Origin of the sequence: Mesobacillus sp. S13, assembly GCF_020422885.1 — a bacterium.
GTDB classification, from domain to species: domain Bacteria; phylum Bacillota; class Bacilli; order Bacillales; family Cytobacillaceae; genus Mesobacillus; species Mesobacillus selenatarsenatis_A.
In genome coordinates this window covers 115,344-229,484 of sequence record NZ_CP084622.1, presented here as the reverse complement: position 1 = coordinate 229,484, position 114,141 = coordinate 115,344, and the positions used below count along the sequence as shown (strand labels likewise).

The following is a 114,141-nucleotide window of genomic DNA, read 5'->3' as shown; positions in this document are numbered from 1 at the left end:
TACTCGCAGATTGGAAAACCCGATCTGATACAACGCGGACAACCCGTTCATCTGCTTCTTCCTTCGTTCTATCAATCCATTGATCCAGGATATCCTGTTTATGAGCCTGAATATAATTCGATATAGTTTTATTCATTCCATCCTCCCCATTCTATCACAACAAAATTTTACATTACCCTCATCCGTCCAAATGTAAACCAATTTTAAAACTGTAAATAAATATTCATAAATTTCCTGATAATATATCTCCATTAAATGATAACAGTTTTCTTTCGTCAAATAAAATCAACTTATCGACAGAATTCTGCGTTTATTGCATTGTAGTTATTATCCCTTAATTTGCTGAATTCAATTTTCTGTGAGATAAATTTTTGTCAGGATTAGTAGAATCTCTTTGATTTACCAGGCTGATTGGGGTTTTGGGGGACCGCTTTTTTTGTTTTCCTTTGAAAAACCGTCCGAACTTGAACTGGATTCTTACAGCTTTACTTAGTTTCCACCCAAACCTGTCTGAACTTGGAGCTACTTCTGACAACTTTACTTCTTTTCTCATCAAACCTGTCTTAAGTTAGGCCTTCTTTTGACAGCTTTTCCTGGTTTCTACCCAAACCTGTCCGTACTTGGACCCTCTCCTGACAGCTTTTCCGCTATTCTCATCAAACCTGTCATAACCCCAGCCTACTTTTCCGACCTTCTCCCCAATAAAAAAGAGACAAGCCCATAAGCTTGCCTCTCACACAGGAAAACATCCGATTTTTATTTTTGGGTTATGTATAAGGCCTGCTGGCAGGCCAGGTGTTCGGTTACAAAAAAACGCTCTGTTTTAAGAGCGTGCTTTAAATCAAAATTCGATAAGACCTAAACTTACCTGAAGGGCTTCATCCACTTTTTCCATCATTTCGTCATCGAGATGGGTAATTTTATCGGTTAGGCGCTGTTTGTCGATTGTGCGTATTTGCTCCAATAAGATGACCGAGTCTCGTTCAAAACCGTACCGCTTCGCATCTATTTCTACATGAGTGGGAAGCTTGGCTTTTTGGATCTGTGCTGTGATCGCTGCGATAATGACTGTGGGACTAAACCGATTCCCGATGTCGTTTTGGATGACCAGGACAGGGCGAACTCCGCCTTGTTCTGAACCAACAACTGGGGATAGGTCCGCAAAATAGACGTCACCACGTTTGACAATCAAAGGATTATCCTCCGCTGACTAGACGTTCAACTGTGTGTTCTGCCTCGTATTCTGCTTGAAATGCTTCAGATGCAATGGTCAGATTAATCTTGGCCATTTCCATATAGCCACGTCTCATGGATTCACGAATTTGTCTCTTTTTCTTCTCACGCAAAAACATTTTTGTTGCCTGATAAATAAATTCGCTGCGGTTTACGTTCTCTTGCTTAACAAATCCATCTAGTTCACTTAAAAGATGCTGCGGTAACTTTACCAAAATCTCAGTTGTTGCGCTGGATTCAGACACAAACATACACCTCCACCATCATCACTACATACCATTATTAAGTTCGTTATCTCTCTACCATTACTAATATTATCACTATTTATGCCAGATGCAAAGGTAAATCAGCAATTCTTCTGTATTATCCGCCAAAAATTTAGTATTTTATGCATGGTATTAGCGGGATTGCACAGGTTTGTTAATTAATGGATGTGTTTTATAACAGTGAATTGTTCAAATCGACCACTTTTCCATTTTGTCTGTACAATCTTGGCACCCTTGAGGAGATGATGCAAGGGACTTCATAGTTGATCGTTTCTAGCTTGCTGGCAATCTCATTGATGGAGATTGACTCTTGTTCCTGGCTGCCGATCAAGGTAGCGATCGTTCCTACAGGGACCTCGTACGGAAGCTTTACCATGCATTGATCCATGCAGATCCGACCGATGATCGGTGACCTTTTGCCATCGACCAGTACTTCCTGGCCCTGCAGTCTTCTTATCCATCCATCAGCATACCCAATCGGAAGTGTCCCTACCCAAATTTCTTCAGGCGCTTCATAGGTCGCGCCGTAACTGACCTTCTCACCTTTTTCAAGCTTCTTTACATGAACGAGCCTGGAATGCAGCGTGAACGCCTCATGCAGCTCGACAGGCAATTCTGGCGCAATCTCCATTGACGGAGCCAGCCCGTACATCGCAATTCCGACTCTTACCGCATTGAAGCGGGCATCCGCGTGCATCAGAGCAGCGGCACTATTGCTGCTATGGACGATCGGCGGCTGCGTTTCCAATGCCCCAAGCATTTCCCGGAACAAAGCAAGCTGTTTGTTAAAATACGTGTCATCCAATTCATCCGCCGTAGCAAAATGCGTATAGATGCCATGCAGCTGGAGTCTTTTATCATCTTCGATCAATTTTTCCGCAGACTTCAATTCTTTTACGGAACGGATTCCAATCCGTCCCATTCCTGTGTCTATTTTTATATGAAGAGACAAGCTGGCATCTGCTTTAAGTACTTCACGTGCTTTTCCCAGCCAATCCTCCTGGAAAACTGTAAGGATGATCCCTTCCTCAGATGCAATATTTACATCCTCTGGCCGGCTGGCACCCAGTACGAGGATCGGTGCGGTGACCCCCTTCTTCCTGAGCGCGAGTGCCTCATCCATGAACGCGACAGCAAGCATGGATGCACCTGCCTCCAATGCCGCCTCGGCCACCTGTGAATCCCCATGTCCGTACGCATTGGCCTTCACGACGGCAATAAATTCAACGTTTTCAGGTAAATGGTCCCTGATTCCCTCCACATTTGCCCTAATGTGATCCAGGTCCACTTCTGCCCATGTATCACGGTAAAAAAATCCTTGCTCCTCCACCGAAACTCCACTTCCTTCAATCCGAACATTATTTTTTATTGTTTTATTATCAAACCGAAAGAACTCAATGTCAAATGGATAATATATACGGGGCTTTGGAGCAGAAAGTACGTGGCCGGAAACGCAGTTTGGGCCGGTAAAGTTGTTTATTCCGCAAAAAAATATATATTGATATTCCTTAAAATCAGATTTTTCCCCTTAAAAAGCCGCATTATAGTTTTATTCCTTACCCATAAAAAAACAGGCCCAGGTTACACTGAGCCTGCCTTTAAGGTATTATTTTTCCATATCAGCCAGTACTGACTTTGCGACCATTTCCAATTCTTCTGGTGATAGGTCTGTTGAAGCCAGCATATAATCGACACCGAGGTGTGTCCACGAAACGGAGGTTTCGTTCATGGCTCCGATTGTGAATCCGAGGTCGACAGGTTTTCCAGTCATGTTGATCGCAGAGGACATTGCAGGCATCGCATCTGCTTTTTCCTGGATCAGCGTGAATGATTTTTCGCCGTCATATGTGAGCACCACGCGCTTACCATTCTCGGTCGTGATCTCTTTTTCATCAATCAAAGTCACGCCTGGAATTTCTGCAACTGGATATTTCACGGTGAATTCGTTGTCTTCCGCATTTGCCATTACAGGTACCTCAAGCTGTGCACCTGTCATGTTTTTCTTCATATCAAACGCATCCTTGTCAAAGCTTGCGTCGAATTTCACGTCTGAGAACTCAACCGTAACCAATGAATTCCGGTCAGGGTCCATCACCTTGACGCTGACTGGTGCCAGGTTCTTTTTGTTCAGCTTGATTTCCTGGATCGGAAGCATCTTATTGTTTTGGTATCTTGTTTTTGTTTCGAACACATAATGTTCCTTTGTCGCCGAGAACTTCGCTTGCTTATCCTCGAGAATATCCATGATTAAAGATTCGTAAAGGTACGCCTGACTGCTGTTTTTCGGCCATTCGCTCTGGAAACGGAAGCTCTTGTTCAACGCTGGTGTCAGAACAAAAACTCCTTCCTCATTCCTGAGGATCATCTGGCTCTGGTCCTTCTGGGCATTCTTCAGGTTCACACGGTAAAATGACGGATCTTTATGCCAAATCTCCACATCGTACACTTGCGGCTCCGTACCCATCTGCAATGTCATCTTTGCCTTAGCCTTGTAACTCTTCAGGTCCTCGAGCGTTCCATCCAACTCCTTAACCACAGATTCCTGTGATTTCGTACCGCAGGCAGCCAGAGCAAAAACAACCATGAGCCCGGCGAGAAGCAACAATAACCTTTTCTTCATTCTTCCAACCCCTTTTAGTCTCATTTAAACGTGTAAAGGGAAAGAAAGGACAGGAATAAGACACTGGCTGCAAAATTGCTTGAGTAGTCTTCGTGCAGCCATGTTCTCGCCGCCCTAGCCTTGTCTCCCTTACTGCATTATGAATATATGAGACAACCTGGGCGAATATGCCCCTGGGATTGACAAGCATTTTAAATTTTTTCGATAACCACCTGCGCGATAGCGTATTGCTCACTGTGTGAAATAGATAGGTGGACTCCCTCCATATAAGGCTTCGTGACGATTGGCCGCCCATGCGGGTCGTTTTCGACTTCGATATCCACGAAGGACAATTCCTTGCCGATGCCAGTCCCCTTCGCTTTTGAAAAAGCCTCCTTCGCCGCCCAGCGCCCTGCAAGGAATTCAATTCCTCTCCGCTCATTATATTGTCGGTAAACTTCCCTTTCCTTTTCTGTTAAAACTCGCTCCGGAAAACGCGGCTGCGATTCTACCAGCTTGCGGATCCGGTCGATTTCCACGATATCGATTCCTGTTCCGATGATCATTTTTCCAGCTCCCTTCTAAAAAAGCTTCATGCAGCATACAAAATAGTGTACAACTTTTGCCGGTTAAGGCTATCCTTTAAATTAGGACCTTTATTTGAAAAGAGATTTTTCATCACACCTAATTCACAAATATCCAAGCCTCGCGATAATGAGGACCGAGGAGGTTTCCATGTTTACAAGAACCGAAAGCTTGCGCGACTTCATTAGGTTTTACCCGGTAATTTCTATCATCATAACCATCCATATCTTATTATACTTGCTGACGGCATTGCCAATCTTTCCAAGCAAATACCTGTTTGGACTTTTAGCCGGTGTGAATTTGTATGTTGTGAATGGAGAGTACTGGCGACTATTCACACCGATCTTCATGCATGCCGGTTTTGCACATATGCTGTTCAACAGCTTTTCACTCGTCTTATTCGGCCCGGCACTCGAGCAGATGCTTGGCAAAACGAAATTCATTCTGATTTACCTCGTGACGGGCATCGCTGCAAACGTCGCTACCTTGATCCTCGAACCGTTGACATACACACATGTAGGCTCGAGCGGGGCCATCTTCGGCCTGTTTGGTTTCTATATTTCTATCATAATGTTCCGGAAAGCCATGTTGTCACGTGAAAACTCCCAGACAATCATGACGATTGCCATCATCGCCGTGATCATGACGTTCGTCCAATCAAACATCAATATTACCGCCCATATTTTCGGCATGCTTGCTGGTTTTCTAATCGGTGCTGCCATTTATAGAAGGTAATCACATTTTAAAAAGCGCCTCAAGGGCGCTTTTTTTGGTATGAGTGAAGAAATATCAAGCTCTGCTGAACAAAGCCGTTTTTAATTTCCTCACTCTGATGTTTCATGTGAGTACCAATGATAGATCCTATCAACATGCTTTTTCTCAAGGTCAATGACTTTGCCGCCAGCTCCGCCATGCCCTGACTTCACAATGGCCTCGACGGTAGCGAGATTCTTTTTCCTCTGAAAAAAGCTTTCTTTCATGCTGAATGACTGGACTTTATTTTTCTTCATATATACTGTGTTCTTGACGATATTGCGGTATCGGAAGGTCAGCATCCCTTGGTCGAGACTCCAGCCTGCATCCTTGTAATTCAGGTAGGACCAAATGGCTGAAGCCGGGAGCAGGAGCAATGCGCCAAAGCCCCATGGCCTTAAAAACCAGATGGCTGCAATGATGACCGGCAGTGTAAATATCCAGCCCTTCAATAAATACCTGCTATATGCCCTCACAGGCGCAGGTGATATATTGACGCGGAAGTGGTACTCCGTCAAGTGCGGTTCAAGCAGGTCGGGGATTTTTCTTTTTTTCACAATCGGCAGGATGAGGACCTTGGAGCTTTCCTGGTCAAGCGCCGAGCCACCCGCACTTTCCAGGAATGCCGATGCATAGCCTAATGGCTGCCTGACGAGATTCTCGCTGATCCGGACAGCCTGGATCCGATTGAGCGGGATCGTGAACTGACGCTTTTCCAGTAATCCTCTTGTGATAACTAGGTCATTATCCACTTTTCTCACGGTAAAATTAGCGTATTTCAGCATCGTCCCAAATAGTGCGATCATCCATGCCAGCAGGAATCCAATAAAAACGACAACACTGATAAAAATAACGCCGTTTTGAACAAAGTTCTCGACTCCATCAAAAATTTGCTCATAGGGAATGAACTCTTCAAATTGGAATACGAACGCAAGCACCGCAGAAATGACGACACCGACGCCGCCTGATGTCGTCGCCAGCATTAATAGCTCTGGAACCGAGATTTTATAAAGAAGATCATCGGATGATTGTGGCTCCTCTTCTCCTTGGAGCATTTGCCCAGACTTTTTAATGGAAACGAGATAATCATGGATTTCTTGTGCATCCTGCTTCGTGATCGCCGTAAGGATTGCCTCTCCATCCTGGAGTCCCATTCCGCCTGAACCTGCCGTCTCCACCTTCACCTTCACAAGCCCGAACAGCCGCTGCAAGATTCCTTCTGACAAATCAAGACTTTGGATCCGGTCGAATGGAATATAGCGCTTTTTCCTGACGATCAATCCGTATTCAATCCGCAATTCGCCTTGCTCGATGCGATATGTAAATCGGTACCACGACAAAACTCCATAAACCAATACCAGCACGACGACACCAATCGATCCAAAGAAGTAAAAGAGATCCCAATCGGTTCCCCGGCTTCCAAATACAACGAAGATCAAGAATGGGATGATCATTTCCTTCAGCTGGCGAAGTGCATTGACGACAGCGGCAATCGGATGCAGCCTTTTCGGTTCAGACATCTTCATCCGCCACCCTTGCCAATCTTGAAATGGAAATCCTTAAGTTTTCGGCCTCCTCCATATCAAGCGCAGGTATTTCGTGGATCGTCGCAGCTGTCGAAATGGTTACTGTCGATAACCTGTATTTCCGCAGCAAAGGTCCTTGCTGGGTATCGACATGCTGGACACGGATCATCGGTATGAGCGTCCTCTTAATGATGAATACCCCGTATTGAAGTTCAATTTCTTGCTCCCTGACTTCATAGCGCCAGCGTTTCCAGCGCAAGGAAGGCAATAATATAATAAATAAATAGCTATATACAGCAGCCACAGCAAGGGCTGCACCAATAATCCAGATAGGAAAATCAAATATAATCGTCATGGCGATCAGACCGCCTGCTACTATCCATACCACCAGGGAATGGAGGCCAGCAGCAATTTTCCACACGGTCAATGCCTGCCTGGAAATCCGCTTTTGCGGCTCAGAAATCGTCATAAGGATTCCTCCCATTTTTCCAATTAATAGCACCTTTCTAAGTATACAACAACAAAACGTAAGTATGGCACTATATTGGGAGGAAAATGAAATATCGCGAATTTATTTTATTAGGAAACTGCTGCCGTCCATAGACTCAACTCCCGGCTTTTGTTTTAATTCTTCCGCTAACTTGAACAAGGCAAGGTCCTTCTTTTTCGCCTCAATCATGCAGTGAATTTCCGGGACAGACCCTTTTATTCCATTAAGGAAATCCATGAACATATCAGCATCTACATATTCGGCGTGTGCCCGGAATTCTTTTTCGGAGCGAGGACTAGAAATATGCATTTTCACTGGCAGCTTCGAGTGTTCCCATGTGCCGACGATTCGACCCCATTGTTCCTGCCAGTTTATATCCTCATGATGAGCGAGATGATGATGATAGTCGAACACCAGCGGAATCCCTAGCTTTTCGCAAAGGTAAAGTGTGTCGTTTAGTGTGAAGGATGTATCATCATTTTCTAGGATGATCATGTTCTGCAGCCTTGTTGAAACAAGCCCCCAGTTATGGATGAATTGCTCCAGCGCTTTTTCCTTGTCTTCATAAACTCCGCCGACATGGAGGACACATCGGTGCTCAGTGTCGATTTCCATCCCCTTCAACAACGCATGGTGCAGCGCCAGTGTCTTGATTGAATTGTTGAGAGTATCCGTCTTCAGCGTATTCAGCAAGACAAAATGATCTGGGTGAAAATCAACACGCATCGGGTTTTCTTGTAAAAAGTCCGCAATATCCTTTAATGGCTCTTTTATTGCGCGCATATATTTCCAATCGGAAAGCTCTTCATGATTGGCAAGCGGTATCAGCCTGGAGCTCAGACGAAAAAAATGAATCTCATTCGCCTTGCTGTGCCTTAACAGCCGCAGGCAGTTCTCTAGATTGGAGATCGCGATTCTCTCCAGCTTATTGATGGCTGCATCCCTGTCCTTGATTCCCTGGAATTGCTTGAAAGTCATCGTCTGTGAAGGCGAAGCATTCTTCAGTTCCTCACTCATCGCCACATAACCAAGCCTGACAATCGTCATTTCAGCCACCCCCATTTTTATTGGTAGTATGCCCAGGTTCAGTAGATGGAGACTGGTAAAATTACTGCATCAAATGAGGTTGGTCGATATAAATGGAATGTGGTCGATATATCCCGAAATGTGGTCGATATATTGAAAAAAGTGCTGATATATTCTGAAATGTGGTCGATATATCGCAAAAAGCGCTGATATCTTTCGAAATGTGGTCGAATTATTGTTGGATGTGGTCGAATTATCCTGAAATGTGGTGAATTTATCGCGGAATGCGGTTGAATGATCTTGAATTTGTGGTCTAAGTAGTTTGGTTTCATGTAGTTGATCGTCTTTCACTTGAAAAAGCACATAAAAAACCCCGGTTCAATTAAAAACCGGGGTTGGGTGTTAATTTTAGCGTGACGATCTTGATTTGTAGCTGCCGCCTTCTCTGCTGCCGCCGCCGCCTGAGCGTTTTGTTCCAGAGCGTGGCTTATAAGGCTTCTTGCGGCCGTCGCCTCCTCTGTTATCAAAACGTCTGCGGTCTCCTTGAGGCTTTTTATCTCTTCTGTTTGGAAGAGGCTTTTCCTCAGTAAGCTTAACAGGAGTTGTATCCGGCTCTTTCGTGAGCATCTTCAATACGGATGCAACCACTGTTTGTGCATCATGGCCTTTTAACAGTTCATCAGCAGCCTGGCGGTAGTATTGAAGGTTATTGGACTCGATAGTTTGTGTAATCTTTTCAATAACAGCTCTTTGCTGGCCTTCAAGCGCCTGATCCAAAGTTGGAGCTGTCATTTTTTCCATGCGGCGTTTTGTCGTTTTTTCCACTACATGGAGGTACGAAGTCTCTCTATGTGTGACAAACGTGATCGCCATACCCTCTTTACCTGCACGGCCAGTACGTCCGATACGGTGTACATAGCTTTCAGGATCCTGAGGGATATCGAAGTTGTATACGTGTGTTACTCCAGAAATATCAAGTCCACGTGCTGCAACGTCAGTCGCAACAAGCACGTCGATTGAACCTTCCTTGAACTTTCTTAAAACAGACATACGCTTCGCCTGTGTAAGGTCTCCGTGGATTCCCTCAGCTGTGTAACCGCGCAAGTTCAATGCTTCTGAGAGCTCATCAACACGGCGCTTTGTGCGTCCGAAGATGATGGCCAATTCAGGAGACTGGATATCAAGTAGACGAGTAAGAACGTCGAACTTGTTCTTTTCCTGAACTTCAACATAGTATTGCTCAATCAAAGGAACAGTCATTTCCTTTGCTTTCACTTTCACGACTTCAGGGTCCTTCATGAAGCGCTCAGCAATCTTGCGGATTGGTCCTGGCATTGTAGCCGAGAACAATAATGTCTGGCGTTCGTTCGGGATTTGTGCAAGGATTGCCTCAATGTCTTCGATGAAGCCCATGTTCAGCATTTCATCTGCTTCGTCAAGGATGACTGTTTCCACATTTTCAAGACGGATTGTCTTTCTGTTGATATGGTCAAGAAGTCGTCCTGGCGTTCCGACGATGATGTGCGGTCCTTTTTTCAAAGCGCGGATCTGGCGGTTGATATCCTGGCCGCCATAGATTGCAAGGACGCCCACTCTTTTGCCGGCACCGATTTTGTATAATTCCTCGGAAACCTGGATAGCCAATTCACGTGTTGGCGCAATGATGATTCCCTGGATGTTGCGATCTTCTTTTTTGATTTTCTCCACCAAAGGGATACCGAAAGCCGCTGTCTTACCAGTACCTGTCTGTGCCTGGCCGATTACGTCTTTATTCTGAAGGCTGATTGGAATCGTCTCTGCCTGAATCGGAGTTGCTTCCTCAAAACCCATATTCTTTACAGCTTTTAATGTTGCGGGGCTAATGCCCATGTCTTGGAACATTGTCAACTTTGCTCATTCTCCTTTATGTTCACATTTATCCCGCATCGGGTTCCCGATGCATCGTTTATTTTAAGTGGCTGTGTAAGGATCCAAACCATTTCTGATTCTGGTTAATTTTATTGTACCTTTACGGCAAAATAGGTGTTAGCACCTTGTGTTTTAAGCAGGGCTGAATCAGCGAGTACAATACGCTGAAGCACAGAACCTGAAATATTAGCAAAAAAAGACATTCTCCAGCACGGGAGTATGTCCGCTTAAAGGATTTTCTCAGTTAGACACTCAATATTCATCATACCATCTTTAGGAAGGAAAAGCAATTTTTGAGGAATCGCCTTAGCTATTGATTCCTTCCTTTGCATGTGAGGTCAAAAAATCATAAACCTCATCAAATAGGTGTTCTTTTTCATCACAGTGACAGATCAGATGTTTGGAGTTCTTATAAAAAATCAGCCTCTTATCATCAGCGCCAATATTTTCATATAAGTAATGGGCGCTTTTCGGGGGAACAATGCCATCACTTTCGCCTTGCGCGATTAGAGTTGGCACCTTAACTTCATTGAGAATAGGCTTGATTTTAGTTACAAGCCTGCGAAACTGCAAGGTAGCGGTCATGGGTGTTTCTTTGATTTTTCGTGTATAACGCCTGAATAACTCGTTTTCTTTAAGATTCCCTTTTAACGTGTCCCTCATCATTTCCTTAATGTCGAACGCAAGCTGTTTAGGATTCACATAATAAGCAGCCGCACTGAGCAGGACGAGTTTATCAACCGGATAAGTCGAGGCGAGATAGCTGGCAATCAGGCCACCCATTGAAAAACCCACAACATAGACGGTACCACACTCTTTCAATAACGCCTTCAGCTCGTTTTCAGCATGGGCAATCCACTCATTATGTTTGATTCCCTTCAAATTGAGCTCATTGCCATGGCCAGGCAGGGTAGGAACAACTATTTTCCAATCGGTCCTTTCTTTCAACGACTGGGCAAGTGGCTCCACTTCAAACGGAGACCCCGTAAAACCATGGATTAACAGACAACCTATCATAACCTATCACCCATTAGTTTTTCTCGTATTTAATCTTTCCCCATTTTAAATCATTTAACCCAGATTTTCCTCGAAAATGCCTTTTGGAAAAGAACAAAAAGATGCCCAGTAGAACGGACATCTTCTTGTTGCGGATTACTTCTGCAATGCATGGACGACTTCTTCGAGCGCCATGCCGCGTGATGCTTTTACGAGGACAATGGTTTCGCCTGTTACATATTTCTTCATTTCATTACTTAACTCCTGCTTATCCTGGAAAGCAAATGCCCTGTCATCGCCTAGAACTTCTTTTGCGCCTTTAGCGATGGATTCGCTTAGTTTTCCGTAGGTGAATACATAATCGATTTTCCCTGGTTCAAGCGATGTCCCAACCTTGTAATGATACTCCTCCTCAAGAGGCCCAAGCTCGAGCATGTCACCAAGCACAAGGATTTTACGGCTATAGCCAGACAGATTGGCAACGAGGTCAATTGCCGCGTTCATGGATGTCGGGCTCGCATTGTAGGCATCATTGATGATTTTTTCACCATGAGTGCCTTCGGAAAGCTCCATTCTCATATTTGTCAGCTTCAAGCCTGCAAAGCCATCGTTCATTTTTTCAAAAGGAACGCCCAGGAACTCTGCCGCAAGCATGGCTGCCAGCGAATTAAGGATATTATGGTTTCCAAGTACCGGGAGATAAAAAGTTTCATCAACAAGGTTTGTCTTGAACTTATTGCCATTTTCTAACGGCTCGATGCTGAGCGGATAAAGGTCATTGTCATGGCTTGCACCAAACGTTTTCAGCTCTCCATTCCCTTTATAATCCTTCAGCCTTTCCTGAAGAAGCGGCTCGTCTCCATGGAAGATGATCAGCCCATTCTCCTGGAGGCCGTCGATGATTTCCAGTTTCGCATCGGCAATCGCTTCCCTTGAGCCAAGATCAAGCAGGTGAGATTCTCCAATATTCGTGATGATGACCGCATCAGGTCGGCCCAATTTAGTTAAAAACTCAATTTCACCCTTGCTGCTCATGCCCATCTCAAGCACAGCGACTTCTGTATCTTCACGCAAACGAAGAAGCGTCAGCGGCAGGCCAAGGTGGTTATTGAAGTTCCCTTCTGTTTTTTGCACTTTATATTTCTGGGCAAGCAGATTGGCAGTCATGTCCTTGGTCGTCGTTTTCCCATTGCTTCCGGTAATCCCGACAACCTTGATGTCTAGTGAATTGCGGTAGCTTCTTGATAACTCCTGCAAGGCAATTGTCGTATCTTCAACGATGATGATTGGCAGATCTTCTGGCGGATTCGGTACATCTTTTTGCCAGAGGGCTGCCGCAGCTCCGCCATTTCGGATGACATCTGCCACAAAGTTATGGCCATCTGTCCGTGCCCCTTTAAAAGGAACAAACAGATTTCCTGCTTCGATTTTACGAGTGTCAATCGAAACACCCTTCACCTCTACATCAGCAAATTGGCTGACATCATTAAGTGCTCCTGCCATTTGGGCGATTTCTGATAGTGGTTTTTGAATCATGTTTATTTCCTCCCATGAGAAAAGCGCAAGCGCCTTGGTCAGCCCCGACAAGCGTTGGAGGGCCAACCAGTGAAGTCGTTCTTTGACTTCATTGGGCGGACCGAAATCGAAAAGTATAGCCGACTGCCCAGAAACGCAGAAACTGGAGACTCCGATAAAGAAGCGCTTTTGGCTTCTGCCGGCGGAGTTGAAGTTTCGGAGTTTCTAGGAGGCGAAACTAGACAAACGTCTCGAGGGGCTAGGCGCTGAGCTAGACACTAATCTAAGTAAAAAAATTATACTTCCAAGTGAAAGAGAACACGGCCGCGGCCGTGTCTCACTGGTTGATTTATGCGTTAAAATGTATATTTGATCTTCTGCTTTTCAGCGTGGCGTTCGATTCCAAGGTTCACCAGCTTTTCGATCAGCTGCGGATATTCGACACCTGTATGCTTCCACAAGAGCGGGAACATACTGAATGGTGTGAAGCCCGGCATTGTGTTAACCTCGTTGATCAGCAGCTGGCCATCCTTGGTCAGGAAAAAGTCAGCCCGGACGAGACCTGAGCAATCGAGCGCTTTGAACGCAGTGATCGCCATTTCTTTTAGATCAGCATATTGCTGTTCTGTGATTTCAGCTGGGATGATCATCGCTGTATCGCCATCTTCATATTTCGCTTTGTAATCATAGAAATCTTTTTTAGGGACGATTTCACCAACGACGGAGCATTCTGGTTCATCGTTTCCAAGTACGCCAATTTCGATTTCACGGGCGACAACACCCTGCTCGATAATGATTTTACGGTCGAATTGGAAGGCCTCTTTGAAGGCTCCCTCAAGCTCCTGCTTATTGGATGCTTTGCTGATCCCCACGCTGGATCCAAGATTAGCAGGCTTTACAAAGCAAGGATAGCCAAGTCTTTCTTCAACAAGGCCGTATACCTTTTCGCTGTCTCTTTCCCATTCGCTTCTAAGAGCGGCCACATAGTCCACCTGAGGAAGTCCCGCCTGTGCGAATACATTTTTCATGACGATTTTATCCATGCCCGCAGCTGAGGCAAGTACGCCATTTCCGACATAAGGCAGGTTCAATAATTCCAGCAAGCCTTGAACCGTACCATCTTCACCGTTCGGTCCGTGAAGCAATGGGAAGATGACATCTAGAGTCTGGTTGGATTCTTCTCCGCCTGCCTGGAATAAAGCCGGTGTGAAGGAAGGAGTCGGCAGATTTGATTGGTCGTTAAACTCAAGCGCCTTGACATTCTCTGCAGGAGCGCCAAGCTGCGGACCCTTGACCCACTCTCCTTCCTCCGTTATGTATATAGGATAAATCTCGAATTTTTCAAAATCCAATGCTTTCGTCACAGCCAATGCTGTTTGCATCGATACTTTATGTTCAGCCGATTTGCCGCCGTACAGCAGCCCGATTCTTGTCTTCATAAAAATAGACCTCCAATAAATTCAATCTGGCTCCACTTTCCGCTTCCTATTTTACCACTTTATTTTTAAATTACGGAATTGTTATCAATTTTTAATAAAGCTCTTTTTTCGTGAACTTCGTTGCTTTCTACCTGCTTTTGGGATTTCATGAATATCACCGTATTTCCTACTTGAAAGTGAATAACTGTTCTTGTTCAAAAAAGCAACTATCCACACGAAAAAGCCCTCAAGCTATACTATTTCCTGTTTTTTCAGTGTGAAACCTGCCAGGGAGTTAAAAGTTTGCATTCAGAGAAATAGTTACCATTCAAATAATCACTTATAGGCAAATAACCTAATTTCAGCGCCTGATTTACCATATGAATTGACTAATAAATCTGTGAATAAATCTCTTTATAAACCATTTATAGACACCCAACAAATACAATTGTGCGTTTAGGTAGTTAAGACATCTTGGAGGTATTTTCTTTTAGCTGGAAAAAATCGAGGGTAATTTCCAATTCGCTATATAAATCAGATTCCCGCTATATAATTTAGATTTTCGCTATATTAATCGGATTTTCGCTATATTAATTAAAAACCCGCTATATTAATTAAAATCTCGCTATATAAATCCATTAGCATAATTTTTTTAGTCAGGTATCCGTCCTATTACGTTATTAAAATTAAAACTACAAAGAAAAAACGCTCAGGTTTTCCCTGAACGTTGATTATTTTACGATTAATACCGGTGCTTTTACTCGTTTAGCGACTTTGTGGCTGACGCTGCCAAGGACCATTTCCTGCAGACCGTTCAAACCGCGGCTGCCGACGACGACGATATCGAATGAATTCTTGTTGGCATAGTCGACAATGGCCGGTCCCGGTTCACCGAGCAATTTTTCATACCTGTAATTCAGTTGTTCCTCTTCAAGCATGTTGGTTACCGGCTGGAGCCTGATTTTTCTTTTCTCCTCAACGATTGTGCGATCCGGATTGTGCAAGACATCTTCCTTAGAAGTCTGCCCATCGACTACATACACAACAGTTATTTCACTATCGCCGCTAAGCTTTGCTAATTCCACTGCTTTTTTTGCCGCGCGCACTGAATGGTCAGATCCATCTGATGCAAGCAAGATTCTTTTAAACATCCCATTCCTCCTACATTGATTTCCATTACCTAATATATAAAGAAAGCACGCTGATTCGTCAACGTGCTTCCTGAAAAAGTCATTATTTTTTAATGTCCGGAAAGCTTTGCGCCTTCCTGTTTGTGAACGGCTAATTTGTCAATCAAGTGGGAGCTCGGTTCATTCAATCCTTGGAGGCGGACTAACGTTCCACTTTCCCTTAATTTGATGACGATTTTATCGATGGCCGCAACCGCTGAATCATCCCAGACATGGGCATGAGTCAAGTCGATCACGACTTCTTTTGCAGCTTCTTTCAAATCGAATGATTCGATCAAGTCTGTAACTGAGGCAAAGAAAACTTGTCCTGTTACAAAATACGTCCTGCGTTCTGCTGCCACATCAAATGTTGAGGTAACCTTCACCTTGGAAATCTTTGCTACGAAGAAGATCGCACTCAAGATGATTCCGGCAAATACACCTTTTGAAAGGTCATGCGTGAATACTGTTGTGACCGTTGTAACGACCATGACGATTGAATCGGTAACAGGCGTCTTTGCCATGCCTTTGATGGATGACCAGTCGAATGTTCCAATCGAAACCATGATCATGACGCCAACAAGGGCAGCCATTGGAATTTGCACAACAATATTTCCTAAAACAATAATCAGGAACATCAAGAAAGTACCAGCAACAAGCGCGGACAATCTGCCTCGGCCGCCTGATTTAACATTTATAACGGATTGTCCGATCATTGCGCAGCCTGCCATGCCGCCGAATAACCCGGCAACAATGTTCGCAATCCCCTGGCCACGGCTCTCTTTATTTTTATCACTAGAAGTATCCGTCATATCATCAACGATTGATGCTGTCAGCAAGGATTCCAGCAAGCCGACAATTGCCAGAGCGATTGAATAAGGGAAGATGATCTTTAACGTTTCCAGGTTGAATGGAACATCAGGAATCAGGAATGACGGCAGGGTAGATGTCAGTGTACCCATATCGCCCACAGTCCTCACATCACTCTTTGTCATAAGCGCAATAACAGTAATCACGATGATTGCGACAAGTGGTGACGGAACAGCCTTGGTAATGCGCGGGAAAAGATAGATGATTGCCAGCGCACCGGCTACCATTGCATACATCACCCATGTTGCGTCAACAAATTGCTCAAGCTGTGCCATGAAAATCAGGATTGCAAGTGCGTTAACGAAGCCAATCATGACAGAACGCGGAATGAACTTCATGAACCTTGCCAATTTAAGCACACCAAACAGAATCTGCAGGAGACCTGTCAAAATCGTAGCAGCCATTAAATATTGCAAACCATGGTCAGCAACCAGCGTCACCATCAGCAGTGCCATCGCACCGGTCGCGGCTGAAATCATACCAGGACGGCCGCCGACAATCGCGATTGTCACAGCAATAGCGAATGAGGCGTAAAGTCCTACCATCGGGTCAACACCAGCAATAATTGAAAAGGCGATCGCTTCAGGAATCAAAGCAAGCGCAACGACGATCCCCGCAAGGATATCTCCTTTCACGTTGCCAAACCATTGTTCTTTAATTGTATTAGTATTCAAGTAAACACCCCTTAATATTTTTTGTGGCTTCCTACTCTCAAGCAAGCCGGGTCCGATAAAAACAGGATTTATCATAACACATATACAAAAACACGCAACTAATGTTGTAAGCGCTGTATATTATGTTTATCTCTTAATTTCTACTGATATCTTCATTTTTCATATACACACGCTAAAAACCTTAAAATGTAAATTCGACTCTATCTCTCAGCTTACTGCAAGCTATTGACGAGGGCATTTTGTTATGATGGATTGGGAGGTTTTCACATGAATACATCAAGTACATCTGCACCATTTAAGACTAATTTTTATTATGGCTGGGTGATTGTTTTCATCGCAGGGCTCGGCGTCTTTTTTTCAGGACCTGGTCAAACATACTCGGTTTCCGTCTTTATTGATTCTTACATAAAAGATTTCGGCTGGAGTCGGTCACATGTATCGGCCGTCTATTCACTTGCGACGCTTGCCGCAGGAATCTGCATGTTCTTTGTCGGCAGGTTCGTGGATAAATGGGGACAGAGAAAAATGTCGGTTATCGTCGGTATTGGATTGGCCTTTGCTAGCTTTTGGAACAGTATGGTCGTCAACACGGCGATGCTGTTCATTGGTTTCTTCCTGATTCGCTTGCTCGGTCAGGGGTCAATGAGTTTGATTCCAAACACACTTGTACCACAGTGGTTCATAACCAAACGCGGAAAGGCGTTGAGCCTGATGGCAATTGGCGGCTTTGCCAGCTCCGCTGCACTTCCGCCCTTGAATGCATGGCTTGTCGCCACTTGGGGCTGGGGCTTTACATGGAAGGTATGGGGTGTCTTATTACTGGTAGTGTTTGTGCCTCTGGCCTTCTTCTTGATCAGGAATAAACCAGAGGATATTGGTGAACATCCGGATGGAATTAAACCCGACTGGACAAATGACCCTGCAGATCCTGCCAGAACAATCAAGCCATTTGTAGAGGTGAACTGGACGGTTCAGGAAGCAGTTAAAACGCACGCATACTGGCTGTTGCTATTTTGCGTCGGGATTCCTTCACTTGTTAACACAGGACTTACTTTTCATTTAATTTCTATTTTTAAAACGAATGGGATTTCGCCGGGAATCGCTGCACTAGTATTAAGCTTGATGGCCTTGATTGGTTTTCCGGTCACACTGATTGCAGGACCGCTGCTTGACCGTGTAAAAGTGCAATATGTGCTCGCCGGAATTTTTGCAGGAGAAATCATTTTCATCCTCGTCCTGCTGGCAGCCGACCAAACTGCAATCGCGATTGCATTCGGGATTTTATGGGGAATCAGCGGGGGATTTGAAAGAATAGCGTTAAACTACGTCTGGCCGAGCTTCTTCGGCAGACAATCGCTCGGAAGCATAAAAGGATCGGCTATGACGGTCACCGTGCTTGGTTCCGCTTTGGGTCCCCTTCCATTTGGCCTCGCTTATGATTATTTTGGCGGGTATGATGAAATATTGCTGATTTCGATCACACTGCCCCTTTTAGGCATCGCAGCATCACTACTTGCTAAAAAACCAGTGAAGGAAGTTCATTAGGATTTTGAGGGTTGGCTTATATATATTAGCTATGTGACCTTTTCGCAGATTCTAACTACTTCGGGCTTATAGGATGTTTCTATGTGACCTTTTTCAGCTTTCTGCCCCAATTTGGGCATATAGAACTTTTCTATATAACCTTTTTCAGCTTCCTGCCCCAATTTGGGCTTAAAGACCTTTTCTTTGTGACCTTTTTATAGCAACCAACCACATTTTGGTCATATAGACATCACGAAAAACCCCTGCAGCCAATAGCTGCAGGGGTTTCGTCATCCAATCGGAGTGCATATTTCAATATAATGTCCATCAGGATCTGCTGCATAGGCGACGACCTGGCCCCATGGTTTTTCGGTTGGCTCGAGCAGGATCGGGACTCCCGCTGCACGCAATTTTTCTACTGCGCCAGGGACATCCTCTGTCACGAATCCTAGCTCAAAGGTTTGTTCTTTCCTTACGCCATCCGGTATGGGGAGCGTCGTGATTTCGCGGCCGCCTTCTCTTGTGTTCATCGACAGCACGGTGCTGCCAGTTTCATACTCGATATAGGTCCCAAACTCATTTCTAAGTTTAAGGCCTAGCAGCTCACCGTAAAAATGCTTTGTTTTTTCCAGATCGGAAACATATAGGATGACATAGCCCATTTTCATTTCCATTCTCATCACCTCTTATAATTAAGATTCGTGATGAAGTGGATGGTTTCCTTCATTGAAACTTGAAAGCAGTTTTGCTGTTTCTATAGTTTAGGATTGCTTCCTTTGTGCAGGTGTAAATCCCCTCGCTGATTAGCTTGCCGAGCGGTGTTGCAGTGCCGGCATAGGAAATCTCTTCGCCTTGCTGTGTTGCAGCGATACAGATGCTGTCCGTGGAAATGCCAGCTGGCTGGCCGGCAACCCCAGCTCCGCTCCCTTCCAGTTCCTGCAAGACACTTATTTTTGCTTCTGCCGCGGTCATTGCACTCTGGATAAAAGCTTCCTCAGAAATTTTGCCGTTAATGAACAGCCATGTATTGATATTCCGGGGGCTGTCCCGATGTGTGCTGCCCGCAGAAACAATAATGAAAATCGACATTCCTTCAGCTTCAAAGGAGCGGTATGATGCTGTTTCAACCGGAACAGCCGTCATCATCCCCACCGTTTCGCTTGGGATGAATCCATTCTCCTGTAAGTAGTCTGCCATTTCTGCTTTATGGTCACTGCAGTCATACTCCATCGGGACAACACGGTGAACGAACGAACTATGCCAGCCAATCCCGGCACCGGTGATTCCCGAAGACATTGTCCTCAACTTCACTGGTGACTGTAGGTCAATACGGTCTGCCCCCACATCAAGAAATCTGTCGTCTATTTGCGGCGCAGCGTCATGAACGCCGTCGGTTTCCGGCATGAGCAGCAATTGAGGCCTAGCGATTTCCGGATGCGGATGGTTTTTGATCTCCGTCTTATAGACACTTTTGATCCGCTCTTCTTTTAACACTTCAACAGGAGAGTCGACAATCAGCAACTCTCCGTTTTCCATCAGCAGCAGCCTGTCACAATACAGTGATGCCAGGTTCAAATCATGAAAAATGGAGACGACCGTCAACTCCTCTTCAGCTGCCCATTTTTTCAGCAGGTCCAGCAGCTCTTTTTGAAAACTTAGGTCAAGATGATTCGTTGGTTCATCGAGCAGCAGAATCCTCGGTTGCTGCGCCAGTGCCTGAGCGAGGTAGACTCGCTGTTTTTCGCCGCCAGATAGTTCGACGATTGATTTTTCCTGGAGATGGGTAATTCCTGTCTGGTCCATCACCTTCACGACAATCTGTTCATCTTCCTCACTCCAGCTGTGGAACCAGCCTTTCTGGTGTGCATAGCGCCCGAGCGATACGGTTTCTTTCACACTATAAGGGAAGGCCTGGTCAGAATGCTGCGGCAGGACTGCCATCATCCTGGCAAGCTGCTTCGGTGTATACTGGGTCAATGGCCGGCCGTCCAGCTCAATGTCACCTTCCCTGGATTCCAAAGCGCCACTGATCATTTTTAACAGAGTGGTTTTCCCGCTTCCGTTCGGGCCAAGAATTCCAAACAACTCACCCTTGCCAACCTGAAAGGAGATTCCCTTCAACACCTCGCCACCTGCATATCCGCCTGTTAGATTCTTCACTGTGATCATCAGCCAGCACTTCTTTCCTTGCGATTTTTCATTAAAATAAACGCAAAAACCGGCGCACCGATTAATGCCGTGATCACGCCGATCGGCAATTCCGAAGGAGCGATGATCGTTCGGGATATCAGGTCTGCGAGAATCAGGAAGCCGCTGCCCATCAGGACGGATAGCGGCAGCAGATGACGATGGTCCGGTCCCCAGACTGTCCTTGTCAGATGAGGAATGACGAGACCGACGAAGCCGATTGTCCCGGATACGGCAACCGCTGAACCTGTTAAAAGTGAACCAGAAAGCAAAATCAGCAGCTTCCGGCGCTCAACATTGACACCTAGATGCTGTGCGCGCTCCTCGCCAAACGACATGGCATTCAGTTCTCTTGTGTTGGCAAGCAAAATCACCAATCCGATTATAAAGAAAGGAAAAATAATCTTAATATAATCCCAGCCGCGCATCGACACGCTGCCCAAAAGCCAGCCGATGATTTGCCTCAGCTCTTCGCCGGAGAGCGCAATCATCAAAGAAATGAAAGAACCTAGAAATGAACTTAAGATAATTCCGGTTAGAATGATCGTCTCCACCCTGAGCAGCCTGTCGACTTTCCGGGCAAAAAACAGCACAAATAAGACTGTGGCAAAGGCGAATAAAATAGTCAGCACCGGCAAGGTGAAGGCACCAATCAGCGGCAGTGAAATGCCAAAAAACAGCGTGACAACCGCACCGATGGAAGCACCTGATGAAATCCCAAGCGTGTAGGGATCTGCCAGCGGATTGCGCAGCAGGCCCTGGAAGGCAGCACCGGCAATAGCCAGAGATGCTCCTACAAGCCCTGCCAGCAATACACGCGGCAGCCTGATTTCCATGACGATACTTGCATACATCGGATCGATTTCCTGTCCCTGTAAGCGGAAAATCTCAGCACCAATAATCTCAATAATAGCGGGCACAGGGATGGAAACCGTTCCGATGGAGATGCCCAGCAGCATCGAGATGATCAAGAATGCTGCCGCAAATAGATAGGCAATTCCTTTATTATTTAAAAACGTCTGGGTAAATGGTTTTCGCAAGCTCCTCTGCTCCTTCAGCGAGCCTTGGACCTGAACGGGTAACGAGGTCGGAGTGGACATCATATACACGCTGGTCCTTGACCGCTTTTACATTATTCCAGCCCTGCCGCGCAAGAACCTGCTCATCTGCATTTTCTGTATAATAACCATAGGTTGTCACAATGACATCCGGATTACGCTCAATGATGGCTTCCGGGTCAACCTTCGCCCAGCCATCCAGATCGCCAGCAGCATTCTTTGCGCCGATCAACTCCAGCATTTCATTGATAAATGTACTCTTGCCAGCAGTGTAGATTTCCGGCGCTGGTGAAACCTCGACAAATACAGCTTTCTGCTCTTCAGGTTTAATTGCTTCTGCTTTCTTCTTCAGTTCCGCAAAACTATTTTTCATATTCTCAATAAGTTCATCTGCCTTATCTGTCTCGCCGATGGCCTGGCCAATCATCTCGATTGATCGATATACCTCTTCAAATGACTGAGCATCATTCACGACGACAACAGCAATTCCCGCATCCTTCAACTGCTGAAGCCCCTCTTTCGCGGTATCCGCAGTTGAACCAGGTGCAAGGACGAGGTCCGGCTTAAGGGAAATCATCTTCTCGATATTGAACTCCATGCCGCCGACTTTTTCCTTTGCCATTGCCTCTTCTGGATAATTGTCGAAATCGGTGACACCGACAATCGCGTCTCCGCTTTCAAGTGCATAAACGATTTCCGTGTTGCTCGGCATCAGGGAAATGATTTTTTCAGGCTTTTCCTCAATGACAACTTCTTCATCAAGCGCATCTTTTACCGTAACCGGGTATCCAGCCTTCTGCTCCTGCGCAGTTTGTTCGCTTTCCTTCTTTTCTGGCTGTGCTTCCGTGCCGCAGCCTGCCAAGATCATGGCTGCTGCCATCATCAACATCAATAACTTCTTCATTTGCTTCTCCTCCAATTTTTCGATGAGCTTTGCCAAATCAGGCTGTTGATTTCCGTCCCAGGCGCTTCACCTTTCACTCCAATCAACAGAATGTTAAAATCGTGCAAATATTGACCAAAGCCTTTAATAAATAAAAAAACATCTCCACCTGAAGGGGAGATGTCCGAGTAAGCAAATGTTTTTATCATCATAAAATACATAGAGCCAGCCGGCACCTCCCTATCCTCGTAGGTTTGCTTGTGCAATGGACAGGCAGGTCTCCTGGCTCATGGTCAATGCTCGCTGCGCCTTCCCATACATTTGTACAGTGGCATTTACAGCTTGCTCCCATTTACAGTGGCGGGACCGCGTTGGATTTTCACCAACTTCCCTATTAAGTCTTGTGATAAAAAGACACCTGTTCATTTGATATGTAATTTTCCGCTAAATCCCATTATACACGATTCCAAAAATTGCTCCAAAAAAATTTCTTTTTCGACTTATTGGAAGCTCTTTTCTCAAACTTTGTTGCTATTGACTACAGAATAGGATTAAATGACCATTTTTCTTCATAAAGATTTTAGCCTATTGTGAGAAAAGAGCTTGAACACTTAATAACGACCTACAAACTGAGTATTTGTTACGTTAAAATCGGTTTTAGGATTTTAACAACATTCTTTCCGAAAACAGATTTATTGAGCAAGCAAGCTCCACTCTTTAGCTTTTTTATCGAAGATAATCCTGCCATCCGGATTGCTGGTGCTGGCTTCTTTATATTCATCATGCATATCATCCATGTTGGCAAAATCACCGATGATCCAGATTGGGATTTCAATTCTGTTACGGCTTTGTTGGATGTTTTTCAGCGAAAATACGGCCCCTTCTTTTAGGGCTGGCGTCAATGATTTCAGGATTTCCTTGCTGACAGAAGGATAGGATTTCTTTTTCCGGATCCCGAGCAGTGTTTTTTCCGGCTTCATTTCCCCTAGTTTGCCTGACAGGACAAGGCCAAGCATTCGGAAAAAATCATTGAGATTGCGGTAATAGGTTTTATTGAACCAGCCATCTTCAGTGGAGAGGAACACAAAACGGTTATTAAGCTGATTATAAAAAGGCAGTTTCAAATGATGCTTGATATGCCCGAGATAAAGAAGCTCAGCAATCTCTTGGGCCGACAGCACATTCAATGCTTCCACTTCCTCAAAATCGATCCAGCAAAAATCCCCGTATGCATGGACATTGGCTCCAACTAATTTTTCGACGCTGTCTTCAGATACATACTCAAATAAAGTATGTCTGTTGAACTCACCATCCTCATAGCGATGCTTCAACAGCAGCAGATGGTTGAGTGAATCAGACAATGACCTTGCGAATTCATGGAATTCGACCCCATGCGAGAGCACATACTGGTCCCGTTCGTTCATATGGACATATAGTAAATCCCTGCTATAAGGATGGTTCTTTTTCAAAGACAAAACCTCCTGGAAAAATTCTCAGCTGCAAATGACCAGCGGCTCCGTACAAATAACACTTCTTCCATTCTAACAAAAATGACAGAAAATATCTTATCCTGACACTTCAAAAACATAATTATTATCGACTTTTTCCGCAAAAAGAATCCAACCTGGACCAGAAACTAACACGTCTATTAAATCGTCTAATAGTTACAGGAATATGTTACCTTGGCAGGGATTGTAAGAATCATCCTTTTACGCTAGCATAAAATGGTAAGACTGCTGAGCAGTGAGCAGGAAAGCTAACTGAAAGCGAAAAAATTCACCGGACTAAGGAATGGGACAGGGTGTAGCAAATGGAGAAATCGATTAAAAAATTCGACAGATTTGATTGGACATTGACGCTCCTCTTATTGCTGTTTTTTCTTACTAGCTGCATTGCTATATACAGCGCACAGAAAACGGGGCAGTATGTCGGTCAAAACTTTTTATACAAACAAATATTCTGGTATGTCGTCGGATCCGGGATCATCACAGTTGTGATGATGTTCGACAGTGAACAATACCGCAAACTTTCATGGTATTTGTATGGTTTCGGAGTGTTCCTGCTCGTCTTCCTGTTTTTCGCACCTGCCAGTATCGCCGAAGAACGGAACGGGGCCAAAAGCTGGTTCTTCATCGAGCCATTCGGTTCAATTCAGCCCTCAGAGTTCATGAAGGTCTTCTTGATTCTTGCCCTTAGCAGCACGATTTATGCTCATCATAAAAAACATGCGACAAAGACTCTTCAAACAGACTTCCTTCTTTTCATCAAGCTTGGCTTCATTACAGCCCTGCCACTTGGAATGATCATGCTCCAGCCTGACTTGGGAACCTCTCTCGTCGTGCTGGCCATATTCACCGGGATCATCCTTGTTTCAGGGATCACCTGGAAAATCATTCTGCCTCTTTATGGGGGCGGAGCTGCATTTGGTGCTGGCATTCTATATCTCGTGATCTGGAAACCTGAGATTCTTAAGAAGTACCTTGGAGTAAAAACGTATCAGTTCGGGCGGATATATGCGTGGCTTGACCCTGAGAGCTACCCGGAGTATGGATACCATTTATTAAAGTCACTCAGTGCGATTGGCTCCGGCATGCTAACCGGAAAGGGCATCAATGGGAGTGAAGTCTATATCCCGGAAAGCCATACAGATTTCATTTTCAGCGTCATTGGCGAGGAATTCGGCTTTGTGGGCGGCAGTTTTGTCATAAGCCTATACTTCCTGCTAATCTACCATTTAACAAAAACGGCACTGGATACAAACGACCCTTTCAATACCTACATCAGTGCGGGAGTCATCAGCATGGTCACCTTCCATGTTTTCCAGAATATCGGGATGACGATCCAGCTGCTGCCGATTACCGGCATCCCACTGCCATTCATCAGTTATGGCGGAAGCTCGCTTATGGGAAATATGCTCGCGATGGGGCTGATTTATGGCATCCGATTCCATCATAAAACCTATATGTTCGCCTCGAGAGACAGGAGTTTTGATATATGAAGCTAGTAAGCCATTACCGTGAGAATGAAGTTTTGAGAAAAAGTTTTATCCAGCTTGCCGCCGACATTTTCGGCCTTGATTTCACGAGATGGCATGAGCTAGGGTATTGGGGAGATAGGTACATCCCGTTTTCCTATGCAGACGGCGACCAGATTGTGGCCAATGTATCGGTCAACGAGCTTGATTGGGTGATCGATGGAAAAAGCCATAAAGCCCTGCAAATCGGCACCGTCATGACCCATCCGCAGTATCGGAACAAAGGCCTGTCAGCCGGTCTGATGAATCATGTTCTGGGTGAATACGAAGGAAAGTATGACTTTATGTACTTGTTCGCCAATGACAGCGTGCTGGATTTTTACCCGAAATTCGGATTTGAACAAGTTGAGGAACATCAATACTCAACGAAGGCTTTAATCGGAACAAATCCGCTGCAATTAAGGAAATTAAGGATTCCTGAAGATCTTGAGATGATTGAAAAAATCATCTATACCAGAGTTCCAGTTTCCAATGCTTTTGCAACTGCCAATGCCAACGGGATTACGATGTACCATATTCTTCATGTATTTACCGACCACCTGTATTACCATCCTGAATTAGGCGCTATTATTATTTTCACGAAAGAAAACCGGATGGTCCAACTGTATGATGTAATCAGCACCGCACCTGTAAATATGAAAGACATTATTGCATGCTTTGGGGACACAGTTACAATCCACTTCCACTATACACCTGATTACAGTGATCTCCCATATCAACACGATCCTTTTAAAAGAGATGGAGCTTTTTTTGTAAGAAAGAGAACCGGACTGGATTTTCCTCCGTTCATTATGCACCCAGTCACATCGGAGGCATAAATAGAAAAAAGGCTGAGAGTCAGCTTTTTTTCTTCGCCTTTTTCGCCTTTATTTTGCGGATAGACATTGTAAAAAAGTAGATAATGAACATCCCCATGATCACCAGGCCTGTTTTATTCAGGTCAAATAGCTTCAGGACTGCTCCTGCCAGCGTGACTAGATAAAGGATCCCAAGCATCGCGTTCATTTCTTTGTTTTCAAAATAGGACGTCATCCTTGCGCCGAACTGGGAGCCGACCAGTGCCCCAGCTATCAGCATAAGACCAATGAAGTAATTGATATCCGTATTGACTGCGTAGGAAATGAACCCTACTGAGACAATGAGCAGCACCGCAAACAGACTCGTTCCGACTGCCTTTTTCGGATTGAAGCCGAGCGATGTAATGATCAACGGAACGATGATGAACCCGCCGCCCACTCCGAGCGTGGCCGAGACAAAGCCGCCGAGAAAGCCAACACCCATCAGCTTTGGCAGCGAAAAATCGGCAGGTGCAGACAGATCCTCATCTTTTTTCCTGCCCTGACGAATCATTTTGATCGCAAAATAAGCAAGCAGCACAATATAGAGAAACGGAATGACAACATCATCCCAGCCCCGGGCTTCCATGGCATATACCAGGGGGCGGGCCAGCTGTGTCGCAGCAATTCCGCTCAGTCCCATGATCAGTCCCTCTTTCCAGAGGATATTTTTCATACGAATATGCGCGGTAATCCCAGAAATCGATGTGCCCACCGTGAAAAATAAACTGGTCGTAATTGCCTCAAGCGGAGAAAAGCCTAACAACAGTAAAATCGGCGTCAGGATAAAGCCGCCTCCCAACCCAAAAAATCCAGAAAGGACACTGATTAAGCCCCCCAGCAGTAAATACAGTATATATTCCATATACAACATCCCTTTTACAGACTAATTCTTTCTTAGGATACCATTAATAGTTGGCTCTAGCAGAATTAATAATGGTATACTTCTAATTAGGCTCAAATGGCCGCTACTATAAAAAACTCAAAGGAGATACTGTTTCATGTCTGAATGGATCCACGCGATTGAAGAATGGCTGCTTGAATTTGGTTCATGGGGATTATTCTTCGTGTCTTTCCTGGAATCTTCCTTTTTCCCGATTCCACCCGATGTTTTGATGATCCCAATGGGTATTGCCAATCCCGACAAAGCACTCTGGTATGCCTTCATCACAACAGCAGGTTCTGTACTCGGTGCCCTGCTCGGCTGGTATATCGGTAAAAAAGTCGGCCGTCCAATCCTGCGATATTTTATAAAAGAAGAGAAAATTGTCCTTGTCGAACGCTATTTTGAAAAATACGGTGCAATGGCCATCCTGATTGCCGGCTTTACACCTATCCCATACAAAGTCTTCACGATTTTTTCCGGAATCTCCAACGTAAGGATTCCTACACTTATTATCTGGTCGATCATCGGCCGCGGCCTGCGCTTCTTCCTGGAAGCAGCCATCATCGTCGCATTGGGTGATAAGGCGATGCCATTCATCGAGGAAAACTTCGCCTTGCTGACAATCGTCCTTGGTGTCGTCGTTATTGCCGGTTATTTGGTTTATATGTATTTGAAGAGATCAAAGAAAGCATAGTATAAAAGAAACGGGCCCAGCGCCCGTTTTTTTTGTTCCCGTGCCGCATACTGACAAACTGCACTAACCCGGCTGCCCTCTAAGATAACCCTCATTCTAGCACTTCACACCCATACCCTACCTAAAGCCTCTCTTCATCAATCGCTCAACAATAGTATTGCTAGAATCTATAGAATCAACACACCCCTTTGTTTATGACAGCAACAAATGGGTAGATTAAAGTATGCTTGCTAGCTAACTAGGACCTTTTTACAAGTTATAGCTGCAACTTTTCTTGGTCTTATCCTAGCATTTCGCAGTGCACCTTGTAGGTCCAATGAAAATAAGGAGTGAGAAGTTTGAACAATAATTTTTATAATGGCTGGGACAGCATTCTTGGCAAACTGCCAAATGTGCTGATTGCACTTGCAGTCCTGCTTGTGGGATGGCTTGTTGCAAAATTGATTGAAAAAGCAGTTTACAAGGGGCTGCAGAAAACAAGCCTTGATAACAAGCTTTTTTCAAATGTAAATAATAAGAAGTACTCAGCCGAGAAAATCATCAGTAAGATTGTCTATATTTTAATTCTAGTATTTGTCTTCATCATGTTCCTGAATATCTTAGATTTATATGTGTTGACGGAGCCGCTGGTCGGAATGTTCTCAACGATTGCGGCAGCGATTCCTAACATTCTGAAAGCAGGATTGATCCTGTTATTTGCCTGGCTGATTGCTTCAGGGCTGAAGTTCCTGATCCAAAAAGGCGGCAAGACGCTTGGTGTCCATGAAAAACTAAGTAAGTACAAGCTTACCGAGGACAACCAGCAGACAACAAACGCGGTAGACACAGTTGCGAATATAGTATTCTATCTTGTATTGCTGATGGCTTTGCCAGCAGTATTGTCCGCACTGAACCTGCGTGGCGTTTCTGAGCCATTCGAAAACATGATTGCAGGAATGCTTTCCTTCATCCCTAAATTATTCGGGGCTGCACTGATTCTTTTAGTCGGCTACTTTGTCGCTAAAATTGTCCGTGATATCCTGACGAACTTCTTGCAAAGCATTGGCACAGAAAAACTAGTCCAGCGTTTTGGACTGTCCCGTTTATTCGAAGGCACGAGTCTTTCACGTGTGATCGGTACGATTGCTTTCGTATTGATTTTGATTCCAACAGTCATCGCTGCGCTTGAACGCCTTGATGTCGAAGGAATTTCTGAGCCGGCCATTGCGATGCTGAATGACATCCTGACGATGATCCCGAATATCGTCGTTGCCATCATCCTTGTCATGATTGGATTATGGCTGGGCAAATGGCTGAAGAAATTCACAGCTGATTTGTTAAGAAGAATCGGTTTCGACTCTTATTTTAAAGGCATGGGTTTAGGCAACGCGGCAAATCGTCCTAACTCATTAAGCTTATCCGAAATTGTCGGCTATATCGTCCAGGTCATTGTTGTCCTATTGTTTGTAGCTGAAGCATTGAATGTCGTAAAGCTTGATTTCTTCGTCGACCTTGCACGTGGCGTAATCGCGTATCTTCCACATGTCATTGCCGCGATTGTCATCCTTGGTGTCGGCCTATGGCTCGGCGGCCAAGCGAAGAAAGTACTCAGCAGTATCCTGCAGGGAGACTCTTCAAACGTGCTGGCAACTGTCGCAAAATATGCGATCATCACCATCGCTGTTTTCATGGCACTTGACCAGCTTGGAGTCGCACCTGCCATCGTGAACGCAGCCTTCATCCTGACACTTGGAGGATTGGCGCTAGCATTCGGATTGGCATTTGGTCTTGGCGGTAAAAACTTCGCTTCGAAATACCTGACCAAATTTGACGAGAAAATCGAAAAAACCAGCATTGATCAGGAAGCGGTTCAGCAGCAGAAAATGAAAAAGAACAATCCGGTCAACCCGAACCCTGCTACACCGCCGAACTTAAACAATCTGAACCAGAGTCCTGGCACACCACCGAACTTGAATAACCCGAACCATCCAAACTCTGGCACAAACCTGAACAATCCGAACCAGAACAGAAACAATAACCCTATGGATCCGAATAACGACGACAATCCGTTGAATCCGTAATAAAACAAAACACAGCTGCCCATCACGGCAGCTGTGTTTTTTATGTATTAGCTGAAATTATCAATGAAGAAAACGACAAGAAACACAATGAAGGCATAAAAACTAAGATGCAGCAGCACAGTAGTGAAAAATTCCTTCAGTTTGTCGAATGAAAAAGGTTCACTCTTCCTAGTCCTTGCTCTCATAGCCAGCCTGTCCCCCTCTAGTAAAACTATCCATTAAGCCCATTTTTTTCTTTTCAATAATCATAGCATAATCTAGTGATTTTGTGCCCCTCTATTTTCATTGCGGAGCCTGCTATCATAGAAAAAACCCTCTAAAAAGAGGGTCCTCTCTGTCCGTATGTCTCGAATTTCTTTGACAGGCGCGCCATTTCTTCATCAGAAAGCTCTGTAGGCTCACCAATCGCTTTCGCCTGGTAATAAATCTGTGCGCTGAACTCAATCTCCTCAGCCACCGTAAAAGCTGTTTCGATATTATGGGCACCGGCAATCATACCGTGATTGGCCAACAGCACGGCTCTTCTTTCCACCATGCTTTCAAAAGCCTTTTCAGCCAGCTCCTTCGTTCCAAATGTTGCATAAGGAGCACACCTTACATTCGGACCGGCGAACGCCACCAAATACGTGATCGGCGGAATGTCCCATCCAAGGGTAGCAATCGTTTTTGCATATGGTGAGTGGGTGTGGACAAGCGCATTCAAATCATCGCGGCGCTGGTAAAAAATCAAATGCATATCCAGCTCGCTTGACGGCTTTTTGCTGCCATCGATGATTTCGCCATCCAAGTTAATGATTACCACGTCTTCAGGTTTCGTATCGAAATAGTCAATCCCGCTTGGACTGATGGCAACCAGCTGCTTTTCCCGATTGAAAAGGCTGATGTTTCCACCTGTCCCTTTCGTCAGGCCGCTTGATATGATTTTCTTGCCGTATTCTACGACTTTCATCCGTTCTTCCAGAAGCAACATGTGATGCGCCTCTCTTTCTCTAAAAATCAGATAGGGAACGTCCTATTATCGCATATTATGGCGTGAAGCTGCATTCTTTAATCCTTGTAAAAACTGCTCTCCCGTTTTGTAGTCAGCAGAATTCAAGATGAACTGCTTTGCGGCTGACAGGCAGATTCTCTCCGCCGTAACACGCTGCTTTTCGTCAGCAATCGTCGTCAAATCCTTAACCTTCGCCAGGCCGGCAATACGTCGGATCATCTCCATGCCGGCTACCGAAGCCGTATCCTGAAGGACAGAATCCAGGTACCAGCGGTCGAAGCCCTGCTCCTTCGCCATGATTTCAGTAACATTTTCCTGCCAGCTTGCCAGGAATTTTTCCGCAAAAAGGTCCACCGTATCTTTAACCGTTTCCTCAAGCCAAGAAACATATTTTTCATCAGCATTTGTTACATGAGCCCTCGACCACGCAAAGATCAGGTTAGCAACTACGTTTCCAACGTCATAGCCCATTGGCCCGTAAAACGCGAATTCTGGGTCGATCACTTTTGTAGAATCTTCTTTTACAAAAACAGATCCTGAATGCAGATCACCATGCACAAGCGCCTGGGCATTGGTCATGAATGCGAATTTCAGCTTCGCAGCTTCAAAACGCAATTTGTCATCGCTGTATATATTCTCTTCTATCCATTCCTTATTGGCAGGGAACAGATCATTCCGATTGTTATGGTCTGTAAAAGGTTCAGAGTATACGAGGTCCTCTGAAATTTCGCACAATTCAGGGTTGATGTAATCCTGGACCAAAGCCTTCTTCGCTTTATGCTCCATGACCACATCAGAAGTCAACAGGAGCGTATTGACCATGAAAGTCGTCAGGTCATCCGCAAGCTTCGGAAAAATGTGCCCTTCATTAAGGGCAGTTCGCAGAATCGTATGATCAGACAAGTCCTCCATCACACAGCAGTTCATTACTTCATCAAACAGGTATACATCAGGGACCAAACCCAGTGCCAGCTCACCCTCAAGCTTCAGAACATTGGACTCAATCCTGATTCTATTAGTAGAAAGCTTAAAATCATCGGAAATTCTCGCCGTATCACCCGCCTGTTTCACAATCAGCGATTTGCCAGACTTTCCATCAATGACACGGAAAACATAATTCAAGTTGCCATCCCCAATTTCCGTACAGCTCAAATCAGCATCTCTATCAAAAAAATCGGTCTTTTCCTTTACATATGAAATGACCTCATCCGCCTTCATCAAAAAATACGTCTTAAAATCAGCCACGCCGTCCTACCCCTTTCCCGAAAAACAATTATGGAAATCTTTTAAAAATTATTATAGCTTAATAATGTATTTCGATGCACTAAAAAAAACTTCCAACAAGAAAAGCTAAGGCAACTGCTTAACTCCGACAAGCATATTATAAAAGAAGAAGGCTCATCGCCTTCTCCCATTTTTTCAATGTACGCTGTTACTCGCATGGCAGCAGGATCGTAAAGGTGGTGCCTTTCCCTTCTTCGCTTTCGACATTGATTCTTCCTCTCATTCTCTGGACGATATCAAAGGAAATCATCATGCCGAGGCCTGTCCCTTTTTCCTTAGTGGAATAATAAGGGTGCCCGAGTCTGTCGAGCTGTTCTTTATTCATACCGACACCCTCATCCCGGAACTGGATTCTTACATTGTCCCTGTCCACCTTGGCGATGATGTAGATACTTCCGCCTGTGGGCATGGCTTCAATGCCATTTTTCAGGATATTGATGAAAACCTGCCTGATTTCATGGGCATCGCCTTTGATGCAAAGATCCTTGTCAATGGCTTCCACCAATTCTGTATTGGCGAGATGCGAATAGGACCTCATGAAATCAATCGTTTCTTTTAAGAGTTCGCTTAGATTTATTTTTGCCATGCTGCCAGTATTCGGTTTGGCTAATGATAGGAAATTATCAATGATTGTCTGGGTTCGATCCAGTTCCTGAAGAGAAATCGAGATGAAGAGATTCTGGTTGTCATTCAGATTCCTTTCTCCCTGAAGGACCTGCATGAAGCCTCTGATCGTGGTCATGGGATTGCGGATTTCATGGGCAACCGATGCTGCAAGCTGACTGATTGCTGAAAACTTCTCAGCCTTGTGAAGTTCATGCATCATTTTCCGTTGTAGGTTGGTCATTTCAATAATATAAATGGTGACAGACAGCGCAATAAAAGAGACCAGTGAAAATACAAGCAAGTACAGATAGTCCCCCGCATCACCAGCGTTGATCATAGCCGCAAGCCGGGTTACTGTGATCAGCCCATAAACAAAAAGGCCGAGGGCGATTTTTCTGTTAACAGTTGTCTGTTTATATACCTTTTCAATCGAAAAAAACAAGATTAATATAATGAGATAATTGACGGACGTGACGGCCATTTTGTCAAATTCAACAAATCCCTGCAATAACAATAGGACCGCTACAAGCAAAAAGCTATCAGTCCTGCTTAAATAAAAGAAGGCAATGAAGACAGGAATCAGCTTCAAATCGAATTCCATGCCGCCATGAAATCTTACAGGCAGCGCCATGGTCATCAACAAGGCGGCCAAAATCGCCATCTTAAAGACTTGCTTCTTATACACCGAACGCTTTTGCATCCAGAGAAAGTTATACATGAAACCGAGTGATAATATAATTGAAAAATGCAGAATCAGATCTTTTACAAACTCTATCATTGTATCCCCCGGAAATCTCCATTTTATGAATTTATACCTATATGGTTATTATCTACTCCTCGAAGGGATTCTTCAATGGAAAATTCAGATTTTTCGAGAAAAACTAAATGATTTTGTCAGTTAATCCATGTTCATGTCGCATTTTCTGGGCCATTGCGCGGGCTGAGGCTGGGAATGGAACCTGTCACACTTGGACGTGCAAAAAACAAACTTTAAAAACTTTTTTACAGTAGCTGTAAAACATATGCTATAATAAAAACAACCATTGCTTTACCGCATTAAACCCCACTCTAATGAGCGGGGTTTTTTTATGTTTATTTTTACAGATATAAAAAAACAAGCTCTGATCACTCAGAGCTTGTTTGTATGGGCTAAATCGTTATTATAGTTTTGTAACGTTAGCTGCTTGTGGTCCACGAGCGCCTTGCTCAACGTCGAAAGAAACTTCTTGGCCTTCTTCAAGAGTCTTGAAGCCTTCGCCTTGGATAGCTGAGAAGTGTACGAATACGTCTTCTCCACCTTCACGTTCGATGAATCCGAAACCTTTTTCTGCGTTAAACCATTTTACTTTACCGTTTTCCATTTTTGTTGCCTCCTAGTGTGATATCCACACAATTTGTTACTATTCTTGTCTCAGTGATATCCAGGCGAATCAAGCAGTGCATGTTCTTTCCTTGCATACCGAACAAAAATAATTCTTCCTAAGAATAACAGAATTGATAGGATAGTGCAAGCTTTAAGGAATTTACCAAAAATAGGTTTTATAAATAAAGTTCCTAAAGACCATAATGGAATAACAATAGTTAGCCAGAAACTGTGGTATAATGGAGAGAACATGAAAGGGCGTGGGTAATTGAAAAGCGCAAGCAACCTTTACAAAATAGGTCAAAGTGTCAATATCAAAGAAACCGGTGAAACAGTGACCATTATGAAATCCCAATACGTGAAGAACATGAAAAGATATTCATACACTGTAAAAGAGTATCCGAGTACCTTTTATTTTGAGGAAGAACTTACAAAGATCTAGAAGCTGGGCTTCCTGGCTTTTTTATTTTTTCCGCTCAGCCTCAAACTGTCATCTCCTACCAGAGCGTGCTTCGTATAGCACGCTCTTTTCTATTCCCCTTCTTGATCATTCATTACCTTTTTCCTACAAAACCCAATTTTTTAAAGATTAAACTCTATCCAAACTACTTATTTAGCGTCCCGAAATTTGTCTATAAAATAGGCATCTTACTCTATTAATTGTTTTTATAATATTCCGTAAAATAGAGTTGAATCTAGTTTAATAGGAGGAATGACAATGACTTTGAAAAAGAAGGTTCTATCTGTTTCTTTATCAAGCATGATGGCTCTTGGTGCGGTGACGGCGGTGGCGTTGCCTGCTGGCGCGGTTGGAAATGGCCCGAGTGCCGGAAATGGATCCGTACAAACATCGATTCTGCATACATATGACAGCTTAGTAGATTACTTAAAGACTCAAGATGCCAAACAAGAGGCCATGGAGCTAGAAGTGATTGGCCAGACTGTCAAAGGCCGCGATATCCACATGGCAAAATATATTTCCAACCCGAAAAACCCAACAATCTTGTTCCTTACTCAGCAGCATGGCAACGAGCAGCTGACCACGGAAGGTGCGCTTGAATTCATCAAACACTTAGGTACTGGTAAAACAAGCGGAGTCCTCGACAATGTGAACATCCTTGTGATTCCGATGCTGAACGCGGACGGAGCGATGGGCGATGTCGACTTCTCACTTGAGGATTACCATGCAGATGGCGACCGCCACCTTACCCGCTATAACGCAAACTATGTTGACCTGAATCGTGAACACGCAAAAGAAACAAGCGATATGGAACCAGAAGCACGCGCGCTTCATGAAAATGTTTTTGAGAAATATGATATCGATTACATGATCGACCTTCATCACCAGGGCACACTCAGTGAAACAGAAGGTGAACTTGTTTCTGGGTCGATCCTTTATCCTACCAACGAAAAGGTGAAGCCAGAGGTGCTTGAAGGTTCCAAGAAGCTTGGTGCAGTCGTTTATAATGCACTCGAAGATACCGGCTGGGGCCACATTGGGAGGTACGCCGGCGGTACAGGCGAAAACATTGGCCGTAACGGAGCGGCTGTTCGCTATGACATCTCGACTCTACTATTCGAAATGCGCGGCATGTCCGACCACTATATCGAATCTTATGCACTTGGTCAAAAAAGCAATGGCTACCTGATCAAGCAGACCATCACCACATTGGATGCCACCGTCAGAGCCATTGCAAATGACTCAATTGAAACTATGGACACAAGCTTCTGGGATACCCTGCCTGAACAGAAAAGCAGGCAGAGCGAAGAAGCGGACGAATAAGTTTTATGCAGTGACCATACGAAATTAGCCTGCCGGTCGAGATCGGCAGGCTTTTTCGCCTTAAAATGTTCACTGGATATTTGGCATTTTTTACATCAGAATATAACCTGAAAGGATGTGGACTATGATACTAAAAACCCGGTACGAACCAGACGAATTAAAAATTATGAACCTCCTGGAACCACGAATGAATTTTACGGAAAAAGAAAAACAGAGACATTATAGGCTGAAAAAAGGCTATGAGGGTGAAGTCAAGTATGATCGATGGATGAAAAGCCTTGAGATCCAAAACCTAACGCTGAACGACCTTCTCCTCGAGGCAAGCAACACCACGTTCCAGATTGATTCCAGTGTCATTACCCAGAATAAACTTCTACTATTCGAAGTTAAAGATTTCGAAGGTGAATACTACTACGAAGACGAACGTCTTAAAATAATCTATGGCGAAGAAATCAAAGATCCCCTGCTCCAACTAAAACGCAATACCTCTCTGTTTCGCCAACTGCTTGCCAGCCTCGGCTTTCACCTTGAGATTGAATCCTATGTCATATTCATCAACCCCGAGTTCACCCTGTACCAGGCCCCCAAGAATGCACCTAACATCTTACCCAGCCAACTGAACCGCTTCATGAAAAAATTGAATAAAAGACAATCCAAACTGAATAACATCCATCAGAAGATTGCCGACAAGCTACTTGAGTTGCATACAGTGGATAACCCCTATAAACGATTGCCGAAGTATGAGTATGAACAGTTGAAGAAAGGGATAGTTTGTGGGGAGTGTCATTCGTTTGTGGATCAAGTCGTGAAAAGGGAATTTGTGTGCAGTCATTGCGGCAGTCATGAAAAAATTGATACCGCAGTACTGCGGAATATTGAAGAAGTAAGGTTGCTATTTCCTGATAAAAAGATCACTACTACTTTAATTTATGAATGGAGCAATGGTGCACTATCAAGAAAGGTTATAAGGAATATTTTATCTGATAACTTTAATGTGGTCAGCACAAAAAGACATCAGTATTTTGAAGTTAGTAGTAAGTAATTTTTATTAGTATCGCTTTATATGTGTCCATTTGAGGTTCTCTCCCTAATTCGGACTTATTAAATTTTTCTATATGACCTTTCGGAGACTCTCAACTCGTTTTGGGCCTATAGAATTTTTCTATGTGACCTTTTTGATACTCTTAACTTGTTTCGGGCTTATAGAATTTTTCTATGTAACCTTTTGAGGACTCCTGCCCCGTTTTGGGCTTTTAGAATTTTTCTATGTGACCTTTTGGAGACTCTCAACTCGTTTTGGGCTTATAGAATTTTCTATGTGACCTTTTGGAGACTCTTAACTCGTTTTGGGCTTATAGAATTTTTCTATGTGACCTTTTGGAGACTCTTAACTCGTTTCGGGCTTATAGAATTTTTCTATGTGACCTTTTGGAGACTCTTAACTCGTTTCGGGCTTATAGAATTTTTCTATGTGACCTTTTGGGAACTTCCACTTCGTTTTGGGCTTATAGAACAATTTACTCATCTTGGAATTACACATAAACAAAAACCCAGCCAGCAAATCAATGCTGACTGGGTTCCAATCAAAATACCAAATTATTCAACCGTAACTGATTTAGCCAGGTTACGTGGCTTATCGACGTCACAGTCGCGGTGCAGCGCTGCGTAGTATGAGATCAACTGCAGCGGGATTACTGAGATAAGAGGTGTTAATAGGCTGTGCACTTCTGGGATGACGAAGCGATCTTCGTCTGTTTCCAGTCCGTTCATGGAGATGATGCACGGGTTTGCTCCGCGGGCAACGACTTCTTTGACGTTTCCACGGATGCTCAGGTTGACGAATTCTTGTGTAGCAAGAGCGATGACTGGAGTGCCTTCTTCAATCAAGGCGATGGTTCCGTGCTTCAGCTCGCCGCCTGCAAAGCCTTCAGCCTGGATGTACGAGATTTCCTTCAGCTTCAACGCACCTTCTAGTCCTACGTAGAAGTCGATTCCGCGTCCGATGAAGAATGCGTTTCTTGTGATAGTCAGGTATTCGCGTGCGATGCTTTCGAACTCTTCTTTGTCGTCGCAAAGAGCTTCCATTGCTGTCGCTACGATTCCTAATTCCTGTACAAGATCAAAATCAACTACATGGCCAATTCCGCGAGCAGTTACTTCTGCTAAAATTGCCAGTACAGCAAGCTGTGCTGTGTACGCTTTTGTTGAAGCAACCGCAATTTCAGGACCAGCGTGAAGTAGAAGAGTGTAGTCTGCTTCACGGGAAAGCGTTGAACCAGGAACGTTCGTAATCGTCAATGCTTTGTAGCCCATCTCCTTCACTTGCACAAGAACCTGGCGGCTATCCGCAGTTTCTCCGCTTTGTGAGATGAAGATGAACAATGGCTTTTCTGATAGAAGCGGCATATTGTAGCCGAACTCACTTGAGATGTGGACTTCAACAGGAATCTTAGCCAATTTTTCGATGAACTGCTTGCCGACAAGACCAGCATGGTATGAAGTACCCGCAGCGATGATGTAGATGCGGTCTGCATCCTTCATAGCCTTAACGATGTCAGAGTCGATTTCAAGTGCGCCTTCGCCATCCTGATAGTTCTGGATGATTTTACGCATCACAAGCGGCTGCTCGTCGATTTCCTTGAGCATATAGTGAGGGTATGTTCCCTTTTCAATGTCGCTTGCATCAAGCTCTGCTGTGTAAGGAGCGCGAGAAATCACTTCTCCATCAAGGTTCTTGATTGTCACTTCATCTTTCGTGACAATTACCATTTCCTTGTCCATCAGTTCAACATATTGGTTTGTTACCTGGATCATTGCCATTGCGTCACTGGCAACAACGTTGAAGCCATCGCCAAGGCCGACTAGAAGCGGGCTCTTGTTTTTCGCCACAAAAATCGTGTCTTCGTTTTGCTCATCTATAAGGGCAAGTGCATATGAACCGTGTAAAAGTGTCAGCGTCTTACGGAACGCTTCTTCTAAGCTCAGACCTTCTTTTACGAACAGTTCAATTAACTGAACGATAATTTCAGTGTCTGTTTCACTCTTCAATTCGACATTCTGCAAATACTCGCGCTTCAATAGATCATAGTTCTCGATGACGCCATTGTGGACAAGAGTCAGTCTGCTTGTTGAGCTTTGGTGAGGGTGAGCGTTCACCTTGCTTGGAGGACCGTGAGTCGCCCAACGAGTATGGCCAATACCAGCGTTCGCCATTACACCGTTGTCCACTGCGTTGCGAAGATCCGCAATGCGTCCCTTTTCCTTAAAAACGTGAACTCCCTTTTCGTTCATGACTGCGATTCCCGCAGAGTCATACCCTCTATATTCAAGCTTTTCAAGGCCTTTTAATAAAATCTCTTTCGAGTCATAATTTCCGATATATCCAACGATTCCACACATAACTTCTTTTCCTCCTGTACGACAGGGGGCAAGAAGCCTCTTATATAGGGGCAGCTTGCCCCCTTATCTCATATAATTGGTTTGAGGTTAGACTTCGTAAATCCAATCCTCTTTAATTTTAGCATCCCCATCTTTTTGTGCATTAAGTTGCCCTAATGTTTTGAAGATGAAATTGTCGGCTGTGCTTTCAGCCGGGAGGCATCCGCCGAAACTTCGATAAACCTCCACCTCGTCAACTAATCCACATTTCCGTCCAAGGATTAGTCCTGGCGCTTTAGTTTTCCATTGATCTACCTCTGCCCACCTTTCGATAAGTTGTTTTCAAGTCGATAAGTTGTTTTCAAGGCAAAAAGCAGCCTTTTACAAAAACAGGATTATCATACATGATACTTACCCATCCGTCAATAGAAATTCAAAGGAAAACAGCCTTCCCGTACAAATACCCTTTATAGGACAGCTAAAAACTCCCTTCTTAAATAAATATGCATAAGGGCTCTTCTTTGTGCTTTGGAGCCCTTATGCATATGACTGAATTCTATTCTTTTAAGCCCATTTCCTCTTGAACAACCGCTGCGATACGGTTTACATATTCCTGGCAAAGCTCTGCTGTTGCTGCTTCTGCCATGACTCGTACCAATGGCTCTGTTCCGGAAGGACGGACAAGGATACGGCCATTGCCGTTCATTTCCGCTTCAACCTCTTCAATTACTGCTTTTACCTTCTCGTTATCTGTTACGTGATGCTTATCCGTCACACGGATGTTCACAAGAACCTGCGGATATTTCTTCATTTCCGCTGCCAGTTCAGAAAGCGGCTTTTTAGTTGCTTTCATGATGTTGGCAAGCTGCAGACCTGTCAGCAGGCCATCACCTGTTGTATTGTAGTCCAGGAAAATGATATGACCTGACTGCTCGCCGCCGAGATTATAGCCATTCTTTTTCATTTCTTCTACTACATAACGGTCGCCCACAGCCGTTTGGACGCTCTGCACACCGTTTTCCTCGAGGCCTTTGTAAAAACCAAGGTTACTCATCACAGTAGAAACGACTGTACCCTGTTTTAACTGGCCGCGTTCCTTCATGAATTTCCCACAGATATACATGATCTGGTCGCCATCAACGATGTTTCCTTTTTCATCAATCGCAATCAGGCGGTCGCCATCCCCGTCAAAAGCAAGACCTAAATCCGCTCCCTTTTCCTTGACGAATTCAGCAAGTGCCTCAGGATGTGTCGAGCCTACGCCATCATTGATATTCAGGCCGTTAGGCGATGCACCCATTGTGGAAGTATCAGCATCAAGGTCAGCAAACAAATGCGTAGCCAAAGATGACGTTGCTCCATGTGCACAATCAAGAGCGATGTGCAGCCCAGTGAATTCTTCATCAACTGATTGTTTAAGGTATTGCAGATACTTTTGACCGCCTTCAAAATAATCATTCACCTGTCCAAGGTTAGCACCTACTGGACGAGGCAGCTCATCTGTTTCCATATCCATCAATTGTTCGATTTCATTCTCTTGGTCATCAGATAGCTTGTATCCGTCCGGTCCAAAGAATTTTATCCCGTTATCTGCAACTGGGTTATGAGAGGCAGAAATCATGACGCCAGCCTGTGCCCCAAGTGCCTTTGTCAAATAAGCTACCCCTGGAGTAGAGATGACGCCGAGCCTCATGACTTCCGCTCCGATTGATAATAGGCCGGCAACCAGTGCTCCTTCAAGCATATGTCCCGAAATACGAGTGTCTCTTCCGATCAATACCTTAGGGCGATCATGCTCCTTTGTCAGGACATAGCCTCCAAAGCGGCCTAGCTTGAAAGCCAATTCTGGCGTTAATTCGCTGTTCGCAACACCGCGTACTCCGTCTGTACCGAAATATTTACCCATTCTTAAAATCTCTCCTTGTATGAAAATTGCAGTCAATTACGCATCTTTTTTCGCAACAGATATACTGGCTTTTTCTTTAGCCAATTTCCAAGTTATATTTTGGGGTGCTGTCACTATCAAGTCGACTTCATGATTTCCCTCATCCAGTTCCGACACATCAATCAGAATTCTAAAATCATCGGATGAAAGGGCGGAAACAATATCACTCGGCCCTGAAATAGTCAGGTTAGCCTGACCGTTTGCAGGATCCAGAAAATCGACTTCATAGCCATCATCTTTCCCATCAATTTCAATGGGAACATTGGATATACTTCTCTCGGAAGCCTTAGTGACTTTAACGGCCACTTTAACTGTTTCAGGAGAAACCTGGACAATTCCTTCACCAATAATGACTGGGAGGGTGAGTTCCGTGTCCTCATCAATCTTGCTGACATCTACCTCAACCCTTACTTGATCGAACTTCTCAAGAAGAGCTGGATCAGCGATGATTTCAGCTTCCTTCGTTTCCAAAGTGATAGAATCGATCGTTACCCCACTTGGAGGAGTCCCTTTACGTACAATATCAATCGGAACCTTTTTACTTGAGCTCTTCACCGGGATGGTTACTTCAACGACTCCAGGTTCAACGATAACATCTAATTTATTCATGTCCTTATCAAGGGCCAGGACACTCGCTTCTCGTGTGATGGTATCCGAGATTTTTCCGGATGAATTCACAGTAGCCTTTACATAAGTGATTCTATCGATAACATCCTTGGCACCTGTTATTTTGACTTTGTTAGGCTTAACCGTTGGCTTCTCAGCAATATAGCCTTCTTCAACTATATTTCCGTTGAATTCTGCCTCCACTCCGAATTCCTTCGTAACCTTTTCCTGGATTGATACATTTGCATACCCAGGCTCGATGGTAACAGTCAGACGGTCTGAAACATCTTTAATCGTGATCGGTACTCGCTGATTGCCGATTTCGGCATCCGTTAAATCAACGAACACTTCAAAGTTCCGTAGTGTTTTCGCCTGCTGCACAAGATTTTTCGGTCCTTGCAGCGTGACGGAAACCGTTTCAGGAACGCCTGATACGACCAGAGTATCGGTATCATAGATTCTTTTTACCGGAACGTCTTCAATGATCTCTACCTTTTCATCTGATGGTACATTCACATCACCGGGCTTATCTGGATCATTTTTAGGGACAGATCCAAAAAGCAGGACCGCAAGAACCAGGGCAACAACTTTTATGAACCAGGGATTATCCATCCATTTATCCATTTTTCTTCCCCCTCCAATTCCAGCGGGTAGAAGCTGCCTGCTTGATTCTTGATGGTGAAACCAGCTCGGCTGTGAGCAGTTCCCTTAGCGTTTCCCCGCTCAAGTCCCTGTAAAGTTCGCCATTCCGGGTGACTGAAACATTGCCTGTTTCCTCAGAAACGACAATCGTGATACTGTCAGTTACTTCACTGATACCGAGTGCGGCCCTATGCCTTGTACCGAGTTCCTTCGAAATGAACGGACTTTCTGACAGCGGCAAATAACAAGCCGCTGCGGCAACGATGTTTTTCTGTATGACTACAGCTCCATCATGAAGCGGCGTATTCGGTATGAAAAGATTGATCAACAGTTCAGAAGAGATTCTTGATTGAAGCTGAATGCCTGTTTCTATGTAATCACTCATCCCTGTTTCTCTTTCAATTGAGATCAATGCCCCGATCCGGCGCTTAGCCATATAATCGGTGGCCTTGATAATGGCCTCCACCATCTTCTCTTCGTCTTCCTCTTCCTGCAGACCTGTTCTGGAAAAAAGCCGCCCTCTGCCGAGCTGTTCAAGCGCACGCCGCAATTCGGGCTGGAAGATAATGATAATGGCCAGGAATCCCCAGGTTAGTACTTGTTCCATCATCCAACTGAGCGTATTCAATCCGAAGTAATCACTGATAAACTTTACAATCAGGATGACAAAAATCCCTTTTAAAAGCTGGACAGCCTTCGTACCTCGAATAATTGCAATCAGCTTGTAAATGACGAACCAAACCAGGAGAATGTCAACAATATTAGCTAGATATTCTAAAAAATCGAAATCCGCAAACGACATTGCACTTCCTCCAGTAGTTTAGTAAGGCTCCTTCAGGCAAAATCATAAATTGCCGGAAGGTTAATCAGCCTTTTTTATAAGGCTATATTGTTAAAAAGTAGATCGGCTTCGGGGTTGCTGGTAAGCTCAGCAAAAAGATGCTCCTAAGCCTTTTGAAATGAGATGTATCATTCATAAAGGGCAAAATCGCCTTTTGAAAAAAATCCACTTCAGCTATAAATAAATGTAACTTTTTTATTATACCATAAGCTTTATTCAAATTAATAATGATGTCAATTGCAGTGTCCCTGACAGTGGGTCCTCATCGGATTCCTTTCTAAAATTGCCTTAAAAAACAGCCATTCCTATTGGAATGACTGTTCTTTTTCGTCGTTCTCAAAGAGATCTGCCGTGTTTTTAGCTGTCTTCTTAATATGGTACCAAATCCACTCGAACACTTCATTGACCTCTGTTATTTCACCAGTGACATTTCCGGCAGATGCCATGTAATTCTCACCACTGATCAACTCACCGTTGATCACTGTGACATTCCCCTGAACCTCGCCGTCAATTTTCACCTTGCCATTCCTGACTACAACATCCCCTTTTACAACTTCCCCTTCAGGCACGATAACCGTATCATTTTCAACTACCAAATTTGGCTGCTTCGATACTGAAAACTGGTGATCTTCATTCCAGGTTGAAAAGATGCTGGCTGTCATTAATGCCAGAAAAAGAGAGGCAGCTGTTACCAATGGATGGCTCCGGAACCAACGCTGGATTTCGGTCTTCTTTTTTTCTTTCGGAAGCCCAGCCATAACCTTTGAAGTAAAATCCTCTGGGGCCTGGATGTGAGAGGTGCTCTGTACAAGCGCAATTGCTTTATTCAGCTCCCTGAAGTATTCCTGGCAATCTTTACAGCTTTGCAGGTGCTCCCTTAAAACCTTTTCATGTTCTTCGGAAATTTCTTCATCTAAGTATTCATGCATATAGTCGATAAATTGTTCTGGACATTTCATATTCTTTCACCTCACCTTATACGTGTCGCAACTGCTGCCTTAAGGCTTCTCTTCCTCGATGAATCCTCGTCTTCACTGTGCCAAGCGGCAAATCAAGTATTTCGCTGATCTCATTCAAGCTGAGCTCTTCAATATACTTTAATACGATGACCGATCGATATTTATCGGGTAGTTTTGAAATTTCTTTTTGGATCGTATCATGCAATTCGATACTTTCGACCTCATCCTCTGGTAAAGGTGTTTCAGATGGAACCTGCGAATACATCGTCAAGCCCTCTGTTCCAGGCACTTCCGCATCAAGGAAATAATCGGGTTTCTTTTTGCGGATCCGGTCAATGCATAGGTTAGTCGCAATTCTATACAGCCATGTTGAAAACTTCAAGTTTTGATTGAAGCTGTTAATATTGATATATGCACGGATAAATGCCTCTTGTGCAATATCTTCTGCCTCGTGCCGATTCCCGAGCATACGGTAGCAAAGCTGGAATACCTTGTCCTTGTATACCTCAACAATCTCTCCATAGGCATTCTGGTCTCCCTTGAGTACTTGCTTTATTCTGTGTTTAACGATTGTCTCCATTATTTTACCTCCGCGCTTCATGCGGCTAATCGATATACGAATCGATTCCGTAAAAGGTTTCGTTTTTTTTATAAAAACTTTATTTATGTATTTTAATGACAAAATTATCAACTAACTGACTTATTTTGCGAAAAAAATATAAAAACACGATAACTTTATATTAACAAATTATTACCAGTTTGGTTTAAAAAGTTTTATAAGGGGTATAAATGAACTATATTTTATTGAAAGCGAGGAACTAATAGTGTGTGCAGATACGTTGTTGAAGGATATTGAAAATTGCCGTAAAGAAATGGTTGAGTTAGCCGCAAAAACCTCGCTGTCAAATCAAAGGGTTGTAGCCATAAGCACTAAACTCGACCATCTGCTAAATAAATATGATCACTTAACTTCCAAAAAGACATTTCTATATTAATAATAAGAGAGCAGCAGCCAGACTTGGCCGCTGCTCCTATTTTTGCGTGCTAGTATGATTCTATTCCAAAACTATATGAGCATTACAAAAGTTTTTCTCCAAATAAAGAACCCATCAATGCCACTGCTGCGACAGCTGTCTTGTTCTTCTCATCAAGGATTGGATTGACTTCGACAAATTCAGCTGATGTAATCACTTTCGCTTCAGCTAACATCTCCATCGCCAGGTGGCTTTCACGATAACTGATCCCTCCAGTTACCGGCGTACCGACACCAGGAGCATCGGTTGGATCAAGGCCATCCAGATCGAGTGAAAGGTGGACGCCATCCGTCTTATCTTTAAGATAGTTGACCGTCTCCTCAATGACAGCAGCCATTCCAAGACGATCGATTTCATGCATCGTAAACACTTTAATGCCCATTTCCTTGATGAGGTCCTTTTCACCATCATCCAGTGCACGCGCTCCGATTATGACAATGTTTTCAGGCTTTACCTTCGGTGCAAACCCACCTAATTGTGTCAGCATCTCATGACCCAAACCTAGGCTCGCTGCCAGTGGCATTCCGTGTATATTACCAGACGGAGAAGTTTCCGCTGTATTCAAATCGCCATGAGCATCATACCAAATGACACCCAGGTTCTTATAATGCTTGGATACACCCGCCAATGTCCCTATCGCAATGCTATGGTCACCGCCTAATACAAGCGGAAATGAACCTGATTCAATAATCTTGTCTACCTCTTCAGCAAGCAAACTATTTTTTTCCGCTACCAGTTCCAGGTTGCGCAGATTGCTATTAGGATCAATCTTTACCTCAGGTCTGCCAACAGCTATATCTCCCAGATCCTCTATCTCATCAAATAACACTCTCAGTCTTTCATTTATTCCAGCATAACGGATCGCACTCGGGCCCATGTCGACTCCCCTTCTCATCTGACCCAAATCCATAGGCATGCCAATAATCGAAAGTTTCTTCATTTCTTCTCCCCCTTGCTATCTCTCGTCTACCCCCTATTTTAAACGCTTTCATTCAAATGACTCAACTGGACAATTTCATGAATATATATACGGTTTAGAATTGAGTGAATTTATATATTGAAGTATCCGTAAAACCATAATAAGGGAGGATTTGAACAGCTAGTGCGAGAAGGAGCAGTGAAGTTCCCGCCTGATGACGTGCGGCTAAATCACTGATTGTTGAAAAAAAAGCACATGCACTGCAATGTGGATTCTTGACAGCTTTAGGCCTTTACACCCAGAAACCTGTCGTAATAACTGCACTTTCTTGACAACTTTGAGCTCTACACCTTGAAACCTGTCATAATAACTGCACTTTCTTGACAGCTTTGAGCTCTACATCTTGAAACCTGTCATAATAACCTCACTTTCTTGACAGCTTTGAATTCTACTCCATGAAACCTGTCATAATAACTGCACTTTCTTGACAGCTTTGAGCTCCATAACCTGAAACCTGTCATAATAACTCCGCTTTCTTGACGGCTTTGGGCTCTACACCTTGAAAGCTGTCACAATAATTCCGTTTTCTTGACAGCTTTGAACTCCATTACCTAAAATCTGTCATAATAACCGCTCTTTCTTGACAGCTTTGGCCTCTTCTCCTAAAAAGCTGTCACAATAACTGCTCGTACTTGAGCCCCAACTCCTAAAAGTATGGCTATAACCATGCTCTCTTATAGCTTAAACCCTCACCAAACTCTATCGATTGAAAAATAAAAAAAGCCATAAATCCAATTGGATTTATGACTGAAATGGTATTTATGTAGTGTGATGGTGGAGCCTAGCGGGATCGAACCGCTGACCTCCTGCGTGCAAGGCAGGCGCTCTCCCAGCTGAGCTAAGGCCCCATTTTGGAGCGGAAGACGGGATTCGAACCCGCGACCCCAACCTTGGCAAGGTTGTATTCTACCACTGAACTACTTCCGCATGTTTTTATTATATAGATAAGACCCCTAAAAATAAAGTACAAGTTCATTCTTAGGGGTCTTAACATGAGTGAGCCATGAAGGACTCGAACCTTCGACCCTCTGATTAAAAGTCAGATGCTCTACCGACTGAGCTAATGGCTCAAAAAAATGGCTGGGCTAGCTGGATTCGAACCAACGCATGACGGAGTCAAAGTCCGTTGCCTTACCGCTTGGCTATAGCCCAATGAAAAAATAAAAAGGACATTAGTAGCTTGTCCAATTTTAATATGTATTAAAATGGTGGAGGGGGACGGATTCGAACCGCCGAACCCTGAGGGAGCGGATTTACAGTCCGCCGCGTTTAGCCACTTCGCTACCCCTCCACATAATAAAGCTTCCTAAAACTAATACATGCTTATAATCCTTTTCGGGATTTTTCGCATCTTTTCACTGAAATTTATTCAGGTAATTTAGAAAGAAGGTGCCGGCAAGAGGACTTGAACCCCCAACCTACTGATTACAAGTCAGTTGCTCTACCAATTGAGCTACACCGGCATGGTTAATAATAAATGGTGGAGGATGACGGGATCGAACCGCCGACCCTCTGCTTGTAAGGCAGATGCTCTCCCAGCTGAGCTAATCCTCCATTTGGTGACCCCTACGGGATTCGAACCCGTGTTACCGCCGTGAAAGGGCGGTGTCTTAACCGCTTGACCAAGGGGCCATATAATAATATATTCAGAGCTTCCAAGCGGGCTCGAACCGCTGACCTCTTCCTTACCATGGAAGTGCTCTACCTGCTGAGCTATGGAAGCATGTTGCTGCCAGCTCAAACGACTTTCGTCATTTAGAGATAATGGCTCCGCAGGTAGGATTCGAACCTACGACCGCTCGGTTAACAGCCGAGTGCTCTACCACTGAGCTACTGCGGAATAATGATAATTTTCATAACTCTTGCAGATGATTCGAATACCACATCTTAGAGTAATCTAAGATGATCATGCATCATCGCCCGGCGGCGTCCTACTCTCACAGGGGGAAACCCCCAACTACCATCGGCGCTGAGAAGCTTAACTTCCGTGTTCGGTATGGGAACGGGTGTGACCTTCTCGCCATCGCCACCAGACAATTTTTAAGGACAATATTTATTATACTGCCTTTTATGCATTTTTCAAGAGGTAATTTTTTTTGCTGTCGCAAAAAATTTATTCCCTCAAAACTAGATAATGTGTAAGAAGAATTTCAAGAAAAACGAATGATCTATTTGGTTAAGTCCTCGAACGATTAGTATCAGTCAGCTCCACACGTCACCGCGCTTCCACCTCTGACCTATCAACCTGATCATCTTTCAGGGTTCTTACTAGCTTGCGCTATGGGAAATCTCATCTTGAGGGGGGCTTCATGCTTAGATGCTTTCAGCACTTATCCCGTCCGCACATAGCTACCCAGCGATGCCTTTGGCAAGACAACTGGTACACCAGCGGTGCGTCCATCCCGGTCCTCTCGTACTAAGGACAGCTCCTCTCAAATTTCCTGCGCCCACGACGGATAGGGACCGAACTGTCTCACGACGTTCTGAACCCAGCTCGCGTACCGCTTTAATGGGCGAACAGCCCAACCCTTGGGACCGACTACAGCCCCAGGATGCGATGAGCCGACATCGAGGTGCCAAACCTCCCCGTCGATGTGGACTCTTGGGGGAGATAAGCCTGTTATCCCCGGGGTAGCTTTTATCCGTTGAGCGATGGCCCTTCCATGCGGAACCACCGGATCACTAAGCCCGACTTTCGTCCCTGCTCGACTTGTAGGTCTCGCAGTCAAGCTCCCTTGTGCCTTTACACTCTGCGAATGATTTCCAACCATTCTGAGGGAACCTTTGGGCGCCTCCGTTACTCTTTAGGAGGCGACCGCCCCAGTCAAACTGCCCACCTGACACTGTCTCCCGCCCCGATCAGGGGCGTGGGTTAGAATTTCAATACAGCCAGGGTAGTATCCCACCGACGCCTCCACCGAAGCTGGCGCTCCGGTTTCTCAGGCTCCTACCTATCCTGTACAAGCTGTACCAAAATTCAATATCAGGCTACAGTAAAGCTCCACGGGGTCTTTCCGTCCTGTCGCGGGTAACCTGCATCTTCACAGGTACTATAATTTCACCGAGTCTCTCGTTGAGACAGTGCCCAGATCGTTACGCCTTTCGTGCGGGTCGGAACTTACCCGACAAGGAATTTCGCTACCTTAGGACCGTTATAGTTACGGCCGCCGTTTACTGGGGCTTCGATTCAGAGCTTCGCGTGAGCTAACCCCTCCTCTTAACCTTCCAGCACCGGGCAGGCGTCAGCCCCTATACTTCGCCTTGCGGCTTCGCAGAGACCTGTGTTTTTGCTAAACAGTCGCCTGGGCCTATTCACTGCGGCTCATCCGGGCTATTCACCCAAATGAGCACCCCTTCTCCCGAAGTTACGGGGTCATTTTGCCGAGTTCCTTAACGAGAGTTCTCTCGCTCACCTTAGGATTCTCTCCTCGCCTACCTGTGTCGGTTTGCGGTACGGGCACCTTTTATCTCGCTAGAGGCTTTTCTTGGCAGTGTGGAATCAGGAACTTCGGTACTATATTTCCCTCGCTGTCACAGCTCAGCCTTCACGCAAGCGGGATTTGCCTCACTTGCAGCCTAACTGCTTAGACGCGCATATCCAACAGCGCGCTTACCCTATCCTCCTGCGTCCCCCCGTCGCTCAAACGATAAAGAGGTGGTACAGGAATATCAACCTGTTGTCCATCGCCTACGCCTTTCGGCCTCGGCTTAGGTCCCGACTAACCCTGAGAGGACGAGCCTTCCTCAGGAAACCTTAGGCATTCGGTGGATGGGATTCTCACCCATCTTTCGCTACTCATACCGGCATTCTCACTTCTAAGCGCTCCACCAGTCCTTACGGTCTGACTTCAACGCCCTTAGAACGCTCTCCTACCACTGACATCTAAGATGTCAATCCACAGCTTCGGTGATACGTTTAGCCCCGGTACATTTTCGGCGCAGAGTCACTCGACCAGTGAGCTATTACGCACTCTTTAAATGGTGGCTGCTTCTAAGCCAACATCCTGGTTGTCTAAGCAACTCCACATCCTTTTCCACTTAACGTATACTTTGGGACCTTAGCTGGTGGTCTGGGCTGTTTCCCTTTTGACTACGGATCTTATCACTCGCAGTCTGACTCCCACGGATAAGTCTTTGGCATTCGGAGTTTGTCTGAATTCGGTAACCCGATGAGGGCCCCTAGTCCAAACAGTGCTCTACCTCCAAGACTCTTACAACGTGAGGCTAGCCCTAAAGCTATTTCGGAGAGAACCAGCTATCTCCAAGTTCGATTGGAATTTCTCCGCTACCCACACCTCATCCCCGCACTTTTCAACGTGCGTGGGTTCGGGCCTCCAGTTGGTGTTACCCAACCTTCACCCTGGACATGGGTAGATCACCTGGTTTCGGGTCTACGACCACATACTCATTCGCCCTATTCAGACTCGCTTTCGCTGCGGCTCCGTCTTCTCAACTTAACCTTGCATGTAATCGTAACTCGCCGGTTCATTCTACAAAAGGCACGCCATCACCCATGAACGGGCTCTGACTACTTGTAGGCACACGGTTTCAGGATCTCTTTCACTCCCCTTCCGGGGTGCTTTTCACCTTTCCCTCACGGTACTGGTTCACTATCGGTCACTAGGGAGTATTTAGCCTTGGGAGATGGTCCTCCCAGCTTCCGACGGGATTTCTCGTGTCCCGCCGTACTCAGGATCCACTCAGGAGGGAACGAAGTTTCAACTACAGGGTTTTTACCTTCTCTGACGGGCCTTTCCAGACCACTTCATCTACCCCGTTCCTTTGTAACTCCATGTAGAGTGTCCTACAACCCCAAGAGGCAAGCCTCTTGGTTTGGGCTATGTCCCGTTTCGCTCGCCGCTACTCAGGGAATCGCGTTTGCTTTCTCTTCCTCCGGGTACTTAGATGTTTCAGTTCCCCGGGTCTGCCTTCAATACCCTATGTATTCAGGTAAAGATACTGTTCCATTACGAACAGTGGGTTTCCCCATTCGGAAATCTCCGGATCAAAGCTTACTTACAGCTCCCCGAAGCATATCGGTGTTAGTCCCGTCCTTCATCGGCTCCTAGTGCCAAGGCATCCACCGTGCGCCCTTTCTAACTTAACCTAAAAGGTCATTTCTCTAATTGAATAGAGAGAAAACTAAAATGGCGATCACTCGGTTTTTCTTGGTTCTTCTTACTTACGATTATCTAGTTTTCAAGGAACAAAAAAGCTTTGAGAGAATTGCTCCCTCAAAACTAAACAAACAAGCTAGTCAACAGTACGAACCAGAAGGTTCGCATTCCGATTGCCATTACGGCAATATCCTTAGAAAGGAGGTGATCCAGCCGCACCTTCCGATACGGCTACCTTGTTACGACTTCACCCCAATCATCTGTCCCACCTTAGGCGGCTGGCTCCAAAAGGTTACCCCACCGACTTCGGGTGTTACAAACTCTCGTGGTGTGACGGGCGGTGTGTACAAGGCCCGGGAACGTATTCACCGCGGCATGCTGATCCGCGATTACTAGCGATTCCGGCTTCATGCAGGCGAGTTGCAGCCTGCAATCCGAACTGAGAATGGATTTATGGGATTGGCTCGACCTCGCGGTTTTGCAGCCCTTTGTTCCATCCATTGTAGCACGTGTGTAGCCCAGGTCATAAGGGGCATGATGATTTGACGTCATCCCCACCTTCCTCCGGTTTGTCACCGGCAGTCACCTTAGAGTGCCCAACTGAATGCTGGCAACTAAGATCAAGGGTTGCGCTCGTTGCGGGACTTAACCCAACATCTCACGACACGAGCTGACGACAACCATGCACCACCTGTCACTCTGTCCCCCGAAGGGGAACGCCCTATCTCTAGGGTTGTCAGAGGATGTCAAGACCTGGTAAGGTTCTTCGCGTTGCTTCGAATTAAACCACATGCTCCACCGCTTGTGCGGGCCCCCGTCAATTCCTTTGAGTTTCAGCCTTGCGGCCGTACTCCCCAGGCGGAGTGCTTAATGCGTTTGCTGCAGCACTAAAGGGCGGAAACCCTCTAACACTTAGCACTCATCGTTTACGGCGTGGACTACCAGGGTATCTAATCCTGTTCGCTCCCCACGCTTTCGCGCCTCAGCGTCAGTTACAGACCAGAGAGCCGCCTTCGCCACTGGTGTTCCTCCACATCTCTACGCATTTCACCGCTACACGTGGAATTCCGCTCTCCTCTTCTGCACTCAAGTTCCCCAGTTTCCAATGACCCTCCCCGGTTGAGCCGGGGGCTTTCACATCAGACTTAAGGAACCGCCTGCGCGCGCTTTACGCCCAATAATTCCGGACAACGCTTGCCACCTACGTATTACCGCGGCTGCTGGCACGTAGTTAGCCGTGGCTTTCTGGTCAGGTACCGTCAAGGTACCGGCAGTTACTCCGGTACTTGTTCTTCCCTGACAACAGAGCTTTACGACCCGAAGGCCTTCATCGCTCACGCGGCGTTGCTCCGTCAGACTTTCGTCCATTGCGGAAGATTCCCTACTGCTGCCTCCCGTAGGAGTCTGGGCCGTGTCTCAGTCCCAGTGTGGCCGATCACCCTCTCAGGTCGGCTACGCATCGTTGCCTTGGTGAGCCGTTACCTCACCAACTAGCTAATGCGCCGCGGGCCCATCTGTAAGTGACAGCCGAAACCGTCTTTCAGCTTTCCCTCATGTGAGGGAAAGGATTATCCGGTATTAGCTCCGGTTTCCCGAAGTTATCCCAGTCTTACAGGCAGGTTGCCCACGTGTTACTCACCCGTCCGCCGCTGATCTTCAAAAGCAAGCTAATGAAGATCCGCTCGACTTGCATGTATTAGGCACGCCGCCAGCGTTCGTCCTGAGCCAGGATCAAACTCTCCAAGAAAGAGTTATGAGTTAGCTCATAAAGTTAAAACGTTGGCTCATGTTCTTCTATAATAGAAGCCATGAAAATTTATTGTTTGTTGACGCTTGTTTGTTTAGTTTTCAAAGAACAATTTATTGTCTCGCCGCTCAGAAGCGACTTTCATAATATAGCATGTGGCCATTTAATTGTCAACCACATTTTTTATTATTTTTTACCGCCGATCATCGTGTTAGCGACTGGCTCAGCAGCGACGTTTATTAATATAACAGGATAATTTATGTCCGTCAATAATAATCTTAAAAAAGTTTCATTACTTTATTATTGGCCTTTATACATGCTTTTCTTCGCTGGCATATACTTAAGGCATTCCTTTGGGGATGCTACTCTTTTAAAAAGAGAAAACAATATTTGATACCTTTCCTTCATGGATCTTTTAACGACATGATCAATACGATCATCCTTCAGATCGAATAGGATTTCATCCATTTCCCTTTTAATTAAGTATTCTAGCTCTTTCAGTTCCTTCTCATTGATCAGAACACCAAGCATATATACACTCCTGTTCATTTTCACATAGTGGTTGTAGTGTTATCTTTTTTCCGGATTTTTATAATCTGATTTTTTATTATCATATCTTTTTAGGCTGTGGAATAAAAATTAGACAAGGAGTGCATTGGACGAGGTGGTGAGAAAATGAATTTTTTTTATGTAATGAATGCGAAGTCGATTAAAACCGTTTTTGTCATCGTGATTGCAGCTTTTTTTACAGCTTGGTTCTTTTACATGGATAATATAGTTCAAATCCCTGCTTTTTCAGCAAAGGACGGTCCTAAAGCCATCTATAAAGGTGAGAAGGATTTGGCCTTGACCTTTAATATTGGCTGGGGCGATGAAAAAGCGGAACCGATTCTTGATGTACTCAAGAAAGAGAAAGCCGGAGCTGTCACCTTCTTCTTGTCAGGTTCTTGGGCAGAAAGGCATCCAGACTTGGTGAACAGGATGGTGAAAGAAGGTTACGAAATTGGCATGCTGGGTTATGAGTATAAGGATTATACCGATCTTGAAGAAGACAAGGTCAGACGCGATATCCAGAAGGCCCAGGAAGCATTTAAAAAGCTTAATGTTAAAAACATTGAGTTACTGCGCGCCCCTACTGGCCATTTCGACCAACGCACGCTAAAAATTGCCGAGCGCCTTGGTTATACGGTCGTCCACTGGAGTCTTGATACAAAGGATTGGACGAATCCGGGTACGGAGGTAATTGCCGAGAATGCTTCTAAAGCCAAAAAAGGCGATATCTTATTGATGCATGCATCAGATTCAGCTAAACAAACAGCTGAAGCACTGCCGCTTGTGTTAAAAGATATCAGGTCGAAAAACCTGAAAATGGTCACGGTATCCGAAATGATTGCCAATGGAGATTCTAAATCAGCTGAAGTAAAATAAATAACCGTCCAACTATGCGTTGGACGGCTTTTTTTGTGCCTTTTTATTAGGTTTCACATTTGACTTAGCCTTTTCTTCAAGAACCTTCCGTTCCTGAAGTGATTTTTGGTTCAGCTTATGAAGAACCAATAGCTGGTAGGCATTACAAACTAACAATGGAAATAGCATGAGATAAAGCCAGCTATGCTCGTTCACACGGAGTACAGGCACCCATTCAACCACTGTTACGACAATCATGAAAAACAATGCTGGTATAAAAGCTTCTTTATTTGTTTGCTTAACCTTCATGAACGCCACAATCAGTCCAGCAACCAGTACGATCACAGCAAGTCCTAAATAGGACATGATACTCTCGCCATTTTCCGCAAATGTGGCAAAACGCAAGTAGACAAGGTCAAACAATACAAACGCAATCAACAGGACCTGTACTGGATTCCATAATGATTTAAAAATACCCAGTCCAAAGCGGTGCACTGTCAAATATGCAAAGAAACCCATTTGGCTAAGAATGCTAAATATAAGTCCAACACCCATTAGCCATACTAAAATTGAAAGGAATTCTAGAATGTTGAAATCACTCAGCAGGTGCTGGAATTCACTCCAGCGGACAATAAAACCAACGACAGCAGTTGTTACCGCCCCAACTGCTAAAGTGGTGAGAAATAAGTGTACCCAATTACGGCTAGTCACGATTTTTTCCCCCAAAACAAAATTAAACTTCACTATATGATTGTACCAATGCGGATTTGAAAAATCTAGGTGTCGTTATTCGTGCATAACAATTTGTCATTTTACTCATCCTAAAATTAGGGCTGTCTATGTGAAAGGGGAATGGAAGATGAAGAAAATCGTGAAATTTATACTCCCTGCTTCCTTTTTACTTTTAGCTGCCGGCTGTGCTTCTCCAGCCGAGTCAGCAGGGGAAGTCGATTATGAGGAAACAAAGAAAATGGTTGTCGATATCCTGAAGACTGACGATGGCAAAAAAGCGATCCAGGAAGTCATGGGTGACGACGGCATGAAGGAAAAGCTAATAATGGACCAGCCGGTCGTAATTGATACAGTTGAAAAAACACTGACATCTGAAAAGGGAATGGATTTCTGGAAAAAATCCTTTGAAGATCCAAAATTCGCTGAGAGTGTAGCAAAAAGCATGAAGAAGGAAAATGAAAAGCTGTTAAAGGACCTTATGAAGGATCCAGAATATAAGGGCATGATGATTGAAGTCATGAAGGACCCTGAACTTGAAAAGGAATTAACTAACGTCCTCAAAAGCAAAGAATACCGGGAGCATCTACAGAAAATCATGACAGAAACCTTTGAAAGCCCGTTATTCAAAGCCAAACTTCAAGCGTTGATTGTCAAAGCTGCTGAGGAAATGCCAACCCAAAAGTCTGAAGGAGGCTCCGAAGAAGGTGGAGGAGGTTCTGGCGGCGGTGGCGGGGATTCAGGCAGCGGTTCTGGAGGTCAATAGTAATTGGATTAGCAAAGTCCATTGATCAGCCCCGACAACCGATTAACTGAATATAAAAATGAACGAGCCTCTCCGATCAGGAGAGGCTCTCTTATTATTTTCCAAGCATTTGAACAACTTGCTGGGCAATATTCGTATAAATCGCGCCAATCTTATCGTCTTCCTGATAGATGGACGGTGCAAAATCTTCTTCATTCCAGGTCGGCTGGCCTAACGGCAGTTTGCCTAATAGCTGTGTATTTAGCTCGTCTGCAAGCTTTTCGCCCCCGCCTTGACCAAAGACATATTCTTTTTCCTCAGTCAGCTTACTTTCAAAGTAGGACATGTTTTCAATGACACCAAGAATTTCATGTTCTGTTCTAAGGGCCATTGCACCTGCACGCGCAGCAACGAATGCAGCCGTTGGGTGAGGCGTAGTAACAATGATTTCTTTACATGATGGCAACATGGTGTGCACATCCAATGCCACGTCTCCTGTTCCTGGAGGCAAGTCCAATAAGAGGTAATCCAATTCTCCCCACTCGACTTCATTGAAGAAGCTGTTCAGCATTTTTCCAAGCATCGGTCCGCGCCAGATGATCGGTGCATTATCTTCCACAAAAAATCCCATAGAGATGACCTTCACTCCGTGCCTTTCAACAGGAATGATTCTTTCTCCCCTTACAACCGGACGCTTCGTGATTCCCATCATGTCAGGAACACTGAAACCATAGATGTCCGCATCCACAAGTCCGACTTTTTTGCCTAAACGCGCAAGAGAGACAGCAAGGTTCACGGATACAGTGGATTTACCCACTCCGCCTTTTCCGCTCGCGATTGCGATGAATGTTGTTTGGTTATTAGGAGAAAGCAGGCCTTCTTCTTCTTCCGGAGCTGCTGTCTGGTATTTAGAGAGGACTTCTGCAGGAAGGTCAAAGAATCGCAGACCTACAGATGCCGCTCCAGCGCCTTTTAAAACATTGACAATTTCTGTTTGCAGCTGCAGCTGCTCGGCTGTACCTGTTTTGGCGATGCCAATTTTAACGCTTACATGGTTCTTCTCTTCTTTAATCTTGATTTCTTCGATGGCATTGATCTCTTCGAGTGTTTTATGTAAAAATGGTTCCTTAATGTCTTTTAAACTTTCTCGTACCTTAGCTTCAGTTAACATTTTGACACCTTCCTCTGTAAAAATTTATCTCCAAGGACAGTATACCATAATGATAAAATTCCTAAGTGTTAAACCTATCACACATTTCTGAAAGATATTTTTACCATATACAAGGAGGGTTGGGTTAATACAGACATTATTAAGATATTGCCGCCATTCAAAACGGATCAAACACCTAAAAACCCCAAATGAAAAAGAAGGATCCATGACCCTTCTTTATTTTTCCCAAAACTTCTGTTCATCTGTAAAATATCGGAGCATGCCTTCGTAAATAGAGGCAGCTACTTTTTCCTGATATGCTTCATCTCTAAGGTTTGCCGCTTCCTGCGGGTTGGAGAGAAATCCGATCTCGACCAAAACTCCCGGTTTATTGGTATGCTTCAGCAGATAAATACTATTCGCTGCCTTTGCATCTCGATCTGTATTCTCAAGGTTACGGCGTAATTCGTCCTGGATCAGTTTGGCGGCTCGCTTGTTTTCTTTGTAGTTCGTGGAGTAGAAGGTTTGAGCCCCTTTCCATTTGGACGAAGGTATTGCGTTCAAGTGGATCGTTGCAAAAAAGTCAGCTTCCGATTCATTGATCAAATCGAGTCTCCTTTTCAAATCCTGGACCTTCCGCTTACTGTAGCCCTTAAGTCCTTTATCCGCAAGGTCAATATCTGTTTCACGCGTCATGATGACGAGGGCTCCCTGCTGCTGGAGGTAATCCCGCAGCTTCAAGGTAACATTAAGTGCGATATCTTTTTCAAAAGGCTCATCCTCTCCTGCCCCAGGGTCGACCCCGCCATGCCCTGGGTCCAGATAGATGATTTTCCCCGAAAGCGGCAGGTTCCAGGATTCCCATGAATCATTTTCGGTAAAATCATACTGCAATATGAGGAACAGCACGGCAAGACCGGCTGCGAATAATCCAATTTTTATTTTCTTTAGCATGTTCTATTCCATCCTCCCCAGCTAGTCCCTGATAATAAACTATATGGGACGGGTCGGCGGTTTAGAACTCTCGCCCTTAATGCAGCCTTAGCTTATATTTCTTTTCACCCTTCATGAATCCTTCTCTCCACCAGCTATCACAATATTGCTCGCATAAATAATATAGCTCCTCTGAACCCACTCCTTCTTCTCCCTTCCCCCAAAAAAGGAAAAAGTTATACAAGGTGTCAATCAGGTGACGTTCTTCTTTTTCACAGCGAGGTTTGACATCCTCCAGTGGTTCTCCGAAATATCCAAAACGGCTGAACTTGGCGCCGAGTAAATAGGCTTCTATCGCTACATCATAACAAGCTTCTTCGATTCCTGAATTCATGATCAGGTTCGACGTGAGCCTTGATGAGCCAAAATATTGTTTCACCCTGGCCTGCAGGATGTTGATTGATAATTCACGGAGCATCGCTCGCTCATATTTCACTTGTTTTTGCTTTCTTTTATCGACAAATGTCGTTACGACGTTCAAAGTATATTCACCCCTTAGGAAGTAGTGTTCAACCTGCGGATGGGTGTAATGCAACCAAGCCGGACGATTCCTTTTCCAGTTTTCTCAGACGTTTACAGAATAATATCAAGTTAAATCTATTAGGATAAATTGCCCAATTTTGTATATTTATTTCTAGTAAATCCCCTACTATCGGTCCTTTTTATTAATAGTCAGAATTGTTAGACTTATTAACACAACTAGAACTCGCTTCAATTTTATCTCTAAGGAGGGAAAGATATGGAGCAAGGTGTTCGCGTTATCCCTTATACCGTGATTGCAGAAGCTGAGGAAATTTTGGAGGTGCCTAAAGGTGTTGAGCTGATCCAGGCACCTAGGCTTTGGAACGAAACGAAAGGAAAGGGAATGAAGGTTGCTGTACTGGACACAGGCTGTGAGACAACACACCCTGATTTAAAAGAACGAATAATCGGTGGCAGGAATTTTACAGACGATGACCGCGGCAATCCTGATCTCTATACCGATTATAATGGTCATGGTACACACGTGGCTGGCACGATTGCCGCTCAGAAAAATGAGGCAGGCGTCATCGGCGTTGCACCAGAGGCTGGTTTGCTGATCGTCAAAGTTTTGAACAAAGCTGGTTCAGGAAAATATGAATGGATTATCAAAGGCATTCATTATGCCATCGAGCAAGAAGCAGATATTATCTCAATGTCTCTGGGCGGCCCGGCAGACGTCCCCGAATTGCATGAGGCGATTCAAGCCGCTGTAAAAAAGAATATCCTTGTCGTCTGTGCCGCTGGCAATGAAGGAGATGGCGACGATTCCACCAATGAATTTGCCTATCCTGGTGCTTATAACGAAGTCATCAGTGTCGGAGCAGTGAACCTTGAACGAGGTTCATCCGATTTTACCAACTCCCATAATGAAATAGATGTCGTGGCTCCAGGTGAGCGGATCACTTCAACTTATCTAAACGGAAAATATGCGACCTTGAGCGGTACTTCCATGGCTGCTCCGCATGTATCCGGCGCACTGGCATTGATCAAGACATATGCAAAAGTCCAATTTGAGCGAGAGCTAACAGAACCTGAGCTTTACGCACAGCTGGTCAAGCGGACGGTGCCACTCGGCAATTCACCGAAGCTCGAAGGCAATGGACTCGTATACCTGACTGTTCCTGAGCACCTGGCCGAAATCTTCGACCAGAGCTTTAAAACGATGGTCATGGATGCGATATGATTTTATCAGCTAGTGAGGCGTACATTCACAACATTGAGAATAAAACGTATTATGATGCAGAACTGGACTCGAGAATGCGTGATGAATATTATTGTGACGCTGTTTTCGGTCCAGCAGAGCTTCATTCGCTGCTATTCTCGACACACTCCTCCCATTTAAAATATTCACCGCATGACTACGTTTATCCATGGGTGGACCTGCAGGAGAACCTCCAACTGAAGAGCCTGTATTCCGGACAGGACCTTGACCCTGTTGAAGTGATTGAAGAGGATTTGAGAATTCTGGACACCTTGAGGCAAGGAGGCTTTATAGCCAGTTCTGATTCTCTTTTCAATACCGAACATGTAGTGCCCCAATCATGGTTTGATGGTAAGGAGCCGATGCGAGGCGATCTTCACCATTTGTTTGCCTGTGAACCAGCATGCAACAGCATGAGAAGCAATCACCCTTATCACGATTTCTCATCCTATGAACCTGAGCTAGCTGCTTCAGGCATACGGTCTGGCTGCGGCATGGTGGAAGCAGCAAAGTTCGAACCTGAATACGGAAAAGGTATTGTTGCGAGAGCTGTATTTTATTTTGCTTTGAGATATAGGGATGTCATCCTTCTGGATAATCAAATGAATTTTGACCTTTTGCTGAGATGGCATTTTGATTATCCTGTTACGCTATACGAAAAGCATCGGAATGCCGCAATCCAGGAGTTGCAGGGCAACCGAAACCCCTTTATTGATTACCCGGAGAAAGCTAGAGAGATGCTTGGGCTATAGAAGAGAACCGCCTGGACGTTTGATTGCAGGCGGTTTTTCTCTGCGTTGATGGGAGATCACGGTAAGGAGGGGTCCTCTTACCCTTTTGGTTTACTCTTCTCACTTTCGGTCAATGCAGAGGCTTTACTTTTACCATTCGGGCTTCCATTATGCATTTTCGGGCAATGCAGACACTCTCCTTTTACCGTTTTCGCTTCCTTTCTTCATTTTCGGGCAATGCAGACGCTTCCCTTTTACCGTTTTAGCCTCCATTCCTCTTTTTGGGGCAATGCAGACGCTTTCCTTTTACCATTCGGGCTTCCATTATGCCTTTTCGGGCAATGCAGACGCTTCCCTTTTACCGTTTTAGCTTCCATTCCTCTTTTTGGGGCAATGCAGACGCTATTATCTACTTTCCTTGCCTCAGGCTAAGCCGCCTTCTCCATTTCCTCTAATTTACTAACACAAAAAATGTGAATCTTAGGGCAAGCTAATCGAGAATAAAGAGGAAGGGATGATTTCTATGTCTATGGAATGGTTTGATCGGGTAGTTGGAGAGCTGCAGGACCATCTTGAGTCTATTTGCGAAAAATATGATCAAGAAGGCCAGATGGCTGTTGAGAGAGGCGCGAAACATCCGCGGATTCAGTTCTTTGTGGACTATGATGATGGTGAAAGAGATTATTTCTATATATTATACTTTGACCCGTATAATGAGGAATTTTATACGGAAACCATCGACGAAGACCTGGGGCAGCCAGCTCGGGTCATTCTTTCAGATATTGATGATATTGTCGATGCGGTTCACCAAGGATTCCACGATTACATAAACGACGATGAAGACGAACTCGATATCGTTTATGCAACGGAAGATGACGATACTGTATATTATGAAGATGACGGAATCGATGAAGATGATGAGCTATATGTGGCGGAGCTGATAGATGAGGATGATATCCTCGAGGAAATCGATGTTGAGTGGGAAACTCCTGAGGTTACAGCCTTCCTGATGGAAGATGATGTGGAAGTGACCTATCAGTTTGGGCTTGTACAGGATACAGGTGACGGAGTCCTGCGCCGCATCAATCGGATCTGGACTGAAGATGACGAAATGATCAAAGACGAAACGAACTTCATTTTTACAAAAGAAGAGGCTCCTACCATCATTGCGATGATCGCCAGCCACATGGATTCCATGCAAGGATACGAAGATTAAACTATTAAAGCGGTGGCATAGAATGATGCCACCGCTTTTTTTCAGGCTTGGTTCACCATTAATGAGTCAAATTAGGACCTGAATTATAAATATACTCGAAAAAAATTAGGTTCCAACTTTACTTTCGCTTATAAAAGGAACAAAATTCGCAACGCCTGTATTTTTAACTTGGAAAATTTTATTGGCGATCTTCACAACTTTATTGGCGATTTTCCGATTTTATTGGCGAAAATTTAATTTTATTGGCGAAAATCATATTTTATTAGCGACTAGGAAATTCCGGACGTTTTTTTCCAGTTCGCCAATAACATGACTTCCAAAAAAATAACGAGGTTTGAACAGGACTCCTCCCCAAGCAAGCTTGTAAACGCAATTTAATTTCACACTCCTCCGCTCTTCTGCTCTCACCACATCCAAATAACATCTAAATCAACAACCTCCCATTTTTCTCATCCAAAAGTTGTAGGAAAAGTTCAAGCTTTCTCCTGAGGGAAATTTTGTTAATTCCCCTTATGCTTAATACAACAAGCAAATAAGGAGAGATGATGATAAATGAATAAAAAAGTAGTGATGATAACTGGTGCCTCTAAAGGTTTAGGAAAAGCATTAACAATGGCATTCGCGAGGGAAGGAGCAAGACTTGCGATCTGCTCGAGGTCCGAGAAAAGCCTGGAGAAAGTAAAACAAGAAGCCGAGGGTTTTGGTGCAGAAGTATTGGCGATACGAGCGGATGTATCACAGCCTAGGGATGTGGAACGTTTCGTAGCTTTAACTCAGGAAGCATATGGGCAAATCGATGTGTTGATCAATAATGCTTCCGTATTAGGCCCTAGTCCAATGCCTTTGCTTCTGGATTATCCTGAAGAGGATTTTGCAGAGGTGTTAAGAGTCAATGTAGTCTCAGCATTTCTAGTTAGCCAAAGAGTCATCCCTGTCATGCTTGAGCACAATGAAGGTTCCATTATCAATGTGACGTCTGAAGCTGGTCACGTTGGATATGCAGGCTGGGGAGCATATGGGATATCAAAATTCGCTGTAGAAGGCCTTACTCAAACTTGGGCAGATGAGTTAAGTGATACCAATGTTCGTGTCAATATGGTCGACCCGGGCGAGATGGACACTGAAATGCATCAATTAGCTGTTCCTGATTGCGATTACCCTTTAGCAAAACCTGAGGATGTCGTGGATATCTTCCTTCATTTAGCATCGGATAAAGCAAAAGGGATTAATGGCCAACGCTTTGAAGCTCAATCAGAGGAGGGATTGTAATGGAAACAGGTGTAATGGATTTTCATCTGCCTGAAAACCTGAATGCGAGCCTTCCACCGGAAAAAAGAGGCTTAAGAAGGGATCAAGTAAGATTGATGACACTGAATTGTAAAACCGGAGAAATGAAACACGATCATTTTTATAATCTCCCCCACTACCTTCAGCCTGGAGATGTGATCATTTTAAACAATAGCCGCACCATCCCTGCTTCGTTACATGGCAGCTGGTTAAGAAGAGGCGTTCACATTTCTCAAAGAGTGGAAATCCGTTTGGCGAGACGAATTTTTGATGACACTTGGGAAGCTCTCATCATCGCAAACCCTGTCAAAGTGGGGGATGTTCTGCGCTTTTCAGAAAAATTGACTGCTACGGTCATCGCTGAGAAAGAGACTTCCCCGTTAAAGACAGTAAAATTCAATAAAAACGGGAGTGAGCTACTAGATCTAATCTATGTTCTTGGCTCCCCGATACGTTATGAGTATATAGAACAACCATGGGACCTGAATTATTATCAAAATGTATTTGCCACCCATCCTGGTTCTGTGGAGATGCCATCTGCGGGTAGAGCGTTTAGCTGGGAACTGCTATTTGAATTAAAGAAGAAAGGCATTCAAATTGATTTCATTCAATTGCACACAGGTCTGAGCTATTTACTTGAGGATCATGTGGACCCGAAAGAAAATCCTGAGGAATATCACATTTCACATCACACAATGGAAAAAATCCTCAAGGCTCATTCATCTGGCAAAAGAGTCATCGCAGTTGGAACGACAGTCGTCCGCGCCCTAGAGAGTGCAGCGAACAACGGAGAACTCTCAGGTACTACAAACTTATATATCAATCAGCAAACCCCTCTAAAAATAGTAGACGGAATCATTACCGGTTTGCATGAGCCTAAGGCTAGCCATCTGGATATGCTGACTGCCTTTTTACCAGAACATCACTTGCTTCATGCCTACCATCAAGCGATTCACGAAGGCTATTTATGGCACGAGTTTGGTGACATGAACCTGATCATATAGGAGGAATTATTTTATGCGCTTTCATCATTACGGACTGGAAGTGTCCAATCTTGAAGAATCGATAAAGTTTTACTCAGATTTATTAGGCTTAGAACTGGAAAGCCGGCATTCTTTTCTGGGGGAAGAGATTGCGTTCCTATCATCCACTCATTTCCGACTTGAATTGGTATCTCATCCACATAGCACAAACTCAGCCCATCTATGTTTTGAAGTATCCGACCTTCAGCAAGTGATCCACACTTTCGGATTTAATCAAATAGCAGAAGGACCTTACAAACTTCCCAACGGCTGGGAAATTGTCTTTTATGAAGGACCCAATCATGAAGTGCTCGAATTTTTACAGACCTCCTAAAGCACGCACCAGTTTTTAACATCCAAGGGTTAAATATGGGCTATAATGACATTAGATACTGGACGGTGAAGGAGATGCTGGGATGACTGACGAAGCAAAATATGAAGAAATCGGCATTCTTAAAGAAATCGCAGAGCTATTGAACGAAGGAACAGACACGAAGACCATGCTATCTGATGTCTTAAGAAGACTTTTGCATATAACAGGGCTTCAAACAGGCTGGATCTTTCTTATTGATGCTCACGGAAACCACGAGCTTACAGCAGACTTTGCTCTTCCTCCTGCTTTAGCTTTTAACCAGAAAGATAGAATGTGCCACGGTGAGTGCTGGTGTGTGAATAAATACAATAACCAAACCTTAAATAAAGCCACAAATATCATTGAGTGTAAGCGAATTGAAGATGCACTTGATGATGGTGCTGGGGAGACGTGCGGATTGACCCATCATGCTACTGTACCCCTTCGCGCTGGAAATGAACGATTCGGCTTATTGAATGTGGGTTCTCCAAACAAAAAACATTTTCATAAAAAGGAACTTGCTCTGCTTGAAGCAATTGCCTATCAAATTGGCACAGCATTAAAACGCATCAAACTCACACAGCGCGAACAAGAAACCGCTCTTGTTGCGGAAAGAAACCGGCTTGCACGGGACCTGCATGATTCGGTGAATCAGCTATTGTTCTCTCTCAGCCTGACCGCCAGAGCTGGAGTGGAAATGACAGAGGATGAAGAAGTAAAACAAACATTTAGCTATATGCAGGACTTGACCCAGGAAGCACTCGGGGAGATGAGATCACTTATATGGCAGTTGAAGCCTCACGGTCTCGAGAATGGACTTGTCAGCGCACTGAAAAGCTATGGAGAAATGCTTGGTCTGAAGATAGAAGCTAACCTGACGGGAGCCACCAGCATGCCCGGAAAAGTTGAAGAAGCTATATGGCGAATTGGACAAGAAGCAATCGCCAATTGTAAAAAGCATTCCGGTGCCCAAAAGGTATTTTTATCACTTCATGCTTCCGAAAATGAGGCCATTTTAACAATTAAAGATGAGGGCTGCGGTTTTCACTATAATGATAACCTGTTAATTCCTTCATTAGGATTAAAGAACATGAAAGCAAGGACAGAAGCACTAAATGGCCTGTTTCAATTGCGAAGCCAATTGGGAAATGGAACTGAAATAAAGATAACCATTCCACTCTAGGGGGAGAATTCAATGAGTATACGCATATTAATCGCAGACGATCATCATGTTGTCCGAAGAGGCCTCGTATTTTTTCTTAAAACCCAAAAAGACCTTGAAATTATCGGAGAAGCCGAAAACGGAAGAAAAGCGGTTGAAATGGCAAAAGAGCTAAAGCCTGATATTATCTTGATGGACTTAGCTATGCCTGAAATGGATGGAATTGAAGCGACGAAGGTGATTAAAGCAGAAGATCCAAGCATTAAAATCATGATTCTTACCAGTTTCTCCGACCAGGACCATGTCATCCCCGCTCTAGAAGCAGGTGCCTCCGGATTTCAATTGAAGGATATCCAGCCTGATGAGCTCGTCTCATCCATCAAGAAAATGGTCAATGGAGAGAGCCAGCTCCACCCGAAAGCCACATCCCATTTACTAGCCAATCTATCACACAGCAGCAATCCGACAAAAAAGTTACTAGATGAATTAACGAAAAGAGAACTGGATGTCTTAAAAGAAATCGCGAAAGGAAAGAGCAATAAAGAGATTGCCGCCTCCTTATATATTACCGAAAAAACGGTAAAGACCCATGTGTCTAACTTGCTGGCGAAACTCGAGCTAGCAGATCGAACGCAGGCTGCCCTTTTTGCCGTAAAAAACGGATTGGTCAAATAAGAAAAATCAATAAAATGCAGCATAATCCCTGTTCAGCATTGAACAATGGAAAAATCAAAAATAAAAAGCTCCCAACCAAATTGGTTGAGAGCTTTTTTGAAGCGCCAAAAATTAACGCTTTGAGAACTGAGGTGCACGACGAGCGCCTTTAAGACCGTATTTCTTACGTTCTTTCATACGAGCGTCACGAGTCAGTAGTCCAGCACGCTTAAGTGTTGGACGGAATTCTGGGTCAGCTTGAAGCAATGCACGAGAGATACCGTGACGGATTGCGCCAGCCTGGCCAGTGTATCCACCGCCATTTACGTTAACGTGGATATCGTAGCTTCCTACAGTTTCAGTAGCAACAAGTGGTTGCTTAACTACTTCACGTAGAGCTGCGAATGGGATATAATCTTCAATTTCACGATCGTTGATTGTAATTTTTCCAGTGCCTGGTACTAAACGAACTCGCGCAACGGAGCTCTTACGACGACCGGTACCGATATATTGAACCTGTGCCAAGTTAATTACCTCCTTAATAATTATCCGCGAAGTTCGTAAACTTCAGGTTGTTGTGCTTGATGTGGATGCTCATTACCAGCATATACATGAAGCTTTTTAAACATTTGGCGTCCAAGAGAGTTCTTTGGAAGCATGCCTTTGATTGCAAGTTCAAGCATCTTTTCAGCGTAGTTTGTACGCATTTCAAGAGCTGTTCTTTGCTTCAATCCACCTGGGTGCATTGTGTGGCGGTAGTAGATTTTGTCAGTCAATTTCTTACCAGTAAGTTCGATCTGAGAAGCGTTGATGATGATTACGTGATCACCAGTGTCAACATGTGGTGTGAAAGTTGGTTTATGTTTACCACGTAGAATAGCTGCAACTTCAGTTGAAAGGCGACCAAGAGTCTTGCCTGCAGCGTCAACTACGTACCATTTACGCTCGATATTGTTGGCATTTGCCATAAACGTTGTACGCATGAGTTTCCCTCCTAAATAGTCAAAAAAAAATCAAGTTCATTTGGTATATTTTCAAACACGATAAAGCTCTTCCGGGGCTGATCGTGGGTTTAAAATACATACATATGATATCTTAACCTGTGGTTGAGAGATTGTCAACACCAGGATTAGTTGTCATATCATTTTTTTAAAATTTATTTTCTAATCGATGGTCTTCATCTTCATAAAAAACCTTCCAGAGATACAGTCCTTGTCCTGGCGCGGTCTTGCCAGACAGGGTACGGTCCTTCACTAAAAGCAGCTGCGGCATGCTGTCGGCAGGTCTTCTGCCTGTCCCTACCTCCAGCAAGGTCCCGACAAGGATCCTTACCATATTGTACAGAAAACCATCCCCTACGAACCTAAAAACAAGCAGGCCATTCTCTTCGAAAAAATCGATTTCCTGCAATGTCCTTACACGATCTTCTACCTCGGTTTTGGCCGAACAAAAACTAGTGAAATCATGTTTGCCAAGAAGCTGCCTCGCCGCTACTTTCATTGCGTCGAGATCAAGTTCATATTGGAACTGATAAGCAAAATTCCGCTGGAAAGGATTACGATGCTTGGATGGCAGCAAAAAATAGCGGTATTCCTTGCCGACAGCGTCAAAGCGTGCATGGAAATCAGGTTTTGCATATTCAACCGCATTCACTGCAATATCATCAGGCAATAAGGAATTAAGCGCGATTTGCCACCTGGCAGGCTCAATTTCAAGTGTTGTATCGAAGTGGATTACCTGGCCGCGGGCATGCACTCCTGCGTCCGTACGACCTGATGCACTGACCCTGATGCCCATCCCCTTATTTAGCTTCTCAAGAGCCCTTTCCAGCTCTCCCTGGACAGTCCTTTTGCCCGGCTGTATCTGATAGCCGGAAAAACCGGTGCCATCGTATGAAACTATGCATTTTATTCGCGGCATAATGATTACCCTCTTAAGACGATTAGTAGAACCGTGACAGCAGCTAGGAACAAAAGCATCATGGTGTCCGACCCACCCCAGGTCAGCTGGCGGTATTTCGTCCGTCCTTCTCCGCCCTTATAGCCTCTTGCCTCCATAGCGACTGCCAGTTCCTCGGCCCGCTTGAAGGAACTGATGAACAATGGAATCAGCAAGGGAACAATTGCTTTGATCCGCTCTTTGATCGGTCCGCTGTTATACTCCACTCCCCTGGCAGTTTGCGCCTTCATGATTTTGTCAGTTTCCTGCATGAGCGTCGGTATGAATCTCAAGGAAATCGACATCATCAATGCCAGCTCATGGACGGGGAATTTATATTTCTTCAACGGATTCAATAATGTCTCTAGGCCGTCTGTAATCTCGATTGGAGTCGTGGTCAAGGTCAATAATGACGTGATCAGAATCAGCAGTAGGAATCTCAATGAAATAAAGATACCTTGCCTGAGTCCTTCTTCATATATTTTCAGCCATCCAAATTCGAAGATGACATCGCCCTCTTTGGTCATGAAGATATGAAGCAAGAACGTGAAAATGACCAGCAAAAATACAGGCTTGAGGCCTCCATATAAGAACCTTATCGGAACCTTAGAGAGTCCTACCATAATGAATGTATAAGCAGCTAAAACCCCATAGGTCAACGCATTGTTCGCGATGAACACAACGATGACGAACAGGAAAACGGTGATCAGCTTGGAACGAGGATCCATCCGATGAAGAATGGAATCTCCCGGAACATAGCGGCCAAAAATCATTTTCTCCATCATTGACGGCCGCCCCCTTCCATGAACTCTGCCACCATTTCGGCGAGTTCTTCCTCGGAAAGGCTGATTTTCTTGAATTTTGTTCCGAAGGCTTCTTCGATCATTAATTGCAATCCGACTACTTCAGGTACATCAAGACCCAATTCGATCAATGCCTTAGGGTTCGAGAAAATCTCGTCAGGCGTTCCTTTTGTAAATACCTTCCCCTGATGCATGACGACAATATCATCCGCATAGCGGGCAGCATCTTCCATGCTGTGGGTCACGAGAACGGTTGATAGATTTCTTTTTTTATGAAGTGAATAAAATAAGTCCATTATTTCTTTGCGACCTCGTGGATCAAGGCCTGCAGTAGGCTCGTCCAATACTATGACCTCTGGTTCCATTGCCAGTACTCCGGCAATCGCTACCCGGCGCATTTGTCCGCCCGAGAGATCGAAGGGCGATTTTTCAAGAATTTCTTCAGGCAGTCCGACAAGATTGATAGAAGCTCTTGCCCGTGCCTTCGCTTCCTGCTCTGTAACGCCAAAGTTCATCGGGCCAAACATAATATCCTTTTCGACTGTTTCTTCAAATAACTGATGCTCAGGAAATTGGAAGACAATGCCCACCTTTTCGCGGACACCCTTTAAATTCTTCTCCTTGCGTCCAGCCCTGATCTCCCTGCTGCCAATCAATACAGAACCTTTAGTAGGCTTCAAAAGGACGTTCAGGTGCTGCAGCACGGTTGACTTGCCAGAACCCGTATGCCCAATTACTGCAAGATACGTTCCTGAAGGTATATCGATGGAGACATCCGATATAGCGAGTCGCTCGAAAGGAGAATCAGCCTGGTAACGATATTCTACATTTTTGAGTGAGATGTCCATAGTTCCGTCACCAGCTCTTCTTCTGTCAAATATGATTTAGATAATGCAATTCCTTTTTTCCGCATGATTTTGCTCATTTTTACAGGGAAAGGAATATCCAGTCCCAGCTTAATCAGCTCATCATCCATTTCAAAAATTTCTTCGGGACTTCCTTCACGGTATAGCTCCCCTTTGTTCATGACGATGATTCTATCCGCTTTCGCAGCTTCTTCTAGATCATGGGTGATCGAAATGACCGTTAAGTTTTCACGATCTTTCAACTCACGAACTGTTTCGATGACTTCTGCACGTCCCCTTGGATCCAGCATGGATGTCGCTTCATCCAAAATAATGATCGACGGCTGCAGTGCCAGGACACCAGCAATGGCCACCCGCTGTTTTTGGCCGCCAGACAGATGGTGCGGCTCTTGATTCAGAAAGGTTCCCATATTGACTTTATCAAGTGAAGTCTGCACGCGCTCTACCATGATCTCTCTTGGTACGCCGTGATTTTCCAGACCAAAAGCCACATCATCCCGAACCGTTGTTCCAACAAACTGATTGTCAGGATTCTGAAAAACCATTCCTACATTTTCTCTTACATCCCAAATCGTATCCTCTGTCAATGTGAACCCACATACCTCGATCGAACCTTCCTGCGGAAATTGCAGGCCATTCAAAAGCTTCGCAAGAGTGGATTTGCCAGAACCATTATGACCGACTATCGCCAGCCATTCACCTTCATAAATATCAAAGCTGATATTATTTAATGCGGGAGTCTGCTGCCCTTCATAACTGAAAGATACATTTTCTATTTTCACTATCGGGTTGCTCATCTCCGCCCTCCTCTCAACTCTTCTTAACTGTCTCTTCTATTTGATTCTATTTCTATTGCAAAAATTTTTGGATATAAAAAAAGCCTGCACCTCTCCCCGGGCGGAAGCGATCCGCATAGTGCAGGGTCCTGAATGGACTGGGGAGAAGTACATGAGCTAGACGAGACAGGCAGAACAGCTCCGGTTATCGCTAACCGATTCAGGAATGCCCTGAAGTAACCAGCCGATGGGGCCAGTGAACTCTTCTTTCCCAATGGCCTGCGCATCATAACGCTCGTTTTTGGCTTGTGCTGCTTTTTTTAGTTTTCGTAAGGGAAGACCCTCTATAGCAAAAAAGGGGATGAAACAAGTTTGTATAAACTGTCCATCGCCCTTGTTTGAGTGTTTAATGGTATTAAACTAACTCGATAATTACCATTGGCGCACCGTCACCGCGACGTGGTCCAAGTTTCATAATACGAGTGTATCCACCTTGGCGCTCTGCGTAGCGTGGAGCGATGTCAGCAAATAGTTTTTGAACTGCATCTTGGTTTGTTTCAGCGTTTGCAACTTCGTGGCGAACCCAAGCAGATGCTTGACGGCGAGCGTGAAGGTCTCCGCGCTTTCCAAGAGTAATCATTTTCTCAACAACTGAACGAAGCTCTTTCGCACGTGTTTCAGTAGTTTCAATACGCTCATTGATAATCAAATCAGTTGTTAAGTCACGTAGCATTGCTTTACGCTGGGCACTTGTGCGTCCTAACTTTCTGTATCCCATGAGTGTTTCCCTCCTTTGTTGAAGTCATAAGCCGGCAGTTTTAGTACTGACAGCAAAATGCCTAGTTAATCTGCATTAACTAGTCATCTTTGCGTAAGCCTAAGCCTAGCTCTTCTAGTTTTGCTTTTACTTCTTCTAGTGATTTTCTGCCAAGGTTACGAACCTTCATCATATCTTCCTCTGTCTTGTGAGCAAGCTCCTGGACAGTGTTGATACCGGCACGCTTTAAGCAGTTATATGAACGAACAGAAAGATCGAGTTCCTCAATTGTCATTTCCAGAACTTTTTCTTTTTGGTCTTCTTCTTTCTCTACCATGATCTCAGCATTTTGAGCTTCGTCAGTCAAACCGACAAAAATATTCAAGTGCTCAGTCAGGATTTTTGAACCTAGTGCAATAGCTTCCTTAGGACCCGTGCTGCCATCTGTCCATACGTCAAATACCAGCTTGTCATAATTCGTCATTTGCCCTACGCGAGTGTTTTCTACTTGATATGATACGCGTGAAACCGGTGTATAGATTGAGTCGATAGGAATGACACCGATCGGCTGATCTTCCCGCTTGTTTTGGTCAGCAGGATTGTATCCGCGTCCTCTTCTTGCAGTCAGGCGCATACGCAATGAACCTTTGCTAGAAAGTGTAGCGATATGAAGATCCGGGTTAAGGATTTCAACGTCACTATCATGCGTGATTGCAGCTGCAGTCACTGGACCCTCGCCCTGTAAATCGATTTCAAGTGTCTTCTCTTCATCAGAGTAGATTTTCAACGCTAATTTCTTAACGTTCAAAATGATTGATGTTACATCTTCTACGACGCCTTCAATTGTTGAGAACTCATGAAGTACTCCATCGATTTGAATCGATGTGACAGCTGCACCTGGGAGTGAGGATAATAGGATACGACGTAAGGAGTTACCCAAAGTTGTACCATATCCACGCTCAAGCGGTTCTACGACAAACTTGCCGTACTTGGCATCATCGCTGATCTCAACCGTTTCGATTTTTGGTTTTTCTATTTCGATCATCAAATATACCCTCCTTCAAAACGTCGAAACCCCGGCAGGCTCTTTACCTTACCGAAATTCCCCCATGTATACGTTCCCGTTTGTGCACAACAACTGGATTAATGATTTCTGTATACCTAGAAAATATTTGTATCATATCCCATTATAGACAGGACTACAAATTCTATACAGAAAAATTAAACACGGCGACGTTTTGGCGGGCGGCAGCCGTTATGTGGAACTGGAGTTACGTCTTTGATTGCTGTAACTTCAAGACCTGCTGCTTGAAGAGCACGGATTGCTGCTTCACGGCCAGCTCCTGGTCCCTTAACAGTAACCTCAAGAGTTTTCAAACCATGTTCCATAGAAGTTTTAGCTGCAGTTTCTGCTGCCATTTGTGCTGCGAATGGAGTGGATTTACGTGAACCCTTGAAACCAAGCGCACCTGCACTAGACCATGATAATGCATTACCATGTACGTCTGTAATTGTTACGATAGTATTGTTGAAAGTTGAACGAATATGCGCAACTCCACTTTCAATATTCTTTTTGACGCGGCGTTTGCGTGTATTAGTTTTACGAGCCATTTAAATGTTACCCTCCTTTACGGATTATTTTTTCTTGTTAGCTACAGTCTTACGTGGACCTTTACGAGTACGTGCGTTGTTCTTCGTGTTTTGACCGCGAACAGGCAAGCCACGACGATGACGCAAGCCACGATATGAACCAATTTCCATTAGACGCTTGATGTTTAATGAAACTTCACGGCGAAGGTCACCTTCAACCTTTAACTTGTCGATGATATCACGGATCTTGTTAAGTTCCTCTTCAGTAAGATCGCGAACGCGAGTGTCTTCAGAAACACCAGCCTCAGCAAGAACTTTCTCAGCAGTAGGTCTGCCGATTCCGAAAATATATGTTAAAGCAATAACTACACGCTTTTCACGTGGAATATCTACACCAGCAATACGTGCCATCTAGATGCGCACCTCCTTTAAAATTATCCTTGTTTTTGTTTATGTTTAGGGTTTTCACAGATCACCATAACTTTGCCTTTTCTGCGAATAACTTTACATTTTTCACAGATCGGCTTAACAGATGGTCTCACTTTCATTACTCTAACCTCCTTGATAGTACGGAGTCACGGTTTATTTAAAGCGGTAAGTAATTCTTCCGCGAGTCAAATCATATGGAGAAAGCTCGACTGTTACTTTATCTCCTGGCAGGATTCGAATGAAGTGCATTCTAATTTTACCGGAAACATGAGCCAACACTGTATGACCATTCTCTAATTCTACCTTAAACATTGCATTCGGCAAAGTTTCCAATACTGTGCCTTCAATTTCAATTACATCATCTTTCGCCATAAACTGGTCTCCCTTCCTTGTTCAAATCGTATTAAATCATATACTCCGCGTTGACGGAATGTAGCTTCCTATTTGTGACACGTTCTAAGCAGCAAGCAATTGAGAAATATCATTGAGAAATACTCAACCTTATGATTATAACATAAAGCTGGCATCCCGTCCGCATAGAAATCTCATTTCCGCCTATTTAAAGACTAAAAACAGAACCAGACGGCCAATCACGCTGATCAGGCTTTGGTTAAAATCTCAAAACCAGTTTCTGTGATCGCGATCGTATGCTCAAAGTGGGCACACATTTTACCGTCAACCGTTACAACAGTCCAATCATCGGCTAACGTATTCACATAGCGGCTTCCTGCATTCACCATCGGTTCTATGCAAAGAACCATACCAGGCTTCAGCCTCGGTCCTCTGTTAGGAGGTCCGTAATGAGGAATTTGCGGGTCCTCATGCAATTCTTGCCCAATTCCATGGCCGACATACTCACGAACAATAGAAAAGCCTTCTGATTCCACATACGTTTGAATCGCATGGGAGATGTTCGAAAGACGTTCCCCTGGCTTGGCTTCTTTCAAGCCTATGAACAAAGACTCTTCTGTCACGTCCAAAAGACGCTGGGCTTCCTCATCAATCTTTCCTACCGGGTAAGTCCATGCAGAGTCCCCGTGGTATCCGTTGTACTTTGCTCCGATATCAATACTGATGATGTCGCCTTCATTAAGAACCCGTTCGCCAGGAATCCCGTGAACTAGTTCGTTATTAACTGATGCACAGATGCTGCCGCGAAAACCATTATAACCTTTAAAAGAAGGAGTTGCACCTTGTTTGCCGATGAAATCCTCTGCAATTGCATCCAGTTCTTTAGTTGTAATGCCAGGAGCAATATGTTTTTTTAACTCCTGATGAGTCATCGCTACAATGCGACCTGCTTCTCGCATAATTTCTATTTCACGAGGGGTTTTACAAACGATCATTAATTCAAGCCCCCGAGCAATTCTTCGATGTCAGCGAATACGACATTAATGTCTTGCTGACCGTTGATATTGCGTAAGTAGCCTTTATCTTCATAGAAGTTCAACAGAGGCTTTGTTTGCTGGACATTTACATCCAGACGGTTTTGGACGGTTTCAGCGTTGTCATCAGCGCGCTGGTAAAGCTCGCCTCCACAACGGTCACAAACGCCTTCCTTTGCAGGAGGGTTGAACACGAGGTGGTAAGTAGCGCCGCAGTTCTTACAAATCCTGCGTCCTGTCAAACGTTCCATAAGGATGCTTTGATCAACATCAATGTTGATGACATAATCAATTTTTTTGCCAAGATCAGCAAGCATAGTATCCAGAGCTTCAGCCTGGGCAACTGTACGCGGGAATCCATCCAATAGGAATCCTTTTTCACAGTCAGCTTTGCTTAAGCGCTCACGGACAATCCCGATGGTTACTTCATCAGGAACTAGCTCTCCTTTGTCCATAAATGATTTTGCCTGTAATCCAAGTTCCGTTCCTTCTTTGATAGCTGCACGGAACATATCTCCTGTTGAGATATGAGGGATGTTGTATTTACCAACAATTTTATCGGCTTGCGTGCCCTTACCGGCACCCGGAAGCCCCATCAGAACCAAATTCACAAGATTTCCCCCCTCAGTCTCTATTAAAGATTCAAGGGACACATGTCCCCTAAATCTTATTTTATAAAGCCTTTATAATGGCGTTTTACAAGCTGAGCTTCAAGCTGCTTCATCGTTTCAAGCGCAACGCCGACCACGATCAGCAAGCTTGTTCCGCCAATCTGTACCGATTGAGGCAGACCAGCAAATTGAATGAAAAATACTGGCAGCACAGAGATTACTGAAAGGAAGATAGCGCCGACGAACGTCAGGCGGTAAAGGACCCTAGTCAAGTATTCCTGTGTGTTTTTACCCGGACGGATGCCTGGGACATATCCACCTTGCTTCTTCAGGTTCTCGGCCACTTGTTCAGGATTCACCTGGATGAACGCATAGAAATACGTGAACGCAATGATCAACGCCACATAGACGATCATACCGATCGGCTGTGTGTAATCAAACGTCTTCTGGATCCAGAGAGTCACATCATTCGTACCGAAGAACTGTGCGATTGTCGGAGGTGTAACGATAAACGAAATGGCGAAGATAACCGGGATGACACCAGCAGCATTCACTTTCAATGGAAGGTGAGTGTTCTGACCGCCAACCGCGTTGTTTCCAGCGCTCATGCGTTTAGCGTACTGAATCGGTATCTTACGAGTTGCCTGCTGGATGAAGATAACCCCAACCACGATCGCGATAACAGCCAACAGGATCAGCAGCATAGTCACGATACGAAGGAACAAAGCGTCTCCTGCATCAGAGAACTGTTGTGCATAAATCTGGTTGACCATTGTCGGAATACCAGCAACGATACCTGCAAAGATAATGATAGAAATACCGTTTCCTACACCTTTTGTTGTAATCTGCTCACCTAACCACATCAGGAATGCAGTTCCGGCAGTCAAGACGACAGCAATCAGTAAGTAAGATGCGATACCGGCATTCTGGATCAGTAATCCTCCTGCCATATTGTTAAAGCCATAAGACATACCTAGTGCCTGGATAAAACCAAGAACGATCGTGAAATAGCGGGTAAACTGAGCTAATTTACGGCGTCCGACTTCTCCTTGTTTGGACCATTCAGTAAACTTTGGCACAACATCCATCTGCAAGAGCTGGATGATGATTGAAGCAGTGATGTACGGCATGATTCCCATCGCGAAGATGGAGAAGTTCTGCAGCGCACCGCCGCCGAAGGTATTCAGCACTCCGAAGACACTCATGTCATCCTGTGCTTTTAAAATATCTGCATTTACGTTCGGTACAGGAATAAATGTACCGAGACGAAATACAATCAACATTAAAAGGGTGAAGAGAATTTTATTTCTAATTTCACCCACGCGCATAAAATTGGAGATTGTCTGGAACATTAAATCACCTCAGTTTGACCGCCGGCAGCTTTGATCGCTTCTTCGGCTGCAGAGGAGAACTTATGAGCTTTAACAGTTAATTTCTTCTCAAGGCTTCCCTTAGCAAGGATCTTAACTCCTGCTAGTTCTTTCCTGACAAGACCTGTTTCGATTAAAAGTTCTGGAGTCACTTCAGTTCCATCTTCGAATACGTTAAGTGCATCAAGGTTAACGACTGCGTACTCTTTGCGGTTGATGTTTGTGAAACCGCGTTTCGGCAAGCGTCGGAATAAAGGAGTTTGACCACCTTCAAAACCAGGGCGTACACCGCCGCCAGAACGAGCGTTTTGACCTTTATGACCTTTACCAGCAGTTTTACCTTGGCCAGAACCGATACCACGTCCAAGACGTTTGCGTTCTTTACGGGAACCTTCTGCAGGCTTTAATTCATGAAGTTTCATGTTGGCACCTCCTTATTTTAAAAAGGATAAATTATTTTTCGTTTACAGTAACAAGGTGAGAAACTTTGTTGATCATGCCGCGGATTGCAGCATTATCTTGTTGCTCAACTGTTTGGTTCATTTTACGTAACCCAAGAGCCTTAACTGTTTCGCGCTGATCTTGCGGACGGCCGATCAGGCTGCGAGTGAGGGTAATTTCTAATTTGTTAGCCATTTGATTTCCCTCCTTATCCTAACAGTTCTTCCACAGATTTACCGCGAAGTTTCGCTACTTCCTCTGCACGCTTAAGTTGAGAAAGACCTTCTAGAGTTGCACGAACCATGTTGATTGGAGTGTTCGTTCCTAGAGACTTAGACAGGATATCAGCAACACCTGCTAATTCTAGTACCGCACGAACTGGTCCACCAGCGATAACTCCAGTACCTTCAGAAGCAGGCTTCAGAAGGATCTCACCAGCACCAAAGTGTCCGATAACCTGGTGTGGAATTGTAGTACCAACCATAGGTACATGGATTAGGTTCTTCTTCGCATCTTCGATAGCTTTGCGAATCGCTTCAGGTACTTCTTGTGCTTTACCAGTACCGAAACCGACATAACCGTTTTTATCTCCTACTACTACTAGAGCAGAAAAACGGAAACGGCGTCCACCTTTAACAACTTTCGCTACTCGGTTAACCGTAACTACGCGTTCTTCAAGTTCAAGTTTGTTTGGATCAATACGACGCATCTTTTTGTGTCCCTCCTTTTTCTATTAAAATTCTAAGCCGTTTTCGCGGGCAGCATCAGCAAGCGCCTGGATGCGGCCATGATAGAGGTATCCGCCACGGTCAAATACTACTGACTTATAACCTTTTTCCACAGCACGCTTAGCGATCAATTCACCGATTTGCTTTGCTGCTTCCAGGTTATTGCCTTCAACGTTCACTTCTTTATCTAAAGTAGAAGCACTCGCTAGAGTTACTCCATTTACATCGTCGATTAATTGAGCATAAATGTGCTTGTTTGAACGGAACACATTTAGACGAGGACGAGCTTCAGTTCCGCTAAGTTTCGCACGGACACGAGCGTGTCTCTTACGGCGAGTAGCGTTTTTATCAGCCTTCGTAATCATTTACGTCACTCCTTTCGTTAACCTATGCGGCATTACTTACCTGTTTTACCTTCTTTGCGGCGTACATATTCGCCTTCATAACGAATACCTTTACCTTTGTAAGGCTCTGGTGGACGTACGTCACGGATGTTAGCAGCTAATGCGCCAACACGCTCTTTGTCAGTTCCCTTTACAATCACCTTAGTGTTTGAAGGTACTTCGATTTCAAGGCCTTTTTCTGCCTCGATTTCAACTGGATGAGAGTATCCTACGTTAAGTACAAGCTTGTTACCTTGCTTAGAAGCACGGTAACCGACACCTACTAGCTCAAGACCTCTTTCGAATCCTTTAGATACACCCTCAACCATGTTAGCAAGAACCGCGCGAGTCGTTCCGTGCAAAGCACGATGTTCTTTGTTATCAGTTGGACGAGAAATGTTGATTACGTTCTCTTCGATCTTGATTTCGATGTCAGAGTGAAAAGTACGAGACAATTCACCTTTTGGTCCTTTTACTGTTACGTGATTGTTATCAAGAGTAACAGTAACACCAGCTGGAATTTCAATTGGTTTTTTACCTACGCGTGACATTTGTTGCACCTCCATTCATTCAGAAAAATCTATTACCAAACGTATGCTAGAACTTCTCCGCCCACTTGCTTAGCGCGAGCTTCTTTGTCAGTTAAAACGCCGTTTGAAGTTGAAACTAAAGCAATACCTAAACCGTTAAGTACGCGTGGTACTTCAGTTGATTTTGCATAAACGCGAAGTCCTGGCTTACTGATTCTCTTAAGACCAGTGATAACACGCTCGTTGTTTGCACCGTACTTCAAGAAGATACGGATGATACCTTGCTTGTTGTCTTCGATATATTCAACGTCACGCACGAAACCTTCACGCTTAAGGATCTCAGCGATTTCTTTTTTAATGTTAGAAGCAGGTACTTCTAATTTTTCGTGACGAACCATATTCGCGTTACGAATACGAGTTAGCAAATCTGCAATCGGATCTGTCATGACCATTTAATTTACCTCCTTCCAGAGCTTTCAGTTTTACCAGCTAGCTTTTTTCACACCAGGAATTTGTCCTTTGTATGCTAATTCACGGAAACAAATACGGCAAAGCTTAAATTTGCGGTATACAGAGTGCGGACGGCCGCAGCGCTCACAGCGAGTGTACTCTTGTACTTTATATTTAGGCGTGCGTTTTTGTTTCGCAATCATTGATTTCTTAGCCACGTTTTCGCCTCCCTCTTATTAGAGATTACTTTTGAAATGGCATTCCGTATTGTGTTAATAGTTCACGAGCTTCTTCATCAGTGTTAGCAGTCGTTACAATAACAATGTCCATGCCACGTACTTTATTTACTTTATCGTAATCAATTTCAGGGAAGATTAACTGTTCTTTAACACCAAGTGTGTAGTTACCGCGTCCGTCGAAAGACTTCTTAGAGATACCGCGGAAGTCACGTACACGTGGTAAAGATACTGAAATTAACTTGTCGATGAATTCGTACATGCGCTCACCGCGAAGTGTTACTTTCGCACCGATTGGCATACCTTCACGAAGGCGGAAGCCAGCGATTGATTTCTTAGCACGAGTCACAACTGGCTTTTGACCAGTGATCGTTGCTAATTCCTCAACTGCAACATCAAGAGCTTTAGCGTTGGCAACAGCGTCACCTACACCCATGTTGATTACGATCTTTTCAAGTTTAGGAACTTCCATAATTGACTTGTAGTTAAACTTGCTCATTAGAGCAGGAGTAATTTCATTGTTGAACTTTTCTTTTAGGCGGTTCATCGATTGTACCTCCCTTCTTCAATAGACTATTTATCTAGAACTTCACCGGAATTTTTAGCAACGCGTACCTTCTTACCGTTCTCGACAGTGTAACCAACTCGGGTTGGCTTGCCAGACTTCGGATCTACAGGCATTACGTTTGATACATGGATAGGTGCTTCCTGGTTCAAGATTCCACCTTGTGGATTTACTTGAGAAGGCTTAGCGTGTTTTTTCACGATATTGATTCCTTCAACAAGAACGCGGCTTTGCTTTGGATAAGCTTCAAGGATGATCCCTGTTTTGCCTTTGTCCTTACCAGAGATGACCATTACTTTGTCACCTTTTTTTACATGCATCTGTGTGCACCTCCTTAAAGGCATTTGAAATAGATTATAGTACTTCTGGAGCTAATGAAACGATCTTCATGAAGTTGTTGTCACGAAGCTCACGTGCAACTGGTCCGAAGATACGAGTACCACGAGGACTCTTATCGTCACGGATGATTACACAAGCATTCTCGTCAAATTTGATGTAAGAACCGTCAGTACGGCGCATACCAGTTTTTGTACGAACGATAACTGCTCTGACAACGTCACCTTTTTTAACAACGCCACCTGGTGTTGCCTGTTTCACTGTGCAAACGATAACGTCTCCGATATTAGCAGTCTTACGGCCAGAACCGCCAAGAACCTTAATAGTAAGAACCTCACGTGCACCTGAATTGTCAGCAACTTTTAAACGTGTTTCCTGTTGGATCATGCGAGTAACCTCCCTTCGGAATAAACCTTAATCCGAACAATTAGATAATAACAGCTTTTTCCACCACTTCTACAAGGCGGAAACGTTTTGTGGCAGATAGCGGACGAGTTTCCATGATACGTACTACGTCGCCGATTTTTGCCTCGTTTTGCTCATCATGAGCTTTGAATTTCTTAGAGTATTTTACACGCTTGCCGTATAAAGGATGCTTTTTGTAAGTTTCAACAAGAACAGTAACAGTTTTGTCCATCTTGTCAGATACTACGCGTCCAGTATAAACTTTGCGTTGGTTGCGTTCACTCATTGTGAGAACCTCCTCTCAATTATCTGTTAACGCCGATCTCTCGTTCACGAATTACAGTTTTCATGCGAGCAATCGCTTTGCGTACTTCACGAATGCGAGCTGTGTTTTCAAGTTGTCCAGTCGCTAATTGAAAGCGCAGGTTGAATAGCTCTTCTTTTAATGATTTAACTTTTTGTTCAATTTCAGCAGTGGTAAGGTCACGAATGTCATTAGCTTTCATTAGATTCACCACCAATTTCTTCTCGTTTAACAAACTTGCACTTTACAGGAAGCTTGTGTGATGCAAGGCGTAATGCTTCGCGAGCGACTTCTTCAGAAACGCCAGCAACTTCGAACATTACTTTGCCTGGTTTAACAACTGCTACCCAACCTTCAGGAGCACCTTTACCAGAGCCCATTCGGACTTCTAGAGGCTTTGCAGTATATGGCTTGTGAGGGAAAATCTTGATCCAGACTTTACCGCCACGTTTCATGTAACGAGTCATTGCAATACGGGCAGATTCGATTTGACGGTTTGTAATCCAAGAAGCTTCAAGAGCTTGCAAACCGAATTCACCGAAGTTTACTTCAGTACCGCCTTTAGCTTGACCGCGCATCTTGCCACGGTGTTGACGGCGATATTTAACGCGTTTAGGCAATAACATATTATTTGCCTCCTTCCTCAGTTTTCTTCTTCGTAGGAAGGACCTCTCCACGATAAATCCATACTTTAACGCCTAGCTTACCGTAAGTTGTATCTGCTTCTGCAGTAGCATAATCGATATCGGCACGAAGAGTATGAAGTGGAACTGTTCCTTCGCTGTATTGTTCTGAACGAGCGATGTCTGCACCGCCAAGACGGCCGGATACCATTGTCTTGATACCTTTTGCGCCAGCACGCATTGCACGTTGGATAACTTGCTTCTGTGCGCGACGGAAAGATACACGGTTTTCCAATTGGCGTGCGATGTTTTCAGCAACCAATTTCGCATCGATATCAGCTTTTTTGATTTCAAGAATGTTTATATGAACACGTTTGCCTGTAAGTTCATTTAGCGCTTTACGAAGTGCTTCAACTTCTGTACCGCCCTTACCGATAACCATTCCTGGCTTCGCTGTGTGGACAGTTACATTCAAGCGGTTTGCAGCACGCTCGATTTCTACTTTAGAAAGAGATGCATCGCGTAAACGCTTAGTGATGTACTCACGAACCTTAAGGTCTTCGTGTAAAAGATCAGCGTAGTCTTTGCCTGCGTACCATTTTGATTCCCAATCACGGATGATCCCGACACGCAAACCGACTGGATTTACTTTTTGACCCACTGATTATCCCTCCTTCTTTTCTGATAAAACGATTGTAATATGGCTAGTACGTTTGTTAATTGCACTTGCACGGCCCATAGCACGTGGACGGAAACGTTTCAACGTTGGTCCTTCGTTAGCGTAAGCTTCGGATACGACAAGGTTATTAACATCCATCTCATAGTTGTGCTCTGCGTTCGCTAATGCAGATTTCAACACTTTTTCTACGATTGGAGAAGCTGCCTTAGGGGTAAGGTTTAAGATAGCAACTGCTTCACCAACTTGCTTTCCTCGAATTAAATCTAGAACTAAGCGAGCTTTACGAGGAGCAATACGAACTGTTCTTGCAACAGCTTTAGCTTGCATTTGGATGCCCTCCTCTCATTAACGTCTTGTTTTCTTATCGTCATTACCATGTCCTTTGTAAGTACGAGTTGGAGCGAATTCTCCAAGCTTGTGGCCTACCATGTCTTCAGTGACATAAACAGGTACATGTTTGCGACCATCGTAGACAGCAATCGTGTGTCCGATGAATTGTGGGAAGATCGTTGAACGGCGAGACCAAGTTTTAACAACTTTCTTCGCTTCAGTTTCATTTAACTTTTCGATCTTTGTGATTAAGTGCTCATCAACAAAAGGTCCTTTTTTTAAGCTACGACCCATGATTGAACCTCCCTTCGTGATTGCGCTACGGTTCCCGTGAACCGTAGATCAATCCCGTTATTTTTTACGACGACGTACAATAAACTTGTCGGATTTGTTCTTCTTCTTACGAGTCTTGTATCCAAGAGTCGGCTTGCCCCATGGTGACATTGGTGATTTACGTCCGATTGGAGAGCGTCCTTCACCACCACCGTGTGGGTGATCATTAGGGTTCATTACAGATCCACGAACTGTTGGGCGCTTGCCTAACCAGCGTGAACGACCTGCTTTACCGATGTTGATCAATTCGTGTTGTTCGTTACCAACTTGACCTACAGTCGCACGGCACTCAGCAAGGATCATACGTACTTCGCCTGAGTTCAAACGAATCAATACATATTTACCTTCTTTACCAAGAACCTGTGCAGAAGTTCCTGCAGAACGAACTAATTGTCCGCCTTTGCCAGGCTTCAATTCGATGTTGTGTACTACTGTACCAACTGGAATGTTAGCTAGTGGAAGAGCGTTACCTACTTTGATGTCAGCTGTTGGGCCAGACATAACTTCCATACCTACTACTAGGTTTTTAGGAGCTAGGATATATCTCTTTTCACCATCTACATAATTAATTAACGCAATGTTTGCTGAACGGTTTGGATCATACTCAATTGTGGCAACGCGTCCTGGAATGCCATCTTTTGTACGTTTAAAATCAATGATTCTGTACTGACGCTTATGGCCGCCACCTTGATGACGAACAGTTAACTTACCCTGGTTGTTACGACCGCCTTTTCTGTGCAACGGAGCAAGCAAGGATTTTTCCGGCTTGTCAGTTGTAATTTCAGCAAAATCAGATGCTGTCATATTACGACGACCGTTGGAGGTAGGTTTGTACTTTTTAATCGCCATTTCGTTTCCCTCCTCTTCTTATTGGATTATTATACTTCGAAGAATTCGATTTCTTTGCTGTCTTGAGTAAGTTTAACGATAGCTTTACGACGCTTGTTTGTGTATCCGCCGAACTTGCCCATACGCTTGAACTTACCTTTGTAGTTCATGATGTTAACTTTTTCAACGTTTACGCCGAAAATAGTTTGAATAGCATCTTTAACTTGAGTTTTGTTCGCTCTTGTATCAACTTCGAAAGTGTACTTCTTCTCAGCCATTAGATCAGAAGAACGTTCTGTAATAACGGGGCGCTTAATGATATCGCGTGCATCCATTATGCAAGCACCTCCTCTACTTTTTCAACAGCTGCTTTTGTCATGATCAGCTTGTCATGATTTAGAACATCCAATACGTTGATTCCGTCTGCAGTAACAACAGTTACTCCTGGGATGTTACGTGCTGAAAGTGCTACGTTCTCTTCAAGACCTGCTGTTACGATCAATGCTTTCGTGTTAACAGAAAGACCGCTAAGTACGTTTTTGAATTCCTTTGTCTTTGGAGCTTCAAAAGCAAGGCTTTCAAGAACAAAGATATTTTCAGATTGTACTTTTGATGATAAAGCAGATTTGATCGCTAAACGACGAACTTTCTTAGGCAATTTATAGCTGTAGCTGCGTGGAACTGGTCCAAATACAGTACCGCCACCGCGCCATTGTGGAGAACGGATAGAACCTTGACGCGCGCGTCCAGTTCCTTTTTGTTTCCACGGCTTACGTCCACCGCCCGCTACTTCAGAACGAATTTTAGTTTTATGAGTTCCCTGACGTAATGAAGCTCTCTGCATTACTACTGCTTCGAACATTACGTGGTTGTTAGGCTCAATACCAAATACTGAATCGTTAAGTTCGATTTCTCCAACTTGTGAACCAGTTTGGTTGAATAATGCTACTTTAGGCATTCTTATTTCCTCCTTTCCTGTAAAAATTACTTAGCTTTTACAGCACCTTTGATTTTTAGAAGGGCTTTTCTAGCACCAGGAACGTTTCCTTTGATAAGAAGCAGGTTACGCTCTGTGTCAACTTGAACGATTTGCAGGTTTTGAACAGTGATCTGCTCTCCGCCCATGCGTCCAGGTAATAGTTTACCTTTGAATACGCGGTTTGGAGCAACAGGACCCATTGAACCAGGGCGGCGGTGGTAACGAGAACCGTGAGCCATTGGTCCGCGAGATTGTCCGTGACGCTTGATAGCACCTTGGAAACCTTTACCCTTTGAGATTCCTGTAACATCTACGATATCGCCTTCTGCGAAAATATCAACTTTGACTTCCTGACCAACTTCATATCCTGCTACATCGACTCCGTTGAATTCTTTTACGAAGCGCTTAGGAGCAGTGTTTGCCTTTGAAGCGTGGCCTTTTTCCGGTTTGTTAGAAAGCTTTTCGCGCTTGTCTTCAAAGCCAAGCTGGATTGCTTCGTAGCCATCTGTCTCAACAGATTTCACTTGAAGCACTACGTTTGGAGAAGCTTCTACCACAGTAACCGGGATAAGGTCGCCGTTTTCAGCAAATACTTGAGTCATACCGATCTTTCTTCCTAAGATTCCTTTGGTCATTTCAGTCACACCTCCTGTGAATTATAATGTTTATTTATTAAAGTTTGATTTCAATATCTACACCTGATGGCAGGTCTAAACGCATTAGTGAGTCGACCGTTTGCGGAGTCGGATTGATGATGTCAATCAGACGCTTATGCGTACGCATTTCGAACTGCTCACGAGAATCCTTGTACTTATGCACCGCACGAAGAATTGTGTAAATTGACTTTTCTGTAGGTAGTGGGATTGGACCAGACACCGCCGCACCAGAACGTTTCGCAGTTTCAACAATTTTCTCTGCGGATTGATCAAGAATCCTGTGATCATAAGCTTTCAAACGGATACGAATTTTTTGTTTTGCCATTACTTTCCCTCCTTTTCGCCTATTTTAAAATAGACATTCTCCGCGAAAATTTCCCACACACTCGCCATGGCAAAGCGGCCGGGTGTGTCAGCAACCTTTCGCATCATCGCAGTCAAAGACCAACATTGTCTATTATACATAAAACATAACCCAAATGCAAGAAGTATTCCGCTTTTTAATTATGTTCAACACACTTTTACTATTATAGCGGGCGCATTCGTATTTTACAAGTGGGGAAAGAGATTTCTAACTATTTGGACGAGGAGAAAATAATTCCTGTAATGCTCGGGGTTATGAATCGGGAGAAAAACATGCAGCGATTTGAATTTACATATATTATAGAAGGAACTGATTTGATTTTTGAGTAAGGATATTATTATGTGTGTGCCAGGAATAAGGTTAACAGCTTTTCCATAACATCTAAATTAGTGTTTAGTTACCTAGCAAAAGTTAATTTGATCATCTTGACTTATTTATTGAACGACAATCCCTTTCGAAACTCTTTTATCCAACCATTACTGCCACTAATATATCGATACTCTCTCTGGTTTTTTTATCCGCACATTAACGAACTTAATTTGACGATAGTCCCTCTGGTTCCTCTTTTATCCGTAAATTATCACACTTAATGTGGTGATACTTTCTCTGCTTTCTTTTTTATCCGTTCATTATCACTCTAAATGTGACGGTATACTATTATGTTTACTCTTTAGCCGTACATATCCATGCTTGATGAGCCCATGAACTATTTATTTCTCTCTATCAACGGACTAAATAGTAAGAACAGGAGCATAATCACCTTTTTTAAAAAGGTTTAACATATAACCTATTACAATATAAAAAAGCAGCTGGATCGTCATCCAGCTGCTTTCATTGTTTTTATTAAAAATTACTCTTGGATAGTCGCAACTACGCCAGCGCCTACTGTACGGCCGCCTTCACGAATTGAGAACTTAGTTCCTTCTTCGATAGCGATTGGAGCGATTAGTTCAACAGTCATTTCGATGTTGTCGCCAGGCATAACCATTTCTACGCCTTCAGGAAGGTTACAAATACCAGTTACATCAGTTGTACGGAAGTAGAACTGTGGACGGTAGTTTGTGAAGAATGGAGTGTGACGTCCACCTTCTTCTTTTGAAAGAACGTATACTTCAGCTTTGAACTTTGTGTGTGGCTTAACAGAACCTGGCTTAGCAAGTACTTGACCACGTTGGATATCTTCACGAGCTACCCCACGAAGAAGTGCACCGATGTTGTCTCCAGCTTCTGCATAGTCAAGAAGCTTACGGAACATTTCAACACCTGTTACAGTAGTTGATTTTGGCTCTTCAGTCATACCGATGATTTCGATTACGTCACCGACTTTAACTTGTCCACGCTCAACACGTCCTGTAGCAACTGTTCCACGGCCAGTGATTGAGAAAACGTCCTCAACAGGCATCATGAATGGCTTTTCAGTGTCACGTGTTGGTGTTGGGATGTACTCATCAACTGCAGCCATAAGCTCAGTGATTTTTTCTTCCCACTCAGGAGCACCTTCAAGGGCTCTTAGAGCAGAACCTTTGATAACTGGAATGTCATCGCCAGGGAATTCGTATTCAGAAAGAAGGTCACGTACTTCCATTTCTACCAATTCAAGAAGTTCTTCGTCGTCAACCATATCACACTTGTTCATGAAAACAACAAGGAAAGGTACGCCTACCTGACGAGAAAGCAGGATGTGCTCACGAGTTTGTGGCATTGGGCCATCAGCTGCAGAAACAACTAGGATTCCGCCGTCCATTTGAGCAGCACCAGTGATCATGTTCTTAACATAGTCAGCGTGTCCTGGGCAGTCAACGTGTGCATAGTGGCGAGTAGCAGTTTCGTACTCAACGTGTGCAGTAGAGATTGTGATACCACGCTCGCGCTCTTCAGGAGCTGCGTCGATTTGGTCATATCCGCGTGCTTCACCGCCGCCTACCTTAGAAAGTACAGTAGTGATAGCAGCTGTTAGAGTAGTTTTACCATGGTCAACGTGACCAATTGTACCAATGTTAACGTGTGGCTTCGAACGATCGAATTTAGCTTTTCCCATTAGAAAAATCCTCCTTTAATATATGCAAATTAAGTATATTTTAATGTGCTGTGAAATAAGTTCCCCTATTTCACAGCGTTATGCTTACATTAGTAGTTATACTTGATTAATAGGTGAAAATCAATTATTCACCTTTATTTTTTTTGATGATTTCTTCAGAAACAGATTTAGGAACTTCTTCGTAGTGGTCGAAGTGCATTGAGAATACACCGCGTCCTTGTGTGCTTGAACGAAGAGCAGTTGCATAACCGAACATTTCTGAAAGTGGAACCATCGCACGAACAACTTGTGCGTTACCACGAGCATCCATACCTTCGACGCGTCCGCGACGAGCAGTAATCATACCCATGATATCTCCAAGATATTCTTCAGGGATAACAACTTCAACCCTCATGACAGGCTCAAGGATAACTGGCTTACACTTAGAAGCAGCATTCTTAAGTGCCATTGAAGCAGCGATCTTAAACGCCATTTCAGAGGAGTCAACATCGTGGTAAGAACCATCGAATAGTCTTGCTTTGATGTCAACTAGTGGATATCCTGCAAGGACACCACGGTCAAGAGCGTCTTCAAGACCAGCCTGTACCGCTGGGATGTATTCACGTGGAACTACACCACCGACGATTCCATTCTCGAACTCGAACCCTTTTCCTTCTTCGTTTGGAGAGAACTCGATCCAAACGTGTCCGAACTGACCACGTCCACCGGACTGACGTGCGAATTTACCTTCAACAGAAGCTGATTCACGGAAAGTTTCACGGTATGCAACCTGAGGTGCACCAACGTTTGCTTCCACTTTAAATTCACGACGCATACGGTCAACGATGATATCAAGGTGAAGCTCACCCATTCCAGCGATGATAACTTGTCCAGTTTCCTGGTCAGTATGCGCACGGAATGTTGGATCTTCTTCTTGAAGTTTTTGCAATGCAGTTGTCATTTTGTCCTGGTCAGCTTTTGACTTAGGCTCAACTGATAACTGGATTACAGGCTCTGGGAACTGCATGGACTCAAGAATAACTAGAGACTTTTCGTCACATAGAGTGTCACCAGTAGTTGTATCTTTCAGACCAACAGCTGCAGCGATGTCACCAGCGTAAACCGTTGAGATTTCCTGACGGCTGTTCGCGTGCATCTGGAGGATACGTCCGATACGTTCACGCTTTCCTTTAGTTGAGTTCTGGACATAAGAACCAGAATCAAGAGTACCAGAGTAAACGCGGAAGAATGTTAATTTACCAACATAAGGGTCAGTCATAACTTTAAACGCAAGAGCAGAGAACGGCTCGTTGTCGTCAGAGTGACGCTCAACCACATCTTCAGTGTCCGGAAGATGGCCCTGGATCGCAGGTACATCCAATGGAGATGGAAGGTAGTCGATTACAGCGTCAAGCATTAGCTGAACACCTTTGTTTTTGAATGCTGAACCACAGATAACTGGGTAGAATTCAACATTTGTAGTACCTTTACGGATAGCAGCTTTGATCTCTTCGACTGTAAGCTCTTCTCCGCCAAGGTATTTTTCCATAAGTTCTTCGTCAAGCTCAGCTACCGCTTCGACTAGCTTTTCACGGTACTCTTCAGCTTTTTCCATATATTCTTCAGGAATTTCCCCAACAGTGATCTCTGTTCCAAGGTCATTACCGTAGAAAATAGCTCTCATTTCAACTAAGTCGATGATTGCTTCGAACTCATCTTCAGCACCGATCGGAAGTTGGATCGGGTGAGCGTTCGCTTGAAGGCGATCATGGATAGTTGATACTGAGTATAGGAAGTCCGCGCCTAGCTTATCCATTTTATTAACGAATACTACACGTGGAACTCCATAAGTAGTAGCCTGGCGCCAAACTGTTTCTGTTTGAGGCTCAACACCTGACTGTGCGTCAAGTACTGCTACTGCACCATCAAGTACACGCAGTGAACGTTCAACTTCAACAGTGAAGTCTACGTGTCCTGGTGTATCGATGATGTTTACGCGGTGTTCTTTCCATGAAGCTGTTGTTGCAGCAGAAGTGATCGTGATTCCACGCTCTTGTTCCTGCTCCATCCAGTCCATTTGAGAAGCACCTTCGTGTGTTTCGCCGATTTTGTGAATACGGCCAGTATAATAAAGAACACGCTCAGTTGTTGTTGTTTTACCAGCATCAATGTGAGCCATGATTCCAATATTACGAGTTTTTTCTAAGGAGAACTCTCTTGCCATTTGGTCTTTCTCCTTCCTAGTATGAGTGTTTTTAGATTGAAGGTAATTCTACCAACGATAGTGAGCGAATGCTTTGTTTGCTTCCGCCATTTTGTGTGTATCTTCGCGCTTCTTAACAGAAGCACCAGTGTTGTTAGCAGCGTCAAGAATTTCGTTAGCAAGACGCTCTTCCATTGTCTTTTCCCCACGAAGACGTGAGTAGTTTACCAACCAACGAAGACCAAGTGTTGTACGGCGGTCTGCACGCACCTCAACTGGTACTTGATAGTTTGCTCCACCTACACGGCGTGCTTTTACTTCTAGAACAGGCATGATGTTCTTAAGAGCTGCGTCGAATACTTCAATTGGCTCTTTGCCTGAACGCTCACGAATGATATCAAAAGCTGAATAAAGGATCTTTTGTGATTTACCTCTCTTACCATCGATCATCATTTTGTTGATCAGGCGAGTGATAAGCTTTGAGTTATAAATCGGATCCGGCAATACGTCTCTCTTTGCAACTGGACCTTTACGTGGCATGTAATTTCCTCCTTTCAAAAAGGGTTAATAGTTTTGTTTATTATTTCTTAGCTGCTTTCGGTCTCTTAGTACCGTACTTAGAACGGCCCTGCATACGGTTGTTAACACCAGCAGTATCAAGAGCACCACGAACGATGTGGTAACGCACACCCGGTAAGTCTTTTACACGTCCTCCACGGATAAGAACAACGCTGTGCTCTTGAAGGTTGTGCCCGATACCAGGGATATAAGCTGTTACCTCGATTCCGTTAGTCAAACGTACACGAGCGTATTTACGCAACGCTGAGTTCGGCTTCTTTGGAGTCATAGTACCAACACGAGTACATACACCACGCTTTTGTGGAGATGAAACGTTAGTTTGTGCTTTTTTGAAGCTGTTGTAACCTTTATTTAGCGCCGGAGATTTTGACTTCTCCTCTTTTGAGCTACGTGGCTTGCGCACTAATTGGTTAATTGTAGGCATGATCATTTTCCTCCCTTCACATTTTGTGTAAGCCCACACATCCAGGTGGTTCATTTTTTTACAAAAAACAAAGTTCTTGCAGACTGCTGCAAAAACAGTTTTTACTTGGTTATCGCTACAGCTGAGGCTCCAACGGCAATCCCGCATGCCTTCCCTAGTTTTATCATAGAGTCGACATAGGTGATGGCGGTGTTCATGTCCCTGGCTGTCTGCAATAGATTCGCTGTCACTTTCATGTCAGCATCCTTCGCAATGACCAGTTCGAGTACTTCGCCAGCCTTCAGTGCTTTCACTGTTTGCTTTGATCCTACTATAATCTTTTTAGCTTGAGCTACTTTTTCATAAGACATGAAATCCTCCAAAGTAACCGGTAAATAGGAGCACCTTTGAAATATTAACACTTAGTGCAAGGGATGTCAACAACATTGAAAAACTTTTTTCGCTAGAATGTTGTTTTTATTCATAGAAACAATCTATTTTCTTTAAAAAGGCGGCACTTTCTGCCATAGCAGAGAGCACCGCGCTCTTATTTTATTCTACAGTGATCGCATCTTCGGCATTTTCTTCTTCCGTTGAGATTGGTTCAGCTCTTCTGTATCGCTGCATACCAGTTCCAGCTGGAACAAGTTTACCGATGATAACATTTTCTTTCAGGCCGAGAAGCTCATCGCGCTTGCCTTTGATTGCAGCATCTGTAAGCACTCTTGTTGTTTCCTGGAAGGATGCTGCAGACAGGAATGAATCCGTCTCAAGTGATGCTTTAGTAATACCAAGCAATACTGGACGTCCTGTTGCCGGCATTTTGCCTTCAAGAAGTGCTTTGCGGTTGGCGTCGGTGAACTGATGGATCTCAAGCAATGTGCCTGGAAGTACATCTGTTTCACCAGCGTCAATCACCCTGATTTTGCGCATCATCTGGCGCACCATTACTTCAACGTGCTTGTCGCCGATTTCAACACCCTGCATACGGTATACTTTTTGAACTTCTTTCAATAAGTATTCCTGTACAGACTGAACATCTTTGACTCTTAATAGTTCCTTAGGGTCGATTGAACCTTCAGTGAGTTCCTGACCGCGTTCTACATGGTCATTCACAGCCACTTTCAAGCGAGCTGTGTATGGCGCGTTGTAAGTACGGCTTTCGATTTCACCCTGGATCACGATTTCCTGCTGACGGTCTTTTCCTTCGTTGATGCCGACTACGACACCTTCCAATTCAGAGATGACAGCCTGCCCTTTAGGATTACGTGCTTCGAACAATTCCTGGATACGCGGAAGACCTTGTGTGATATCGTCTCCTGCAACACCGCCCGTATGGAACGTACGCATTGTAAGCTGTGTACCTGGCTCACCGATTGACTGGGCAGCGATGATACCGACCGCTTCGCCAACTTCGACTTCCTGGCCAGTCGCAAGGTTGCGACCGTAACACTTCTTACATACACCGTGACGTGTATTACATGTAAATGCAGAACGGATCCACACTTCCTCGATTCCAGCTTCAGTTACTTCAACTGCCAAGTCTTCTGTGATCAATCCGTTTTCAGGTACAATCACAGCCTTCGTTTCAGGATGCTTGATCGCCTTTCTTGCATAGCGGCCAATCAGACGCTCTTCCAGAGGTTCGATTACTTCGGTACCATCTTTAAGCGATTTGATAAACAGGCCTCTATCTGTACCACAATCGTCTTCGCGAACGATGACATCCTGCGCTACGTCTACAAGACGACGAGTCAGATAACCTGAGTCAGCAGTCTTAAGTGCTGTATCGGCAAGACCTTTACGAGCACCGTGAGTGGAGATGAAGTACTCCAATACTGTCAGACCTTCACGGAAACTTGACTTGATCGGCAACTCGATGATTCGTCCAGCCGGGTTGGCCATCAGACCACGCATACCAGCAAGCTGCGTGAAGTTGGACGCGTTACCACGGGCACCGGAGTCACTCATCATGAAGATTGGGTTTGAATTATCTAGTGATTTCATCAGCTTAGCCTGGATATTATCCTTCGCCTGGCTCCAGATGGAGATAACACGATCGTAACGCTCGTCCTCGGTGATCAAACCGCGTCTGAACTGCTTAAGAACATTGTCTACCTTCGTCTGTGCTTCTGAAATGATTTCTTGCTTCTCTTTAAGAACCACGATATCAGCCACACCAACCGTAATACCCGCTTTAGTGGAGTATGTGAAGCCAAGTCCCTTCATACGGTCTAGCATTTTTGATGTTTCCGTGATTTTGAACTTCTTGAACACTTCAGCAATGATGTTTCCAAGAATTTTCTTCTTGAACGGATCCACCAATGGCATTGACTTGATGACTTCCTTTACATCTGCACCCTTTTCAACAAAATACTTCTCAGGAGTTTTCTCCTCAAGATTTTCTTTTGAAGGCTCATTGATGTATGGGAATGACGCTGGAAGGATTTCGTTGAAAATCAGCTTTCCAACTGTCGTGATCAATAGCTGGCCATTTTGCTCTTCCGTAAATGTCTGGTTGCCAAGTGATGCTGCCGCAACAGCGATACGAGTGTGAAGATGTACATAACCATTCTGGTATGCGATTAAGGCTTCATTCGTATCCTTGAACACCATACCTTCGCCAACAGCTGCTTCTCTTTCCAGAGTCAGGTAGTAGTTACCTAAAACCATATCCTGGGAAGGGGTAACAACTGGCTTTCCATCCTTAGGGTTCAGGATGTTCTGGGCAGCAAGCATCAATAGACGTGCTTCTGCCTGTGCTTCTGCTGAAAGTGGTACGTGGACCGCCATCTGGTCACCATCGAAGTCAGCGTTGTAAGCTGTACATACGAGTGGGTGAAGACGGATTGCGCGTCCTTCTACCAATGTAGGTTCGAACGCCTGGATTCCAAGTCTGTGAAGAGTCGGTGCACGGTTAAGCAATACCGGATGCTCCTTGATGACATCTTCAAGCACATCCCAGACTTCCGGCTGTACGCGCTCAATCTTGCGTTTGGCAGACTTTATGTTATGGGCTAAGCCCTTTTGTACAAGTTCTTTCATTACGAATGGCTTGAATAGCTCAAGAGCCATTTCCTTAGGCAATCCGCACTGATACATATGCAGGTTTGGACCTACGACGATAACCGAACGGCCAGAGTAGTCAACACGCTTACCAAGAAGGTTTTGACGGAAACGGCCTTGCTTACCCTTAAGCATATGGGAAAGGGACTTCAATGGACGGTTACCTGGTCCTGTTACTGGACGGCCGCGACGGCCATTGTCAATCAAGGCGTCAACAGCTTCCTGAAGCATGCGCTTTTCGTTCTGAACGATGATGCTTGGAGCACCAAGGTCAAGAAGACGCTTCAGACGGTTGTTACGGTTGATAACACGGCGGTACAGGTCGTTCAGGTCGGATGTTGCGAAACGTCCTCCATCAAGCTGTACCATCGGGCGAAGTTCAGGCGGGATGACAGGAAGTACATCAAGAATCATCCATGATGGCTCATTACCTGACCCACGGAACGCTTCAACTACCTCAAGACGTTTGATCGCACGAGTACGACGCTGGCCCTGTGCAGTTCTTAATTCTTCCTTCAGCATATCTGCTTCTTTATCTAGGTCGATGTCAGAAAGCAGCTTTTTGATTGCTTCCGCTCCCATGGCAGCCTGGAACTTGTTTCCGTATTTTTCGCGGTAAGCACGGTATTCTTTCTCTGACAACAATTGCTTCTTTTCAAGAGCAGTGTCACCAGTTTCCGTTACCACATACGAAGCAAAGTAAATAACTTCTTCTAGTGCGCGAGGAGACATGTCAAGAACTAGTCCCATACGGCTAGGAATACCTTTGAAATACCAAATGTGAGATACAGGAGCTGCAAGCTCAATGTGTCCCATTCTTTCACGACGGACTTTTGCGCGTGTTACTTCAACGCCGCATCGGTCACAGACTACGCCTTTGTAGCGGACTCTTTTGTACTTTCCGCAATGACATTCCCAGTCCTTTGTCGGTCCGAAGATACGCTCACAGAATAAGCCGTCTTTTTCTGGTTTTAAAGTACGATAGTTGATTGTTTCCGGCTTTTTAACTTCACCGAAAGACCATGAACGGATCTTGTCTGGTGAAGCGAGGCCAATTTTCATGTACTCAAAATTATTAACATCTAGCAAGGGGCCTACCTCCCTTTTAATCTAGGGTTTTACCCTTATGGCCATCCAAATAGGAACACACGTGGACAATACTGTTATTCAACTGTTTGTACACGTGTGCCAATTAGATGGACCTATTCTTTCATTCCTACTTTTTCAGAATCCATTTCTTCTGCTTCAGGAGCGATCGTCAATGTTTCTGCATGCTGCAATTCTTCATCATCGTCAAAATCGCGCATTTCGATTTCTTTTTCATCGCCTGACAGGATCTTAACGTCCATACCTAAACTTTGAAGCTCCTTCATCAATACTTTGAATGATTCAGGAACACCTGGCTCAGGAACGTTTTCTCCTTTTACAATCGCTTCATATGTTTTAACACGTCCGACAACATCATCGGACTTGACAGTTAAGATTTCCTGCAATGTGTAAGCAGCGCCGTATGCTTCAAGCGCCCAAACCTCCATCTCCCCGAAACGCTGTCCGCCAAACTGGGCTTTACCGCCAAGTGGCTGCTGCGTAACAAGTGAGTATGGTCCAGTAGAACGAGCGTGAAGCTTATCGTCTACCATGTGAGCAAGCTTGATCATGTACATGACACCGACTGATACACGGTTATCGAATGGCTCACCTGTACGTCCATCATATAGGACAGTCTTCGCATCTCTGGCCATACCAGCTTCCTGGATTGTTGACCATACATCTTCTTCGGTAGCACCGTCGAATACAGGAGAAGCAACATGGATTCCAAGGTAACGCGCTGCCATACCAAGGTGAAGCTCAAGCACCTGACCGATATTCATACGTGATGGTACCCCTAGTGGGTTAAGCATGATATCGACTGGTGTTCCGTCCGGCAAGAAAGGCATATCCTCTTCCGGAAGGATTTTGGAAATTACCCCTTTGTTACCGTGGCGTCCTGCCATTTTGTCACCTTCAGAAATCTTACGCTTCTGAACGATGTAAGCACGGACAAGCTGGTTCACGCCTGGAGGAAGCTCATCGCCATCTTCACGGTTGAACACTTTGACGTCAAGCACAATCCCGCCGCCGCCGTGTGGTACACGCAATGAAGTATCGCGGACTTCCCTTGCTTTTTCACCGAAGATTGCATGAAGGAGACGTTCTTCTGCAGTCAATTCAGTAACCCCTTTAGGCGTTACCTTACCTACTAGAAGATCTCCATCTTTCACTTCAGCACCGACACGGATGATTCCACGCTCGTCAAGGTTTCTCAATGCATCTTCCCCGACGTTTGGAATATCACGTGTGATTTCTTCAGGTCCAAGCTTTGTATCACGGGACTCTGATTCATATTCTTCTATATGGATCGATGTATAAACATCATCCTTAACGAGGCGCTCACTCATGATGATCGCATCCTCGTAGTTGTAACCATTCCAAGTCATGAAGCCAACAAGGACGTTACGGCCAAGTGCAAGTTCTCCTGCTTCCATAGAAGGACCATCAGCAAGGATTTCCCCCTTGGTTACACGGTCGCCAACACTTACGATTGGGCGCTGGTTGTAGCATGTACCCTGGTTGGAACGGATGAACTTCAGCATACGGTACTTATCAAGGTCGCCCTTGACTTCCTGTCCGTCTACTTCTTTGACACGGCGTACCCAGACTTCACGGGCTTCAACATGCTCAACGATCCCTTCATGCTTACAGATGACTGCAGCACCGGAATCCTTGGCAGAAACGTGTTCCATTCCAGTTCCGACTCTTGGTGCTTCAGGCTGCATCAATGGGACAGCCTGACGCTGCATGTTCGCACCCATCAAGGCACGGTTGGAGTCATCGTTTTCAAGGAACGGGATACACGCAGTCGCTGCGGATACAACCTGTTTAGGTGATACGTCCATATAATCGACGCGATCACGTTTAACTACTGTGTTTTCACCGCGGAAACGAGCAATTACTTCATCATCAACGAAGGAACCATCGTCAGCTAGACGAGCGTTCGCCTGTGCTACTACATAGTTATCTTCTTCATCAGCTGTTAAGTAATCGAAGTGGCTTGTCACTTTACCTGTTTCCGGGTCAACGCGGCGGTAAGGAGTCTCGATGAATCCGAAGCGGTTAACTTTCGCGAAACTTGAAAGTGAGTTGATCAAACCGATGTTTGGACCTTCAGGCGTTTCAATCGGACACATACGGCCGTAGTGGGAATAGTGAACGTCACGCACTTCAAAGCCAGCGCGTTCACGTGTAAGACCACCAGGTCCTAGTGCAGAAAGACGCCTTTTATGTGTCAATTCAGCCAGCGGATTTGTCTGGTCCATGAACTGTGAAAGCTGAGAGCTTCCAAAGAACTCTTTAATGGACGCAATTACCGGACGGATATTGATTAATTGCTGTGGTGTAATCGTATTTGTGTCCTGAATGGACATTCTTTCACGGACTACACGTTCCATTCTGGACAAACCAATACGGAATTGGTTCTGAAGCAGCTCACCTACAGAACGAAGGCGTCTGTTCCCTAAATGGTCAATGTCATCTGTATCGCCAACACCATGCAGCAAGTTAAAGAAATAGCTGATGGATGCAATGATATCAGCAGGCGTGATATTTTTGATTGGTTCAGGGACATAGGCGTTACCAAGAACATTAATTTCCTTCTCGCCCTCATCATTCGGAGCATAGATTTTAATGCTTTGTAAAGTTACATCCTCTTCAACCACGCCGCCATAAGGGCTGATTGACTTGAATCCAACATTGTTCTCCAGCGCAGGGATGATTTTATCCAGAGTACGGCGGTCAAGTGTGACGCCCTTTTCTGCGATGATTTCCCCTGTTTCAGGATCCACTAATGTTTCTGCAAGCTTTTGCCCGAATAAACGGTTCTTAATATGAAGCTTTTTATTGATCTTATAACGCCCTACGTTTGCGAGGTCATAGCGCTTTGGATCAAAGAATCTTGATACCAGAAGGCTCTTTGCATTTTCAACTGTAGGCGGTTCGCCAGGACGGAGGCGCTCATAGATTTCAAGAAGCGCTTTTTCCGTGCTTTCCGTATTGTCTTTTTCAAGAGTATTACGGATATATTCATTATCTCCGATCAGATCAATGATTTCTTGATCAGAACCGAACCCTAATGCACGCAAAAGAACCGTAACAGGGAGCTTCCTCGTACGATCGATCCTTACATATACAACATCCTTGGCATCTGTTTCATACTCCAACCAGGCACCGCGGTTCGGGATTACGGTCGCAGTGAACCCTTTCTTCCCGTTTTTATCAAGCTTCCCGCTGTAGTATACACTTGGTGAGCGCACTAACTGGGAAACGATAACCCTTTCAGCACCATTGATCACAAACGTGCCAGTTTCTGTCATAAGCGGGAAATCGCCCATGAAAACATCCTGGTCCTTTACTTCACCTGTTTCCTTATTCACAAGGCGGACCTTTACTCTTAATGGCGCAGAGTAAGTAACGTCTCTTTCTTTTGATTCTTCCACTGGATATTTCGGTTCGCCAAGACTGTAATCGATAAACTCTAACGATAAGTTACCAGTAAAGTCTTCAATCGGTGAAATGTCCTGGAACATTTCACGGAGGCCCTCATCAAGAAACCACTGATAGGAAGAGGTTTGAATTTCAATCAAATTCGGCAATTCCAAAACTTCACTGATGCGAGCATAACTTCTACGTTGGCGGTGTCGTCCATACTGAACTAGTTGACCTGTCAACTGATTCACCCCTCAAATCAAGCGTTATTATTCATCTATCCCTGTCTTGTCCATGAAGTTTCCTCCATTTCAAAAGACAAAAAGAAAAAGGGTTTTCACCTAAAAACCACATTTCCTGCAACGAACAATTATTTTGTTAGTTTTCCCTTAATGCCCAAAATTATACAACTTTCGATGAAAATAGCAATTGAAAAGGAAACTAATATATTGGCATTTTATAATATTAACATAGCGGTTTTCTCACGTCAACATTTAACAGATTTGAGAATAAAGTATCCTTTACTTTTCGCCTCAACCTCTACATCGCCAAAAAGTTCTTTCATTTTTTCCATCGCGGATGGCGCACCCTGCTTTTTCTGGATGACCACCCAAAGCTCTCCGCCTTCAGCTAAACGCTGAAAACTTTGCTCGAAAATATCATGAACTATCTTTTTGCCGGCCCGGATCGGCGGGTTGGTCAGGATTGCATTGAAACCTTCCTCCTCCACTGCATTAAGCCGGTCGCTTTCATAGATTTTCACATTGTCCACTTTGTTCTCGGACGCATTTTCTTTCGCAAGCATAATCGCTCTTTCATTTACATCCACCATGTGGACCATCGCTTCTGGATAGGCCCTGGCAATTGAAAGTCCGATTGGGCCATAGCCACAGCCAACATCAAGAATCAATCCGTCCGCTCTAGTTAGTTCGAACGTGTCAATTAATAATCTTGAACCAAAATCGACTTCCTTTTTCGAGAAAACACCACTGTCCGTCTTGAAGCGGAAGCTATTCCCCTTCAATTCGCTTTGCCATTTCACAGGGTTGCTGTCGGTACTGGGTTTGCGGGAGTAATAATGTTCAGTCAAAATATCTCACCTCCACGGGGACTCATTTGAAGAATGCGATCGCGGATTGCATTGCTACTGCGGTATTATAAACTTTTAAATATTAAAAAGCAAAATTTGAAACTAATAAAGCGAAAAAAAAGCCCGCTTTAGCAGCGAGCTTTTTATTGTAAGGTTGATTACTTAACTTCGACGTTAGCTCCAACTTCTTCAAGCTTAGCTTTGATTTCTTCAGCTTCTTCTTTAGAAACGCCTTCTTTAAGAGCTTTAGGAGCGTTGTCAACAACTTCCTTCGCTTCTTTAAGACCAAGTCCAGTGATTTCACGAACAACTTTGATAACCTTGATCTTCTGGTCGCCAGCAGATGCAAGAACTACGTCAAACTCAGTTTGTTCTTCAGCAGCGCCGCCTGCAGCAGCTCCACCCATCATTGCTACTGGTGCAGCAGCAGTAACGCCGAATTCTTCTTCGATTGCTTTTACTAGATCGTTAAGTTCTAAAACAGTCATATTTTTAACTGCTTCAATGATTTGTTCTTGAGTCATGATTTGTTTCCTCCTAATAGGTTAGTTTTTTATTGTTAAACAGTGATTATTTTTAACTTACGCGCCTTGCTCTTCTTTCTGTTCTGCAACAGCTTTTGCAGCAAGAGCAAGATTGCGGATTGGAGCTTGAAGTACGCTGAGTAGCATAGAAAGTAGACCTTCGCGAGACGGTAGGTCTGCAAGTGCCTTGATTTCTTCTACTGTAACGATGTTGCCTTCAACGACGCCTGCCTTGATTTCAAGGGCTTCATGTTTCTTAGCGAATTCGTTAAGAATCTTAGCTGGTGCAACTACATCTTCAGTACTGAACGCGATTGCGTTAGGACCAGTTAAAGATGTGTTTAAGCCAGCAAGTTCAGCAGCTTCAGCAGCACGGCGTGTCATTGAGTTTTTGTAAACTTTGAATTCAACACCAGCTTCACGAAGCTCCTTACGAAGTTCAGTTACTTCTGCAACTGTTAGTCCACGGTAATCAACAACGATAGTTGATTTGCTTTCTTTTAGTTTGCCAGCAATCTCGTCAACGATTTGCTTTTTCACTTCGATAATTGCGCTCATCCTTACACCTCCTGTAGATTTCTGCATTTATACCGATCAAATAAAAACCTCCGCATCAGTGCAGACGCGGAGGAAGTATACAATAGGAAATGTGTTGCTCTATCGTATGACCTCGGCAGGATATTAAGCAATAAGCCCCTGCTGTCTGCGGTACAAATGTTATTCTATTTTCACAACAAGAAGAATTATATCCAATCCTTCGTTGATTGTCAAATACTATTATTTTACAGTTGAAGGATCTACTTTAACGCCAGGTCCCATAGTAGTAGAGATCGTAACGTTTTTCATGTAAGTTCCTTTAGCTGCAGCTGGCTTAACCTTCATCATAGTTTCGAAGATTGTGTTGAAGTTTTCAACAAGCTTGTTGTCTTCGAAAGAAACTTTTCCGATAGGTACATGGATGTTACCAGACTTGTCAACGCGGTATTCTACTTTACCAGCCTTGATTTCGTTAACTGCTTTAGTTACATCGAATGTAACTGTGCCAGTCTTAGGGTTTGGCATTAAGCCTTTAGGTCCCAATACGCGACCAAGCTTACCAACTTCACCCATCATGTCAGGTGTAGCAACGATTACATCGAATTCGAACCAACCTTGTTGGATCTTGTTGATGTACTCTGCATCGCCAACATAGTCTGCGCCAGCAGCTTCTGCTTCTTTTAACTTTTCGCCTTTAGCGAATACTAGTACACGTTGAGTTTTACCAGTTCCGTTTGGAAGCACAACTGCTCCACGGATTTGCTGGTCAGCTTTCTTAGGGTCTACACCCAGACGGAAAGCAGCTTCAACTGTAGCGTCAAATTTAACTGTGCTTGTCTTTTTAGCAAGCTCAACTGCTTCAGCAGCTGTATATGCTTGAGAGCGATCTACAAGCTTAGCAGCTTCAAGATACTTTTTACCTTTTTTAGCCATTTTTATTTCCTCCTAAATTGTGGTTTTAACGGAATAACCTCCCACTTTGAAAAGCGGAGACGCGTTGGCACTTGGTCACGCGTCGGAGCTAGACAACGAAAGCGGTGGCACCTTTAACGGCACCAGAGCTCCAAAAGCGAAGGCGCCATAAAGGCGCCATTTCAGACAAAAGGTTGCGGGTGAAATCTAATTCAGCTCCGCAACCCATTCATCCTCTGCAGCAGAAATTAGTCTTCGATATTGATTCCCATGCTGCGTGCAGTACCTTCAACCATGCGCATTGCTGCTTCAACGCTAGCTGCGTTTAGGTCAGGCATTTTCTGTTCAGCAATCTCACGTACTTTCTCACGCTTGACTGTTGCTACTTTATTACGGTTTGGTTCACCAGAACCAGACTGGATTCCAGCTGCTACCTTCAAAAGAACTGCAGCAGGAGGAGTTTTCGTAATAAATGTAAATGAACGGTCCTCAAAAACCGTGATTTCGACAGGAATGATTAGTCCAGCTTGGTCAGCTGTACGAGCGTTAAACTCCTTACAGAATCCCATGATGTTAACACCGGCTTGACCTAGTGCAGGTCCAACTGGTGGTGCCGGATTGGCTTTACCAGCAGGGATTTGCAACTTAACCATCTTAATTACTTTTTTAGCCACGAGACACACCTCCTTAAAGTCCGTGATGTGGTAATAGGGGATTTTCCCCTCCCACTCATTTTAAAAGTCTTTATATGAAATAAAGAACTTGACATATATCTGTCAATCGTCCAAGACATACTGACCTATGAAATATTAACACTTTTTAAAGTTGATTTCAAGTTATTTCAGATTATAATTTTTCAATCTGTGAAAATTCAAGCTCAACCGGAGTATCACGGCCGAACATATTGACAAGAACTTTCAACTTGGCTTTGTCCTTATCGATCTCTTCAATTGTACCTGTGAAGTTCGCGAATGGCCCTTCGCTTACCTGAACCGTTTCACCAAGTTCGAAGTTGACATCAACCTTCTTCTCTTCCATACCCATGCGCTTGAGGATGAAAGTTGCTTCTTCAGGCAATAGCGGAGTTGGTTTAGAACCTGCACCAGCAGAGCCAACGAATCCAGTAACACCCGGCGTATTTCGGACCACATACCAGGAATCATCCGTCATGACCAGTTCTACTAGGACATAACCAGGGAAAGTCTTTCTCTTCACAACTTTCTTTTTACCATTTTTGAAATCTGTTTCTTCTTCTTCAGGTACGATCACACGGAAGATCTTATCTTGCATGCCCATTGTTTCAACACGCTTCTCAAGATTCGTCTTGACCTTGTTCTCATAGCCTGAGTAAGTATGCACTACATACCAATTCTTTTCCATCATCGAGGACTAATTCGTCCGTCCCTCCCCATTTCCAGACGCCCGGGCGTTACCGTATGTGTACACTGAAGCCCCGGCATTGAATGCGAATTTTTTTCAAGCAAATAAAAAACCCGTTATCCGGGCTTTTAAACTTGTCCTGCGTTTATATTTTCCATTATACCATGAGTACGTATTGGTTATTCAAGAATTATGCGAATCAATTCAGAAATACCAAGGTCTAACACTGCGAAGAATAGAGCGGCAAAAGCAACTGTAGACAGAACCGTAATCGTGTAGCGAGTCAGTTCTTTGCGTCTAGGCCAGCTGACCTTCCTCATTTCACGTCCAACTTCACTGAAAAAATTAGTGATGCGCTGCATTTTGTAACCTCCAACTTATCGGGATTCCATATGATGATCTATCTGAAAACCTTATTTCGTTTCCTTATGAACTGTATGGGCACCGCAGTTGCTGCAGTACTTTTTCAGCTCCAGTCGTTCTGTTTGCGTTTGCTTGTTGCTCGTTGTGGAATAATTGCGGGAACCGCATTCCTGACAAGCAAGAGTCACTTTGTTATTCATTGACACTCACACCCGCTTCAACAGGCTGATTTCAATCTGATGCCATGAAACCGCCATCTATTATATCTTTAAAAAGATACCACGGCTGATAGCTTGTGTCAATAATAGAAAAGCGTAAGCGCCTTGTTCTGCCCCGACAAGCGCTGGAGGGCCTGACAGTGAAGTCGTTCTTTGACTTCATTGGCAGGACCGAAGCGTCTCGAGCTGCTCAAAGCTAACGCTTCTCGCAAGATACTCGAAGAAGCCTCTCGAGGATGAAAACTGGCTAGGCGCTGGAGCTGGCCAATTATCTAAATGAAAAATTAATAATTTCATATACCAAAAAGTCAGTTTTGTGGCTATTTTGCGGCAATTCAGCCTACACCGACAGTTCTCTCAGCTCAAGATACCGCTCAAGCTTCCGCTTCACACGCTGAAGCGCATTGTCGATTGACTTGACATGGCGATTCAGCTCTTCGGAAATTTCCTGGTAGGATTGACCGTCCAAATATAATGCGAGCACTTTTCGCTCAAGATCACTAAGCAGCTCAGACATTTTCACTTCAATCTGGTCAAATTCTTCCTGATTGATAAATAACTCTTCGGGGTCCATCACTTTGGCTCCGGATAAAACATCCATCAGTGTCCTGTCCGATTCTTCATCATAAATCGGCTTGTCCAGGGAGACATAGGAGTTAAGCGGGATGTGTTTTTGCCTTGTGGCCGTCTTGATGGCCGTAATGATCTGACGGGTAATGCATAGTTCTGCAAATGCTTTGAATGATGTTAGCTTGTCCTCCCGGAAATCACGGATCGCTTTATATAGCCCGATCATTCCTTCCTGCACGATGTCCTCTTTATCTGCTCCAATCAGGAAATATGAACGTGCTTTCGCCCGGACAAAATTCCTGTATTTGTGAATCAGAAAATCAAGTGCATCACTTTCTCCTCTGTGAACTGCTTCTACAATTTCTTCATCTTCCAGCAATAAATAAGCGTCATTTAAACGATTCCCGATGTCAGCACTCATTTCGATCCCCCCGCCCGCACATACAGTTAGAAATATTATACAGCAGGCTTTTTTAAGGCGTCAACAGGTCATTGCTCTCCTCTGCGCCATTTTTCAAAAATTTCTGCCACTTCTTTTGTAAGCGGAATCTTGGCACTTGGCTTCTTTTCCTGGATTACTTTCACGCTTTTCTCGATTTTTTTGCTGATTAAATTTGTTTCATTAAGCAGCTCCCTCGCTGATTTCCTCAAGGCTCCCTGTCCAAAAATGGCCCATTGCTCAGTATAGTCAGAGGTGGCTACGTGAATCTGTGTTTTGCGGTTACTTAGGTCGATCGCCAGCCTTTCAATTCGTTCATCAGCTGTTTCATTTTCTTTTGTAAAAATAACTTCCACTTTATAATTTCTATATTTCTTTTGCGTTCCTGATACAAAATGAGCGTCAAAAACAATGATGACGCGATAGCCGGTATACGCCTGGTACTCTGCCATGATTTCCACCAGCCGGTCCCTGGCGGCGGAAAGCTCTTTCTTCTTCAAGCTGACCAGCTCCGGCCATGCGCCAATGATATTGTAGCCGTCAACAAGCAGGATATCCATCCCTATTCCCCTAATGGTTGTCGTTTACGATGGACTTCATACATCAGGAGTGCCGCAGCCACTGATGCATTCAAGGAAGTTACATGTCCAACCATTGGAAGGCTTAATAGAAAATCACATTTGTCCCTAATCAATCTTCCCATGCCTTTTCCCTCGCTGCCAATTACCAGGCCAAGAGGCAATGTTCCATCCATTTGACGAAAATCCTGTTTTGCCGATGCATCCGTTCCGGCTATCCAGACACCGCGTTCCTTCAATTCATCGATGGTCTGTGCCATATTCGTGACTCTCGCAACCGGAATATATTCGATTGCGCCTGTAGATAGTTTGGCTACTGTCGCGGTCAGCCCAACTGCTCGCCTCTTTGGAATGATGATCCCGTGTGCTCCCGAGGCATCCGCTGTCCTCATGATCGAGCCCAGGTTGTGGGGGTCTTCAATTTCATCGAGAAGCAAGAAGAAAGGTGCCTCATTTTTCTTTTCGGCTAAAGCGAACAAATCATCAATCTCTGCATATTCATACGCTGCAACCTGAGCGATGACACCCTGATGATTGCCATCAGCAAGCTGGTCGATCTTCTTCTTCGGAACGAATTGGACGATGACATTGGCTTCCTTCGCCATTCCGATGACTTGCTGCATCTGCCCGCTTTGCGAGCCCTCTGCAATCAAGATTTTGTTGATGTCACGCTCTGATTTCAAGGCTTCGATCACCGGATTCTTCCCGATTATGTAATCCTGGTTTTCGTTTTGTTCTTGAATTTGGTCAGGTTTTTGCCCTTGCTTCCGGTCACGTTTTGGCTCGCGTTTCTGGTCTTTCCTTGGCTCATGTTTTCTATCTCGCCTTGGCTCATGTTTTTGGTCATGTCTTGCCTCATGTTTCTGGTCCTGGCCTCTGGCTGTTCTGTTTTTAGGCTTATCATCCTGCCTTTGGCCCTGGTTCCGCGCCGGCTTCCGCTTTTTATCATCAACTGGCTTTTGCCTAGTATTCCGGTTCTGTTTCTGGCTCATGGAATCTTTCCTCCCTTCTATTCTTCAGCAAGTGCAAATATTGTGGAAATCAGTTCTTCTATCCGTTTCTCATCGCCTGCCAGATACAAAAAACCAATCAAGGCCTCAAAGGCTGTACTGTAACGGTATGTTTGGACATCGGTGTTTCTCGGGACAGATCCTGACTTTGCATTCCGGCCCCTTTTTACAATCGTTATTTCCGCTTCGGACAGCTTCTCCATTTCGATAAGCTTGTGAAGGTATTTCGCCTGCGATTTTGCCGAAACATAAGCGGTCGCTTCTTTATGCAGCTTGTTTGGCCGGACCTTGCCGCTTTGCAGCAGGTGATGCCGGACATACAGTTCATATACGGCATCACCCATGTAAGCAAGGGCAAGGCTATTCAATTGTTTTTCATCTACTTTGTGTTCGTAATGCAGCATCATTTAGCCTCTTTTCCATCTGATGCCTTGCGGAGTGTCTTCGATGATGATTTTCATTTCCTTCAGCTGGTCACGAATTTCATCCGCAAGCTGGAAATTCCTGTCCTTGCGTGCCTGTGTACGCTTTTCAATCAAGGCTTCGATCTCTTCGTCAAGCAATTCTTCGTCTTTTAACGAGAGGCCGAGAACTTCGAACAATGTCTCAAATTCATTCATGAATGCATGGATGACTTCCTCGGAAGTGTTTTTCTCCATCAAGTACAGATTGGATAGCTTCGAAAGCTCAAACAGGGTGGATACTCCATTGGCTGTGTTGAAGTCATCATCCATATCCTTGATGAATTGCTCACGAAGACCGGCGATTTTATCCATCCATTCCTGGTTATCATCGGTAAGGTTCGCGCTTGCTCCAAGGCGGTGCTTCAGGTTTTGATAAGAAGTCTTCAAACGATCGAAGGCAGCCTTGGTCTTTTCAAGCAGCTCCTGGCTGTAGTTGATCGGATTCCGGTAATGAACTGAAATCATGAAAAATCTTAATACCTGGGGATCAACTTGTTTAATGATGTCATGCACTGTGACAAAATTGCCAAGTGACTTGGACATCTTTTCATTATCAATATTGATGTATCCATTATGCATCCAGTAGCGGGCAAATGTCTTTCCTGTCAAAGCCTCTGACTGGGCGATTTCATTTTCATGGTGCGGGAAAGCGAGATCCTGTCCGCCAGCATGGATATCAATTGTATCTCCAAGATATTCGCGGGCCATTGCCGAGCACTCAATATGCCAGCCTGGACGGCCTTTTCCCCAAGGACTATCCCAGGAAATCTCGCCTTCTTTAGCCGATTTCCATAGCACAAAATCAAGCGCGTCCTGCTTCTTTTCGCCCACCTGAATCCTCGCTCCAACTTTCAGCTCTTCGATGGATTGATGGGAAAGCTTGCCGTATTCTTTAAATTCTCTCGTGCGATAGTACACGTCTCCGCCTGATTCATAGGCAAAGCCCTTTTCAATCAACGCGCTGATGAATTCAATAATCAGATCCATGGTTTCCGTTACCCTAGGGTGAGCATCAGCTGTCTTGCAGCCAAGTGCGTGAACATCATCAAAATAGGCGTTGATGAAACGTTGGGCAATTGTCGGTACGTCTTCACCTAGTTCATTCGCTGCTTTGATCAGCTTGTCATCGACATCAGTGAAGTTCGAAACAAAGCGGACATCATAGCCGCGGAATTCAAGATAGCGGCGGACCGTATCGAAAACGATCGCCGGACGGGCATTGCCAATGTGGATATAGTTATAGACGGTAGGACCGCAAACATACATTTTCACTTTTCCCTCTTCTAAGGGGATAAACTCTTCCTTATTTCGAGTGAGTGTATTATAAATTTTAATTCCCATTTTCCATGCCCCTTCCCTGCTTGGCAGCTTCAAGTTCTTCATGTAATTTGACTAATTCAAGTTCTTTTTTCAATTTCACTAATTCCATTTCGATTTCCTGACATCGATCCGCCACAGGATCCGGCAGATCGCGATGATTGAAATCCTTTTTGACTCTGACGCCGTCCTGGATGACGATTTTGCCCGGGATGCCGACAACAGTGGAGTTCGGAGGAACATCTTTCAGGACAACAGATCCTGCGCCCACTTTAGAATTCTCCCCAATCGTAATCGAACCTAAAACCTTAGCCCCGGTCGCAATCAAGGCATTATCTTTTACCGTCGGGTGGCGTTTGCCTTTTTCTTTGCCCGTACCGCCCAGGGTCACTCCCTGGAACACCGTCACATTATCACCAATCTCACACGTTTCGCCAATGACGACCCCCATTCCATGGTCGATGAAAAAACGTCTGCCAATCTTGGCTCCCGGATGGATTTCTACCCCCGTGAAAAACCGGCTGATTTGCGATATAGCCCTTGCGATAAAATAAAACTTCCGCTTGTAAAAAGCATGTGCGAAACGATGGGCCCATATCGCGTGCAGGCCTGCGTAGGTCAAGACCACTTCCAGCGCGCTCCTGGCGGAAGGATCCTGATCAAAAACAACATCTATGTCTTCCTTCATCATCTTAAACATGGTGAAATCCTCCTTCTTTTAAAAATACATTCTAGTCATTGCTCAATAATGAGCACCTTTAAAGCTGACATTGGGTTATAGCCTTACTATTTGGGATTTATGTGACCGTATCTCAACGTCTCGTTTTTTTCGGGCACATATTCCTTGTTTATGTGACCGTAATCTCTTTGTGCCGGCTTTTTGGGGCACATACCCTAACTTGCCTGCCAGTACACATATAAAAAAGCGCCCCTGTCGTATACGACAGAGACGCTTGGTATGCGCGGTTCCACTCTGTTTAGGCTGCCTTTGAAACGGCATAACCTCAACTTTCACCTGTTAACGGGAGGTCCCGCCCGATACTACTCAGGCACTGATGGCCTTTTCGCAAAGGGACTCCGAGGCGCATTTCGAAAAATGAGAGGCCTGAACCACTTTCAGCCGGTGATGGTTCTCTCTAAAAAGCGTCATCTTACTACTTTTCCTCTTCAACACTTTGGTTTTATAGAATTACTCTTACTATATTACATTTTTTAGTTTCTGTTAACTAAAAGAGCTTAAAAAGTTATTAGCCCAATAGTTTTTGGACTCTTTCCTTGACCTTGTCTTTACCGATCAGTTCCATCGCAAGCATCAGGTCCGGTCCATGTGTCTGGCCTGTCGCCGCCGCACGTATTGGCATGAACAGCTTCTGGCCTTTATGGCCTGTGCCCTTTTGGACTGACTTCACCGCTGCCTTGATTCCATCCGCCTTGAATTCTTCAAGCTGATCGATTTCACCGAGGAACGCATTCAGCACTTCAGGGACCTGCTCGCCCGCAAGAACTTCTTTTGCTTCTTCATCATAGTTTACCTCATCGCGGAAAAATAAATCCGACATCTCGACGATTTCCGCTCCGAAACTCATTTTATCATGGTACAGGGAAATGAGGCCGCGAACCCAGGCATCTTCTTCCGCTGAACGGCTCTCGCTGACCTTTCCAGCTTTGATGAGATGTGGAAGTGAAAGCTCAACTACCCTGTCAAGGTCTGCTTTTTTCATATATTGATTGTTCATCCAGGCTAGCTTCTGCTGGTCAAAGAGTGCAGGAGATTTTGAAAGTCTGGCAGGGTCAAAAATCTCGATGAACTCATCCTTTGAATAAATCTCCTCTTCACCAGATGGAGACCATCCAAGCAATGTTATGAAGTTGAACAAAGCTTCTGGAAGATATCCAAGCTCCTCGTACTGCTCGATGAACTGGATGATCGATTCATCACGCTTGCTCAGCTTCTTGCGGCTTTCGTTGACAATCAGTGTCATATGTCCGAACACCGGCGGCTCCCAGCCAAGTGCTTCATAAATCACAAGCTGCTTCGGTGTATTGGAGATGTGATCATCCCCGCGAAGAACGTGGGAAATCTTCATCAGATGGTCATCGACGACAACCGCATAATTATAAGTCGGTGTGCCGTCTTTTTTAACGATGACAAAGTCACCCATCCCGTCTGATTCAAAGCTCACGTCGCCCTTTACCATATCATCGAACTTCAGGATCTGCCCTGCAGGCACCTTGAAGCGAAGGCTCGGCTGGCGTCCTTCTTTTTCAAACTGCTCCTTCTGTTCTGCTGTCAGGTTGCGGCAGCGTCCGGAATATTGAGGCGTCTCATTTCGGGCAGACTGCTCTTCGCGCTCCGCCTCCAGTTCTTCCTCTGTGCAGTAGCACTTATAGGCATGGCCTTTTTCAAGAAGCTCCTGATTGTATTGCTCATAGATGTGGTTACGCTCTGATTGGCGGTATGGTCCGTATTCGCCGCCCACATCAACGCTCTCATCCCAGTCGATCCCAAGCCACTGAAGGTACTTCAATTGGCTTTGCTCTCCGCCTTCGATATTTCGTTTTTTATCTGTATCTTCAATGCGGATGATGAACTTTCCGCCTCTGTTGCGTGCGAATAGATAATTGAATAATGCAGTACGGGCATTCCCGATATGTAAATGTCCAGTCGGACTCGGGGCATAACGCACCCGGATATCTGATGACATAGTGAATCCTCCTCTAATATAGCTGTTCATTATTGTATCATTATCGATATATAAAGCGGAAGTAGCACCGAATTTATTTCTCAGTCTGCTTCAGCAACACGGTTGCCTGAGAAGCTATGCCTTCTCCCCGTCCCGGGAATCCCAGCTTTTCTGTTGTCGTCGCCTTGACGTTCACCTGGTCGGAATTCCCTTCAAGCAGCCCTGCAATCCTTTCACGCATGGATTCAATATGCGGTGCCATTTTGGGTTGCTGGGCGATGATCGTGCAGTCGATGTTAACAAGCTCGTATCCTTTTTCCTTTACAATCTTCCACACATGCTCAAGCAATTTAGCTGAATCGGCGTCCTTGAATTCAGGGTCAGTATCCGGGAAATGTCTGCCGATATCCCCTTCGCCGATTGCTCCAAGACATGCATCAGCTACTGTATGTAGAAGCACATCGGCATCTGAGTGCCCAAGCAGTCCTTTTTCATATGGAATCGTGATTCCGCCAATGATCAGCGGCCTGCCCTCCGTCAATTGATGTACATCGAAACCTTGTCCAATACGAAACATAGTGAATTACTCCTTTTAAAATTAGGCTGTTTATATATTCTCTTAAACACTGGATTCTTTTCGTTTCCGCAAAATCGCTTCTGCGAAATATAAATCTTCTGGTGTTGTCAGCTTAATATTATCATAGTCCCCTTCGATGATGCTGACTGGATGCGGGATTCGTTCGACAAGGCTTGATTCATCTGTACCAATGAATTGTTCCCTCATTGCCTTGTTATGCGCCTCAAGCAATACGGAAGCGCGGAAAGCCTGCGGAGTCTGGACTGCCCATAAGCTTGAACGCTCAACTGTTTCGGCTACCGTACCGTCCACCGCTTTCTTGATTGTATCTTTAACAGGAACAGCCACGATTGCCCCGCCATCTTTGCTTGCTGCCTCCACAAGTTTGTGGATTGTTTCCATTTTTATGAATGGGCGGGCAGCGTCATGGACGAGCACGATCCCATCCAGGGAATGGACGGCTTTCAGACCGTTATAGACACTGTCCTGGCGTTCCTTTCCGCCATTGACCAGTGATGATACCTTATGTATACCATACTCGTTCAATAAAGACTTGAACTGTTGCTCATCATTCGGACTGATGGCGAGAATGATGCCAGTGCATTCAGCATCTGCTTCAAACACCCTGAGTGTATGGATCAGGATCGGTACACCTTCCAATGTGAGCAGCAATTTATTCTTTCCTGCTCCCATCCTCTTTCCCTGACCCGCAGCAGGAATGATAACCTGATAAGGCATGATGAAAACTCCTTTAGTTTCTGCTTTTACAATATAACAACACTTTAACATATAAACGGGCAGTCGAGGCCCTGCTTCACGCCTTCAGGGAATCCATGAAGGAAGCGGGAATCAACTGCCCATATAGGCTTGATCCATTCGGAATGGATCAACTGATTATGCTTTTTTCCAACTGTTTTGGCTTTGCGAAAATCATCCTGCCAGCTGATGTTTGCAACACACTTGTCACAAGCACATCAATGCGCTTTCCGATATAATCACGGCCTTCTTCGACGACGATCATTGTGCCGTCATCCAGGTAAGCAATGCCCTGATTATGTTCCTTGCCATCCTTGATTACCTGGATGCTCAATTCTTCTCCAGGAAGGACGACTGGTTTCACCGCATTGGCAAGGTCATTGATATTCAGGACAGCAACCTTCTGCAATTCACACACTTTGTTCAGATTGAAATCATTTGTGACAACAACACCATTTGTCAGCTTTGCCAGCTTCACAAGCTTGCTGTCGACTTCCTGGATATCATCAAAATCACCTTCGTAAATTTCAACCTTAATCTTAAGTTCCTTTTGAATACGGTTAAGGATGTCCAATCCGCGGCGCCCGCGATTTCGCTTCAACACGTCAGATGAATCAGCAATATGCTGTAATTCTTCCAGGACAAATTGCGGAATGACAATGGTCCCTTCAAGGAATCCAGTCTGGCAGATATCTGCCACCCTGCCATCAATAATCACACTTGTATCGAGAATCTTCCACTCTCTTGCACGACTTTCCTTTTCCACTTCTTCTTCAGTGCCCTTTTTCTTTGAGCGTGAAAATAAACCCAGCAGTTCATCTCGCTTTTTGAAACCGACCTGGAAACCAAGATAACCAAATAAAAGTGTCAGGAGCGTCGGTGCAACTGTATTCACAACAGGCACCTGGATTGCATTAAGGGCAAATCCAACTAAGAATGCCACCAGCAAACCAAAGAAGAGGCCAACACTTCCAAACAGGACGTCAGTTATCGGTGCCTTGATCAGTGACTCTTCAGCCCACTTCACAAAATTGGTCACAGGATCTACAGCCCAAAAAGTAAGAAGATAAAAAATAAGTGCGCCTAAAACAGCAGTAACATAAGGATTATTGATGAGAGTCATGTCTCCCGCGTTCATTAATGATAATAAATCAGGAATTAAGAATATACCAAGCGTTCCCCCGATAATCAGGAAGCAGGCTTGAATGATACGTCTTAACATCCTTTCACCTCCTTTTAATCATTATAAACAACTTCCAAAATTTGAAACCCTCGTAATCAAACATTTTCTTTAAAATAAACATCCAAATGATTATACGATTTTACCATGGCAAAGGTTACGGATTTTGTACAAATAAAATCACAATACAGTAAGATTGACATAATCCTAATAGGAGTAAATCTCTTCTTTAACGTAGCACCAGGGCATGTTGGTGTCAATTAAAAGCAGGCCGCCAATGTTTGGGATTACATTTGACGGTCTGCCATCAGCTGGTCCCTGATGAGTTTGAAGCCTTCCTTGATTTTCCGCGCTCTTACCTCACCAATGCCCTCTACATCGTCCAGCTCTGCGACGGAAGCTGCAATCATTTTGGTGAATTT

The 114,141-nt window shown here is 44.5% G+C and carries 120 protein-coding genes, 10 tRNA genes, 3 rRNA genes, 1 riboswitch and 1 other annotated feature (2 of these 135 running past the window's edge); of the genes, 20 read left to right on the top strand and 113 right to left on the bottom strand.

Going from position 1 to position 114,141, the window contains the following annotated elements:
• From LGO15_RS01250 to acpS, 6 genes are all read right to left on the bottom strand, one after another.
• A protein-coding gene (locus LGO15_RS01250; RefSeq protein WP_167834257.1) for an RsbT co-antagonist protein RsbRA crosses the window boundary here: on the bottom strand, positions 1-136 show its 5' portion. 698 nt of this gene lie to the left of the window's left edge; only the first 136 of its 834 coding nucleotides appear in the window; the start codon lies at positions 134-136; its stop codon lies beyond the left edge, outside the window.
• 705 nt (positions 137-841) lie between these two features.
• The gene (gene ndoA / locus LGO15_RS01245) at positions 842-1,192 is read right to left on the bottom strand and encodes a type II toxin-antitoxin system endoribonuclease NdoA (protein ID WP_041967053.1); all 351 of its coding nucleotides are present in this window, start codon (positions 1,190-1,192) and stop codon (positions 842-844) included.
• Positions 1,193-1,196: 4 nt separating this feature from the next.
• A complete protein-coding gene (locus LGO15_RS01240; protein ID WP_031308192.1) occupies positions 1,197-1,478 on the bottom strand; it encodes a CopG family ribbon-helix-helix protein in 282 nt (93 codons plus the stop codon).
• 193 nt (positions 1,479-1,671) lie between these two features.
• On the bottom strand, positions 1,672-2,829 hold the full coding sequence (alr, locus tag LGO15_RS01235; RefSeq protein WP_226086394.1) for an alanine racemase: 1,158 nt from the start codon (positions 2,827-2,829) through the stop codon (positions 1,672-1,674).
• Between the two features lie 276 nt (positions 2,830-3,105).
• Positions 3,106-4,119 carry a LolA family protein gene (locus LGO15_RS01230; protein ID WP_226086393.1) on the bottom strand — a complete coding sequence of 338 codons (1,014 nt, stop codon included), beginning with the start codon at positions 4,117-4,119 and terminating at the stop codon, positions 3,106-3,108.
• Between the two features lie 191 nt (positions 4,120-4,310).
• A complete protein-coding gene (gene acpS, locus LGO15_RS01225; RefSeq protein ID WP_226086392.1) occupies positions 4,311-4,664 on the bottom strand; it encodes a holo-ACP synthase in 354 nt (117 codons plus the stop codon).
• Positions 4,665-4,833: 169 nt separating this feature from the next.
• On the opposite strand from acpS, the gene LGO15_RS01220 reads away from it, so the two are divergent.
• Positions 4,834-5,418: a rhomboid family intramembrane serine protease gene (locus LGO15_RS01220; RefSeq protein WP_226086391.1), complete on the top strand. Its 585-nt coding sequence runs from the start codon at positions 4,834-4,836 to the stop codon at positions 5,416-5,418.
• Positions 5,419-5,507: 89 nt separating this feature from the next.
• Here LGO15_RS01220 and LGO15_RS01215 read toward each other — a convergent pair whose 3' ends face one another.
• The 6 genes from LGO15_RS01215 to LGO15_RS01190 all read right to left on the bottom strand — a co-directional run bounded on the left by LGO15_RS01215 (position 5,508) and on the right by LGO15_RS01190 (position 12,918).
• Positions 5,508-6,956, bottom strand: a complete 1,449-nt coding sequence (locus LGO15_RS01215) for a PH domain-containing protein (protein ID WP_226086390.1) — start codon at positions 6,954-6,956, stop codon at positions 5,508-5,510.
• Positions 6,949-7,431, bottom strand: a complete 483-nt coding sequence (locus tag LGO15_RS01210; RefSeq protein ID WP_167834263.1) for a PH domain-containing protein — start codon at positions 7,429-7,431, stop codon at positions 6,949-6,951. The genes LGO15_RS01215 and LGO15_RS01210 overlap by 8 nt, the downstream gene beginning before the upstream one ends.
• A 102-nt stretch (positions 7,432-7,533) precedes the next feature.
• The gene (gene uvsE / locus LGO15_RS01205; RefSeq protein WP_226086389.1) at positions 7,534-8,499 is read right to left on the bottom strand and encodes a UV DNA damage repair endonuclease UvsE; all 966 of its coding nucleotides are present in this window, start codon (positions 8,497-8,499) and stop codon (positions 7,534-7,536) included.
• A gap of 387 nt (positions 8,500-8,886) precedes the next feature.
• Positions 8,887-10,365, bottom strand: a complete 1,479-nt coding sequence (locus LGO15_RS01200; protein WP_318999816.1) for a degradosome RNA helicase CshA — start codon at positions 10,363-10,365, stop codon at positions 8,887-8,889.
• 327 nt (positions 10,366-10,692) lie between these two features.
• Positions 10,693-11,403: an alpha/beta hydrolase gene (locus LGO15_RS01195; protein WP_226086388.1), complete on the bottom strand. Its 711-nt coding sequence runs from the start codon at positions 11,401-11,403 to the stop codon at positions 10,693-10,695.
• A 135-nt stretch (positions 11,404-11,538) separates the two neighbouring features.
• Positions 11,539-12,918 (bottom strand): UDP-N-acetylmuramoyl-tripeptide--D-alanyl-D-alanine ligase, encoded by a 1,380-nt coding sequence (locus LGO15_RS01190; RefSeq protein WP_226086387.1) that lies wholly within the window; start codon positions 12,916-12,918, stop codon positions 11,539-11,541.
• Between the two features lie 69 nt (positions 12,919-12,987).
• On the opposite strand from LGO15_RS01190, the gene LGO15_RS01185 reads away from it, so the two are divergent.
• Positions 12,988-13,167: a hypothetical protein gene (locus tag LGO15_RS01185; RefSeq protein ID WP_226086386.1), complete on the top strand. Its 180-nt coding sequence runs from the start codon at positions 12,988-12,990 to the stop codon at positions 13,165-13,167.
• 86 nt (positions 13,168-13,253) lie between these two features.
• Here LGO15_RS01185 and LGO15_RS01180 read toward each other — a convergent pair whose 3' ends face one another.
• From LGO15_RS01180 to LGO15_RS01170, 3 genes are all read right to left on the bottom strand, one after another.
• Positions 13,254-14,336 carry a D-alanine--D-alanine ligase gene (locus LGO15_RS01180; protein WP_226086385.1) on the bottom strand — a complete coding sequence of 361 codons (1,083 nt, stop codon included), beginning with the start codon at positions 14,334-14,336 and terminating at the stop codon, positions 13,254-13,256.
• Between the two features lie 710 nt (positions 14,337-15,046).
• Positions 15,047-15,466: a universal stress protein gene (locus LGO15_RS01175; RefSeq protein ID WP_167834268.1), complete on the bottom strand. Its 420-nt coding sequence runs from the start codon at positions 15,464-15,466 to the stop codon at positions 15,047-15,049.
• 89 nt (positions 15,467-15,555) lie between these two features.
• Positions 15,556-17,028, bottom strand: coding sequence for a SulP family inorganic anion transporter (locus tag LGO15_RS01170; RefSeq protein ID WP_226086384.1), 1,473 nt, complete (start codon positions 17,026-17,028; stop codon positions 15,556-15,558).
• A 267-nt stretch (positions 17,029-17,295) separates the two neighbouring features.
• Here LGO15_RS01170 and LGO15_RS01165 point away from each other — a divergent pair, with 267 nt between their 5' ends.
• Positions 17,296-18,573, top strand: a complete 1,278-nt coding sequence (locus tag LGO15_RS01165) for an MFS transporter (RefSeq protein ID WP_226086383.1) — start codon at positions 17,296-17,298, stop codon at positions 18,571-18,573.
• A 269-nt stretch (positions 18,574-18,842) separates the two neighbouring features.
• On the opposite strand, the gene LGO15_RS01160 is transcribed toward LGO15_RS01165, so the two are convergent.
• The 5 genes from LGO15_RS01160 to LGO15_RS01140 form a co-directional block, all read right to left on the bottom strand.
• A complete protein-coding gene (locus LGO15_RS01160) occupies positions 18,843-19,226 on the bottom strand; it encodes a VOC family protein (protein WP_167834271.1) in 384 nt (127 codons plus the stop codon).
• 49 nt (positions 19,227-19,275) lie between these two features.
• Complete coding sequence (locus LGO15_RS01155; RefSeq protein WP_226086382.1) at positions 19,276-20,721, bottom strand: heme ABC transporter ATP-binding protein; 1,446 nt, start codon at positions 20,719-20,721, stop codon at positions 19,276-19,278.
• Positions 20,721-21,779 (bottom strand): FecCD family ABC transporter permease, encoded by a 1,059-nt coding sequence (locus LGO15_RS01150; RefSeq protein ID WP_226086381.1) that lies wholly within the window; start codon positions 21,777-21,779, stop codon positions 20,721-20,723. The genes LGO15_RS01155 and LGO15_RS01150 overlap by 1 nt, the downstream gene beginning before the upstream one ends.
• Positions 21,745-22,701: an ABC transporter substrate-binding protein gene (locus LGO15_RS01145; protein ID WP_226086380.1), complete on the bottom strand. Its 957-nt coding sequence runs from the start codon at positions 22,699-22,701 to the stop codon at positions 21,745-21,747. Before LGO15_RS01145 ends, LGO15_RS01150 begins: the two co-directional genes overlap by 35 nt.
• A 233-nt stretch (positions 22,702-22,934) precedes the next feature.
• Positions 22,935-23,117: riboswitch (cobalamin riboswitch) on the bottom strand.
• 255 nt (positions 23,118-23,372) lie between these two features.
• Entirely contained in the window at positions 23,373-24,149 is a 777-nt protein-coding gene (locus LGO15_RS01140; RefSeq protein ID WP_226086379.1) for a hypothetical protein, read from the bottom strand.
• Between the two features lie 341 nt (positions 24,150-24,490).
• Between LGO15_RS01140 and LGO15_RS01135 the strand changes: the two genes are divergently transcribed.
• Positions 24,491-25,678: an FtsW/RodA/SpoVE family cell cycle protein gene (locus tag LGO15_RS01135; RefSeq protein WP_167834276.1), complete on the top strand. Its 1,188-nt coding sequence runs from the start codon at positions 24,491-24,493 to the stop codon at positions 25,676-25,678.
• A complete protein-coding gene (locus tag LGO15_RS01130) occupies positions 25,675-26,532 on the top strand; it encodes a GNAT family N-acetyltransferase (RefSeq protein ID WP_226086378.1) in 858 nt (285 codons plus the stop codon). The genes LGO15_RS01135 and LGO15_RS01130 overlap by 4 nt, the downstream gene beginning before the upstream one ends.
• A 19-nt stretch (positions 26,533-26,551) precedes the next feature.
• Here LGO15_RS01130 and LGO15_RS01125 read toward each other — a convergent pair whose 3' ends face one another.
• Positions 26,552-27,415: a sulfite exporter TauE/SafE family protein gene (locus LGO15_RS01125; RefSeq protein WP_226086377.1), complete on the bottom strand. Its 864-nt coding sequence runs from the start codon at positions 27,413-27,415 to the stop codon at positions 26,552-26,554.
• Between the two features lie 136 nt (positions 27,416-27,551).
• Here LGO15_RS01125 and LGO15_RS01120 point away from each other — a divergent pair, with 136 nt between their 5' ends.
• Complete coding sequence (locus tag LGO15_RS01120; RefSeq protein ID WP_167834279.1) at positions 27,552-28,130, top strand: YqaA family protein; 579 nt, start codon at positions 27,552-27,554, stop codon at positions 28,128-28,130.
• Positions 28,131-28,468: 338 nt separating this feature from the next.
• Entirely contained in the window at positions 28,469-30,190 is a 1,722-nt protein-coding gene (locus LGO15_RS01115; RefSeq protein WP_226086376.1) for a mechanosensitive ion channel, read from the top strand.
• Between the two features lie 47 nt (positions 30,191-30,237).
• Here LGO15_RS01115 and LGO15_RS01110 read toward each other — a convergent pair whose 3' ends face one another.
• The 5 genes from LGO15_RS01110 to LGO15_RS01090 form a co-directional block, all read right to left on the bottom strand.
• Positions 30,238-30,375 (bottom strand): hypothetical protein, encoded by a 138-nt coding sequence (locus LGO15_RS01110; protein ID WP_167834281.1) that lies wholly within the window; start codon positions 30,373-30,375, stop codon positions 30,238-30,240.
• 131 nt (positions 30,376-30,506) lie between these two features.
• Positions 30,507-31,160 carry an L-fuculose-phosphate aldolase gene (locus tag LGO15_RS01105; protein ID WP_226086375.1) on the bottom strand — a complete coding sequence of 218 codons (654 nt, stop codon included), beginning with the start codon at positions 31,158-31,160 and terminating at the stop codon, positions 30,507-30,509.
• A 45-nt stretch (positions 31,161-31,205) separates the two neighbouring features.
• Complete coding sequence (gene mtnK, locus LGO15_RS01100; protein ID WP_226086374.1) at positions 31,206-32,426, bottom strand: S-methyl-5-thioribose kinase; 1,221 nt, start codon at positions 32,424-32,426, stop codon at positions 31,206-31,208.
• A 187-nt stretch (positions 32,427-32,613) separates the two neighbouring features.
• On the bottom strand, positions 32,614-33,849 hold the full coding sequence (locus LGO15_RS01095; RefSeq protein WP_226086373.1) for an ATP-binding protein: 1,236 nt from the start codon (positions 33,847-33,849) through the stop codon (positions 32,614-32,616).
• 382 nt (positions 33,850-34,231) lie between these two features.
• A complete protein-coding gene (locus LGO15_RS01090; RefSeq protein ID WP_023626356.1) occupies positions 34,232-34,432 on the bottom strand; it encodes a cold-shock protein in 201 nt (66 codons plus the stop codon).
• A 720-nt stretch (positions 34,433-35,152) separates the two neighbouring features.
• Between LGO15_RS01090 and LGO15_RS01085 the strand changes: the two genes are divergently transcribed.
• Entirely contained in the window at positions 35,153-36,217 is a 1,065-nt protein-coding gene (locus LGO15_RS01085; protein ID WP_226086372.1) for a M14 family zinc carboxypeptidase, read from the top strand.
• A 124-nt stretch (positions 36,218-36,341) separates the two neighbouring features.
• Positions 36,342-37,259 (top strand): nuclease-related domain-containing protein, encoded by a 918-nt coding sequence (locus LGO15_RS01080; RefSeq protein ID WP_226086371.1) that lies wholly within the window; start codon positions 36,342-36,344, stop codon positions 37,257-37,259.
• Between the two features lie 554 nt (positions 37,260-37,813).
• Here LGO15_RS01080 and glmS read toward each other — a convergent pair.
• From glmS to sigW, 6 genes are all read right to left on the bottom strand, one after another.
• Complete coding sequence (gene glmS / locus LGO15_RS01075; RefSeq protein ID WP_226086370.1) at positions 37,814-39,616, bottom strand: glutamine--fructose-6-phosphate transaminase (isomerizing); 1,803 nt, start codon at positions 39,614-39,616, stop codon at positions 37,814-37,816.
• 535 nt (positions 39,617-40,151) lie between these two features.
• A complete protein-coding gene (gene glmM / locus LGO15_RS01070; RefSeq protein WP_167834288.1) occupies positions 40,152-41,501 on the bottom strand; it encodes a phosphoglucosamine mutase in 1,350 nt (449 codons plus the stop codon).
• Between the two features lie 36 nt (positions 41,502-41,537).
• Positions 41,538-42,770, bottom strand: a complete 1,233-nt coding sequence (locus tag LGO15_RS01065; RefSeq protein ID WP_226086369.1) for a CdaR family protein — start codon at positions 42,768-42,770, stop codon at positions 41,538-41,540.
• A complete protein-coding gene (gene cdaA / locus LGO15_RS01060; protein ID WP_167834290.1) occupies positions 42,763-43,590 on the bottom strand; it encodes a diadenylate cyclase CdaA in 828 nt (275 codons plus the stop codon). The genes LGO15_RS01065 and cdaA overlap by 8 nt, the downstream gene beginning before the upstream one ends.
• A 344-nt stretch (positions 43,591-43,934) precedes the next feature.
• Positions 43,935-44,588: an anti-sigma factor family protein gene (locus LGO15_RS01055; protein ID WP_167834291.1), complete on the bottom strand. Its 654-nt coding sequence runs from the start codon at positions 44,586-44,588 to the stop codon at positions 43,935-43,937.
• A gap of 16 nt (positions 44,589-44,604) precedes the next feature.
• Positions 44,605-45,168, bottom strand: coding sequence for an RNA polymerase sigma factor SigW (gene sigW, locus LGO15_RS01050; RefSeq protein ID WP_167834292.1), 564 nt, complete (start codon positions 45,166-45,168; stop codon positions 44,605-44,607).
• Positions 45,169-45,412: 244 nt separating this feature from the next.
• On the opposite strand from sigW, the gene LGO15_RS01045 reads away from it, so the two are divergent.
• Positions 45,413-45,583, top strand: coding sequence for an aspartyl-phosphate phosphatase Spo0E family protein (locus LGO15_RS01045; protein ID WP_167834293.1), 171 nt, complete (start codon positions 45,413-45,415; stop codon positions 45,581-45,583).
• A gap of 82 nt (positions 45,584-45,665) precedes the next feature.
• On the opposite strand, the gene rocF is transcribed toward LGO15_RS01045, so the two are convergent.
• The 15 genes from rocF to LGO15_RS00970 all read right to left on the bottom strand — a co-directional run bounded on the left by rocF (position 45,666) and on the right by LGO15_RS00970 (position 53,996).
• Complete coding sequence (rocF, locus tag LGO15_RS01040; RefSeq protein WP_167834294.1) at positions 45,666-46,562, bottom strand: arginase; 897 nt, start codon at positions 46,560-46,562, stop codon at positions 45,666-45,668.
• 811 nt (positions 46,563-47,373) lie between these two features.
• A tRNA-Ala gene (locus tag LGO15_RS01035) sits at positions 47,374-47,449 on the bottom strand.
• Positions 47,450-47,453: 4 nt separating this feature from the next.
• A tRNA-Gly gene (locus tag LGO15_RS01030) sits at positions 47,454-47,528 on the bottom strand.
• Between the two features lie 70 nt (positions 47,529-47,598).
• Positions 47,599-47,671: transfer RNA gene (locus tag LGO15_RS01025), tRNA-Lys, on the bottom strand.
• A gap of 7 nt (positions 47,672-47,678) precedes the next feature.
• Positions 47,679-47,753: transfer RNA gene (locus LGO15_RS01020), tRNA-Gln, on the bottom strand.
• 54 nt (positions 47,754-47,807) lie between these two features.
• Positions 47,808-47,892: transfer RNA gene (locus LGO15_RS01015), tRNA-Tyr, on the bottom strand.
• 99 nt (positions 47,893-47,991) lie between these two features.
• Positions 47,992-48,064: transfer RNA gene (locus tag LGO15_RS01010), tRNA-Thr, on the bottom strand.
• A 15-nt stretch (positions 48,065-48,079) separates the two neighbouring features.
• Positions 48,080-48,155: transfer RNA gene (locus tag LGO15_RS01005), tRNA-Val, on the bottom strand.
• Positions 48,156-48,158: 3 nt separating this feature from the next.
• Positions 48,159-48,233: transfer RNA gene (locus LGO15_RS01000), tRNA-Glu, on the bottom strand.
• A gap of 18 nt (positions 48,234-48,251) precedes the next feature.
• Positions 48,252-48,324, bottom strand: a tRNA-Thr gene (locus LGO15_RS00995).
• Positions 48,325-48,366: 42 nt separating this feature from the next.
• A tRNA-Asn gene (locus tag LGO15_RS00990) sits at positions 48,367-48,441 on the bottom strand.
• 78 nt (positions 48,442-48,519) lie between these two features.
• Positions 48,520-48,635 (bottom strand): 5S ribosomal RNA (gene rrf / locus LGO15_RS00985).
• Between the two features lie 138 nt (positions 48,636-48,773).
• Positions 48,774-51,708: ribosomal RNA gene (locus LGO15_RS00980) — 23S ribosomal RNA — on the bottom strand.
• A 207-nt stretch (positions 51,709-51,915) separates the two neighbouring features.
• Positions 51,916-53,465, bottom strand: a 16S ribosomal RNA gene (locus LGO15_RS00975).
• The 16S, 23S and 5S rRNA genes sit together here with 10 tRNA genes alongside, the layout of an rRNA operon.
• Positions 53,466-53,765: 300 nt before the next feature.
• Positions 53,766-53,996 (bottom strand): hypothetical protein, encoded by a 231-nt coding sequence (locus LGO15_RS00970; protein ID WP_167834127.1) that lies wholly within the window; start codon positions 53,994-53,996, stop codon positions 53,766-53,768.
• 144 nt (positions 53,997-54,140) lie between these two features.
• Between LGO15_RS00970 and pdaB the strand changes: the two genes are divergently transcribed.
• Positions 54,141-54,893 carry a polysaccharide deacetylase family sporulation protein PdaB gene (pdaB, locus tag LGO15_RS00965; RefSeq protein WP_167834126.1) on the top strand — a complete coding sequence of 251 codons (753 nt, stop codon included), beginning with the start codon at positions 54,141-54,143 and terminating at the stop codon, positions 54,891-54,893.
• A gap of 12 nt (positions 54,894-54,905) precedes the next feature.
• On the opposite strand, the gene LGO15_RS00960 is transcribed toward pdaB, so the two are convergent.
• On the bottom strand, positions 54,906-55,583 hold the full coding sequence (locus LGO15_RS00960; RefSeq protein WP_167834125.1) for a KinB-signaling pathway activation protein: 678 nt from the start codon (positions 55,581-55,583) through the stop codon (positions 54,906-54,908).
• A 148-nt stretch (positions 55,584-55,731) separates the two neighbouring features.
• On the opposite strand from LGO15_RS00960, the gene gerD reads away from it, so the two are divergent.
• Positions 55,732-56,367, top strand: a complete 636-nt coding sequence (gerD, locus tag LGO15_RS00955; RefSeq protein WP_167834124.1) for a spore germination lipoprotein GerD — start codon at positions 55,732-55,734, stop codon at positions 56,365-56,367.
• Positions 56,368-56,461: 94 nt separating this feature from the next.
• Here the strand turns inward: gerD and LGO15_RS00950 are convergent, their stop codons facing one another.
• The 3 genes from LGO15_RS00950 to LGO15_RS00940 form a co-directional block, all read right to left on the bottom strand.
• On the bottom strand, positions 56,462-57,517 hold the full coding sequence (locus LGO15_RS00950) for a P-loop NTPase (RefSeq protein WP_167834123.1): 1,056 nt from the start codon (positions 57,515-57,517) through the stop codon (positions 56,462-56,464).
• A 216-nt stretch (positions 57,518-57,733) separates the two neighbouring features.
• Complete coding sequence (gene cwlD, locus LGO15_RS00945) at positions 57,734-58,450, bottom strand: N-acetylmuramoyl-L-alanine amidase CwlD (protein ID WP_226086368.1); 717 nt, start codon at positions 58,448-58,450, stop codon at positions 57,734-57,736.
• A 76-nt stretch (positions 58,451-58,526) separates the two neighbouring features.
• Positions 58,527-58,970, bottom strand: coding sequence for a YbaK family protein (locus LGO15_RS00940; RefSeq protein WP_167834121.1), 444 nt, complete (start codon positions 58,968-58,970; stop codon positions 58,527-58,529).
• A 258-nt stretch (positions 58,971-59,228) separates the two neighbouring features.
• Here LGO15_RS00940 and LGO15_RS00935 point away from each other — a divergent pair, with 258 nt between their 5' ends.
• The 8 genes from LGO15_RS00935 to LGO15_RS00900 all read left to right on the top strand — a co-directional run bounded on the left by LGO15_RS00935 (position 59,229) and on the right by LGO15_RS00900 (position 66,657).
• Positions 59,229-60,194, top strand: a complete 966-nt coding sequence (locus tag LGO15_RS00935; protein WP_226086367.1) for a S8 family peptidase — start codon at positions 59,229-59,231, stop codon at positions 60,192-60,194.
• A complete protein-coding gene (locus LGO15_RS00930) occupies positions 60,191-60,964 on the top strand; it encodes an endonuclease I family protein (RefSeq protein WP_226086366.1) in 774 nt (257 codons plus the stop codon). Before LGO15_RS00935 ends, LGO15_RS00930 begins: the two co-directional genes overlap by 4 nt.
• Before the next feature lie 502 nt (positions 60,965-61,466).
• Positions 61,467-62,159, top strand: a complete 693-nt coding sequence (locus LGO15_RS00925) for a hypothetical protein (RefSeq protein ID WP_226086365.1) — start codon at positions 61,467-61,469, stop codon at positions 62,157-62,159.
• Positions 62,160-62,711: 552 nt separating this feature from the next.
• Positions 62,712-63,428 carry an SDR family NAD(P)-dependent oxidoreductase gene (locus LGO15_RS00920; RefSeq protein ID WP_226086364.1) on the top strand — a complete coding sequence of 239 codons (717 nt, stop codon included), beginning with the start codon at positions 62,712-62,714 and terminating at the stop codon, positions 63,426-63,428.
• The gene (locus tag LGO15_RS00915; RefSeq protein WP_226086363.1) at positions 63,428-64,450 is read left to right on the top strand and encodes an S-adenosylmethionine:tRNA ribosyltransferase-isomerase; all 1,023 of its coding nucleotides are present in this window, start codon (positions 63,428-63,430) and stop codon (positions 64,448-64,450) included. Before LGO15_RS00920 ends, LGO15_RS00915 begins: the two co-directional genes overlap by 1 nt.
• 13 nt (positions 64,451-64,463) lie before the next feature.
• Complete coding sequence (locus tag LGO15_RS00910; RefSeq protein WP_226086362.1) at positions 64,464-64,802, top strand: VOC family protein; 339 nt, start codon at positions 64,464-64,466, stop codon at positions 64,800-64,802.
• Between the two features lie 82 nt (positions 64,803-64,884).
• Positions 64,885-66,003, top strand: a complete 1,119-nt coding sequence (locus LGO15_RS00905; protein ID WP_226086361.1) for a GAF domain-containing sensor histidine kinase — start codon at positions 64,885-64,887, stop codon at positions 66,001-66,003.
• 12 nt (positions 66,004-66,015) lie between these two features.
• Positions 66,016-66,657 carry a response regulator gene (locus LGO15_RS00900; RefSeq protein ID WP_226086360.1) on the top strand — a complete coding sequence of 214 codons (642 nt, stop codon included), beginning with the start codon at positions 66,016-66,018 and terminating at the stop codon, positions 66,655-66,657.
• Between the two features lie 111 nt (positions 66,658-66,768).
• Here the strand turns inward: LGO15_RS00900 and rpsI are convergent, their stop codons facing one another.
• The 62 genes from rpsI to disA form a co-directional block, all read right to left on the bottom strand.
• Positions 66,769-67,161: a 30S ribosomal protein S9 gene (rpsI, locus tag LGO15_RS00895; protein WP_167834112.1), complete on the bottom strand. Its 393-nt coding sequence runs from the start codon at positions 67,159-67,161 to the stop codon at positions 66,769-66,771.
• Between the two features lie 20 nt (positions 67,162-67,181).
• Positions 67,182-67,619 (bottom strand): 50S ribosomal protein L13, encoded by a 438-nt coding sequence (gene rplM / locus LGO15_RS00890; protein WP_167834111.1) that lies wholly within the window; start codon positions 67,617-67,619, stop codon positions 67,182-67,184.
• A gap of 166 nt (positions 67,620-67,785) precedes the next feature.
• Entirely contained in the window at positions 67,786-68,556 is a 771-nt protein-coding gene (gene truA, locus LGO15_RS00885; RefSeq protein ID WP_209438064.1) for a tRNA pseudouridine(38-40) synthase TruA, read from the bottom strand.
• 5 nt (positions 68,557-68,561) lie between these two features.
• Entirely contained in the window at positions 68,562-69,359 is a 798-nt protein-coding gene (locus LGO15_RS00880; RefSeq protein WP_226086359.1) for an energy-coupling factor transporter transmembrane component T family protein, read from the bottom strand.
• Positions 69,356-70,225, bottom strand: a complete 870-nt coding sequence (locus LGO15_RS00875; protein WP_226086358.1) for an energy-coupling factor ABC transporter ATP-binding protein — start codon at positions 70,223-70,225, stop codon at positions 69,356-69,358. Before LGO15_RS00875 ends, LGO15_RS00880 begins: the two co-directional genes overlap by 4 nt.
• Positions 70,201-71,040, bottom strand: a complete 840-nt coding sequence (locus tag LGO15_RS00870; protein WP_167834108.1) for an energy-coupling factor ABC transporter ATP-binding protein — start codon at positions 71,038-71,040, stop codon at positions 70,201-70,203. The genes LGO15_RS00875 and LGO15_RS00870 overlap by 25 nt, the downstream gene beginning before the upstream one ends.
• A 394-nt stretch (positions 71,041-71,434) precedes the next feature.
• Complete coding sequence (gene rplQ / locus LGO15_RS00865) at positions 71,435-71,797, bottom strand: 50S ribosomal protein L17 (protein ID WP_144481247.1); 363 nt, start codon at positions 71,795-71,797, stop codon at positions 71,435-71,437.
• A gap of 79 nt (positions 71,798-71,876) precedes the next feature.
• Entirely contained in the window at positions 71,877-72,821 is a 945-nt protein-coding gene (locus LGO15_RS00860) for a DNA-directed RNA polymerase subunit alpha (RefSeq protein ID WP_102264870.1), read from the bottom strand.
• A 176-nt stretch (positions 72,822-72,997) separates the two neighbouring features.
• Complete coding sequence (rpsK, locus tag LGO15_RS00855) at positions 72,998-73,387, bottom strand: 30S ribosomal protein S11 (RefSeq protein ID WP_023626407.1); 390 nt, start codon at positions 73,385-73,387, stop codon at positions 72,998-73,000.
• 24 nt (positions 73,388-73,411) lie between these two features.
• Positions 73,412-73,777, bottom strand: a complete 366-nt coding sequence (rpsM, locus tag LGO15_RS00850; RefSeq protein ID WP_167834106.1) for a 30S ribosomal protein S13 — start codon at positions 73,775-73,777, stop codon at positions 73,412-73,414.
• A gap of 23 nt (positions 73,778-73,800) precedes the next feature.
• Positions 73,801-73,914 carry a 50S ribosomal protein L36 gene (gene rpmJ, locus LGO15_RS00845; protein ID WP_003156543.1) on the bottom strand — a complete coding sequence of 38 codons (114 nt, stop codon included), beginning with the start codon at positions 73,912-73,914 and terminating at the stop codon, positions 73,801-73,803.
• A gap of 34 nt (positions 73,915-73,948) precedes the next feature.
• Positions 73,949-74,167: a translation initiation factor IF-1 gene (infA, locus tag LGO15_RS00840; RefSeq protein ID WP_019157108.1), complete on the bottom strand. Its 219-nt coding sequence runs from the start codon at positions 74,165-74,167 to the stop codon at positions 73,949-73,951.
• 227 nt (positions 74,168-74,394) lie between these two features.
• Positions 74,395-75,141: a type I methionyl aminopeptidase gene (gene map, locus LGO15_RS00835; protein ID WP_226086357.1), complete on the bottom strand. Its 747-nt coding sequence runs from the start codon at positions 75,139-75,141 to the stop codon at positions 74,395-74,397.
• Positions 75,141-75,791 carry an adenylate kinase gene (locus LGO15_RS00830; RefSeq protein ID WP_167834104.1) on the bottom strand — a complete coding sequence of 217 codons (651 nt, stop codon included), beginning with the start codon at positions 75,789-75,791 and terminating at the stop codon, positions 75,141-75,143. The genes map and LGO15_RS00830 overlap by 1 nt, the downstream gene beginning before the upstream one ends.
• Before the next feature lie 56 nt (positions 75,792-75,847).
• A complete protein-coding gene (secY, locus tag LGO15_RS00825; protein ID WP_167834103.1) occupies positions 75,848-77,143 on the bottom strand; it encodes a preprotein translocase subunit SecY in 1,296 nt (431 codons plus the stop codon).
• The gene (gene rplO / locus LGO15_RS00820) at positions 77,143-77,583 is read right to left on the bottom strand and encodes a 50S ribosomal protein L15 (protein WP_167834102.1); all 441 of its coding nucleotides are present in this window, start codon (positions 77,581-77,583) and stop codon (positions 77,143-77,145) included. Before rplO ends, secY begins: the two co-directional genes overlap by 1 nt.
• Positions 77,584-77,614: 31 nt before the next feature.
• Positions 77,615-77,797, bottom strand: a complete 183-nt coding sequence (gene rpmD / locus LGO15_RS00815) for a 50S ribosomal protein L30 (protein WP_023626413.1) — start codon at positions 77,795-77,797, stop codon at positions 77,615-77,617.
• Between the two features lie 13 nt (positions 77,798-77,810).
• Positions 77,811-78,311 (bottom strand): 30S ribosomal protein S5, encoded by a 501-nt coding sequence (rpsE, locus tag LGO15_RS00810; RefSeq protein ID WP_167834101.1) that lies wholly within the window; start codon positions 78,309-78,311, stop codon positions 77,811-77,813.
• 24 nt (positions 78,312-78,335) lie between these two features.
• A complete protein-coding gene (rplR, locus tag LGO15_RS00805) occupies positions 78,336-78,695 on the bottom strand; it encodes a 50S ribosomal protein L18 (protein WP_125482129.1) in 360 nt (119 codons plus the stop codon).
• A 32-nt stretch (positions 78,696-78,727) separates the two neighbouring features.
• On the bottom strand, positions 78,728-79,264 hold the full coding sequence (rplF, locus tag LGO15_RS00800; RefSeq protein WP_167834100.1) for a 50S ribosomal protein L6: 537 nt from the start codon (positions 79,262-79,264) through the stop codon (positions 78,728-78,730).
• Between the two features lie 32 nt (positions 79,265-79,296).
• Entirely contained in the window at positions 79,297-79,695 is a 399-nt protein-coding gene (gene rpsH, locus LGO15_RS00795) for a 30S ribosomal protein S8 (protein WP_023626417.1), read from the bottom strand.
• Between the two features lie 30 nt (positions 79,696-79,725).
• Positions 79,726-79,911, bottom strand: a complete 186-nt coding sequence (gene rpsN, locus LGO15_RS00790) for a 30S ribosomal protein S14 (protein WP_009499044.1) — start codon at positions 79,909-79,911, stop codon at positions 79,726-79,728.
• A gap of 25 nt (positions 79,912-79,936) precedes the next feature.
• Positions 79,937-80,476: a 50S ribosomal protein L5 gene (rplE, locus tag LGO15_RS00785; RefSeq protein WP_167834099.1), complete on the bottom strand. Its 540-nt coding sequence runs from the start codon at positions 80,474-80,476 to the stop codon at positions 79,937-79,939.
• Between the two features lie 26 nt (positions 80,477-80,502).
• Entirely contained in the window at positions 80,503-80,814 is a 312-nt protein-coding gene (gene rplX, locus LGO15_RS00780; RefSeq protein ID WP_226086356.1) for a 50S ribosomal protein L24, read from the bottom strand.
• Positions 80,815-80,848: 34 nt separating this feature from the next.
• On the bottom strand, positions 80,849-81,217 hold the full coding sequence (gene rplN / locus LGO15_RS00775; RefSeq protein WP_023626420.1) for a 50S ribosomal protein L14: 369 nt from the start codon (positions 81,215-81,217) through the stop codon (positions 80,849-80,851).
• Positions 81,218-81,257: 40 nt separating this feature from the next.
• Positions 81,258-81,521, bottom strand: a complete 264-nt coding sequence (gene rpsQ / locus LGO15_RS00770) for a 30S ribosomal protein S17 (protein ID WP_023626421.1) — start codon at positions 81,519-81,521, stop codon at positions 81,258-81,260.
• 19 nt (positions 81,522-81,540) lie between these two features.
• The gene (gene rpmC, locus LGO15_RS00765) at positions 81,541-81,741 is read right to left on the bottom strand and encodes a 50S ribosomal protein L29 (RefSeq protein WP_023626422.1); all 201 of its coding nucleotides are present in this window, start codon (positions 81,739-81,741) and stop codon (positions 81,541-81,543) included.
• Positions 81,731-82,165 carry a 50S ribosomal protein L16 gene (gene rplP, locus LGO15_RS00760; protein WP_167834097.1) on the bottom strand — a complete coding sequence of 145 codons (435 nt, stop codon included), beginning with the start codon at positions 82,163-82,165 and terminating at the stop codon, positions 81,731-81,733. Before rplP ends, rpmC begins: the two co-directional genes overlap by 11 nt.
• A 1-nt stretch (position 82,166) precedes the next feature.
• Positions 82,167-82,823 (bottom strand): 30S ribosomal protein S3, encoded by a 657-nt coding sequence (rpsC, locus tag LGO15_RS00755; protein WP_079504263.1) that lies wholly within the window; start codon positions 82,821-82,823, stop codon positions 82,167-82,169.
• Positions 82,824-82,826: 3 nt separating this feature from the next.
• Complete coding sequence (gene rplV, locus LGO15_RS00750) at positions 82,827-83,168, bottom strand: 50S ribosomal protein L22 (protein ID WP_079504264.1); 342 nt, start codon at positions 83,166-83,168, stop codon at positions 82,827-82,829.
• Between the two features lie 18 nt (positions 83,169-83,186).
• A complete protein-coding gene (gene rpsS, locus LGO15_RS00745; protein ID WP_023626426.1) occupies positions 83,187-83,465 on the bottom strand; it encodes a 30S ribosomal protein S19 in 279 nt (92 codons plus the stop codon).
• 57 nt (positions 83,466-83,522) lie between these two features.
• Positions 83,523-84,353, bottom strand: coding sequence for a 50S ribosomal protein L2 (rplB, locus tag LGO15_RS00740; protein WP_167834096.1), 831 nt, complete (start codon positions 84,351-84,353; stop codon positions 83,523-83,525).
• 29 nt (positions 84,354-84,382) lie between these two features.
• Positions 84,383-84,667 (bottom strand): 50S ribosomal protein L23, encoded by a 285-nt coding sequence (gene rplW, locus LGO15_RS00735; protein WP_044393909.1) that lies wholly within the window; start codon positions 84,665-84,667, stop codon positions 84,383-84,385.
• Positions 84,667-85,290 (bottom strand): 50S ribosomal protein L4, encoded by a 624-nt coding sequence (gene rplD, locus LGO15_RS00730; protein ID WP_167834095.1) that lies wholly within the window; start codon positions 85,288-85,290, stop codon positions 84,667-84,669. The genes rplW and rplD overlap by 1 nt, the downstream gene beginning before the upstream one ends.
• A 26-nt stretch (positions 85,291-85,316) precedes the next feature.
• Positions 85,317-85,946, bottom strand: coding sequence for a 50S ribosomal protein L3 (gene rplC / locus LGO15_RS00725; protein WP_226086355.1), 630 nt, complete (start codon positions 85,944-85,946; stop codon positions 85,317-85,319).
• 37 nt (positions 85,947-85,983) lie between these two features.
• Positions 85,984-86,292 (bottom strand): 30S ribosomal protein S10, encoded by a 309-nt coding sequence (gene rpsJ / locus LGO15_RS00720; RefSeq protein WP_009791329.1) that lies wholly within the window; start codon positions 86,290-86,292, stop codon positions 85,984-85,986.
• Between the two features lie 889 nt (positions 86,293-87,181).
• Positions 87,182-88,369: an elongation factor Tu gene (gene tuf, locus LGO15_RS00715; RefSeq protein WP_167834093.1), complete on the bottom strand. Its 1,188-nt coding sequence runs from the start codon at positions 88,367-88,369 to the stop codon at positions 87,182-87,184.
• Positions 88,370-88,493: 124 nt separating this feature from the next.
• The gene (gene fusA / locus LGO15_RS00710; protein ID WP_167834092.1) at positions 88,494-90,572 is read right to left on the bottom strand and encodes an elongation factor G; all 2,079 of its coding nucleotides are present in this window, start codon (positions 90,570-90,572) and stop codon (positions 88,494-88,496) included.
• A gap of 48 nt (positions 90,573-90,620) precedes the next feature.
• The gene (gene rpsG, locus LGO15_RS00705) at positions 90,621-91,091 is read right to left on the bottom strand and encodes a 30S ribosomal protein S7 (protein WP_023626435.1); all 471 of its coding nucleotides are present in this window, start codon (positions 91,089-91,091) and stop codon (positions 90,621-90,623) included.
• Between the two features lie 40 nt (positions 91,092-91,131).
• Positions 91,132-91,554: a 30S ribosomal protein S12 gene (rpsL, locus tag LGO15_RS00700; protein WP_023626436.1), complete on the bottom strand. Its 423-nt coding sequence runs from the start codon at positions 91,552-91,554 to the stop codon at positions 91,132-91,134.
• A 101-nt stretch (positions 91,555-91,655) separates the two neighbouring features.
• On the bottom strand, positions 91,656-91,904 hold the full coding sequence (locus LGO15_RS00695) for a 50S ribosomal protein L7ae-like protein (RefSeq protein WP_167834091.1): 249 nt from the start codon (positions 91,902-91,904) through the stop codon (positions 91,656-91,658).
• Between the two features lie 181 nt (positions 91,905-92,085).
• On the bottom strand, positions 92,086-95,688 hold the full coding sequence (gene rpoC, locus LGO15_RS00690) for a DNA-directed RNA polymerase subunit beta' (RefSeq protein WP_226086354.1): 3,603 nt from the start codon (positions 95,686-95,688) through the stop codon (positions 92,086-92,088).
• 113 nt (positions 95,689-95,801) lie between these two features.
• Positions 95,802-99,362 (bottom strand): DNA-directed RNA polymerase subunit beta, encoded by a 3,561-nt coding sequence (rpoB, locus tag LGO15_RS00685; RefSeq protein WP_167834089.1) that lies wholly within the window; start codon positions 99,360-99,362, stop codon positions 95,802-95,804.
• Between the two features lie 245 nt (positions 99,363-99,607).
• Positions 99,608-100,210, bottom strand: a complete 603-nt coding sequence (locus LGO15_RS00680) for a class I SAM-dependent methyltransferase (RefSeq protein ID WP_226086353.1) — start codon at positions 100,208-100,210, stop codon at positions 99,608-99,610.
• A gap of 158 nt (positions 100,211-100,368) precedes the next feature.
• Entirely contained in the window at positions 100,369-100,734 is a 366-nt protein-coding gene (gene rplL / locus LGO15_RS00675) for a 50S ribosomal protein L7/L12 (RefSeq protein ID WP_167834087.1), read from the bottom strand.
• A gap of 57 nt (positions 100,735-100,791) precedes the next feature.
• The gene (gene rplJ / locus LGO15_RS00670) at positions 100,792-101,292 is read right to left on the bottom strand and encodes a 50S ribosomal protein L10 (protein ID WP_167834086.1); all 501 of its coding nucleotides are present in this window, start codon (positions 101,290-101,292) and stop codon (positions 100,792-100,794) included.
• A gap of 32 nt (positions 101,293-101,324) precedes the next feature.
• Positions 101,325-101,461, bottom strand: a sequence feature (ribosomal protein L10 leader region).
• A gap of 50 nt (positions 101,462-101,511) precedes the next feature.
• Positions 101,512-102,204, bottom strand: a complete 693-nt coding sequence (gene rplA / locus LGO15_RS00665; RefSeq protein WP_167834085.1) for a 50S ribosomal protein L1 — start codon at positions 102,202-102,204, stop codon at positions 101,512-101,514.
• Between the two features lie 227 nt (positions 102,205-102,431).
• Positions 102,432-102,857: a 50S ribosomal protein L11 gene (rplK, locus tag LGO15_RS00660; protein ID WP_142999694.1), complete on the bottom strand. Its 426-nt coding sequence runs from the start codon at positions 102,855-102,857 to the stop codon at positions 102,432-102,434.
• 172 nt (positions 102,858-103,029) lie between these two features.
• The gene (gene nusG, locus LGO15_RS00655) at positions 103,030-103,563 is read right to left on the bottom strand and encodes a transcription termination/antitermination protein NusG (RefSeq protein ID WP_167834131.1); all 534 of its coding nucleotides are present in this window, start codon (positions 103,561-103,563) and stop codon (positions 103,030-103,032) included.
• A 179-nt stretch (positions 103,564-103,742) separates the two neighbouring features.
• Entirely contained in the window at positions 103,743-103,925 is a 183-nt protein-coding gene (secE, locus tag LGO15_RS00650) for a preprotein translocase subunit SecE (protein WP_167834084.1), read from the bottom strand.
• A gap of 51 nt (positions 103,926-103,976) precedes the next feature.
• A complete protein-coding gene (gene rpmG, locus LGO15_RS00645; RefSeq protein ID WP_079504286.1) occupies positions 103,977-104,126 on the bottom strand; it encodes a 50S ribosomal protein L33 in 150 nt (49 codons plus the stop codon).
• 358 nt (positions 104,127-104,484) lie between these two features.
• Complete coding sequence (gene sigH, locus LGO15_RS00640) at positions 104,485-105,135, bottom strand: RNA polymerase sporulation sigma factor SigH (RefSeq protein ID WP_079504287.1); 651 nt, start codon at positions 105,133-105,135, stop codon at positions 104,485-104,487.
• Positions 105,136-105,203: 68 nt separating this feature from the next.
• Positions 105,204-105,713 (bottom strand): NYN domain-containing protein, encoded by a 510-nt coding sequence (locus tag LGO15_RS00635; protein ID WP_167834083.1) that lies wholly within the window; start codon positions 105,711-105,713, stop codon positions 105,204-105,206.
• A gap of 2 nt (positions 105,714-105,715) precedes the next feature.
• A complete protein-coding gene (gene rlmB, locus LGO15_RS00630) occupies positions 105,716-106,474 on the bottom strand; it encodes a 23S rRNA (guanosine(2251)-2'-O)-methyltransferase RlmB (RefSeq protein ID WP_226087788.1) in 759 nt (252 codons plus the stop codon).
• A gap of 266 nt (positions 106,475-106,740) precedes the next feature.
• Positions 106,741-107,145, bottom strand: a complete 405-nt coding sequence (locus tag LGO15_RS00625; protein ID WP_226087787.1) for a Mini-ribonuclease 3 — start codon at positions 107,143-107,145, stop codon at positions 106,741-106,743.
• A gap of 3 nt (positions 107,146-107,148) precedes the next feature.
• Positions 107,149-108,546 carry a cysteine--tRNA ligase gene (cysS, locus tag LGO15_RS00620; RefSeq protein ID WP_226086352.1) on the bottom strand — a complete coding sequence of 466 codons (1,398 nt, stop codon included), beginning with the start codon at positions 108,544-108,546 and terminating at the stop codon, positions 107,149-107,151.
• On the bottom strand, positions 108,536-109,222 hold the full coding sequence (gene cysE, locus LGO15_RS00615) for a serine O-acetyltransferase (protein ID WP_226086351.1): 687 nt from the start codon (positions 109,220-109,222) through the stop codon (positions 108,536-108,538). Before cysE ends, cysS begins: the two co-directional genes overlap by 11 nt.
• Positions 109,223-109,769: 547 nt before the next feature.
• A complete protein-coding gene (gene gltX / locus LGO15_RS00610; protein ID WP_226086350.1) occupies positions 109,770-111,227 on the bottom strand; it encodes a glutamate--tRNA ligase in 1,458 nt (485 codons plus the stop codon).
• Positions 111,228-111,300: 73 nt separating this feature from the next.
• On the bottom strand, positions 111,301-111,783 hold the full coding sequence (gene ispF, locus LGO15_RS00605) for a 2-C-methyl-D-erythritol 2,4-cyclodiphosphate synthase (RefSeq protein WP_226086349.1): 483 nt from the start codon (positions 111,781-111,783) through the stop codon (positions 111,301-111,303).
• A gap of 42 nt (positions 111,784-111,825) precedes the next feature.
• Positions 111,826-112,521, bottom strand: coding sequence for a 2-C-methyl-D-erythritol 4-phosphate cytidylyltransferase (ispD, locus tag LGO15_RS00600; RefSeq protein ID WP_226086348.1), 696 nt, complete (start codon positions 112,519-112,521; stop codon positions 111,826-111,828).
• Positions 112,522-112,669: 148 nt separating this feature from the next.
• Positions 112,670-113,761, bottom strand: a complete 1,092-nt coding sequence (locus tag LGO15_RS00595; RefSeq protein WP_167834078.1) for a PIN/TRAM domain-containing protein — start codon at positions 113,759-113,761, stop codon at positions 112,670-112,672.
• 245 nt (positions 113,762-114,006) lie between these two features.
• A protein-coding gene (gene disA / locus LGO15_RS00590; protein WP_226086347.1) for a DNA integrity scanning diadenylate cyclase DisA crosses the window boundary here: on the bottom strand, positions 114,007-114,141 show its 3' portion. 939 nt of this gene lie beyond the right edge of the window; the window shows 135 of its 1,074 coding nt (coding positions 940-1,074); its start codon lies beyond the right edge, outside the window; it ends in the stop codon at positions 114,007-114,009.

What these genes read in the sequence shown, in the direction of transcription:
- LGO15_RS01230 (WP_226086393.1), bottom strand. Translation starts at nt 4,119, where the DNA reads ATGAAGAAAAGGTTATTGTTGCTTCTCGCCGGGCTCATGGTTGTTTTT.
- acpS (WP_226086392.1), bottom strand. Translation starts at nt 4,664, where the DNA reads ATGATCATCGGAACAGGAATCGATATCGTGGAAATCGACCGGATCCGC.
- LGO15_RS01220 (WP_226086391.1), top strand. Translation starts at nt 4,834, where the DNA reads ATGTTTACAAGAACCGAAAGCTTGCGCGACTTCATTAGGTTTTACCCG.
- LGO15_RS01215 (WP_226086390.1), bottom strand. Translation starts at nt 6,956, where the DNA reads ATGTCTGAACCGAAAAGGCTGCATCCGATTGCCGCTGTCGTCAATGCA.
- LGO15_RS01210 (WP_167834263.1), bottom strand. Translation starts at nt 7,431, where the DNA reads ATGACGATTTCTGAGCCGCAAAAGCGGATTTCCAGGCAGGCATTGACC.
- uvsE (WP_226086389.1), bottom strand. Translation starts at nt 8,499, where the DNA reads ATGACGATTGTCAGGCTTGGTTATGTGGCGATGAGTGAGGAACTGAAG.
- LGO15_RS01195 (WP_226086388.1), bottom strand. Translation starts at nt 11,403, where the DNA reads ATGATAGGTTGTCTGTTAATCCATGGTTTTACGGGGTCTCCGTTTGAA.
- LGO15_RS01190 (WP_226086387.1), bottom strand. Translation starts at nt 12,918, where the DNA reads ATGATTCAAAAACCACTATCAGAAATCGCCCAAATGGCAGGAGCACTT.
- LGO15_RS01180 (WP_226086385.1), bottom strand. Translation starts at nt 14,336, where the DNA reads ATGAAGACAAGAATCGGGCTGCTGTACGGCGGCAAATCGGCTGAACAT.
- LGO15_RS01175 (WP_167834268.1), bottom strand. Translation starts at nt 15,466, where the DNA reads ATGTTTAAAAGAATCTTGCTTGCATCAGATGGATCTGACCATTCAGTG.
- LGO15_RS01165 (WP_226086383.1), top strand. Translation starts at nt 17,296, where the DNA reads ATGAATACATCAAGTACATCTGCACCATTTAAGACTAATTTTTATTAT.
- LGO15_RS01160 (WP_167834271.1), bottom strand. Translation starts at nt 19,226, where the DNA reads ATGGAAATGAAAATGGGCTATGTCATCCTATATGTTTCCGATCTGGAA.
- LGO15_RS01155 (WP_226086382.1), bottom strand. Translation starts at nt 20,721, where the DNA reads ATGATCACAGTGAAGAATCTAACAGGCGGATATGCAGGTGGCGAGGTG.
- LGO15_RS01145 (WP_226086380.1), bottom strand. Translation starts at nt 22,701, where the DNA reads ATGAAGAAGTTATTGATGTTGATGATGGCAGCAGCCATGATCTTGGCA.
- LGO15_RS01135 (WP_167834276.1), top strand. Translation starts at nt 24,491, where the DNA reads ATGGAGAAATCGATTAAAAAATTCGACAGATTTGATTGGACATTGACG.
- LGO15_RS01130 (WP_226086378.1), top strand. Translation starts at nt 25,675, where the DNA reads ATGAAGCTAGTAAGCCATTACCGTGAGAATGAAGTTTTGAGAAAAAGT.
- LGO15_RS01125 (WP_226086377.1), bottom strand. Translation starts at nt 27,415, where the DNA reads ATGGAATATATACTGTATTTACTGCTGGGGGGCTTAATCAGTGTCCTT.
- LGO15_RS01120 (WP_167834279.1), top strand. Translation starts at nt 27,552, where the DNA reads ATGTCTGAATGGATCCACGCGATTGAAGAATGGCTGCTTGAATTTGGT.
- LGO15_RS01110 (WP_167834281.1), bottom strand. Translation starts at nt 30,375, where the DNA reads ATGAGAGCAAGGACTAGGAAGAGTGAACCTTTTTCATTCGACAAACTG.
- LGO15_RS01105 (WP_226086375.1), bottom strand. Translation starts at nt 31,160, where the DNA reads ATGTTGCTTCTGGAAGAACGGATGAAAGTCGTAGAATACGGCAAGAAA.
- LGO15_RS01095 (WP_226086373.1), bottom strand. Translation starts at nt 33,849, where the DNA reads ATGATAGAGTTTGTAAAAGATCTGATTCTGCATTTTTCAATTATATTA.
- LGO15_RS01090 (WP_023626356.1), bottom strand. Translation starts at nt 34,432, where the DNA reads ATGGAAAACGGTAAAGTAAAATGGTTTAACGCAGAAAAAGGTTTCGGA.
- LGO15_RS01085 (WP_226086372.1), top strand. Translation starts at nt 35,153, where the DNA reads ATGACTTTGAAAAAGAAGGTTCTATCTGTTTCTTTATCAAGCATGATG.
- LGO15_RS01080 (WP_226086371.1), top strand. Translation starts at nt 36,342, where the DNA reads ATGATACTAAAAACCCGGTACGAACCAGACGAATTAAAAATTATGAAC.
- glmS (WP_226086370.1), bottom strand. Translation starts at nt 39,616, where the DNA reads ATGTGTGGAATCGTTGGATATATCGGAAATTATGACTCGAAAGAGATT.
- glmM (WP_167834288.1), bottom strand. Translation starts at nt 41,501, where the DNA reads ATGGGTAAATATTTCGGTACAGACGGAGTACGCGGTGTTGCGAACAGC.
- LGO15_RS01065 (WP_226086369.1), bottom strand. Translation starts at nt 42,770, where the DNA reads ATGGATAAATGGATGGATAATCCCTGGTTCATAAAAGTTGTTGCCCTG.
- cdaA (WP_167834290.1), bottom strand. Translation starts at nt 43,590, where the DNA reads ATGTCGTTTGCGGATTTCGATTTTTTAGAATATCTAGCTAATATTGTT.
- LGO15_RS01055 (WP_167834291.1), bottom strand. Translation starts at nt 44,588, where the DNA reads ATGAAATGTCCAGAACAATTTATCGACTATATGCATGAATACTTAGAT.
- sigW (WP_167834292.1), bottom strand. Translation starts at nt 45,168, where the DNA reads ATGGAGACAATCGTTAAACACAGAATAAAGCAAGTACTCAAGGGAGAC.
- rocF (WP_167834294.1), bottom strand. Translation starts at nt 46,562, where the DNA reads ATGAAGAAACTTTCGATTATTGGCATGCCTATGGATTTGGGTCAGATG.
- LGO15_RS00970 (WP_167834127.1), bottom strand. Translation starts at nt 53,996, where the DNA reads ATGCTTGGTGTTCTGATCAATGAGAAGGAACTGAAAGAGCTAGAATAC.
- pdaB (WP_167834126.1), top strand. Translation starts at nt 54,141, where the DNA reads ATGAATTTTTTTTATGTAATGAATGCGAAGTCGATTAAAACCGTTTTT.
- gerD (WP_167834124.1), top strand. Translation starts at nt 55,732, where the DNA reads ATGAAGAAAATCGTGAAATTTATACTCCCTGCTTCCTTTTTACTTTTA.
- LGO15_RS00950 (WP_167834123.1), bottom strand. Translation starts at nt 57,517, where the DNA reads ATGTTAACTGAAGCTAAGGTACGAGAAAGTTTAAAAGACATTAAGGAA.
- cwlD (WP_226086368.1), bottom strand. Translation starts at nt 58,450, where the DNA reads ATGCTAAAGAAAATAAAAATTGGATTATTCGCAGCCGGTCTTGCCGTG.
- LGO15_RS00935 (WP_226086367.1), top strand. Translation starts at nt 59,229, where the DNA reads ATGGAGCAAGGTGTTCGCGTTATCCCTTATACCGTGATTGCAGAAGCT.
- LGO15_RS00930 (WP_226086366.1), top strand. Translation starts at nt 60,191, where the DNA reads ATGATTTTATCAGCTAGTGAGGCGTACATTCACAACATTGAGAATAAA.
- LGO15_RS00925 (WP_226086365.1), top strand. Translation starts at nt 61,467, where the DNA reads ATGTCTATGGAATGGTTTGATCGGGTAGTTGGAGAGCTGCAGGACCAT.
- LGO15_RS00920 (WP_226086364.1), top strand. Translation starts at nt 62,712, where the DNA reads ATGAATAAAAAAGTAGTGATGATAACTGGTGCCTCTAAAGGTTTAGGA.
- LGO15_RS00915 (WP_226086363.1), top strand. Translation starts at nt 63,428, where the DNA reads ATGGAAACAGGTGTAATGGATTTTCATCTGCCTGAAAACCTGAATGCG.
- LGO15_RS00910 (WP_226086362.1), top strand. Translation starts at nt 64,464, where the DNA reads ATGCGCTTTCATCATTACGGACTGGAAGTGTCCAATCTTGAAGAATCG.
- LGO15_RS00905 (WP_226086361.1), top strand. Translation starts at nt 64,885, where the DNA reads ATGACTGACGAAGCAAAATATGAAGAAATCGGCATTCTTAAAGAAATC.
- LGO15_RS00900 (WP_226086360.1), top strand. Translation starts at nt 66,016, where the DNA reads ATGAGTATACGCATATTAATCGCAGACGATCATCATGTTGTCCGAAGA.
- rplM (WP_167834111.1), bottom strand. Translation starts at nt 67,619, where the DNA reads ATGCGTACAACGTTTATGGCAAATGCCAACAATATCGAGCGTAAATGG.
- truA (WP_209438064.1), bottom strand. Translation starts at nt 68,556, where the DNA reads ATGCCGCGAATAAAATGCATAGTTTCATACGATGGCACCGGTTTTTCC.
- LGO15_RS00880 (WP_226086359.1), bottom strand. Translation starts at nt 69,359, where the DNA reads ATGATGGAGAAAATGATTTTTGGCCGCTATGTTCCGGGAGATTCCATT.
- LGO15_RS00875 (WP_226086358.1), bottom strand. Translation starts at nt 70,225, where the DNA reads ATGGACATCTCACTCAAAAATGTAGAATATCGTTACCAGGCTGATTCT.
- LGO15_RS00870 (WP_167834108.1), bottom strand. Translation starts at nt 71,040, where the DNA reads ATGAGCAACCCGATAGTGAAAATAGAAAATGTATCTTTCAGTTATGAA.
- rplQ (WP_144481247.1), bottom strand. Translation starts at nt 71,797, where the DNA reads ATGGGATACAGAAAGTTAGGACGCACAAGTGCCCAGCGTAAAGCAATG.
- LGO15_RS00860 (WP_102264870.1), bottom strand. Translation starts at nt 72,821, where the DNA reads ATGATCGAAATAGAAAAACCAAAAATCGAAACGGTTGAGATCAGCGAT.
- rpsK (WP_023626407.1), bottom strand. Translation starts at nt 73,387, where the DNA reads ATGGCTCGTAAAACTAATACACGCAAACGCCGCGTCAAAAAGAATATT.
- rpsM (WP_167834106.1), bottom strand. Translation starts at nt 73,777, where the DNA reads ATGGCACGTATTGCTGGTGTAGATATTCCACGTGAAAAGCGTGTAGTT.
- rpmJ (WP_003156543.1), bottom strand. Translation starts at nt 73,914, where the DNA reads ATGAAAGTGAGACCATCTGTTAAGCCGATCTGTGAAAAATGTAAAGTT.
- infA (WP_019157108.1), bottom strand. Translation starts at nt 74,167, where the DNA reads ATGGCGAAAGATGATGTAATTGAAATTGAAGGCACAGTATTGGAAACT.
- map (WP_226086357.1), bottom strand. Translation starts at nt 75,141, where the DNA reads ATGATCGTTTGTAAAACCCCTCGTGAAATAGAAATTATGCGAGAAGCA.
- secY (WP_167834103.1), bottom strand. Translation starts at nt 77,143, where the DNA reads ATGTTCCAGACAATCTCCAATTTTATGCGCGTGGGTGAAATTAGAAAT.
- rplO (WP_167834102.1), bottom strand. Translation starts at nt 77,583, where the DNA reads ATGAAACTTCATGAATTAAAGCCTGCAGAAGGTTCCCGTAAAGAACGC.
- rpmD (WP_023626413.1), bottom strand. Translation starts at nt 77,797, where the DNA reads ATGGCTAACAAATTAGAAATTACCCTCACTCGCAGCCTGATCGGCCGT.
- rpsE (WP_167834101.1), bottom strand. Translation starts at nt 78,311, where the DNA reads ATGCGTCGTATTGATCCAAACAAACTTGAACTTGAAGAACGCGTAGTT.
- rplR (WP_125482129.1), bottom strand. Translation starts at nt 78,695, where the DNA reads ATGATTACGAAGGCTGATAAAAACGCTACTCGCCGTAAGAGACACGCT.
- rplF (WP_167834100.1), bottom strand. Translation starts at nt 79,264, where the DNA reads ATGTCACGCGTAGGTAAAAAACCAATTGAAATTCCAGCTGGTGTTACT.
- rpsH (WP_023626417.1), bottom strand. Translation starts at nt 79,695, where the DNA reads ATGGTCATGACAGATCCGATTGCAGATTTGCTAACTCGTATTCGTAAC.
- rplE (WP_167834099.1), bottom strand. Translation starts at nt 80,476, where the DNA reads ATGAACCGCCTAAAAGAAAAGTTCAACAATGAAATTACTCCTGCTCTA.
- rplX (WP_226086356.1), bottom strand. Translation starts at nt 80,814, where the DNA reads ATGCATGTAAAAAAAGGTGACAAAGTAATGGTCATCTCTGGTAAGGAC.
- rplN (WP_023626420.1), bottom strand. Translation starts at nt 81,217, where the DNA reads ATGATCCAACAGGAAACACGTTTAAAAGTTGCTGACAATTCAGGTGCA.
- rpsQ (WP_023626421.1), bottom strand. Translation starts at nt 81,521, where the DNA reads ATGAGTGAACGCAACCAACGCAAAGTTTATACTGGACGCGTAGTATCT.
- rpmC (WP_023626422.1), bottom strand. Translation starts at nt 81,741, where the DNA reads ATGAAAGCTAATGACATTCGTGACCTTACCACTGCTGAAATTGAACAA.
- rplP (WP_167834097.1), bottom strand. Translation starts at nt 82,165, where the DNA reads ATGTTATTGCCTAAACGCGTTAAATATCGCCGTCAACACCGTGGCAAG.
- rplV (WP_079504264.1), bottom strand. Translation starts at nt 83,168, where the DNA reads ATGCAAGCTAAAGCTGTTGCAAGAACAGTTCGTATTGCTCCTCGTAAA.
- rpsS (WP_023626426.1), bottom strand. Translation starts at nt 83,465, where the DNA reads ATGGGTCGTAGCTTAAAAAAAGGACCTTTTGTTGATGAGCACTTAATC.
- rplB (WP_167834096.1), bottom strand. Translation starts at nt 84,353, where the DNA reads ATGGCGATTAAAAAGTACAAACCTACCTCCAACGGTCGTCGTAATATG.
- rplW (WP_044393909.1), bottom strand. Translation starts at nt 84,667, where the DNA reads ATGGATGCACGCGATATCATTAAGCGCCCCGTTATTACAGAACGTTCT.
- rplD (WP_167834095.1), bottom strand. Translation starts at nt 85,290, where the DNA reads ATGCCTAAAGTAGCATTATTCAACCAAACTGGTTCACAAGTTGGAGAA.
- rplC (WP_226086355.1), bottom strand. Translation starts at nt 85,946, where the DNA reads ATGACCAAAGGAATCTTAGGAAGAAAGATCGGTATGACTCAAGTATTT.
- rpsJ (WP_009791329.1), bottom strand. Translation starts at nt 86,292, where the DNA reads ATGGCAAAACAAAAAATTCGTATCCGTTTGAAAGCTTATGATCACAGG.
- tuf (WP_167834093.1), bottom strand. Translation starts at nt 88,369, where the DNA reads ATGGGAAAAGCTAAATTCGATCGTTCGAAGCCACACGTTAACATTGGT.
- fusA (WP_167834092.1), bottom strand. Translation starts at nt 90,572, where the DNA reads ATGGCAAGAGAGTTCTCCTTAGAAAAAACTCGTAATATTGGAATCATG.
- rpsG (WP_023626435.1), bottom strand. Translation starts at nt 91,091, where the DNA reads ATGCCACGTAAAGGTCCAGTTGCAAAGAGAGACGTATTGCCGGATCCG.
- rpsL (WP_023626436.1), bottom strand. Translation starts at nt 91,554, where the DNA reads ATGCCTACAATTAACCAATTAGTGCGCAAGCCACGTAGCTCAAAAGAG.
- LGO15_RS00695 (WP_167834091.1), bottom strand. Translation starts at nt 91,904, where the DNA reads ATGTCTTATGAAAAAGTAGCTCAAGCTAAAAAGATTATAGTAGGATCA.
- rplL (WP_167834087.1), bottom strand. Translation starts at nt 100,734, where the DNA reads ATGACTCAAGAACAAATCATTGAAGCAGTTAAAAATATGACTGTTTTA.
- rplJ (WP_167834086.1), bottom strand. Translation starts at nt 101,292, where the DNA reads ATGAGCGCAATTATCGAAGTGAAAAAGCAAATCGTTGACGAGATTGCT.
- rplA (WP_167834085.1), bottom strand. Translation starts at nt 102,204, where the DNA reads ATGGCTAAAAAAGGTAAAAAGTATCTTGAAGCTGCTAAGCTTGTAGAT.
- nusG (WP_167834131.1), bottom strand. Translation starts at nt 103,563, where the DNA reads ATGGAAAAGAATTGGTATGTAGTGCATACTTACTCAGGCTATGAGAAC.
- secE (WP_167834084.1), bottom strand. Translation starts at nt 103,925, where the DNA reads ATGCAGCGCATCACTAATTTTTTCAGTGAAGTTGGACGTGAAATGAGG.
- rpmG (WP_079504286.1), bottom strand. Translation starts at nt 104,126, where the DNA reads ATGAATAACAAAGTGACTCTTGCTTGTCAGGAATGCGGTTCCCGCAAT.
- sigH (WP_079504287.1), bottom strand. Translation starts at nt 105,135, where the DNA reads ATGAGTGCTGACATCGGGAATCGTTTAAATGACGCTTATTTATTGCTG.
- LGO15_RS00635 (WP_167834083.1), bottom strand. Translation starts at nt 105,713, where the DNA reads ATGGATATCCTGCTTGTTGACGGCTACAATATCATTGGCGCATGGCCG.
- LGO15_RS00625 (WP_226087787.1), bottom strand. Translation starts at nt 107,145, where the DNA reads ATGCTGCATTACGAACACAAAGTAGATGAAAAACAATTGAATAGCCTT.
- cysS (WP_226086352.1), bottom strand. Translation starts at nt 108,546, where the DNA reads ATGGGAATTAAAATTTATAATACACTCACTCGAAATAAGGAAGAGTTT.
- cysE (WP_226086351.1), bottom strand. Translation starts at nt 109,222, where the DNA reads ATGTTTAAGATGATGAAGGAAGACATAGATGTTGTTTTTGATCAGGAT.
- gltX (WP_226086350.1), bottom strand. Translation starts at nt 111,227, where the DNA reads ATGTCATCAGATATCCGGGTGCGTTATGCCCCGAGTCCGACTGGACAT.
- ispF (WP_226086349.1), bottom strand. Translation starts at nt 111,783, where the DNA reads ATGTTTCGTATTGGACAAGGTTTCGATGTACATCAATTGACGGAGGGC.
- ispD (WP_226086348.1), bottom strand. Translation starts at nt 112,521, where the DNA reads ATGCCTTATCAGGTTATCATTCCTGCTGCGGGTCAGGGAAAGAGGATG.
- LGO15_RS00595 (WP_167834078.1), bottom strand. Translation starts at nt 113,761, where the DNA reads ATGTTAAGACGTATCATTCAAGCCTGCTTCCTGATTATCGGGGGAACG.